Here is a 115343-nt window from a genome sequence, read left to right as displayed (position 1 = left end):
CTGGTAGCCATTTTTTGGCTTTTTCTGCCCAGCGCGACTCACCAAAAAGCAACACATTCAGGTGTTGTTTATTACTGGCAAAGCGACTTTGTAAAACCAAGTCCCAGAGTTCTTGCAGCAACTTGTCAGGAATGTGTTCTGCTTGAGTAAGCGTAATTAATACCGGACCACTATGGTGGTTGAGGTCTGCGAGGAGTTCATTTAATGGGCGAACAAAACTTCCCACTGTTTCGCCAAGAAGTTGGCGACATAGCTGGCGACGATAATCACTGAGCTCCATTGTCTGACTGGCAGTAAGAAAAGCCAACTCGGTGTTTTCTTTCTGGCGGTAAACAAAAGCTTCGAGAGTGCGTTGTTGCTCGGCAATAGAGTCCCCGCTCACAAAAATGAGCTGTGAGGAATAATTGACCAAGTATTCGAGTCTGTCATGCAGCTCAGATTGCACCACGCATCTCCACGCCTAGCGTTTAATTAAATATTGGAATGGCAAACGCGCTCAACGTTTAGTTGAGCACGTCCGAGAGAATGGCGTCGGTGACATCGCGAGTGACAACGGCGTGACCGATGCCTTGTGGAATAACAAAGCGAATTTCACCCGCTTCCACTTTTTTATCGCGCTGCATGTGAGGCATGTAATCTGCTTTATGCATATCTTCTGGCCCTGCTACAGGGAGTGAAAACGCAGTAAGTACATTTTCTACACGACGTAATTCTGACGGGGTAAACCAATCCAAGTGTACGGCAGTTTTGCAAGCAAGAACCATTCCCGCAGCAACTGCTTCACCGTGTAGCCAATTGCCGTAGCCTTGCTCGGCTTCGATGGCGTGACCAAAGGTGTGGCCAAGGTTTAACAGCGCACGCAAGCCGCCCTCTCGCTCGTCTTTGGCAACAATTTCAGCCTTAATTTCACAGCATCGAGTGATGGCATGTACTAACGCGTCATTGTCGAGAGAGGTCAGTGCCTCTTGTTGATTTTCGAGCCAATCAAAAAAGGGCGCGTCGTAGATAATGCCGTACTTGATCACTTCAGCCATGCCAGCGGCAAATTCACGCGGAGGCAAAGTGTTCAATGAATCTGTGTCTATTGCTACCAAAATAGGCTGGTAGAACGCACCGATCATGTTTTTCCCGAGAGGGTGATTCACTGCTGTTTTGCCACCCACTGAAGAATCAACTTGCGAAAGCAGGGTCGTAGGTACTTGAATAAAGGGCACACCACGCTGGAATGTTGCGGCTACAAACCCACATAGATCGCCGATAACTCCCCCCCCCAATGCAATGAGGGTGGTATCACGGGCTGCCCCTAACTCCAACAAACGGGTCATGACATAGTGGAATTGTTCTAAGGTTTTGTATTGTTCACCATCAGGCAGGGTGATGACGTCGAGTTGTTTGTCACCACATGCGGCGCTAACCTTATCCAAATACAACGGCGCAACGGTTTCGTTGGTCACAATAATTGCGCGTGGGCCTTTTATGTAAGGCACAAAAAAGCCGGTTTGGCTAAGCAAACCGGCTTTAATATGGATAGGATAGCTACGCTCGCCAAGTTCTACACGTAAAGTTGACACAACGTAGGCTCCTTGTAACTAAGAATATTTACAGACCAATTTTGCTGATAATTTGATTCGCTACTGCACGTGCAGATTGATCGTCGGTATCGATCACATAATCTGCTACTTCTTCATAAAGTGGATTACGCGACTCTGCGAGGTCACGCAATACAGTTTCTGGGTCGTCTTTTTGCAATAGAGGTCTGCGTTTATCACGCTGAGTACGTGCTACTTGCTTTTCAATCGTTGTTTGCAAGTACACCACGATACCGCGTGCTGATAATCTGTTACGGACTGCTTTATTGATTACTGAACCACCGCCGGTTGCAAGCACAATGCCCTGCTTATCAGTCAGGTCATTAATGACGTTTTCTTCGCGCTTGCGGAAACCATCTTCGCCTTCCAAGTCAAAAATCCAGGCAATATCTGCACCGGTGCGACGCTCTATTTCCTGATCGGAGTCGTAAAATTCAAGATGCAGCTCGTCTGCTAAATGTCTTCCAATGGTGCTTTTACCTGCGCCCATTGGCCCAACCAAAAAGATATTACGTTTTTCAGCCATATTTGCTTATATCACAACTTTTCTAAATGTTAGGGGTAGCTTCACTCGCGCCTGTCTACGACTACCCATTCACTTGTGCTTATTTTATGTCGCCAATAAGCACCACTCACTAACCTCGCTTAAATTTCGAGAGCGGGATTATCTCAGTTTCATTGTCTGCTATGCAAGTTTTGTTACATCAAAATGAAAAGTGCCCGTTAAACACAGGGTTAGCGGGGCTTCAATACTGATTTTTATCCATTATAAGGTGAGATTTGCAGGAAATCTGTGTTTGGTTACCTATTTGCACAGAGAAAAAGCAGGCCAAAACCCCCTATGCTCCATTTTACTTCACTGATTATGGCAGCAAAGGTCAATGCCACTAAGGGGGTATTATAGTTTGTCTGTTACGATTTTGGGTGTGACAAAGATTAATAATTCACGTTTTTGATAAACTGTGGCCGATTGCCTAAACAACACGCCCACGACAGGCAGGTCTCCAAACAATGGCACTTTGTTAACGTCTGCCGTATTCACTTGCTGGAATATACCACCAAGTACCACTGTTTCACCATTTTCTACTAGAACCTGCGTTTTTATTTCTTGTGTATCAATGGCAACCGCTGGACCCGTTGAGGTAGTCACGGTTTCACCTTGGGTATCTTGGGTTACCACTAAATCAAGAATAATGCGGTTATCGGGAGTAATGTGAGGTGTGACTTTTAAGCTCAACACCGCTTTTTTAAATTCAACCGAGGTGGCACCACTTGATGTAGCTTGTACGTAAGGAATTTCGGTCCCTTGTTCAATATAAGCTTCTTGCTGGTTAGCCACAGTAATACGCGGGCTGGCGATAATTTCACCTTTGTTTTCAGACTCCAGTGCCGAAAGTTCTAAATCTAGTATGGTGCCGTCGACCAAGCTTGCAATTTGAAAACCAATTGTGCCTGCGGCGCTTGTGACCGGTAAGTTAACATTCAAACGGTCTTCTAAGCTCGGAATTGAGCCGCTGGCGATGGTTTCTGCACCTTCTAGCGAGCCCGACGTTCCAGAGTCGTCTTGTAAATCACTGAACCCCCAACGAACCCCGAGCTCTTCATCAACGTTGTCGCGTACTGTGACCATGCGTGACTCAATAAGCACTTGTTTAACAGGTACGTCTAAAGCTTCGATCATTGCTCTGGCTTCGGTTATCGATGCTAGTGAGTCACGCACTAAAATAGTATTGGTTCGCGTGTCTACCGTAACGGCTCCTCGGCTACTTAATATGCCGCCTTCTTTTGACTTTAAGATTTGCGCCAGCGCTTCTGCCTTGGCGTAATTCACGGTAATACTGGCAGTTTGTAAAGGCGCGAGGTCGGCTACTTGTTGTTTGGCTTGCAACTGTTGGGTTTCACGAGCACTTAATTCCTCGGCGGGGGCCACTAACAAAATATTGCCTTCCATATGCTTACCTAGCCCTTTGATTTTTAGAATCATATCGAGAGCTTGATCCCAAGGTACACCTGAGAGTCGAATGGTCACGTTGCCTGTAACAGTGTCGGTTGTTACCAAATTGAAACCATTAACTTGTGCGATAATTTGTAATACCTGACGAACTGGCACATCTTGAAAATCGAGTGAAATTGGTGCTCCTGCATAGGTCTTTTGCTCCATTTCCGCTACCGCTTCTTCGGTCATGGGTTCGACTTCAATTTGTAAACGGTGCCCTTCGACCTTGTGTCGTGCATACACATTGCCGTCGTAATACAAAACGACGCGTGCGCCTTTTTCATCCTGAAATGTTTCGATCGTCGACACCGGCGTAGCAAATTCTGCTACATCAAGTTCAACCAGTTGGTCTTCGGCCAGCTCGGTGGCCGGAAGCGTGATAGTAATTTGCCCTTTCGCTTCAACTAGTTGGGGCTTTACTTGGGCATTGTCAAACTCAACCAAGGTAACCGCTGTATGGTTTTTGGTTCTCGTGAAATCTATGCTCTGCAACGTTGAGTGAAAGGTTTTTTCCTGCTCTGCACGTGGGTTGATTAACTGTGGTTCATCATCCGCTTCTGCTGGTGAAATATAGATATTCAGTAAAACCAGTGCCATCAGTGATGAGGCAAGCCACCACTTACTGCGACGTCGCTCCAGTTTTTTGTTAAAAATAAAACGCTCAGACATCTTCATTTCTCCGGCTTACGAGTGTTTCGCAAGTGTGGTTTCTTTTTGTTGCCAACAGCCTGCACCGTCGGGAACCAATTCAGTAATAACAACAGATTGCGGCGTGATCTGACTGATCTTGCCGTAATACAAACCAAGGTGGGTACCCATTGTCGCTTTGTGTAACGTGCCGTCGTTGGCGCTAAACAAAACCCACTGTTGCCCGTTGCTGGTAAAGCTGCCAGAGAGTGACAACGCGTCGATACCATATTGCTCTAATACGGTTTTTGCTCTCGCATAATTTGGTTGAAGGCAGTTTTTCTTTGGTGCTGGTGTGGCTGCGACAGTTCGAGCCTGTGGGCGTACAAAGGGGCTACGTAAGTCTTGTGCTTGGTATTTAAAAACAGGTTGAGACGTAAATTCGGGATACGGCTCAATGGAAACCGTAGCCGTTTGCCGAACTTGGGCGGTGTATTCAACCAAGTCTTGCATTTGAGGTGCGCAACCGCTGAGTGTTATGGCACTAACGAGTAGGACAATACGAGTAATGTGACTCATTGTTTATCCCCCTGTGCTTCTTGCGTGGTGGCGGCTCGGTAGGTTTTTGCTTGCAGTTGGAGCGTGAGTTGCCCCGCGTCAGCTTGAATGTCAAAGTCGTGAATGGTGACGATGCGAGGCAATTCTGCGATGTGGGAAACAAAGTCACCAAAATTGTGGTAACGACCTGAGACTTCCATTTCTATCGGTAATTCGGTGTAGAATTCTTTGGGGATCTCTTGTTGCCAGTTAAGCATTTTAAACGTTAGGCCTGAGCTGGTTCCTACATACGTTATGTCGTCGAGCAAACCGGGTGTTTCATTACTTGTTGGTAGCGACTTCAACATGGAAGAGAAGTCTTTCTCGATACGTGCAAGTTGAGCTTTATAGGCCTCAAGGTTGACGGCTAATCGATACTTAGCGGTAAACTGTGATTTTAACTGTACCTCTTCGTTTTCCGCGGCATCCCATATTGGGAGCTTAGGGCGAACAATGGCATAGTAACTCAACGCGCCTACTACAATCGCTACAAACAGGGCGACAACCGTTTTGATTTCGAATGGCCAAATCGCTACTTGCTCGAAGTCGAGCTCGTTCATTTCTTTTAGACGGGCGAAGTCAAAAGTAAACTTCATGGTTTGCCACCTCCAAGGTGAGCTTGGGCGAGGAGCAAGTGAGAGTTAATGCGAAAAGTAAGTGAAAACTCACTAACGGCGTCGCTACTTTGCGTGTCTGACACAATGGAAGACAGTTCCCCGGCACTAAAAACCGAAGATGAGTCTAGATTGCGCATAAATTCAGCCAAACGGTTGTTGGATTCACTCACGCCCTCAACAAAAATACTGTTCCCTGAACGGCGCAATTTTCTGAAAGACACGCCAGGGGGCACAATACGAGCCAACTCATCAAATATATGCGGGGCCAAATTGCGGCTAGCCTGCAATTGTTCGATTAGTGCCATGCGCTGTTCAATGGCATTTTTGGTTTCGCGAATGCGTTTTATCTCAGCAATTTGTGCATCTAAAATCGCAATTTCGTTTTTCAAATACGTGTTGCGTTGGTTCTGAAACGAGATTTGCTGTTCAATGGTTTGGCCAATAAACCAAAACAAAGCACCCACTAATATGGCAAGTAATAGCAAGCCAGATAAATATTGTTTTTTCTGCTTTTGCCGACGTGCTTCACGCCAAGGCAACAGGTTAATTTGAGCCATCAGTCTACGCTCCTACTCGCCAACCCTGCTGCAATGGCAAAAAGGGGCGCTAACTGTTGAACCTCATCTTTGTTGAGCTGGTCACTAATGACTAACTGAGCAAAGGGGTTAAATACCTCAACGTCTAAGCCCAAGTCTTGCTGTAGTGACTCAACTAATAATGGCAGTGTGGCGGCCCCACCACATAACAGTATTTTTTCTGGACGGGCTGCGTGTAACGTGCTCATGTACATCTGTAAAGCACGGTTAATTTGTTGCTGAAGGTTGGCGCTGAAAATTGGCAAGGTGTCTTGCTTCCAGTTTGCAGGCAATGTGTCGCCAACAAGCTGAGACTCAACTTCTTTTGCATCGATCATATTGATAATAGAGAGATCCTGAAGCAAATTATTAACGCCGAACATATGTTCTTTGCTGTAAATTACTTCGCCTTCTGCCCATACACACACTTGTAATAACGATGCCCCGATACTGATACAGCAGATAGGAGCTTGGTCGGCAACGCCGTGGTAAAAATGGTCAATCGCGTTGCCTAGTGCATAACCTTCAATATCAACAATTTCAGGTTCGAAAGGTACTTCACGAGCAAGGGTGAGTCGGGCATCAACAATATCTTTGTGTGCGGCGCTCAACAGCACATTAACCTTACCCGTGTGGGTTTTGCTAGGCCCCAGTTCCTCAAAGTCGACGTACACTTCTTCGAGGGGGTAAGGGATCAAACTGTCAGCTTCAATTTCAATTTGTGACTCTAATTCAAAGTCTGATTGGTCTGGGTCCATGTAGATGATCTTTGTGATCACCGATGAACCTGAAACGGCAATCGCCGCTTTTTTGATTTTGGTTTTGAGCGCGTTTTTCACCTTGCGTAGGGTTAAATTTACCGCGTCATAATCTTTAATAGCGCGGTCTTCAAATGCGTCTTTCCCGATTGCTTCACAAGCATAGCCCTTCAACACAAAGCCACTGTCCGCTTCTTCAAGCCATACGGCTTTGATATAGCGTGTACCGATGTCGAGGCCGACGATCGGTGTAGACTTTTTCTTAAACAGCGACTTCATAGGGTCAAGCTTCCTGATTCGAGTGTTTTGCTCAATTTAGATATTACTTATTTTTCGAAAAATAATGGTTCTAATAACCACACATAGGTATTAGTTTGCTATACGTTACTGATTTACAACGGCAGAAATAGCCACTGACCACCACATAGAGTGTAGGCCATTTCTGTTATTCAGCGAGTTGAGCAGACAAAGAGAAACATGCATTTCAGCATGGGGTATGGCGCGGTATAACTGTCCTAATAGCGGGATCGTTAGGTTTTGATTGTGAAGTGCTTAAAAAATGGCATTGTTTTTTGCGAAAAGGTATTCGTTCTCATGCTTTATTCGTTGTGAGTTGTATCATTCGACTCCAAGCCTGTATAGAATATCTACTTTCAATTGAATGGCTGGCTGAAACGACATTTTCGTGAAGTACATCAAACTATTACTCTTACTTGCCCTAGCGGGCTTCTTCATTGGTACGGCATCTCTTGTGGGCTTTTATTTTTACATTAAGCCTGACTTACCGAGCGTAGAAGTATTAAAAGATGTCCGATTACAAACCCCGATGCGGATCTACACCCGCGACGGCAAATTGATCTCGCAATACGGTGTGAAGCGTCGTATTCCAGTGACGTTGGAAGACACACCCGATCTACTAAAAAAAGCGATTATCGCCACAGAAGACAGCCGTTTTTACGATCATTTTGGTATTGATCCCATTGGTGTTTTACGCGCGGTATTCGTGTTAGTGACGACTGGCGAGAAAAGCCAAGGGGCGAGTACGCTAACAATGCAGTTGGCACGAGGTTTCTTTCTAACCCGTGAAAAACGCTTTGTGCGAAAAATTAAAGAGGTCTTTATCGCACTACACATGGAGCAAGTGCTAACAAAAGACGAAATTCTTGAATTGTATTTAAACAAGGTAGAGTTAGGGCATCGAGCTTTTGGTATTGGTGCGGCAGCACAGGTTTATTACGGCAAGTCGCTGAACGAGCTCACCTTGGCACAAATTGCCACGATCGCAGGCCTGCCGCAAGCGCCCTCGGTGCTTAACCCTATTAGTCGTCCTGAGCGTTCTAAAGAGCGTCGTCGTATTGTGTTATTGCGTATGTTGGACGAAAAATACATCACTAAGGCTCAGTTTGATGAAGCCGTGAATGCGCCCGTTACTGCACGTAAACACGGTGCCGAAATCGAACTCGATGCTCCTTATCTCGCTGATATAATTTACAACCAAATGGTCGATTTATACGGCAAAGAAGAAGCAGAGACAGGTGGTTATCAAGTATATGCTACGGCGACGTCTGAACGTCAAGCAGCCGCTCAAATGGCGGTGCAGCAAAACTTACATGACTATGATGAGCGTCACGGATACAGAGGGCCTATCACGCGTTTATGGCCGGTTGAAGAAAATCCAGTTATACCCGAAGTCGACGCAGTAGAACCTGACTCTGTACCGGAGGAATCATCGACTCCAGCAGTACCTGTCGCTGTTGTCGATCAATTAAATCCATTTCCAGGTGACTGGAACGAAAGCAAGATTGTTGATGCGCTTCAAACCGTTCAAAGCTATGGACCATTGATTCCCGCTGCAGTTATTCATGTATCTAAGCAATCCTTCACCAGTTTGGATATTAATGGTGTTGAACGCGAAATTCCTTGGGAAGGTATGGATTGGGCTAGGCCATACATTAACGACAAATTGCAGGGGGATACTCCTAAGGTTGCGTCGGATGTTGTGACACTCGGCGACGTGGTCTATATCCGTAATTGGGAACAGCAGTGGCGCTTGGCACAGTTACCGGCTGTAAGTGGGGCGCTCGCGAGTTTGAATCCTCACGATGGCGCGGTTGAAGCGATTGTTGGTGGCTACAGTTTTTATCAAAGCCAGTTTAACCGTGCTACTCAAGCAAAACGTCAGGTAGGTTCGAATATTAAACCTTTTGTGTATTCAGCGGCTATTGAGCATGGTTACACCTTGGCAAGCGTGATCAACGATGCTCCAATCAATGAGTGGGATGCGGCCACGGGTGTGGCATGGCGCCCGCAAAACTCACCACCTGAATACGACGGCCCAATTCGTCTTCGAGTTGCCTTGGGTAAATCGAAAAACGTGGTATCTATTCGATTGCTACGTGGTGTGGGGATGGACAATGTGATCGATCATCTCACCAAGTTTGGCTTTGATCGCAATGACATTCACCGTGATGAAACGCTCGCTTTGGGGTCATCTTCACATACACCTCTGGAAGTCGTACGAGGGATGACGGTGATAGCCAATGGCGGATTTTTGGTCGACCCGTATTTCATCAGTAAAGTAGAAGATGAGATGGGGAAGGTGCTGTGGAAAGCAGAGCCTAAATTAGCTTGTGACCCCTGCACACCCGATGCAGCCGAAACAATGCATATTGATGAAGACGATATAGAAGCGCGGTTGGCAGCAGAGCTTAATGCGAGCTTAGGTAACGAGCCGATTAACACTGGTGAAGTGCTCTCTGCTCCGCGTGTTATTTCAGCCCAAAATGCGTTTTTAGTAGGCGAAATGATGCGCACTGCGGTAAGAGCTAACGGTAGTTGGAGCAAGAAAACTTATTGGATGGGAACCGGCTGGCGAGTGCGTAATCTTCTTCATCGTACTGACTTGCACGGTAAAACCGGTACCACCAACGATGCTCGAGATACGTGGTTCAGCGGATTCGGACGCGAACTGGTGACAACAGTGTGGGTTGGCTTTGATGACATGAACCGTCAATTAGGCCGCACAACAGCAAACCGAAATCTGATCAATCGCGACCCAGAAAAATACAACTGGATTGGTAACGCCATGGTCGGGGGCGAAGACGGTGCACGTGCTGCCGGTCCTGCGTGGATTCGTTACATGAAAGAAGCGTACAAAGATACGCCAGAACTTGCCATGCCGGTACCGGATAATATTGTGCGTGTTCGCATTGATCGTACCAGTGGAAAGTTGACCCGACGCACAGACCATACGACACTATTTGAATACTTCCTGCAGGGCACTGAGCCGACCACCTATGTACTCGACGAAGACATTGTTGATCCGGCCGAGCAGGAATCTTCAACCACCACAGAGCCAGAAGAAATTTTCTAATCTGGCTTTCTGTCCCTACACGATAAGAAAATTGACGGAAAAAGCATGTCAGACAAAGCGAAAAGCTATCTATACATTCCGCACGCCGGGCCTTCTCTTTTAGAAACGCCTTTGCTCAATAAAGGCAGTGCATTCACTGCTCGCGAGCGTGCCGCATTTAACCTGACAGGATTGTTGCCTCCACGCTATGAAACCATTGAAGAACAGGTTGAGCGTGCGTACATGCAGTACAGCAGTTTTGATGATGCACTGAATAAGCACATCTATTTACGCGCTATTCAAGACAATAACGAAACCTTGTTCTATCGCTTAATTCAAACTTACATCGACGAGATGATGCCGATCATCTACACCCCGACGGTGGGTGATGCGTGTGAGAAGTTCTCAGACATATACCGCAGTTCTCGTGGTTTGTTTGTGTCGTGGGAAGAGCGCCATCAACTCGACGACATCGTACGCAACGCCACCAAGCGCAAAGTAAAAGTGATTGTTGTGACCGACGGTGAACGTATTTTGGGCCTCGGCGACCAAGGTATCGGCGGTATGGGTATTCCCATTGGTAAGCTTTCGTTGTACACCGCTTGCGGTGGTATTAGCCCTGCGTATACCTTGCCGGTAATGCTGGATGTTGGCACCAATAACGAGAAGTTATTGAACGACCCTATGTACATGGGCGCGCGCCATCCGCGTATTGGTCAGGAAGAATATGATGAATTTATCGATATGTTCATCAAAGCAGTTACCCGCCGCTGGCCTGATGTGATGATTCAGTTTGAAGATTTTGCACAACCTAATGCAATGCCCATTTTGAACCGTTATCGCGACAAGATTTGTTGTTTTAACGACGATATTCAAGGTACTGCTGCGGTGTCATTAGGTACGATTTTGGCGGCTTGCCGATTGAAGAACCAAAAGCTGTCTGACATGAAAGTGACCTTTGTTGGTGCGGGGTCTGCGGGTTGTGGTATTGCCGAAATGCTTATTCAGCAAATGGTGCAAGAAGGCCTGAGCGATGCCGAAGCCCGTAAGCAAGTCTTCATGGTAGATCGCTTTGGCTTGTTAACTGAAGGTATGGAAGGGCTTCGCGATTTCCAGCAAAAACTGCAACACTCGCAAGACGCTATCGCCGATTGGTCGTTTAGCAGTGAATATCCAACGTTACTGGATGTAATCAACTGTGCTAAACCTGACATTTTAATTGGTGTATCGGGGCAGCCTGGTTTGTTTACCGAGCAGGTAGTGAAGTCAATGAAGCAACATTGTGACTTGCCAATCATCTTCCCGTTGAGTAATCCTTCTCGCCAAGTGGAAGCGCGTCCTGAACAGGTGATCGAATGGACCGAAGGCGAAGTGATTATTGCCACGGGTAGTCCGTTTAAACCTGTTGAGTACAACGGCAAGACATTCGCTATTGCGCAGTGTAACAACAGTTATATCTTCCCGGGTATTGGCTTGGGTGTGATTGCGAGTAAAGCGCGTTTGATCAGTGACGAAATGTTGATGGCGGCGAGTAACGCATTGGCTGAAGCATCACCCTTGGTGAATCAAGGTGAAGGTGAACTGTTACCTCCGTTGAAAGACATTTCTGGCTTGAGCCGTAAAATTGCGTTTGCGGTGGCGAAAGTGGCGATGGAGCAGGGGCTTGCATTAACTCAAACAGATGAAACCTTGCACGACAACATCGAAAAACACTTCTGGTATGCACAATACCGCCCATATAAGCGAGTGAGTATTTAATTGCCTGAACGTTAATAGGGAAGTCTCCGATTCATACCGTAGGGATTACCTTCGGTATGAAAACACGCCGTGAATATGTCCCTATAGGCTCTGCGGCTGCATCCTTGCAGCCGAAGGTTTTATAACGAAGATAATCCCTACTAAGGTGTTGTCTTCGCATCCTTTCTCTTTTCCTTAAAAGCACAAAAGCGTAAAACTCCGACCGTTCGAGAGAGCGCCAAGCGAACGGACTACGAAGAACCCAAGCGAGATGCCCAGAGATAGAGCGACTAAGTAGTGACTAGGAGCGAGTCAGAAACCGTTTGCCACAGGGATGTGGCAATCCGAGCGTACAGGGAAGTATTCACCGCGCGTTTCTGATCCGCTCCTAGTCACTGCTCGAGCGGCACTACGAAGAACCCATGTGGGATGCCAAGCGAACTATGCAAAAACCAACTATAAGAACTAAAGAATCAGCGAACAAACTACGAAGAATAAAACTTCCGTGATACTATCCAGAATGTTAATAAATTGTTGGAATAGAGCGCGAACACATCCCATGCACATCCATACTCTCGAAGGCTATATACAAAACATCTATTTGGTAGAAGAAACCAACGGACTGTTTTTGCTCGACGGATGCAGCAGAGCCGATGTTGATAACGTGATTAAATACATCAGCGACAACCTCAAACGCCCACTCAGCGATCTCAAGCTCATCGTGGTAACGCACATGCACCCCGATCACGCCGGCGGCGCACATAAACTCAGAAAGCGCACCGGCGCACAAATCGTAAGCCACCCAAAAGCAAGAAAATGGTACGCTGGACTCGTAGGCCGCACAGCCCATGTGATCGATATTCTGCTCGCGTGGTGGGTAGCAGGACGAATAGGAAAACCCAAAAAGTCGCTCTGGTTTAACCCCATTCTTACCCCCGATATAGTGCTATTGCACGAGCAAAGACTACCAGAGTTCACAGATTGGCAGGTACTTTTTACTCCCGGCCATACCGATCACGATATCTCATTGATGCATACACCCACTAAAAGCATTTATATCGCCGATTTATTTGTAACCGTGAAGCGACAGCTCGCGCCACCCTATCCAGTGTGCCACCCCAATCAATATAAAAGCTCACTCAACTACTTGCGTTCTTTATGCCCCAATGCGGTTTATAGCGCACACGTTAAACCTCTCGCCGGTTCAGACATCGATTATGATGCCATACTCGCGCAAGCCCCCAAGCTACCCAAGAATGTATGGCACACCACAAAAAACCGCCTGACTTCTCATTTAGGCTTACAAAGCAAATCACATTAATTGGCCTCGTTTATTTACATAAACAAGTGCTTGAGCCTCATTGTTAGCCACAGTGTTGCTAATGACATTACAACAAACAGAATAAACGCGAAGCCATAGAGTCCTCTCACTATGCGGCGTTTTAATCGGGGAAAAAGTCTCTCAGTAGAGTCTGGTTTAGGAGGAACAAAAGGAAAAACGGCCAGTACGAAATAGCCAATCAACGACCATAACAAAGCCGTAATACTCGCGACTAAATAGCCATTACTGTCGGTATTGTCAGCAAATAGCCAATAACAAGCCAAGCCTGCAAATACCAGAGCCAAAATAACTAACAAGGGTTTCATTATTATGAATTTCCCTGCCCATGTTTTTAATCTATCTAACACTCTGATCCCTAAACGCATCACAATATTTCAGAGCTTTGTTTATCTCATACTCGAGAAATTTTGTGAATCACTTACCCCAAGAGTGTTGCCATTTGGTAACACTTGCTGAGAGGTTCGTGTAGCGTCTCAAAAAGTGATTTTTGTTAAGTTACTGATATTTAATGGTTATATGGGTTGGCATACACTTTGTATTAGTAGAGTCCAGAGTAGTGAACACTCAAGACTTTCGCGGGCAAGGGACTGGCCGCATTTTCTATTTGTATTTTTACTTTGTATGTGTACGATAAATGCTCTACGTTTTTTTATTCAAGGATTGGAGAAAAAATGCAAGCTCGTCTACTTCCATTGTTATTCAGCCTTTTCAGTTTTAGTGTTTTTTGGACTTCTTCAGCATCTGCCCAGCAATTTTCTTTAGAAGAATGCCATACCTCAACCTGCTTTAAACTAGTTCACAACAAACAAATTGGCATCGCCACTCTCGTGTTATGGGAAGGCAAAAACACGATTATCGACATTAAAATGATTGAATTAATTTAAGTTTAAAAACTATGGAAAAGTACATCATCACAAAGGGAACGCAGCGCCTAAAATGGGGGCGTCGATTATTGGTCTTCTGCGCTCCAATATGTGTCGTTTCAATCGTGTCTTTTTTATTGTTAACGGGCTCGAATCAAGTGTCGATTTGGCTTCAACAACCACTAGAAGTGGTTCAGTTTGAAAGAAACAAAACCCTTTTTGGCAACGGCAAGCTTGTCTCCAGTCATCAACAAATTATCGCGGCAGCAGAAAATGGTTTGGTTGAAAAAGTACTGGTGAGCCGAGGTATGAGTATTTCAGCAGGAGAAGACTTACTCGTGCTCTCTAATCCCAATCTTGTGAGAGAAGTGCAAGAACGGGAACTTAACGTCAAAGAAGTGATGTCGGACATTGCGCTTCGAAAGAGTGAGCTAGACCTAGAAAAACTGAAACTCGAAATGGCATTGAGCAAAGCGAAAGCTGAGCTAGACAGGCAACTTCTAGAACTTGATGCGAATAGAAAGCTCAAAGAAATGGGCGTGTTAGCAGAAGTGAAGTTTCAACAATATTACTTGTTGAGCGAGCAGGCTAGGTTAGATGCAGAGAATTTACATCGTCAGCTCGACGTGTTCAATCGTTCTTATCATGAACAGCTTGCTGCCCTAGATTTAAAACTACAAGTTGCTAAAGAGCGTGCTCAGTTCTTGTCTCAACGCTTAGCGTCATTAACCATCAAAGCGCCAATCTCTGGAGTGGTCAAAGAACTCAGCGTCAATATGGGCCAGTCTATTGCCCAAGGGCAGGGGGTGCTAGAGGTTGTGGCTACAGACCCACTCTTCGCAGAAGTGCTGATTCCTCAGTATTCGGCGCGCAGCCTACAGTTGCATGATCAGGCTTCTATCAAAGCACCAAACGCCTCATTAACGGGAGAAATTGTTTTCATCGACTCGGTTGTACGTGATGGGGCATTACTGGTCAAAGTGTTGGTTGATAACCAAAACACGACACTTAGTCTAGACCAATCGATTGAAGCAGAACTGATCTCTAGTGAAAAAATGAATGTTGCTTCTGTAGCCGTTCCTATTAATTACACTGACTATGACAGTTGGGTAGTGTATGAAGTAGAAGGCAAAAATATTGTGAAGACACAAATACGCGTTTTGCCTAACCAAGATGGTCAATTAGAGTTAACGCCGAGTCCTAAAAGCAGTCAGTATGTGGTTCTGCTGCCTGAAAAGCTAGCAGTGGACGATATCTACTCACTATGAATGTTGCACCACTAATTCAGTTTGAAAACGTAGGTTTTCGATACCCTAAACAAGCATCATTTACGCTCGAAAATATTAACTTCTCGATCAACAAAAACGAGTATGTCGCGTTTCTAGGTACGTCGGGGTCTGGTAAAAGTACCATTCTTTCTCTCATCGGCTTGATGAATATGCCTACAAAAGGGGCCTACTATTTATTGGACACCCCTGTAGAGCAACTTACGAATCAATCTTTGTCGTTGTTGAAAAATCGAGAGATTGGTTATGTGTTCCAGAACTTCAATTTGCTGACTCACCTTACCAGCTATCAGAATGTGTGTTTACCACTGACATACAACGATGAGGTAAGCAGAAAGGAATATCAGGCCAGAGTACAAGAAGCGCTGCAATTGGTCGGCATGCAAGGTTATGAGAAACGGTTTCCGTCGCAGCTTTCGGGGGGGCAGCAGCAACGTGTTGCGATAGCCAGAGCTATGATCAATCGACCTTCACTTATTTTAGCTGACGAGCCTACCGGTAATTTAGACAGTAAAAATGCCAATCAAATTTACGATCTCCTCGACAGGTTACACGCTATGGGGAATACGGTGTGCCTGATCACTCATGATAGCCATTTTGCGTCTCGCGCCCAGCGACATTTTGAGGTCGAAGACGGAACAATAATATGAAGCTCTACATCGATTTGTTTGAAAATTGGTGTGCACGTACTCGTCGCGCATATGGATTTTGGCTGGTGCTCGTGTTGGTAGCCTTTCCTCTTGTGTTGTTATCGCAACTCATAACATTAAAAACAACCTTCATTGCCCCCACTCATGCCGGGATTGACGACGTTGAAGATGTCAGGCAGATCCGATTTGACGATGGCAGTGGGCATTACACCTTGCCTCAATATTTGAGCGAAGGGCTGAAAGACTATTTTAATATCGAGGTGATCTATGAAAATGTGCGATGGCTCAATATGCAATGGCAAGAGACAAAAAGTGATGTTTCGGTCAGTTTTTTCTCTGGGGGATACGACAAACTAGGTATCCAGTCTGCACAAGGAAGCCTCTCGTCGCTCAGCTTTGCTGATGATAACGGTGTCTTACATGTCGCGATCAGTTACCAGTATTGGAAAAACACTTTTGGTGGCAGCAATGTAATAGGTGAGCGGATCACACTCAATGGCTCTTTAGCCATTATTAGTGCAGTGATGCCTGAAGCCTTTCGTTCATTCCAACGTGGAAAAAGTATCGATATTATTGTGCCTTTTGCCTTTCAGTCGCGTTTGACCGGAGAGGCGTCTGACGACCTTTCCCCTTCGAGCTTCAGTTATGTGGTGTTAACCGACAAACAACGCGGCGCACTGAGTATCATTGAACAAAAGTTGATTGATGAAGTTGTGTTGTTTGAAGGTGAACACCTTAAGTTATCTACTGCTTTTGGTGTTCCCATAGAGCAGTACGACCGCATCATCGCCCGACTTGATTTACTCATTGCACAGTTTTTGATTCTACTCGTATTTAGTTTATTTGCATTTGTTAGCTATTTTGCGTCAATGGGTGATACGCGTAATAGCGAAGCGCTGTTGCGTCAAACACTCGGGGCCAATGACAAGCAGCTGCGGGTGCAAAATGTATTGGAAGTGATTTTTCTGATTGGCCTGCTCTCACTTGTTTGTATCGTGCTGACATTCCCCGTTAGTTATTTATTACACCTTATGGTGCCTGAATTACACAAGAGTGGTTTGACGAACAGCGTTAATGAAGTTCTCTCAATGAGTGGCCTTATTTTAGGTTTTAGCGTAATTATTGGTGCTGTGATATCGCTTCAAGCCAAATGGCTAAAGCCCACTTTGGGGCGTGGTATGAGCCTATCGCGCGCAGAGAAATATCAGATATATGGGTTGTTGGCTGTTGTATCGGTGTTGGGAGCAATTAGTCTTACGGCGTCGTTCTATGTATTAAATCAACAGATAAAACTAGCCCAAATTGAACGCGGATATTCGGCCGAGAATCTGTATTTACTATCGTTTGACTTTCCTAAATATGGTGGCACTTTTTATCAAAACGATATGCCGAAAACACTGACTAATACGTTAGTTCAGGGAAAGCATGTTCAAGCGGTCGCCTTGGTTTCATCCCCAGTTTTAACGGATAAGAAAACCTATTCAAATTTGTTCACTGAACTGCAACAGCCTTTAATGGGAGGGAGTTCAGCTAGAACACTCGTCTCTTTTGTTACACCTGATTATTTCGACGTTATGAGTATTGACGTTGTCAAAGGCCAAGTATTTGGCTGGCGTGATTACCATAAAGTATTGGTGTCAGATGCGCTTTGGAAAAGTGCATTCCAAGGGCGCACTTTGCCAGCGGCTCATATTCTAGAGCCAACCGATGACGGAGAATATCGAGTACTCGATATCGTCGGAGTAGTGCGTGATGTGAGGTCGGGTGATCTCGATGCTCCCGCCGAACCCACGGTATACAGAATGATGCCAACCATAACGGGAGCAGAAAGTTTGGTTATACGCAGTGACGGTAAAATGAGTGAGGTATTAAATGCCACAGAAGTTGCCTTAAACACTCTGGATACTGGCTTCAATAATGCGACGATTCAATCAATGCAATCCTTAATAGACACGCAAGAGAGGCCAAGAGAAGCCATCACTACTGCTGCGTTGTTACTCTCAATTGTTGTAGCCATGAGTAATATTGCGTTTGTTTTTAATGCGATTTCGTTTTTGATGAAAAAGTTTGCCCGTGAAGTATCGTTGCGAGCGTCGCAAGGGGCGCGAGGAAAAACGCTACTTGTCAAAGAGTTACAAGTTATTTTTTCAGTGGTTGCTATTTTTAGTGTGGTGGCTGTAATCGTTTCGCTACTTACTTTACTTGCTGGTTTTGCTGTTAGTGAAAAAGTGCTACTAGCGACGTTTTTTGCATTCGTAACGGTCAGTTTTTTAATTTTAATTTCATGCGTCACATGGGGCGCTATAACACGTATTAAACGCCAAGCATGGCAGTATTTACAATGAGTATGATATGAAAAAAGTGCTGATATTCGTCGCTGTTTTATTTGGGCTTACTCAAGCCGTTAAAGCGGAAACTTACGATTTTGAGATTGACAATAAAACGTACCAAAAATCGGGTCTAAAAGGAGTGTTCCCTCAACTGTATATTTACAATGACCAAGGTGAACTTCAATTTATTAACTTTTCGTTGACCAGGTCCATAAAAAAGGAACTGAATGGTTCAATGGATAATGCAATAGAACGCCCCTCTAGTGAAAAATTAAAAGTACTCTTAACTGAAAAGTACGATTTTAAATTTAATAATAAAACACTGGTATTAATTACAGACGCTGATGCAGAGCAATATTGTCCCCCTTGTGCGAAACAAGAAAAAATCAATAACGCTGTCATTAAAAAATTATCTGATGATAATTTAGATTATGTCATATTACGCAATAAGGTTGACGGCGAGAGAACATTTGAAATGCTTTCTGAAGAGGAGTTTAAACGAAGATATGGGAAAGTAGACTCCTCACCGAACGAATAGCACCGGCAGGATAAAAAAGCCCTGAAGATGTTCAGGGCTCAATATCCATGGTAAAGACTTTCGAATTCCGCTGGAAGTTATACAGTTCTTTCTTAGACTCAGGCAACGCTGAGAGATCGGCAGGTTTAAAACCGTGATCCAAGAACCAATGCGCGGTTAGCGTTGTCAGTACGAATAGCTTGTTTATTCCAGCCGATGAAGCCCGGCTGCGCACTTCATCCAAAATACGTTCACCGCGATTCTTACCGCGATAGTCTGGGTGAGTGGCTACGCAAGCTAGCTCTGCACAGGATTCTGATGGGTATAGGTACAACGCGGCACACGCGATAATCATACCGTCGCGAACAATCACAATAAATTGATTGATCTCGTTTTCTAAACGTTCACGTGAGCGTTTTACTAATGCGCCGCTTTCTTCCAACGGTTTGATGAGGTTGAGAATACCGCCTACATCATCAATGGTGGCTTCGCGGATTTGCTCGTAGTGATGTTCCATCACCAATGAACCCGTACCGTCGCGGGTAAACAGTTCTTGTAATAATGCGCCGTCTTTTTCATAACTCACGCAGTGTGCGCGAGGAATGCCAGCGGCAACACTGGTAGTAAGCGCGCGGATCACGGTACTTTCGGTGACAATGCTGCCTTCGTTATACAGATTTTCTAGCTGAGGGCGTTCTATGGTGCGGATGAGGCGGCCATCTTGGTTAAAAATACCGTCGAAGTTAGAAAACACAATGAGCTTATCGGCTTTGAGTGCGATAGCCGCTTGTGTTGCTACGTCTTCGTGAGACAGGTTAAACACTTCACCCGTAGACGAATATCCCATCGGGGAGAGCAGCACAATTGAGCCGTCGTTCAAATGGTCGTTAATACCGGTAGTATCAATACGGCGCACCATACCCGTGTTTTCGTAGTCAACACCGTCTCTAACGCCCATAGGTTTAGCTACCACCATGTTACCAGCGCACACGCGAATGTGGGCGCCGTGCATGGGAGAGTTAGGTAGCCCCATGGTCAACAAGGCCTCGATGTGTGAACGCACTGAACCTGCCGCATCTTTTACACATTCTAAGGTTTGTTTGTCGGTAATACGTACACCGTTGGCAAAACGTCCTTCGATATGACGCAAACCAACGCGCTCGTCGATTTGAGGGCGAGCGCCGTGTACGATCACCAAACGAACGCCTAAGCTACTCAGCAAGGCGATGTCGTGAATAATATTGGGGAAGTTTTCGTGTTCAATGGCTTCACCACCGAACATCAGGACAAAGGTTTTGCCCCGATGTGCGTTGATGTATGGCGCAGAACTGCGGAATAACTTTATGCCGTCGTGATGAGAAAGCACCATCTCTCGATTATCCTAAGTTATCCAGCTTTTCCATTTCTTCGTACAAGGCTTTGGTCACGGTTTCTGTGCTTGTGCCGCCTAGAATATTGCGTTTGTTTACGCCGTATTCCAATTGCAGTACTGGGTACACATCGTCGCCGATCTTGTCACAAATGGCCTGTAAGGCATCCAGCGGCAAGTCTTCGATCGGGCTGTGTTTTTCCAGCGCTGCCAATACAACCTGACCCGAAATATCGTGAGCAGTACGGAAAGGAATTCCTTTACCTACCAGATAATCGGCAAGCTCTGTGGCATTGGAGTAACCTTGGGCCGCTGCTAAACGACAACGTTCTTCGTTAAGGTCTAGCGACTCCAGCACTTCAGAAGCGATACACAAACAGCAGTGCCACTGGTTTACCGCGTCAAAAGCACCTTCTTTGTCTTCTTGCATATCTTTGTTGTACGCAAGAGGTAGGCCTTTCATGGTAACCAATAACGCTTGCAGGTGACCAAACACACGGCCACATTTGCCGCGTAATAATTCTAGCGCGTCAGGGTTTTTCTTCTGTGGCATCAAAGACGAGCCTGAAGTGACCGAGTCGCCTAATTGTAAGAAACCAGCTTCACCTGAGTTGTAAAAAATCAGGTCTTCGGCCAAGCGCGACAAGTGCATCATGCTGGTACTTGCGCAGAACAGTAATTCCAACACAAAGTCACGGTCAGACACGGCATCCAAGCTGTTTAGGCAAGGGCTAGCAAAGCCCAATTGCTCAGCAATTTGGTGGCGGTCAACTGGGTAAGTTGTGCCTGCTAGTGCACCACTGCCAAGAGGGCATTGGTTTAAACGCGCAGTGGCATCTTCCAAGCGGCTTAAGTCGCGCTTGAACATTTCAACGTAGGCCAAGCACCAGTGAGCAAACAAAATAGGCTGGGCGCGCTGTAAGTGCGTATAGCCAGGAATGATCGCTTGCTGGTGGCGAGCCGCCGTGTTGAGTAAGGCTTTGATCACCGTTTTAATGTCGGCTTTCAAAGATTCGGCGTGGGTGCGGCACCACAATCGGAAATCGGTAGCAACTTGGTCGTTACGGCTTCGGCCGGTGTGAAGTTTACGGCCAATATCACCGAGTTGATCAATAAGCGCAGCTTCCACAAAGCTGTGAATATCTTCTTCACCACTGGCTGCAAAATCGAGTTCGCCCGCTTCTGCTTTTGCCTTTAACTCGCTTAACGCCGACTCTAACTGACTTTGTTCGTCAGCGGTCAATACGCCAGCTTTTGCCAACGCACGAGACCATACAATTGAACCTTCCATATCTTGAACGGCCATCGCCTGATCAAAAGGTAAAGAGTCGTTCACTTGTCTGAACATGCTGCTACTGCCTGCCGCGAAACGGCCACCCCACAACGCCATGGCTTACTTCTCCTGCTTTTTAAGTGCTTCGATACGGCTAGAAAGACTGAACAGGCGGATAAAGCCTTCAGCGTGTTTCTGGTCGTAAACGTCATCTGCACCAAAGGTCGCAAAATCTTCAGAGTACAAGCTGTTAGGTGATTGACGCTGCACCACAGTGGCTTGACCTTTATAAAGTTTCACAACAATTTCACCGGTAACTTTCTTCGCAAATGAAGCCGCACCGGCTAGTAAAGCGTGGCTTAGGTCGGTAAACCAACGGCCGTCATACATCACGTGTGAAAACTCAAGACCAAGTTGTTCACGGTGCTTAAGTGCCGCTTTGTCGAGTACCATTGTTTCAAGGGCTTTGTATGCTTTAAGCAATACAGTGCCTCCTGGAGTTTCGTAACAACCGCGAGACTTCATGCCTACTAAACGGTTCTCAACAATATCGATGCGGCCTACGCCGTGTGCAGCAGCGAGTTTGTTCAACTCAACCAAAGCAGCGTAAGGTGATAGTGCTTCGCCATTCACGTGAGTTAAACGGCCTTCGTTAAATTTCAAGCTGATGCGTTCAGGAATGTTTGGCGCATCTTCTGGGTCCACGGTCATGGTCCACACTTGCTTGGTAGGCTCTTGCCACGGATCTTCCAATTCGCCGCCTTCGTGAGAGATGTGCCATGCGTTTGCATCACGGCTGTAAATCTTGGTAGCAGAAGCGGTTGTTGGGATGTTGCGTTCAGCAAGGTAAGCCAACAAATCTTCACGAGATACCATGTCCCATTCACGCCATGGCGCAACTACTTGCAAATCAGGCGCAAGAGCAGCAAATGTACTTTCGAAACGCACTTGGTCGTTACCTTTACCAGTACAACCGTGGCTGACTGCGTCTGCACCCACTTTGCGTGCAATGGCAACCTGTGCCTTGGCAATCACTGGGCGAGCCATTGATGTGCCTAGTAGGTATTCGCCTTCATAGACCGCACCGGTAGTAATGGTGGGGTAAATGTATTCGTCAACAAACTCTTCTTTTAGGTCAACGATGTAACACTCGCTTGCACCAGAAGCGATGGCTTTTTCATGTAGGCCTTCAAGTTCTTCTTCGCCCTGACCAACATCAGCAGCAAAAGCGACAACTTCACAACCATAGTTTTCTTTCAGCCAAGGAATGATGGCTGAGGTATCTAATCCGCCTGAGTAGGCAAGAACGACTTTATTCACTTTGCGCATAAATAAGTCCTAAATTAGGCTCCAAGTAAATGGGTTAAAATGGCATTTTGGCCATGCATTCGGTTCTCGGCTTGTTGCATCAACAGCGATTGTTCGCCGTCGATCAAAGTACCGGTAATTTCTAAATCGCGGTGGGCGGGTTGGCAGTGCATAACGAAAGAAGCGCCAAGCTTTTCCATCATGCCTTCGTTCACCTGATACGGCATAAATTTGTCTTTGATTTCAGACAGAGGAGTGTCATCTCCCATCGACAACCAGGTATCAGTGTATACCACGTTCGCGCCTTTCGCGTCGTCAAGATTGGTGCTTTCTACAATCGACACACCGGTTTTTTCGGCGATGTTTTTTGCTAGCTGAACAATCTCTGGGTCTGCTTCGTGCCCTGCTGGTGTGATCACCACTTGGTGACAACCAAGCAAAGCACCCACAATAAGTAGCGAATGAGTAACATTATTGCCGTCACCCACATAAGCCATGGTCAACCCTTCAGTTTTTCCAAAGGCTTCGTACACAGTAAGGTAATCGGCTAGGCCTTGGCAAGGATGATATTTATCACATAACGCATTAATAACAGGCACTTTTGCCGCATCGGCAAAGGTTTCTAATGTACTGTGTGAAAATACGCGGGCAACAATGGCGTCGGCCCAACAAGCCAAATTCGCTGCCACGTCTTCTGCGTCTTCTCGACCAGCAAGTTTTCCTGCTTGGCTATCGAGATAAACCATGTGGCCGCCAAGTTTGTTAATACCAATATCAAAACTCACGCGTGTACGTAACGACGGCTTTTCAAATAGCGCAACAATAGATTTACCCGCTAATACTTGTGAGTATTCAGCCGGTGATTTTTTAATAGTTACCGCCAATTCCAGCAAGGCTTTCATCGCTGCTGGTTCCCAATTGGCAAAAGTAAGTAGGTCCTGTTTCATGGTGTTATTCTCCAGATGTCACAGGGTGAATTTGGGTGCCGCTTTCGTTGTTGAGCACCGCTTGTAAAGGCGCAGACCAACTCGCAATAGTGACAGGTTTATTCAGTGCGTTCGCTGCATCGAGTGCGGCTTCCACTTTTACCAACATGCCATCGGTAACTACACCGTCACTTGCTAATTGTTGAATGTCTGTTTGGGTTAATGCGGGTAACAGTGCTTTTTCTGCATCAAGTACACCCGGCACATTGGAAAGCAATAACAAATCACCACCAAGTAATTGCGCAATGACTGTCGCTGCCTGATCAGCATTAATATTGAGTAAACGCCCGGTATCACTGCTACCGATGGAACTGATGACAGGTAACATCTTGCTGTCTAATAAACTAAGCAGTAGGGCTGGGTCATTTGCGACCGGTACCCCAACAGCGCCAAACTTTTCATCCAATGGTTTGCATGTGACCAAGTTACCGTCGAGCAACGACAAGCCAACCGGTGTCACACCAGCGCCAATGGCAATGGCACATAAACTCTTATTCGCACTGCCAGCAAGCGCTCCGCATACGTAGGGCATGTGTTCGTCAGGCGTTACCCGTAAGCCATCAATTTTTGTACTGGTTAGACCCATTGCGGCCATTAAGGTTTCGACCAGAGGGCCGCCACCGTGTACAAGTACCACAGGACGTTGGGTTTGTAATTGCTTAATTTCGTTAAGAAGTTGCGATGCGATTGCTTGGTTTTCTAGCAAAGCACCGCCTACTTTGATAATAACAGGGCTCATAGTCCTGCTCCTGCGGTTAGGCCAGTTTGCGTTGGTAAGCCACAAGCCAAGTTCGCGCACTGCATCGCTTGCGAAGCCGCCCCTTTTAACGTGTTATCAATGGCTGAGCCAATAACCGCATAGCCGGAGGTTTCATCTACTTTCCAATGAATATCGCAGTATGGCGTATGGGCGACATCGTCTACTTTCGGGAAGCTTTCACGTAACCTAACAATAGTCGCGTGCTCGTAGGCGCCTTGATAAGCCTTATCAACTTGGGCCTGTGTGGTTCCCGCTTTGAGCTTGACTGTGATAGTGGCTAAGATCCCTTGCTTGAAGTTGCCAAGGTGCGGCGTAAAAATTACTGGCGTACCCAAGTACGCTTCGATTTCTGGTGTGTGTCTATGACCTAACACGCCGTATGCTTGTAGGCTTACTTCGTAAAAGCTGGTGGTTAAACTGGCTTTTCTGCCTGCGCCACTCACGCCAGATACTGCGTTTATAATGGGGCGCACGGCATCATCCAACAAACCTGCTTGTTGCAGTGGAATTAAACCTAACAATGATGCCGTTGGATAACAGCCGGGTACGGCAACAACAGAAGCTTGTTTAATAGCGTCGGTATTGATTTCAGCAAGACCGTAAACGGCTTTGTCTAAGCTGCTTTTTGCGGTGTGTTCAAAACCATAAAACTGGCTGAATACATCGGTGTCTTTCAATCTGAATGCACCAGACAAATCAAAAACTTTCGCTTTGCCTGCAGACAGCGTATCCATCCAGTCGTGGCTGGCTTCATGGGGCGTCGCAAGAAATACGATGTCCATGGTATCGGCCAACACAGTGAGTTCAGTATTGCTGATTGGTGTTAAAACCAAATGTGAAAGATGGGCGAGCGCGCCGTGTAACTGACTAATCGGCTTGCCAGCATCGGCACTGTTTTCAGAAACGTAAACCGACTGCAACATCATCTCTGGATGTTGATTAACTAATTTAACTAGCTGCGCGCCGGTGTAACCACTGGCACCAATAATTGCAACGTTATACATAATGTGAGTGTCTAAAATAAATCTGAGAAAAAAATCACTTTTTACCTTTGTACACCGAAAGTGCTAAATGCCAGTCGATACCACAATACAAAGGTAAAAAGTGTGCTACCGCAAATGCAATTCAGTGAACACCGATCGTCGGTGATCGCACTGCAATGTGTAGCCAGCCAGGGGAGAGCTAAACTGTTTCACTTTTGCAACCGGAAGGCTGTGCCTTAGGGTTGTTGATTTCATTTGATTTATCTCGTATTTGTGTGACTTTTCACGGGTTTCCCCTTAATGGCAAAAAAGAGAAAACCCGGTCCAAGCGGTGAGTCCGATGCCTATAATACGGATATCGAATATTTATGCAATAATAATGTATAAATATTTATTGTTTATTTTCCCCTAAATTTCTTAACACATTGCTATCACGTTATTATTTCAAAAGTGTGGCAGAAGTGGTTTGATACATGAATTACCATCTCAGCAAAACAAGACTTTGGTCTTAAATTAGCCAATTTATGCAAAAATGACGACTCGCATTTACCAACGAATCGGCATAGTATTGTCGGCATTCAGTGACGACACTGGGTTACGCTAAAGTTTTCCCACGCAGTTTTGAGTGTGTGTTAATGACATAGTGCCCATGTTGTATGTCTAGGTGCTAATAGAAGGAAGGAAGATGAATACCTTTACTGTTGCTTTAGTTGCACATGATCACAAGAAAGAAGAATTACTCGCGTGGGTAGATGCTCATCGAGACATTTTGAGTCAATGCAACATTGTAGCTACCGGAACAACAGGACGTTTGATTGCAGAGAGAACAGGGCTCACTGTCACTCGATTTAAAAGTGGTCCGCTAGGTGGCGATCAGCAAATAGGGGCGTTAATTGCAGAAGAGAAGCTCGATAGCTTGTTTTTCTTTTGGGACCCACTCAATCCTGCTCCTCATGATCCAGACGTAAAAGCGCTACTGCGTTTGTGTTCGGTGTGGAATGTTCCCGTAGCTTGTAATACTGCTACTGCCGATTTAGTGATTAGCTCTCCGAAGTTCAGGTCGCCTGATTATCAACGCAGCATCCCGGTCTTTTCTCGTTAATCACAACAAAGAAAAAAGCCCGCTGCAGGAATTAGCGGGCATGAAGTTAACGAAACGGTGGGTTTCGTCAAACAAACTAGCTGAACGTGTTAGCCCGGAATGTGTCGACCATGACGTGGGTGATCTTTAGGGCCGCGTTCAGGCGGTGTCATCAAGCTCTGTTTTTGTTCATCAGTAAGTAGCTGGAACTGGTCGAAATGCACTTTGGCAAGGGCCACAGAGTTTTCTACCACTTGTTCACTGTGCGACTCCCATAATTCAGCCCAAGCTTCGTAGTCGAAGGTTTTGCTTTGAACGAGGGCTTTTTCCGATTCGTGAAAGGCTTGCATGTCTTTTCTGAATGCGGTTTGTTTGTCAAGCAAGCTGGCATCTAGCTTTGCCAATTTCTGCTTTTGAGCGTCGGTTAACTCAAGACGGTCAAATGGCGTTGGTTGAGCGTTTTGTTCAGACGCGCGTTTGTCGCTTTTGGCTTTTTTGCTAGGCTTATTGTCCATTTTGGCAGTGAGCTGTTTTTGTTGTTCAGCATTCAAAACTTGCCATACTTGTTGACGCACCTGTGCTTGTTTTAGGTGTTCAAGTTGGTGGCTGGCAACTTTGGCTGCCGCCTCAACTTTGATCGCGTCTTCGTTAAATTTACCAGACTCAATCATGGCAATCATGGAGTGAGGCATACGAGGTCCGGGCATTCCCTGTGGTCCTTGTTGGTCTTGACGACGGTCAAATTGGGCTTCGTCTCTCTCCATTGGTGGGCGGTCAGGGCGATCCATATCGCGTTCGTCCGGCCCTGAACGGTGTTCATGGCGAGCAAATTCATCGTTTCGAGGGCCTCGTTTGCCTTTGTTTTCAGGGCCGGGGCCACGCTGGTGTTTACCGTCTTTCATCGGTGCATTGGCAACCAAAATCTCGTGGATCGCTTGGCGTTGCTCGGGAGAAAGTGACAAATCTTTAAACAAAAATGAAATTTCTGGCGCTTCCGCTGGTCTCATCTCGTGATTGAGGGGGCCACGATCATCGTTGTGGCGCTCTGGCATAGCGGACGCAGGAAGACTCATTAATAAACCGGCAATGATGGGAACTAAAATACGCTTTTTCATCTCTATGTCTCCTTTGTTTCGACGTTTTCAAGTCTAGGGGCCGTAAAGCAAAGAAAGTCACCAACCTTGTAAAGCTTACGTAAAGCTAGCTGTTGAATTTTGCTACTATTATTTAATCTGAGTAGCATATTAATTGGGTAATTTTTGTTACGTTGATGGTGAATAAATAAGCAGCGTATACAGATTCCTGCTATACAAAGTATGTGTTTATTGTGAGGAAATTACGTTGGAAAGAAGTCAATCCAATGCTTATCAATCGATTTTGATCATCGATGACGACCGCGAACTAACCGATATGCTAAAAAGCTATCTTGAGACCGCGGGTTATGCAGTAACAGTTGCCAATGACGGTGGTGAAGGCTTGTCTAAAGCGACCACTGGCGAGAATCCAGATTTGATATTGCTAGATGTAATGATGCCGGTTCTGGATGGTTTTGAAGTATTGAAAAAGCTGCGTCAAAGTCACTTAACGCCGGTACTTATGCTGACCGCAAAAGGCGATGACTACGACCGCATTTTAGGCTTAGAGCTGGGTGCCGATGACTATTTGCCTAAACCGTTTAACCACCGAGAATTGCTGGCTCGTATTAAGGCGATTTTTCGCCGTTTAGAACTCACTTCGAACACACGTCAGCAGCAGGATCTTCATTTCAACGATATCCATTTGAGCATCAGTCGCCAAACGGTACATTGCAATGATAATTTGGTCGGTCTAACGGGAACTGAATTTTCAATTTTACGCATGCTGATGATCAATGCGGGAGAACTGGTGACCAAAGATGACATCAGTCAGAAAGTGATGGGGCGTAAACTGATGGCCTTTGACCGCAGTATTGACATGCACGTGAGCAATATTCGTAAGAAATTGGCTGAGTTTAGCCATGACGAGAAAATTAAAACCATTCGCGGTAGCGGTTATTTGTTGCGTCAGGAATCATGTCAGCCATAGACATCTTAAACCCGTCGAAAAAACTAGCTTCACGTTTATTTCTCTGGTTCTGGGTCACGACAGTCTCGACGGCTTTGGTCGCGATGTGGGTGGGGCAACTACTGATTTCACATGTGGAATTAGGCACGCCTAGTGGCGCAGAACTTAAAATGCTGAACCATGCCATCGAGAATTTGGAAGGGCGTCCTCGGATAGTCATGCCTATTCAAACCCTTTTGCGTGATGTCAGCATGGAAGAAAGACACGCGCTTTCAGCCGTTGATTTGTCTAATCGTCGGGTGGTCAATGCCGGACCACCTATGCCGCCTGAAGAGCAGGAAGTGCTTGTACAAGTTGCCTTTCAGCAATATCCCATCACGATAAAACGAGGCCGAATAACCTTTATTGGGCCGAGAACATTTTCGGTCGGTGGGCGCGAATATGCGCTGTTTCTAGGCAAATTTGACGGGCGCGGCCCCGGAGGCCCTGCTGATGATCTGGTCTGGATCGCGCCAATAGCGATATTGTTATCGGTGGTGTGGTGTTATTTGTTTGCCTCTTCTGTGGTTAAACCTATTCAAGAGTTGCAGCAACGCTCTCGACAACTTGCCAAAGGCGATTGGGATGCGCGGGTAGACTTACGCCATTTTGGTAAAGATGAAACTGGTCAATTGGCGCAAGACTTCAATGTAATGGCGGAAAAGCTTGAGAGCATGTGGCGAGGCCAACAACGGCTTCTTGCTGACATTTCTCACGAATTGCGCTCGCCATTAGCTCGTTTACAAATGGCGTTGGGCTTAGCTGAACAGCAGGATATCGACGCCTCAACCTTAACGCGTATAGAGCGTGAGGCTGAGCGGATGGAGCAATTAATCGACCAACTATTAAAGCTCACGCGCACTGAGTCTGGGCAAGTTAATTTTGTTACTATGCCTCTTTCTGGTTGGTTAAAGTCGATTATTACTGATGCCAATTTTGAAGCGTCGAACTTGAATAAAACCGTAGTTTGTCACAACCTTCCCGACATCGATGTGCAAGTTAATCAAGACTTGATACGCAGCGCTGTCGAAAATGTGATTCGCAATGCCATTCGCTACGCGGAGAAAAAGGTTGAGGTTGAGGTGACGCATCGCGACGACTTGTGGACCGTAGTGATTAACGATGATGGCCCAGGGCTACCGCAATCAGAGTGTGCTAACGTATTCACCCCGTTTTATCGCCCGACCACTTCACGAGAACGTGAATCTGGTGGCGCAGGATTGGGTTTAGCAATTGCAAAAGCCGCGGTTGATCTGCATCATGGCAGCATTAATGCTTCGCCAAGAGCGAATGGTGGTTTATCCGTTACGCTGTGTATGCCGGTAATCGTGACTAATGAAATGGAAAATAACGCCTGAGGCGTCACTCCCTGACGCCTATCATCAAGCCATAACGCCTTTTTGGAACGAGTGCGTGGTGCAAGACCGTTTTATCGGGCAGCACGCAGTGCCTATTCACTATGCGTATTGCCTTCCTGACAATCCTTCAGCAACGGTTGTGATAAGTTCAGGGCGGATCGAATCGTTGTTAAAGTACAAAGAAGTTATTTTCGATCTGTATCAAAATAACTTGGCTGTGTTTATTCTTGATCATCGCGGCCAAGGGTTGTCGGGGCGTATGACTCAAGACCCTCATCAAGGTTATGTACAAGACTTTGGTGACTATGTGGCTGACTTTGCCCAGTTCTTTGAGCAAATTGTTACTCCAAAAGCCACACAACCCTGCACCTTGCTTTGTCATTCAATGGGATCAGCCATTGGCGCGCTTACCTTACTCAATCATCCGACTTGGTTTGAACGAGCCATATTTTGCTCACCGATGTTTGGTATTAAACCGGCATTTCCCAACTGGCTGTCGACGATATTGATCGGCGCAGGGATGAGCGTTAATAAGCTAAAGCGCGAGCCTCAAGGGTATTTTCCAGGGCAACGTGGCTACCATGCTTACCCGTTCCCCGTGAACACGTTAACCCACAGCAAAGTGCGTTATCAATTGTTTCGTGACCTTTACGAAACACAGCCAGAATTGCAGCTTGGGGGCGTGACTACCGCTTGGTTGCGGGCAGCCTTGATTGCCATGAACACCATAGAGAATAACACCAGCAAACTCACCTTACCGGTACTCGCCTTCAGCGCGAAAATGGATTTGGTTGTAGACAATCGTCGGCAACAGCGTGTGATTAATAGCATGCCCAATGCGCGCCTTGTGAAAGTGTCGGGCGCTAAACACGAGTTGTTGATCGAAAAAGATCCAATTCGACACGAAGTGATGCAACACATTTTGGATTTTGTGTTTTCATCGGTACACTAACGCCCGTCGCTTAATTTGTGGTAACTCAGCATGCTAGATATCGTTTTATATCAACCCGAAATTCCACCCAATACGGGTAACATTATTCGCCTTTGTGCAAATACTGGATTCTCTTTACACCTTATTGAGCCTTTGGGGTTTGAGTGGGATGACAAGCGCGTGCGCCGAGCGGGTTTAGATTACCATGAGTTTGCTGAGGTCAAGCGCCACAAAGACTTACAAGCTTATATTGACGAACGCCAACCCAAGCGAATTTTTGCCTGCACAACGAAGGGGCGAATGTTCCATAGTGACGTGAGCTACGCACTTGGCGATGCTTTGTTATTTGGCCCGGAAACACGTGGCCTACCCGATGATGTAATTCAATCATTGCCAGAAGAACAACGAGTTCGTATTCCAATGCTACCCGATAGCCGAAGTATGAATTTGTCGAACGCGGTATCTGTGTTTGTTTATGAATCTTGGCGACAACTCGGTTATTCACAAGCAAGATAAGCCTCTTCGCCTTGTAAATAAGGCTGTCTTTTTATCGCCAATTGCTCTATCAATTTCCCCGCAATTGGCGACTAGTTCCCCTTTAATAGCGTAATTTAGTGCCTTAAAACGCCATTATCTAGACTAAAGATTAAGCTTTTGAACTTGTAATGCAAATAGCAATAGTTATCATTTGTTGCCTTATTGTTATGGAGGCGGCATGGATATTATTCTTGAAGGTGGTTGGGTACTTTGGGCGCTGATCGCAATTTCTATTTATTCATTGGCGACAATGGGCTATTTGTGGGTACAAAGCCGCGAAGTAGTGGTAACACATATTACGTCGCAACACGCTCGCCAACACTCGCTGTTAAAAGCACTTGAAGCCATTAAACAAGCTAACACCGATGACGCTGGGTTGGCTGAAAAGCTCACAGCCCAAGCCTATACACGTCTTACAGACTTTCGCCAATCAATGCGTCCGCTCGAGATTATTGCGGCCGCTGCGCCGTTAATTGGTTTGCTTGGCACAGTATTGGGAATGATTGAGGCTTTTGCTGCTTTATCTGAAGTAGAAGGGCAAATCGATCCTGCGCTTCTCGCTGGTGGTATTTGGCAGGCACTGCTGACAACTGCGGCTGGTTTGATTGTCGCCATCCCAGCTTTAGTAGTGTGGCATATGCTCGACCGTCGCATCGAGCGAACCAGCGCCGTACTTAACGAATATATCGTGAACGCCAAGTAGGTTGGGTTTTCAACATGCTGACTTCAACTGCGCGAAAGAAACCAAGTATTGGACTAACACCACTGATTGATGTGGTGTTTATTCTGTTAATTTTTTTCATGTTAGTGATGCAGTTTCAGCAGTTTCAACAAAACTCGGTAGTGTTGAAAAAGTCTGACCGCCAAGGCCGCCAACAACCGAATACCGAGACCGTAACGGTACTACCAGACTCGCAATGTTTGTATCAAACACAGGTACTGACATGTCATGACGTAATAACCACGCTTAAGTCTCTAGATAACATACAAGTATTGATTGCCTATGATGACGCTACATCGTTACAGATGCTGATGCATTGGCATGATCAGTTTGCCGAACAATTTGCTTCTGTATCACTAGCGGTGCGCTTTAGTGAGCCGTTACCGGAGCACGAAAAATGAAGCCGTCTCTACTGAGTCAATCACGTGCCCGCCCTGATATCGAACCCGTTTTGCCACTGATTAATGTGGTTTTTTTGCTGCTGATCTTCTTTTTGATGACAGGGAAAATGCAGCAGCCTACAGATATATCCATCGTACCTCCTGAGCAAACGCGAGAGGTTGAGCCGTCATTGGTCGACCCGCAAATATGGTTGTACGTTAACCGTCAAGGTAGAGCGTCATATCAAGGGCAGCCTATTGATAACTTTGCCGAGTTACCACAAGCCAAATCGCAAACCGCCTTGGTGGTTTGTGCCGACGCGAGCTTGTCGGGAGCACAGTTGAATGCGGTGCTAAGTGAGTTAGCGAAGGTTTCTATAACACAGATTGCAATTGTTACCGAGAGGGTGCCCCAATGAGAGTAATCATGGTTATGGGATCGGTAGCCGTGCACTGTGTGTTGTTGTTGGCTATAGTGCACTTTGATCATCAAATCTCGGGCAGCGAACAAACGCGAACTGGTGGCCTAAAAGCGCCGAATGTGTCTGTAGCGCATATGCAATTGCCTGCGCCTAAACCAACGTTACAACCTGCCGCGACTAACGTAACTCAAGCAGAGGATGCGCCGCAAATTGAAGAGCAAAGCTATCACACTACTATGCTTGATGATGCAGTGGGAAAGCAGAAAGAAATTGAAGACGTTGCTAAATTAACCCCAAATAATCAATCACCAGAACCAGAACCAGAACCAGAACCAGAACCAGAACCAGAACCAGAGCCAACAACCAAAGAGGCTCAGCCGCAAAACACACAACAGAAAGTGGCGAAGCGCTCTCCTTCTGTCGAGCCTGAAAATGTATCAGATCCGGCTCCAATATCGTCTGATCTTGATATCGACACCCTCGCGGTTAACCACGTCGACCAAAATGAGGCAGAGCAACCTTCCACGCCGACCGCGACTGAACCGCAACAGGCCATAGCGAGTGCTGGACAGCAAGGCGATAACGCAGAGCGCCCAACACTGGCTGGTAACGAAGTAGATGATTCACAGTGGGAAGCCTACAAGGCATCCGTATTTTCAGCCATTAATGCCCAAAAAGTTTATCCGAAACAAGCCCGTATACGCCGCGCAGAAGGCGTTGTAGTGGTGCGTTTTGTGGTGACTCGCCAAGGAAAGGTTAGTCGATTTGAGTTGTTGGAAAAAGCGCGGAGCAAGCATTTAAATCGCAGTACTCATCGCTTGTTCGCTGAACTTTCGTTGCCAACGCCGGCAACCGATTTGGCCGCTAATTTTCCCTCAACCATGACAATTCCAATTAAATACTCACTTAACTAGGTTTTTATCATGAAATTAAATTCGATCTCCCTTGCAATTAGCATGTCGCTCGTGGCTTCTGCTGCATTCGCGCAAGAAGAACAGCTACCAACACTCGAAGTTCAGGCAACCTTGTCTGAAGCCGACAAAGTGAAAGCTGTTGAGGGCCAACGCGTTGGTGCTTCAGAAGGCGCACAGTTGATCACCAGTGACTATATTCAGGCTCAGCAATCGACAACCCTTGCCGATGCACTGCGCAAAACCACGAGTATTCAAATTGACGAAGAGGGCGGCCCACAAAGTTCATTGATCTATATTCGCGGCTTTTCTCAAGACCAAATTAGTGTTCGTGTTGAAGGCGCACCGAAAAACTTCAGCCAAGTACGTCATGGCGGAGCGGGCAGTACATGGCTGGAGCCAGACATGTACAAGAGCATTACCGTTGTACCGGGTGTTGTTTCGAACGTTTACGGTAATGGTTCGTTAGGTGGTGTCGTGTTGTTTGAAACCAAAGACCCCGAAGACATCATTAAGCAAGGCCGTGACTGGGGTGTTAATTTACGCGGTGGTGTAGAGACCAATGGTGAAAGTGAATACATCAGTATTGATGCGGCTAAACAGTTCTCTGATAAATTTGCCTTTTCTACCACCTTAGTGACACGAGATACCGACCCATACGAAGACGGTGAAGGTAGAGAAACACTCCAAGGAGCAACCAATACGAAAGATCGCAATGGCTTGGTGAAAGGGGTGTTTACGCCAACAAACGAGCAGCGCCTGGAAGTTTCATATCAGCGCAATGAAAAAGATTATACCGCACGCACAACGTCTGGCAGCGGTGCCTACAGCGACCCTCGCGATACCGAAGTGCGTGAGAATACGTCGAGTTTAATGTATTCATTCAACCCTGAAGACAATCAATATATAAACCTTCGCACACGACTTTCGGCCACGTCTACCGACCGCTGGCGTAAAACAGTTGGTGCAGATGATGCGACTACTTGGGGTGTAGACACCACCTATTTTGAATTTGAAAACATCAGTGATTTGATCCAGAGCGATGAGGTGATTCACCAATTGCGTTTTGGTGTGGACTATACCAATGATGACGTACTAACTGCGTATACCGGTAGCAGTGGCTTGCCGATTGAACGCGAGCGCAGTCAATATGGTATTTATTTGAGTGACACTATTTATATTGGTGAAACCTTAGAAGTTGTTGCCAGTGCCCGATACGATAATTTCGAAAATGAAAACGGCGACGACAGTATCGAAGAGTCGGCGTTTTCACCTAAAGTTAGCGTAAGCTGGTTGCCGTTTGAAAGTACCGCAGCTCGTGGTTTGTCAGTTTATGGTGTTGTGGGAACTGGCTTCCGAAGCCCTTCTGTGCACGAAGCGTTTGGCCGTGGTGACCCTGAGCCTACATGTGGGCGTCGTAGCTGTTCTGAAGTGCGCCCTAACGAGTCACTAAAAGGCGAGAGTTCAGACAGTTGGGAAGCCGGTATACGCTATAATCGCAATGGTTTATTGACCAGCAATGACCAGTTGACCTTCCAAGTGGGATATATCAAAAACGATGTGGAAGACATGATCGCGTCTGCGGAAGTCGATTCATACCAAGCAGACGTTGATGGTGACGGCCGTGTTGATACGGTATTAGTGAATCAATTCATCAATATTGATCACGCTGAAATTGACGGTTTTGAGCTTTCATTGAACTACGCCAGTGACAGCTACTTTGCTGCCGTAACAGCGCAAAACCTCGATGGTGTGGATGGAGAAGGTGCGAAATTGGCTGATATTGCACCTGCGAGTATCAATGCTTCAGTAGGGATGTATTTATTCGACGGTAAATCACGCGTAGGTATTGATATGACTAACCGTGATGATCGAGAGTATGTACAGCGCAACGTTGAGCGTCGTCGTGAAGGGTACACCATCTATGATCTATTCGGTTCATACCAAGTGACCGACAATCTGTTATTGCAATTGCGCGTAGCGAACTTGTTTGACGAGTTATACGCCAAACGCAGTATCACAGAATTAGAAAATGACGACGGTACAATTGAAGATGTTACGACTTACCAACCAGGTCGTAATTTCAAATTCACCGTGTCATACACGTTCTAATAGCCAATGATTAACAACGTGCTGATTAAGCTACATCGCTGGGCGGGTTTTCCGCTCGGCGTGTTGTTTATTGTGACTTTGGTCAGTGGCATAGTTACCGGTATTGACGACTTTTTAGACATGCAAAAGTCACTGGATTATGAGGCTGCGTCTCTCAGTAACAGTGAGGTTGCAAATGCTGTTGCCAAGTTAAACCAGACGCACCCCTCTAATCGGCAAATACTCTTGCCCACAGTGTCAGTGCCTGCGTTTGCCGTATCGCTGAGAGGGGAGAAATTCTATTATGCTCCAGATTCGCTACAGCTATTGGAGCATGAAGTCAGTCAACGCGATGGCTTTTTCAGTTTTATGCTACGATTGCATCGCAATTATTTACTCGGTAGAACAGGCGCGGGTGGCCTGTCTGGCGCAGAAATCGTCGCATGGGTAGGGCTGTTGTCTATGCTGATTAGCCTCCTAGGCATTTACTTGTGGTGGCCGCATCGACGCACATTCAAAGTGCGTCGGCTGGTGCCAACGAATAACAAAATATCCAGTTATTACTTTTCTCATCTGTCTTCTGGCATCGTTACAGTAGCCGTTGTCATTCTGTTTGCATTGACGGGGGCGGGGATCACCTATCGCACAATTGCTCAGTCGTTATTGCTGCCAGATCAAACCGAATCACACACTGAGACGCGAATCTATCACGCTGCTGGATGGCAGGGGGCGGTAAATACCGCGAAATCAGTATTTCCAAATGGCGATTTGATCAGTGTTAGCTTTGGTGGAGGGCGACGCACCCCCGCTCAATATGCTGATGCGGCTCAATTTCGATTTCATACCGACGGAGACTGGTTAGGCATGGCGGGTTCGATCGTTTATATCGACGCATCCAGTGGTGCGTACCTAGGACGCCAAGCATTTGCAGACTATTCAGCTGGTCGGCAATTGTATGAATTGATGCTGCCGTTACACACCGGACGTGGAATTACCTCGGTTTATTTGCTGAGTATGTTGGTAATGATGAGTTTGTGTTTGGTAATGGTCATCGCAGGGGTAACAAGCTTTGTAATGAAAAAATCCAAATTAGAAAAAAAGCTTAAGCAAGCATCTATCAAATTAACTGAACAGGCAAAAATGAAATTTGTGCCTAATAAGGAGACATCATGAAACAGTTACTTCTAGCTGCGCTAGTGAGCGTAGTCTGTAGTGTGATTGCGATCAATGTATTTGCCCCCTCACAACCAGTTGGCGGGCCAGGCGAAGGTGGTTTCAATGGCGGGCAACCGAGTTTTCAGCCCAGTATGAATCCCGACGATGCACAAGTTCAAGGGGGGCAACGTGGTAATCGCCAAGGTGCGGAGCAACAAGGTAATCGCGGCGGCCATGGTGGGCAGGCGCAGGCTGGACAACGCGGCAATCGACAAGGTACGGAACAGCAAGCTAACCGCGGCGGCCATGGTGGGCAGACACAGGCAGGTCAGCGTGGAAATCGCCAAGGCAAACAAGAAACTGCAAATATGCAGCAAAACCATGGACGAGGGGGGCAGATAGCAGGACTCAGTTATGGTCAGATTGAAAAATCATTGGAATTGATGACGCCAAAATTGGCGCTATTGCCCGAGCAACAAGATGCCATTAGAGTGTTACTCACTCAATACGCCAGCGACGCGAAAACCCAGCGTGAAGCCTTTATGCATAGCCGCGAAGCGCTAATGCAACTAGACATGACTGACGAGCAATACACACAAAACAAAGCAAGATTATTGTCTCAGTCGAGCACGGCTTATCAGACAATGTTGGTTAATATGTTGTCGGTTCGCGAAGCTATTTATGGCCTACTAAACCCTACGCAAACAAGTATTTTGAGTGGTTTGGAAAGCCAGCAATAAGGCTAATTTTCAAGCAAAATGTAAAGGTTGAGTAAGGTGTGTGCTTAATGGGCACGCACCTTTTGGTATCTGCCGATAAATCCATTATAACGTTAGCCTCGAAATTGCGTGGCGATGTTTTAACGTTCACATTCCAGTGCCACCATCAAACTAATTTTTACGCGAGCCACTATGCTTAAAACGATTACTCAATCGGTTTGGACGAAAAGAGCCCTCTTTTTCGTGATTGTTTGTGCCCCTTTATATGCACTTTGGCAGATATTGTCTGTGCCTGAAATGCACGACGATTTTTTATTTGCTCCAGCCACAGTGGGAGATATTGAAAAAAGTATTGTCGCGACAGGTCAGCTTGAACCCAAGCGCTATGTAGAAGTAGGGGCGCAGGTTTCAGGGCAAGTAGAAAATATTCGCGTGGAAGAAGGCGATGTGGTGAAGCAAGGCGATTTGTTGGTAGAAATCGACGCCACCGTATTTGAAACCCAAGTGCAGAAGACCGAAGCGGACTTAGAAAACAAAAAAGCCCAGTTAGCGCAACTCAAAGCCGAGCGAGAATTGTCGATCATTCGCGCCAAACGCAATGAAGAGCTCTATGCGCAAGATGCTGTTAGTGCTGATGACGTATACAGCAGTAAAACAGAACTCAAGGTACTGGATTCGAAAATCAGTGCGTCTATCGCTCAAATCAAAGCAGATGAAGCATCATTAGCCGGTGATCGCGCCACATTGGGGTTCGCCAAAATTTATGCGCCTATCGATGGCACAGTAGCCAGTATTGATGTGCGCGAAGGGCAAACCCTGAATGCCAATCAAAATGCCCCGACGTTACTGCAGATTTCAGATTTGCAAACGATGACGATCCGAGCGGAAGTGTCAGAAGCTGACGTAAGTAAAATTGAAAAAGGCATGCCGGTTTATTTTGCCACACTTGGCGATATGAATACGCATTACTACAGCGAAGTGCGTCAGGTGTTACCCACTCCCGAAGTAGTCAATGATGTAGTGTTGTATCAGGTGCTCATTGATATTGAAAATACCACAGGCAAGTTAATGGACTCGATGACAACCCAGGTATTTTTTGTTCAAGATAAGCGTGAAAACACAATTGTAGTACCACTTGCTGCTGTGAAAGGGCGCGGCAACATGACCTTTGTGTTGGTTCAAGAGGGAGAGCAAGTGGTAAGGCGGCCCGTGCAAACGGGAGTTAAAAACCGCACTATGGTAGAAATTACCCAAGGCCTAGCGGCCGGTGAACAAGTCGTGATTGGGCGACGCTCTGAAACAAAGGCCACTACGACTACCCGTTCTCAACAAATGGGGCCGCCTGATGGTATGCCACCACCGGGTGGTGATGGTCCTAGAGGGCGTCGCGGTGGCTTCTAATCAGCCTTTATTGTCTCTTCGCAATGTGAGTCGCAGTTATGCCTCGGAAGGGGTTGAAGTTACCGCGCTTGATGGTGTCAACCTCACGATCAATGAAGGTGAGTTTATTGCCATTATGGGCCAATCAGGCTCAGGCAAGTCGACCCTGATGAATATTTTGGGTTGTTTAGACAAGCCGACTCAGGGTGACTATCTTATTCGCGGCCAGTCGGTGGCATCGTTGAATGTTGAACAGCTTTCGGCGCTGCGCTTAAAAACCTTTGGCTTTGTGTTTCAGCGCTATCAATTATTGTCGTCTTTAACGGCCATTGAGAATGTGGCTTTGCCTGCAATTTACAGTGGCACACCGCAGGTTGAGCGTACTGAAAAAGCCAAACAGCTGTTGGCAAAACTCGGTCTGGCGGATCGCGATGAACATCGACCGGGAGAATTATCAGGCGGGCAGCAACAGCGGGTGTCTGTCGCGCGAGCGTTAATCAATGGCGCTGACGTTATATTGGCAGATGAACCCACAGGGGCGTTGGACTCCAGTAGTGGTGAGCAACTGTTATCCTTGCTTAAAGCTTTGCATACAGAAGGCGTAACGGTGATTCTGATCACCCATGATCCAGCAGTTGCCGAGCATGCACAGCGGCAAGTACAGCTACTCGATGGTAAAATTGTCGCCGATACTGGCGTGCAAACAGACCAGATATCGCCTTCTGCCCCTCAATCTAACAATGTCATTACGCCTTATCCTAGTATTTCTACCGGATCTGCTTTGGCAATGGCGTTTGGTTCGTTGCGTTTGAATTGGTTTAGAACCTTACTCACCCTGTTGGGGATCATCATCGGGGTGGCGGCAGTTGTTACTATGATGGCAATTGGTGAAGGCGGAAAACAAGACGTACTGAAACGTATTGAGTCGATTGGGACTAATCTTATTTCGATACGTCCGGGGGGAGCAAACATTCGTGCCTCAGGTGATGTGGCAACATTATCGATCGAAGATGCCAATGCGTTAAAAGGCTTGCCGGGTGTACTTCACGTGGCACCTGAACGTACCAGCCGCAATACCATGCGTTATGGAGAAAATGATTTTTCGGGGCGGATTACGGGCACCACTACAGACTACCTCTATGCCAAAGATTGGGAAATGGCCCAAGGCGTGTTTTTCACCGAGCAAGATGTGGCAGATTACGCCCCCGTTGTGGTGATTGGCGACACAGTGGCAGAAACCCTATTTGAAGATAAATACCAAGCGGTTGGCCAGTACATCTTGATGAAAAGTGCGTTCTATCAAGTGATCGGGGTACTCAAATCTAAAGGAGCGAGTGCCGGAGGGAGTGACATGGATGACGAAGTGTTAATCCCCATTACCACTGGCAGATTGAAAGTGTTTGGTCGTGAATACCTCAGTGGTATTACCGTAAAAGCCAGCGACACTGACGCAGTTACCGAGCTTCAAGACCTCATTCTTGCAGTATTGACCCAACGTCATGGCAAAGAAGATGTCATGGTACGCACCACTGACTCCTTGGTGGAAGCGGTGACAGAAACGCAAAATACGCTTACTTGGCTGCTTGCCTCCGTTGCTGGCATTTCCCTCTTTGTTGGCGGGATCGGCGTAATGAACATCATGTTAGTGAATGTCTCGGAACGCAAACGAGAGATAGGTTTGCGCATGGCGACGGGCGCTAAACCCAAAGATATTCTCAAGCAGTTCAATATTGAGGCTTGGGTGGTGTGCATACTCGGTGGCCTGATCGGTATTCTACTCGGGTATGTGGTTATCTTTTTGCTTTCTCAATTCGATATCGCCGTGGCGTACACGCTGATGCCACCTGTGTTGGCCTTTATTACTTCTCTGGTGGTGGGGCTGATTTTTGGTTACGCACCGGCCCATAAAGCCGCTCAGTTAAACCCCATTGATGCATTGGCTGAGGATTAGTTCACGTGTTCAAAGTTGTTCCTTTTGTTGCGCTACTAGCGCTTTGTGGTTGTGCTTATAGTCCTGCACAATTGCGCCCTGAATTTGAGGCGCCTGAAGCCTTTTCTCAGTATACACAGCAGCCTATTGTTATTGATGCTCAATGGTGGCAGTCGTTTCAATCGGGTGAGCTTAGCGGTTTAATGACCGAGTTAACCCAAAGCAACCTCACCTTGTCTGATGCGCAGCTCAGACTCTCTCAGGCGCAGTTGCAATATCAACGCAGTCACGCCGATGATTTACCGGCGGTAACTGCGAGTGCCAGTGGCAGAAGTGCACGTGATCTCGACACCAGTACGCAGCAATCTAGTTCCAGCGCGGGATTGGGCGTGAGCTACGACTTCGATATATGGGGGAGCCGTGAAGCAGAGCAACTGGCGGCAGAACTCGACGTGGATGTGGCACAAGAACAGTGGCGCAGTGCGGCGTTACAAATGCAAGCGTCTTTAGCGACTCACTACATCACCATGTTGAGTTTGCAACAACGCAGAAATATTGCGCGGCAAAATGTGGAGGCGTCTGAAAAGCTGTTAACGTTAATTAACGTTCGTTATCAAGCAGGCGATACCTCGGGGATAGAGGTGGCCCAGCAACGCAATACACTGTTGGCCGCAAAAGCAGAATTACTCTCTATTGAAAACAATATCGTGCTGCGCAATCGTCAAATTGCGGCTTTGCTTGGTGATACTGGGTTTAGCGCTCGGGATTATGCGGCCGATATTAACGAGTTGGCACTGCCTAATATCACTATTTCACAGCCGGCCAGTATTATTGCGCAAAAGCCCGAGGTAAAAGCTGCGCTTAAGCAGTGGCAATTGGCTGATATCGACGTGTATCAGGCGAGCATTGCCGGTTTACCGGGTTTGAGTTTTAGCGCGAGCTTATCGCTGAGTGATTTACTGACGCTTGCTGATGGATGGAGTGTGAGCGGTGCGTTAAGCTCTGCAGCCACACTGTTTGACAACGACAAGCGGGCTCTGGCAGAAGCGGTTAACCGCGTGTCTTTGTCTATCGCAGTAAACAATGTGAAATCGGTAACGCTAGACGCCACACAAACCCTGTTAGACAGTTTGGACAGTTATCGTTATCTAGAACAAGCCTATCAGTTAGACTTGCAAGAACTCGACAATAATCGTCGCTTGTATCAACTGTCGGAGATTCGCTATAAATCGGGTGACACCGATTTTCTCACCCTGCTTAATGCTCAGCGCAGCTGGTTCTCAGCCCAACTTGCTGTAGTTAATAGTTATCGAGATTTACTTATTGGTTCAGTTGACGTGTATCTAGCGGCTGGCGGCATGCCTAAATTGGTCACACCGTAGCGCGTTTATTGGGCTGTTTTACTCGAACCTTTGAGTGCATTATTTAGCTGTTTCATCTCTTTGGCGGTGAGGTTGCGCCATTGGCCAGGTTTCAACTGGTCGAGTTCCAGGTGCATGATACGCGTGCGTTTTAGTTTGGTAACTTCATAGCCTAAGAATTCGCACATGCGACGAATCTGTCGGTTTAAGCCTTGGGTAAGGATAATATTGAATTTAAATTTACCTCGGGCTTTTACTACACAGGGTTTTGTCACCGTACCGAGAATAGGTACGCCTTTCGCCATTTTTTGCAAAAACCGCTCACTGATAGGCTGGTTCACCGTTACTTCGTATTCTTTGTCGTGAGCATTTTCGGCACGCAAAATCTTATTCACAATATCACCGTCGCTGGTGAGTAAGATAAGCCCTTCTGAGGGTTTGTCTAAGCGGCCAATGGGAAAAATGCGTTCTTTGTGTTTGATTGCATCTATGATGTTACCTCTAACGTGACGCTCGGTGGTGCAGGTAATACCGATAGGCTTGTTATAGGCAATGTAGACGCGGTCTGACTTGTCTTTCGCCACTGCCCCAATGAGTTTATTGTCGACTTTAACCCTATCGCCCGATGACACCTTAGTGCCTAGCTCGGGTTTTTTATCGTTAATGGTTACACGCCCTTGCTCAATCAGTTTGTCGGCTTCTCTACGCGAGCAAAAGCCCGTATCACTGATGTATTTGTTGAGCCTTTTCGGCGCGTCGTCGGTCATGTTGGTGTGTCCTCATTAAGTGTGACTGAGTGAGTCAACCTGCCAGACTGGAAAGGGGCTGGTCACTTCGGGGGGATTCTATCAAAAGCGCAGGCATTCGCCACCACACTCGTGCGTTAAATTCGACAGGTTTCACGTATTCTTGCGTTGAGAATACTGGAATTGTGAATCAGTCCGAGTATGATTTCAGTCGAACCACCTAACGACAAGATAATAAGGTTATTTATGAAAAAGTTTGGTTGGCTGGTACTTTCAGCCCCTCTGCTGTTTGCTTGTGGAGAGTCGTCCACGCAAACGGTGGCCGTTGCGCAAGCCGATGCCGAAAAGGTAACGCATATTCAATCGGGCAAAGATTATCACTCTTTGTCTAACCCCGAAGCGGTAAAGGTAACGCATATCGACCTTGACCTCACGGCAGATTTTACTGCGCATATTTTGAAAGGTACGGCGGCATTAACCTATAAACGAGTGCAGCCCGACGCCAGTGAATTGGTTGTAGACACCCGTGCTTTGGACATCCAAGGCGTTACAGCAAATGGCAAATCGGTGGAATTTACTTTAGATAAAGCCGACCCTGAGCTAGGTTCAGCGCTTCGTATTCAACTGCCTACTGGCGTGAATAAAGTCACTATTGCTTATCAAACTTCGTCAGAAGCGTCGGGTGTGCAGTGGTTAACACCGGCGCAAACGGCCGGTAAAAATCACCCGTTCTTGTTTACCCAAGCACAAGCGGTTCACGCCCGTAGTTTTATTCCGCTACAAGACTCGCCACAAGTGCGAGTAACCTACAATGCAACCATTCATACGCCTGACGATCTACTTGCGGTGATGAGTGCGGCTAACGACCCGCAAACTCCTCGCGATGGAGAGTATGAATTCAGCATGCCTCAACCTATTCCGTCGTATTTGATTGCGTTGGCGATTGGTGATTTGCATTTTAAAGCGATGGGCGAGCGCACAGGGGTTTACGCAGAACCCGCTCTTCTCGATGCGGCAGCCGCCGAGTTTGAAGATACAGAAAGCATGCTGATTGCGACCGAGAAAAAGTACGGGCCTTATCGTTGGGATCGCTACGACCTACTTATTTTGCCACCGTCATTTCCGTTTGGTGGCATGGAAAATCCTCGCCTGTCGTTTATCACTCCCACAGTAATTGCGGGTGACAAGAGCTTGGTGTCGTTGATTGCTCACGAATTGGCACATAGTTGGTCAGGTAATACGGTCACTAACGCGACATGGCGTGATTTGTGGTTAAACGAAGGTTTCACCACCTATTTAACCTACCGCATTATGGAAATGGTGTATGGTCACGATCGTTTCTGTATGGAAGCAGTATTAGGTTATCAAGACCTAGAGGCCGATATTGCTGATTTACCTGAGAACGACCAAATTCTGGCTATCGACCTTCGCGGTCGTAACCCTGACGATGTGTTCTCCAATATTCCTTACGAGAAGGGCGCATTGTTCCTACGTGAGCTTGAGCAAAAAGTAGGGCGTGATAATTTCGATGCCTTCTTGATGAACTACTTTGAGCACTTTGCTTTCCAGAGTATTACCACTGATGAATTCTTAGCTTACTTGCAAGATACTTTGTTGAAGCAATACCCTGACAAGCTCGATCAAGCCCGCATTGAACAGTGGATTTTTGCGCCGGGTATTCCAGAAGGGGCACCGCATCCTAAGTCGAACGCGTTTACTTTAATTGATGATGCGCGCTCAGCGTGGTTAGCGGGTGACTTGTTTGTGGCTGATATTCAAACTGCAAACTGGACGACTCATGAATGGTTGTACTTCCTCAATAACATGCCTGAAACGTTGTCGAACGAGCAATTGGTGGCTTTGGATTCGGCGTTTAACCTTACGCAGAGCAAGAATAATGAAATTGCACATAGCTGGTTAATGATTGCTGTGCGTAATGAATACAAAGCAGCTTACCCTCGTTTGCACGATTATTTAGTACACATTGGGCGCAATAAGTTGGTGAAACCACTTTATCGTGCGCTGTCGCAAACGCCAGAAGGTAAAGCCTTTGCTAAGAAAGCGTTTGAACAAGCCAAACCGGGTTATCACCCGTTAACGGTGCGTGCTAATGAAGGCTTTGTAAAAGACTAAGTCTCCGCGTTTTTTACGGTTCAATTAACGGCATCCATAGGGTGCCGTTTTGCTTTCTAATAACCGCGAGGGGCGGCAAACTTGTCTATTTCGGCTCATTGCAGAGTGTTGTTCGTGCTAAAATGAGAGCGTGTTTAGATACTAGGAAGACTATGCCCCCCATTGACAGACCCGTTGCTATTGCCTTGTTGGTTGCCGCCACTACCTTTATGGAAATCATGGATGCAACTGTAATTACAACATCACTCCCGATTATCGCCAACGACTTTGGTGTTGCGGCTTCGCATTTGTCCATTGGCGTATCAGCTTATCTGGTAGCCGTGACGATATTTGTGCCTTTGTCAGGCTGGATCACAGATCGTATTGGCCCTCGCAACGTGTTTGCGGGTGCTATTTGCGTGTTCAGCTTTGCTTCTGTTTTGTGCGCGCTGAGTGACTCTCTTATTACATTTACCCTAGCGCGTATTGTTCAAGGCGTGGGCGGGGCAATGATGGTGCCGGTGGGACGATTAGTGGTATTGCGATCAACTAGTAAAGCCCAGTTGGTAAATGCGATTGCACTGCTAACATGGCCAGCGCTGACCGCCCCGCTGATTGGTCCAATACTCGGCGGCTGGATTGCTATGAATTGGGGGTGGCAGTGGGTGTTTTTAATAAACTTGCCCTTTGGTGCAGTTGCTCTTATCGCGACTTTTTTACTTATCGATAATGAGAAAAGACAAACAGGTAAGTTTGATTTAGTCGGCTTTAGTCTTTGTGGTATTGGCTTTGGCTTATTTATGGCTGGCTTGGAGTTACTCAGTAGTGCAGGGCAAATTGCGCTTATACCTTCACTATTAGTGCTTGCTGGTTTCGGTGTTTTAGGCACGGCTATCTTTCACCTACATCGCAGTGATACGCCGTTATTTACTTTCTATGCGCTGCAATATCACACTTTTCGATTATCGGTATTAAGTGGCTCTCTGGCTCGCATTGCAATTGGAAGTGCGCCCTTTTTGTTACCTCTGATGTTTCAGCTTACCTTTGGCTATACCGCCGTGGAAGCTGGGTCATTATTGCTGTGGTTGTTTGCCGGCAATCTGGCCATGAAAACCATCACTACGTGGTTGATGAATACCTTTGGTTTCAAGCGCGTGCTATTAGTTAATGTAGTGATGATATCGGCGGGGTTTGCGTTGATTGGTACTGTATCGACAACCACACCCTATTGGTTGATATCGTTACTTTTATTCGTAAGTGGAATGAACCGTTCCATGCACTTTACAGCCCTCAACTCTATTGCATTTTCGGATGTGCCAGAGGAGAAAATGCGCGATGCCAATACGCTCAGTGGGATCATTAATCAAATGAACCGCGGGTTAGGCATTGCTGTTGGTGCCTTGTTATTGGCAATTGCTACATGGCTGTGTGGAAACAGTGCGGCAAGCCATGAGTTAATTGATTTTCAGCTCACTTTTTACTTCACCGCTGGCTTAGCATTGTTATCTTTACTCGATATCGCGAGACTACACCCAGATGCTGGTGGTGCCGTACTTAAGTGACAATCTTAGCTACTCAGTACCAGATTGATGAGGGGAAAATCGCTAAGACGAGCATTAAAAACAGGTTTGGTGACAACCAAACCTGTTTGAATAATACCGTTACCTTACAATAATTCGTGCGTTTAAAGGCTGAACCGGTCTATTGTTGCTGTGATGCATGGTATGTAAAAAAGCATTGAGCTGTTCAGCTGAAGCATCGTCCGAATGATCCATCACTAACCAAGTGACCCCTTCAGAACAAGGTGGGGTGGTGAGTGAGCCGTTAAAACGGAAATAGGTTTTTTCTGCAGGGATTAAATCACCTGCGGAAGCCAACTGCATGAGAGATTGTTTTTCTCCGGCATTATGAGGCATGTGATTCCAAACCGTAGACAGGGTTTTGTTTTCTGGGCCTGATTCAAACATGACGGCGACAACGGCTAAATTCCCATCCTTGTCAGCATGTACAAAGTGAGCTTCCATGGGATATTGTCGGCTTTCAATTAAATTTTCACTGGGTGAGTGAAAATGAAATTGCTTTAGTTCGTATTCGTGACCATCGAGGGTAATGTGGCTTCCCGGTTGGTAGTTAACCTGAATAGTGTGGCCATTATTAATCACTTCAAAGCCGCCAGGTTTATAATCCAGTTTAATTTCAGTCAGGTCGCTATCTATGGCGCCACTGATATTCACCGGAGATTGGTTTTTACCGACTGCGCAGGTAGAAAAATCTGTCGCTAGTTCACCCCAGTGTGTTGGGCCGTCCTGACCGTCGTAACTCCAGTGTGCAAGTTCTCCTGCATTTGCCATTAAAGCTGAACCAGCCAAGGCCGCAGCAATCAACGTTTTATAAAACATAGTTCACCTCATTGTTATTGTTGAACATTGAAAGTCAGGCATTTCAATATTCTGTCAGTGCATTTCTGACTGTTGGTGATTATAGAAGTTGATTTTATTAATCGCATGCAGACTTGGCGTAAAATTAGGAAACTTGTCGTATCTAGGTTTAATCCTCGACGTCTTGTGGATCAACGTTGTGCACAAGCTTCAATAGCATTGACGACAACTGTTCGCGCTCTTGCGAAGACAATACGGCCAGAATGTCAGTCTGATTATCGATATGGGGCACAATGGCTGCGTCTATGACGGATTGCCCTTTTGCGGTGAGTTTTACCAAGTTGCCGCGTTTGTCTTTAGGGTTGGGCAAGCGTTCTATTAATCCTGCTTTGGCAAGGTGGTCGAGGCGGTTTGTCATACTGCCTGATGAGATCATCGCCGTTTGATACAACTCTGTCGGTGCAAGCGTATAAGGCTCGCCACTTCGGCGTAGTGTAGCCAATACGTCAAATTCTCCAGGTTGTAAGCCAAATTCGGCGAAGTTAGGAGCCAGTATTTTTTGGCTAACCAATTGATAAAGTTCACCTAATCGACCGAATATCACCATAGACTCGGTTGGTAACTCGGGACACTCTTTATTCCACTGCTGCTCTGCTCTGCTGGCTCTGTCCATTTTTCTTTCCACAGTTTATCTCTACGTAAAGTTAGTTATCTCGACATAGAGATAAATTAAAAGTATCTTTGCGTCGAGATACTTTACCAACTTGAGAGAAAACATGCAGCGTATTTTTGGTTCAGCGACCTTGCTTGCTTTGGCGATAATGCTCATAGGCATTAACTTGCGCCCTTTGCTGGCGTCTTTGTCTCCTCTTGTGGGGCAAATTCAGGCTGCTTCTGGTTTGAGTGAAGGCGGTTTTGCTTTACTTACCAGTGTTCCAACGCTGTTAATGGGTTTATTAGCCTTGCTGGTTGGGTTTGGCGTAATTCGCTTGTCTGCTTTTACTGGGTGTGCACTGGCTCTGGTGTTGATCATTGCCGCTTGTATTGCTCGGGCACTGTCATTGTCATCGGAATTATTGATGCTGAGTGCTGTGCTAGCTGGGGGAGGGATTGCGATTGCTCAAGCCTTCATCCCCGGTGTGATAAAAACGGTTTTTGCCGAAAAAGCCGGCACGGTTACTGCGCTTTATACTACCTCTATTATGGCTGGGGCAGCTATTGCCAGTGCCACAACACCTCTCGTTTACCGTGCATTCGACACGCAAATCGCGTTGGGTGTATGGGCAGTTCCTGCGGCTATTGCCTTGGTGGTATGGGTTCAGGCGCAATTACGTGGCCGACAAGCTCGCTCACTGAGTAAACAAGCAGTACAGCCTATTCGAAAAGGCTTGCCCATCATTAAGCTGTGCCTGTTATTTGGCATCAGCACAGGTGGTTATGTTTTGGTACTGGCGTGGTTGCCCGCTTATTATCAACAATTAGGGTGGTCAGAAACGGCCTCAGGCACTTTGTTGAGTGCACTTACTGGCACCGAAATTATTGCTGGCTTTCTCGTCGCTTACTTACTGAATAAAAATGTGAGTTTACGCACCGGATTACTTACTGCGATTAGTGCGATCTTAGTGGGCTTATTACAACTGGCCTTTGCGCCAGAAGCCATGCTGGTGAGTTGTATTCTGTGCTTAGGGTTGGGTATTGGGGCTATGTTCCCGTTGTCGATTGTGACCACGTTAGAAAAGGCATCGAGTAACACCGAAGCTGGGCTACTTACGGCCATTGTACAAGGCGTGGGTTATTCAATTGCTGCCTTATTCCCGTTAGCCGCAGGTATTGTGAATCAATACGTTACCGATTTAAGTCTGGCTTGGTTAGGTATGCTGGTGGTTTGTGTGCCCCTGTTAGGTGTGGCAGTCTCGTTGTTCCCCGAACAGCAGAGGCAGTTAGCCCCTTCTTGCTAGTTATGGACAAAAGCCGACATTGGGCGAAAGAACATGTAAAAAAAGCCGCTTCACTTATTCATCGTGACGCGGCTTTTTTATTAGAGGTAACGTGAAAACACGGCCTCTATTCCATTTTCAAGTCTCTGCCTAATAGCGCAAACGCCGCCTCTTTGGCTGGTTTGTTGTTGTAGAGCACTTCGTATATTTGCTCGCAAATGGGCATCTCTACATCAACACGCTTGGCTAATACCTGGACTTCTTCGGTATTGCGATAGCCTTCAACTACCTGGCCAATTTCTTCCATTGCCGTTTCAACTGACTTGCCTTGACCAAGCGCCAGACCAAAGCGGCGGTTGCGTGATTGATTATCGGTACAAGTGAGAACCAAGTCGCCCAGTCCTGCCATGCCCATAAAGGTTTCAGGCTGTGCACCAACCTTTACGCCTAAGCGAGTCAGCTCTGCCAGACCACGAGTGATCAAAGCTGTACGTGCGTTGGCACCAAAACCAAGACCATCAGCTAAACCTGCACCAATCGCAATGACGTTTTTCACTGCGCCACCTAATTGTACGCCAATGAAATCGAGGTTCTTATACACTCGGAACGTTTTGGCACAATGGAGCTTAGCGGCAAAATCGTCGGCTAACGCTTCATCAGTCGAAGACAACGAGATTGCGGTAGGTAAACCCGCGGCCATTTCTTTCGCAAAAGTAGGGCCAGATAAAACCGCCAATGGATAGGCTTCACCCAATACATCTTGGGCCACTTCTTTGAGCAATCGTCCGGTGCCCGGCTCAAGCCCTTTTGTCGCCCACAAAATGCGGTGACCGGGTTGGAGCATAGGCTTGATCGACTCAAGCATTTGTTTAAATGCATGGCTTGGCACAACCACCAATATGTCCTGACTCGCAGCAATAGCAGTGGTGAGATCAGGCTCTATGGTGAGCGCGTTTGGGAAAGTCGCACCGGGCAAATAACGCGCGTTTTGGCGCGTTTCGGCCAGCTGTGCAAGATGCGCTTTGTCTCGACCCCATAACAACGTGGGCGTTGCATTTCGGGACAGACAAAAAGCGAGGGCGGTGCCATACGAGCCCGCCCCCAATACTGTTACAGATGCAGAATTCATCAGTGTACAGTTCAAGCGTCTTGTCTAGGCGCCTGACCTTGTGCTTCTTGCGCACGTTTTTGCATGTAAGCAGCAAAAATAGCGTCAAAGTTAACTGGTGCAAGGTTAAGTGGAGGGAAAGTACCACGGTTAACCATGTTTGAAATTGTTTCACGCGCGTAAGGGAACAAGGTGTTAGGGCAGAAAGAACCCAACAAGTGCGCTTTGTTTGCTTCTGGTAAATCTTCGCCAATAGCGAAAATACCGGCTTGTTCTACTTCACACAAGAAACCCGTTTCTTCGCCTAGAGAAGCGGTTACTGTTACCGACAATACAACTTCAAACAAGTTACCGTCTAGTTTGTTGGTGGTAGTGTCGATGTCTAGTTTAACTTCTGGTTTCCACTCTTTAGTGAAGATCGCAGGTGCATTTGGTGATTCAAAAGAAATGTCTTTTGTGTAGATGCGTTGAATGTTGAACTGCGGTGCTTGACCGGCTGCTGCGCCATTTGCTTGATTTTCTTCAGACATGATTTTTCCTATAGTTTTAATGAAGATGCGACGGCGTTACTCGGCCAGCAATGCATCTAATTGATTCTTATATTCTAACGCGACCATATCGTCACAACCGCCAATATGCTGATTGTTGATAAAGATTTGCGGCACGGTGTAACCACCGTTGGCTCGCTCGATCATCACGTCGCGTAGTTCTGGGTTTGCGTCGATAGCATACTCAGTAAATGTGACACCTTTTGCATTCAACAGCGATTTTGCGCGAGTGCAATAAGGGCAATAAGCTTTGGTGTAAATTTCTACTTTGCTCACAACAGACCTTTCGTGTTATTTCGAAATGGGTAAGCCAGCTGTTTGCCAAGCGTTCATGCCACCTTTTAATACTACAGCTTGCTCGAAACCTTCTTTCTTCATAGCTGCGGCGGTCGCACGTGCAGAGTTACCCATTGCACATACAACAATAATGGGCTTGCTCTTATATTTTTCAAGCTTTGAGAAGTTCTTCTGGCGAAGCTCTTCCTGTTTTATTTGACGCGCACCTAAGATGTGACCTGCTTTAAAGTCTTTTTGCTGGCGTGTGTCTAATACCACAGCGTCTTGTTTATTCACCAATTGTGTCATTTCATGTGTATTTACTTCTTTGATTGGCGAAACGATGCCGGCAACAAAGGTGTAAATTAACGCAACCACAAGTACAGCCCAAATAGCTGACAAGTAGACATGATTGCTGGCGAATTCGATTAATTGATCCATTACCTCAAACCTTGGGACGCGTATTGTTAAAAAAGAGAGCAAAGTATATAGAAAATAGCGACAGAAACCAGCCTGAATACCGTACAGAGCTAAATCCTTATGAGTATTGCGGTTTTATTTGCCCATCTATATGCAATCACTTTCGACATAGGTGATATTTGGGCGGATAGATGGATTGCAAGCAATGACGTCAAAGTGTTTAATAGTACTCATCGTCGTTGGTTGCGATTTCGTTTGCCATCTTCACGCTTAAAATAATAACAGGAACGGCATGTTGAGCTTCAAGGGAACAAGGTTAATTTGGGCAGTATTACTGTTGTGTGCCTCATTGTCTCAATGGGCGAATGCGCAAGAGTCAGACGACCCTCAAGTTGCGCTTGAACGCCTACAAGAAGAACTGCAATCACGTCAAGCAACCTTGGCCGCCAACCGCGCAAGCGCTGAAGAGCTTCAACAGGTGCTGGAAAACTCAGAGCGAGAAATTGGCCGTGTGGCTAGCCAGCTCAATCAAACCAAATCATCGCTGGGCGAAAATCGCGAACGACAAGCTCAGCTCAAAAAACGTCAAGGTGAGTTAAAACAAAGCATTTCTCAGCAGCAGTCGCTGCTAGCGAGTCAGTTGCGTAGCGCCTTTATGGCGGGTCATTACGACTATGCAAAAATGATTTTTAATCAAGAAGATGCCCGCACCTTTGAACGTGTTATTACCTACTATCAATACGTGAATGAAGCACGCCAAGAACAGATAGTAAGTTTTCGCAATAAGGTTGATGAACTCGAAGCTGTCAATACTGAGCTGGAACAAAAAGCTTCAGAGCTAGTGGCTTTGGTGCAACAACAAGAATCTCGACAAAACGAATTGAGTGCACGCCAACAAGACCGAGAACAAACCCTGAAAAAACTCTCGGTGAAGATCCGTACCGATGAAAGTCGTATTGCTCAATTAAGAGAAGCTGAACAAGCCTTAGTGGAAGCCATAGAAAGAGCAAAACGCAACACGGTTGAAGTGGCAGATTTGACCGGCTTGTCGAATTTAAAAGGCAAGTTGCCTAAACCTGCATCTGGATCATTCCGCAAATTATTTGGGAAACGTCGCCAAGGCCAGGTTCGCTGGAAGGGAATTATTATTGAAGGGCGAGAAGGCAGTAGTATCAGTGCGATTGCTCCGGGGCGCGTGCTTTATGCTGACTGGCTAAAAGGCTTTGGCTTGGTGGCTATTCTCGATCATGGCGATGGCTTTATGAGTGTGTATGGGCACAACCAAGCGCTGCTCAAACAAGCGGGCGACTTAGTAGGAAAAGGTGAAACCATCGCCTTGTTAGGGCAAAGTGGTGGGCAAATTTCGCCCAACCTGTATTTTGAAATCCGTCACAAAGGTAAGGCGCTTAATCCGGCCTCTTGGTTAGATTTGTAATCGCCCTCTAGCCAAGTATTTCCTCTGTCTTCTGGAAATTCATTTCTGAATTACGTTATTTGCATAAGCCTTTCATACGTTTGTGAGGTCGACTAGTCTCGGCTTTCATGCGGTTTTATGACAAGGTTGACGGTAACAATGAAAGGACGAATTCAGGCCAAGCTTTGGTTGATATTGCTAATGGCTATATCGACTAGCGCAATGGGTGCGCCGCGAGAGCGACAAGCATTTAACGATGACTGGCGTTTCTTCAAGTATGAGAATCGAAGTTTGGCCGACACGTTAATTTATGATGTACGGCCAGACGTTGAAGGTTTTGATGATAGTCAGAATGCGGATGCAAAACCCACGGATGCTGTTGTTACCCAATCTCAAAAACAGGTATTAAAACCTTGGATATTGCCCTCAGGTAATGCCTTTATCCGCGATAAAGCAAAGCATCACTCACGCCCAAATGGCGACCCTGGTCAGCAATTCCCTTTTGTTCAACTGCAATTCGATGATTCGCACTGGCAAGCGGTAACCCTGCCACATGATTGGGCAATTCAGGGCCCGTTTTACACTGGTGACAATCCAGAAGTAGGGGGCGGAATGGGGCGTCTGCCTAGCCCAGGTGTGGCGTGGTATCGCAAACAGTTTTCTATCAGCCAGTCTGATGCTTCAAAGCGGATCTATTTGGATATTGATGGTGCGATGTCTTATTCCATGGTGTGGCTAAATGGGCACTTGGTAGGAGGGTGGCCTTATGGTTACAGTTCTTATCGCTTAGACCTGACACCCTATCTAGATTTTGGTGGCAATAACCAGCTAGCGATTCGGCTCGACAATCCCGCTAACTCATCACGCTGGTATCCCGGAGGTGGCATTTACAGAAATGTATGGTTAGTGAAAACCGACTCAGTACACGTTGCTCAGTGGGGAACACAGGTGATTACTGATCATGTGAGCCGTGAGTCTGCAAAAGTGAATTTGTCTGTCACCGTGGAAAATAACCTCGCTAACGCCGTTGATGTGAAGGTTGAAAATGCCATTTACAAGTTAAATGAACACGAGGAAATTGCCGGCAAGGTAGTGGCTCATTTTCCCACACAACAGCTTAAACTTAGCGCCCAATCTACCCATTTGGTTTCGTTACAGACTAAGGTAATTAAGCCCCAGTTGTGGGGGCCTGCACCAACTCAAACTCCCCATCGTTATGTCATCGTTACACAACTTACGCGTGATGGCGTGATGCTTGATGAGTATCGCACACCCTTCGGTATTCGAGACTTACAATTTGACCCAAACCGAGGTGTGGTGGTGAATGGCGAGCGTATCCCCTTACAAGGGGTAAATCAGCACCATGACCTTGGCGCACTGGGGGCGGCGTTTAACGTGCGGGCAGCTGAACGTCAATTAGAAGTGCTCAGAGAAATGGGCGTGAACGCGATTCGTTTAGCGCATAATCCACCCGCACCAGAACTGCTTGAATTGACCGACAAAATGGGGATTTTGGTGCTCAATGAATCCTTTGACAGTTGGTATAAGAAGAAGACGCCTCATGATTTCCATCTGATATTTGCGGATTGGCACGAGCAAGATCTGAGAGCTTTGGTTAGGCGAGATCGCAATCATCCTTCGGTGATCATGTGGTACATAGGTAATGAAGTGGGCGAGCAATATACCGGGCAAGCTGGGGCTGATGTTGCTATGCAATTAAAAGCCATAGTGAAGCAAGAAGACCCAACCCGTCCTGTGACCGCGTCGATGAATTGGGCTAAGGCTGACTTTCCTTTTTCTGGTGCGATGGATCTTATTAGCTTGAACTATCAAGGTGAAGGGATCCGCCAATCGCCAGAATTTGAAGGCACGAACCGCATTCGTACGCCGCCTTCTTATCCCGCGTTTCATCAAGCGCATCCAGACAAAGTTATCTTATCGAGTGAAACGGCATCGGCGTTCAGCTCACGAGGGATTTATCTATTTCCGGTTAGCCCAGAGATGAGCGCGCCCGTGCGTGATGGACGCGGCGGCGATTCAAGCATTCACCAAGTGAGTGCCTATGAGTTGCACGCGGTGGATTTTGGTTCGTCGGCAGATAAAGTGTTCAAATATATTGATACTCACCCTTATGTGGCCGGACAATTTGTATGGAATGGATGGGATTATATCGGCGAGCCAACCCCCTATTATTCTGCCCGCAGTTCTTATTCAGGCATGATAGATTTAGCCGGCTTCAAAAAGGACCGGTTTTATTTGTACCAAAGCCAATGGCGCTCTGAGCTCCCAATGGTACACATATTGCCGCATTGGAATTGGGCGGGAAGAGAGGGCGAGATAACGCCAATTCACGTGTTTACGTCGGGAGATGAAGTAGAGTTATTTATTAACGGTGAATCGCAAGGGCGTAAAAAAATGGCCCCACTGACTTACCGGATTCGCTTTGATAACACTGTTTATACACCTGGCGAAGTAAAAGCGGTGGCTTATAAAAACGGCAAAGTGTGGGCAGAAGAGGCGGTGCATACTACAAATAAACCGTTTGGGTTAAAGCTTACCGCAGACAGAAGTGTCATTCGCGCCGACGGAGAAGATTTGTCTTTTATTACCCTAGATGTCATCGATGACCAAGGCCGTGTTGTGCCTACTGCAACCAATACGATCCAATTTACGGTTTCAGGCCACGGGGAATTAGTGGCGACTGACAACGGAGACTCGACTAGCTTTACTCCCTTTACATCCGCTACTCGTGAAGCGTTTAGTGGCAAAGCTCTGGCGATTGTCCGTGGCGAGCAAGACGCAGCAGGTTCCATTGTGATTGAAGCCAAGAGTGAAGGGCTAAAGCCAGCATTAATTCGAGTTGAAACACAACGGGTTAACTAACTGAACTTATCACGCTCATTAGTGTTATTTACGACAACATGCGACATTATGTCGCATGTTGTCAGCCGGCTTTCACAGTTAAAATCTCGCGCAAATTCATCGAACTGTTTTATTGCCTGTGAAAAACCGTATTACCCTGTCTTTGGGGCTCAGCGCCAGCTTAATTCTCCCTTCTTTGGCTTTTGCCGATGATGTCGAAACCATAGAAATTACCGGTGAAAGTCTCGAACAAGGCGCTACCAGCGATCTTATTAAACAACTGACAAAAAGCGGCGTTGATTTTTCTGCTGCAGGCGGTGTATCGGCATTACCGGTACTCAATGGCATGATGGGAGACCGTATATTGGTTGCGACTGATGGCGCGCCAATTACCGCAGCCTGTGGCAATCAAATGAATCCGCCATTGTCATACTCATCAGCCACACAAGTGAAAAGCGCGAAAGTGTTGCCGGGCGTTTCACCGGTAAGCGCAGGGGGCGACAATATTGCCGGCGTGATAGAAGTGAATACGCTGGTGCCGAGCTTTACGAATACTGTAGATTTCACGTTCAGTGGGCAAGCGTCTTACGCTTATCGTAGTAATGATAACGCCGACACTTTTAGCGCCAGCGCTGTGGCGAGTAATCAGCATTGGTATTTGCGTTATGCGGGTCAACAGGAAACCGCAGACAGTTATCAGGATGGCCACGGCAATTTGGTGCTAGACACCTTATACAAAGCACAAAATCACGCCTTAGGCGTGGCATTTCAGGATGATGTTCAACAAGCTTCTATCAGTGTTACTCACCAGACTATTCCATATCAGGGCTTTCCCAATCAGTACATGGATATGACCGACAATAAGAGTACAGGGGTAACAACGCGCTATAGCCGAGACTACAGCGCAGGCAATGTCGAAGCCTTGGTTAGCTGGCGCGATGTTAAACATGAAATGGGTTTTTTTAGCGCAGAAAAAACCGGCATGATGCCGATGAATACCGATAGCCAAGATTTAGCGGCCAAGCTCAAATGGACTTTTCCTCTTGATGATGAAGCCTCGCTTATTGTCGGCCAAGGCTATTATCTCAATCAGCTGGATGATTGGTGGCCAGCAGTTGAAGGCTCAGCCATGATGGGGCCAAACGACTACAAAAACATTAATCAAGGTGAAAGAGCGCGAACAGCAGCTTATGTCGAATATCAACAAGCGCCTCGACTGGGCTGGTATTACTCCGCGGGGATCCGTGCAGAATACGTGACAACCGACACGGGTGAAGTTCAAGCGTACAGCGAAGGCGGCATGTCGATGGGTGGTATGAGTGGCATGGCGATGGGCATGAGTGACGCTGAAGCGGCCATGGCGTTTAATATGGCTGATCGCAAACAAGATGACACCTTGATTGACGTGACGTTGCTGGCGACCAAGCAAATTGATCAACAAAGTTCACTGACAATGGGAATAGCACGAAAAAACCGCGCTCCGAATTTATACGAGCGATATACCTGGGGACGCAGCACTATGGCGACCTCGATGATAGGTTGGTTTGGCGACGGAAACGGCTACGTAGGCGCAATTGATTTAAAGCCAGAAACTGCGCATACCGCAAGTATTCGTTACAGTTTATCTGACGTAGGGTCGGAAAGCTGGGCATTAGAGATAGACGCGTGGTACACCAAAGTTAGCGATTATATTGACGTAGAAGTCATTGGCACCACAAATCGTACAGATACCGAAGCAGGGCTGCGCAATACCTTGCAATTTACCAATCTTGACGCGACCTTAAAAGGCGTGAATATAAAAGCGAGTGCTGTTGTTATTGATAACGCATCTGGTGAGTGGTTGGTAAGTAATCGCTTACAGTGGCAGGACGGTAAGCGTGACAATGGTAATGGCAATCTTTATCAAATTTTACCACTGCAAAATACCTTGTCTTTGCAACACAGTATCGAGAACTGGCAAACAACACTTGAATGGCTGTGGGTAGCAGAGAAAGACGATGTTGATGCGCGCCGATTAGAAAACACTACCGACGATTACTCACTGATGAATGTTAATACATCATTGACCCTAGGCAGTATGACATTGTCAGCTGGGGTCACTAATCTATTCGACGAGTATTATTCTCTGCCTCTTGGCGGTGTCAGTATTGCTGAGTTTAATAACGACAATAGCCAAGGCTTTCAACCGATCGCGGGGCAAGGGCGCTCGCTGAATGTTGGGCTTATGTACCGTTTCTAGCGCCGTCTATCGGCCATCATCAAACCGAATAGACAGAGGGCTATGACTTGCCCTCTGTTTTTTCATGAGCGCTAGGCGGTGGAGTTTGCTAGTCTAGTGACAGAAAACCATTAACCGATGAACTAACCCATTATGTTGTTGCTTTTGCTCACATATTGGTATGGGCGTGAGCGCTTACCAACTTGGATTGCTACTGTTGTTCTGATGGTAGAGATAAGTGTGCTGAACGTGTGGGTTGCGCTCAACGGCGCAGCAACCAATCCGTATAGTGTATTTCTATTGATTCCCTTGGTACTCGGGTTGGTATTATTACCCCAGCGCTTTGCTTTGTTAATCACAGTGGTCAGTATTGCGGGGCAGGCCTCTCAGCTTTATTTACCCCATATGCCAGGCCACAGCGATATGATGATGCAGCACTCCCGCAGCATGATCATTGGCTTTGTCGTGACCTGCTTGATATTGGCCTCGGTGATTTTTTACTTTCGTTTACGCCTGAATGAAAAAACCGAGGCTATACAAGCGCTCAGAGAGAAACAACTTCGCAATGAACAGCTATTGGCAATTGGAACAGCAGCGGCGCAATTGACCCATGAGGCTGCTACACCCATTCAAACACTGAGATTGTTGTTAGAAGAGCAAAAAGAGACAAAAGCTGCCGCTACGGATTTGTCTGAGTTAGATGAGCAATGCTTGCGCTTAGAGCGTATGCTCAAGGAGTGGCGTTCGGTAGCTGATGATGTGAGAGAGGCGAGAAAAACGCACTATTCTGCTGACAATATGCTCAAAGCATTGCGACATAGTATTGCACTTGCTAGGCCAGAAGCTCATTTGGTTTGGTCTTTGGAAAAACAAAATCGAACTGCCGACTTACAGGCTGACCGTACGTTATTACCCGCCTTAACTAGTATTATTGTGAATGCGTGTGAAGCAAGCGAGCAAGACAATGAGGTAGTTACAGTCACGTTTATCGCAGCAGAGCTGGGGTGGACAATTAAGGTAGAAAATGCCGCTAGCCGATTGAATGAACGAGAAGTAGAAAGTTTAGGTAATCAATTTGTTCCCAGCGGTAAAGGCTCCGGTGTTGGGTCGGTACTGAGTAATGCTTCTATTGAGAAATGGGGCGGCAAAGTCAGTTGGCACTTACATCAAGGCCGTATCGTGACTTCTATTTGGTTGCCATTTAGCGAGAGTGAGTAATGAAGACAGTCTTGTTAATTGATGACGATGAACGGTTAACACGTGTCCTAGCACGGCGGTTTAATGCAACAGAACGTTTTAATGCCGAGGTTTTTCTCTCAGTAAAGGCCGCGCTGGATGCAGCACCGATGCCGGTATATGCCATTTTCTTAGACATGATGTTAGAAGACGAAGTGGGGCTGGATTATGTTGAAGCGCTCAACGACAAATACGCTCCTGAACACCTGATCATCATGACAGGTTACGCCAGTATTGCTACCACGGTAGCGGCAATGAAAAAGGGGGCAACGGACTACATTGCTAAACCTGTTGGTTTTCAAGAATTGCTGGCTCGTTTAGGTACAGAGCATGAAGTTGAGCCTGTATCTTCCCCAGAGCTTAAACCTATGACTGCGGCACAAGTTGAATGGGAACATATTCAACGCGTACTCGCCGCCCATGACGGGAATATCAGCCGCACAGCAGACGCTTTGGGAATGCATCGGCGTAGTTTACAACGCAAATTACAAAAGTATTCACCGAGTAAAGAATAAGTGTGTTTATTGGTGACGTTCAGTGAAAACTCAATTTTTGCAAATTAAAACATCGCTTTAGTCACTAACCAAAGCGATGGTTAACTTATCAGAGAAACTTGCTAACTTAAATGTTGATTAAAGAAGGTCGTTAACTTGTCAAACGGGATCACATGATCTTTTCCACCGTCATACAGATCGGTATGAACTGCGCCGGGAATAATCATTAGTTCTTTCGGCTCCGCCGCTGCCTCGTAGGCGGTCTCGCTCATATAGCGCGAATGTGCTTTCTCGCCGTGGATAAGCAGAATAGGGCGCGGTGAGATTTCCTTGATGTAGCTCAGAATAGGTGCGTTCATGAATGACATCGGGTTGGTCATCGTCCACGCATTGCCCGAATTGACTGCACGTGGGTGGTAGCCGCGCGGCGTCATGTAATAATCGTGATAATCCACCATAAACTGCGGTGCATCCTCGGGGAGGTTCGTGTTGTATGGAGGCTGATAAGTCGGCTGACCCTTTTCTGTATCCTGCCAACGCTGACGGCTCAGTTGTTCTAGCATTTTTGTGCGTTGCTCTAGGCTAGTGCTGTCGTTATACCCGTGGGCACTGACGCGCGAGATATCGTACATGGTGCTGGCTACGACAGCCTTAATTCGCTTGTCGGCGGCAGCCGCATTCAGAACGAAGCCTCCCCAGCCGCAAATGCCGATTGCACCAATTCGTTCGCGGTCAACATTAGGCAGAAGACCGAAATAATCCACAGCAGCACTAAAATCCTCAGTGCAGATATCTGGAGAGGTAACATTGCGTGGCTCGCCACTGCTTTCACCCGTATAGGACGGATCGAAAGCCAGAGTCACAAACCCTCGCTCAGCCATTGTTTGAGCGTACAAACCCGACGCCTGCTCTTTTACTGCACCAAATGGTCCACTAACCGCTAATGCAGGCAATTTTCCACTTACATTTTTAGGCTGATATAAATCGCCACACAGGGTGAGACCGTAGCGGTTTTTAAAAGTAACTTTGCGATGCTCTACTTTGTTACTTTCAGGAAACGTTTTATCCCACTGGCTGTTACCATTTGTCATGGTATTCCCTGCATCACTCGCAAAAGTGCTACCAGCGGAAAGACTCATAGCACCCAATGTAGCAATATAAGTGGTACTTTTAAGAAAATTCCGCCTATCGGCAGTGATATTATTTTCAGTCATCTTTTCGGTGGAAGTTGTAGAATTCATTAATTGCTTTCCTCATTTCTTCAACGCTACTGGCATTACAAACACGTGATCATATTGTCACAGCCAATAAAGCTTGATTAGTAGGCATAATCTAAATGCACTACTGAAATTTCTTCATTAATGAGTGTTGGTGAAATTGAATGATTTTTTATAAGTCATTGTTTTGTTGTGCAATTTATTCGTGATAATAATATTTTTAATACACTTAAGTTTCTCCTAATAATTTCTACCTAGACTCCATCATCAGAGTTTTTATCACTTCCTGAAATTAAAGAACTATGCGCGTATTAGATGGATTCATGACTTCACGTCAGTTGATATTATTAGCGTCTGCTATTTTTACTTTGCTGTTTAATTTCCCGTTTTTATCGGGAGCTTACGGAGTGATTGCTCCTAATACCCTAGCTGAGTGGGCCTTTTTCCTCAGTATTCCTGTTCTTTTGATATGCCTCACAATCGTATTTTTAACTCTAATAGGTGGTTTGGTATTCCCTCGATTTAGCGTAGCGCTCAGTTTTGTCATTGGGGCACTTTTGCTTTATGCCAATCAGGCATATGGCATCATCTTTGATAAGTCGATGATACTCAATGTGATGGAAACTAACTCAGGCGAAGCAAGCTCTTATCTCAGTATCAGCAGTCTTGGTTTTTTCTTCATTTGTGGATTACTACCGGCGGCTATAGTGTTGCGATTGAAGCTGAAGGGGCGCTTTTCAGAGCATCTATCCAGTATGCTTAAACTTAACGTAGTGGCCTTGATTGGTATCGTACTAGTAGCGAGGTTACTGTATAAAGATTTCGCTGCTGTTGGGCGAAATAACAAGTCTTTGACCAAATATTTGATCCCCTACGCATTTTACAATGCAGGATATAAGTATATACGCGATGCTTATCTTTACCCTCCATTGCCATTTCGAGAGCTTGATTCTGCCCCTTCTTTAGCAAAAGACGCCCTTGAATTCCCGCATACTCTGGTCGTTGTAGTAGGGGAGACCGCTCGCGCCGATAAGTTTGGTTTAAACGGGTATGAGCGCCAAACCACGCCTAATTTGAGTAAAGAGAATGTTGTTAGTTTTTCAGCCGTGACTTCTTGTGGTACAGCCACCGCAGTGTCAGTTCCGTGTATGTTTTCACGGTTAGGTCGCATTGAATATAATAATCGTGTTGCGAGTAGTCAGGACAATGTATTAGACATTCTTAACCGTGCGGGTGTAGATGTGACTTGGATAGACAATAACAGCAGTTGCAAAGGTGTGTGCGCGCGAATTGACACTATCGCGTTTGATCCTGAACAAAAGGATAAGTTGTGCGATGGTGATTATTGTTTTGACGAAATATTACTGAAGCGGTTGGATGAGCACCTGAGTTATTCAGATAGCAGAAATCGGGTGATAGTGTTGCATATGATTGGCTCTCATGGGCCTACCTACTACCGTCGCTATCCCTCTGATTTTAAGATTTTTATGCCAGATTGCCCACAGAGCGATATTCAAAATTGCAGTGAAGGACAATTGGTTAATACCTATGACAATACTATCGTCTATACAGACTACGTATTGTCTCAAGTCATCCACAGGCTAGAAAATATACCTCACTCTGCCATGCTATACATTTCTGACCACGGAGAATCTCTAGGGGAAAAAGGCCTTTACCTCCATGGTTTTCCATACAAGTTGGCTCCTGAAGAGCAAACACATGTCCCTCTTGTGTTATGGGATAGTGATTTTAAACAAGCTAGTTATCAGTCTTGTGTAACAGCCCTCTCGGATGAACTTTATTCGCAAGACAATCTCTATGATACGTTGTTGGGTCTTACTCATGTGTTAAGTATTACATACAAACCTGAATTGGATATATTACAATCATGCCACAGTTAGAAACAGCGAAATCTAGTAACAAGTTTGATACCAAGAATAAGCCCACAGGGATGCGCCGTCTCATGTTGGCCTTTGCCAATTCTTGTCGAGCACTTGTTTGGATGGCTAAGCATGAATCTGCGTTTAAGCAAGAGTTGGTACTCTTAGTTGTAGCCGTGATTGTGCTCAGTGTTTGGCAGATTCCCATGTTTGAAAAAGCACTATTACTTTGCTCAATCTTGTTTGTAATGTTTGCCGAAATTCTTAATACTGCCATCGAGTCGTTGACCGATCGCATAGGTCTCGAAATTCATCCTCTATCTGGTCGAGCCAAAGATTTAGGCTCTGCCGCGGTAATGCTTGCCTGCTGCATTGCAATAATACTTTGGCTAGGTGTGTTTGTTTCTCAGTGGTAAAACTAAAATTCATACTGATGCATGGCAATTTCACGAGAAAAGGCCTGTGCAACGTGTTCTTTCTGGCGCGTTGAATATACCTCTTGGTAGGGGCGTCGGTCGTCGCGATAGTGGTTTTTTGCGTTAACGCCTAAGCCATTATCAAAGGGAATGTTGAATTGACGAAATACGTCACCGAGCTCTTGGTTTAAATTTTCGTAGCGCAACACACGGTCGACCATAACGTTGCCTTTGCGGTCACAATATTTGGGGTAATTTAGACACAGCTTGCCTTTTTCTAAGTAGTGGTTAAAAGACATATCTGGGTTGTGGCGTTTGCGTAACATATGATAGTGCGACAGGGTTTTGTCCCAGGGGTTTCGGTCTACACAGAACTTGAAATAACTGTTCCATATTTTACTGGGAATGCGATGTTTGACGTTGTTAGCTGAGGCGTGATTACGAAACTTTTTACCTTTCATCCAGTGCCATGCTATTTGCATGCGCTCGGCGGGTGCGGCGGCGCAAAGCTCTGATACGGGGTTCCACATTCCTTCATAATGCTGTGCATGATGTGGCGCAACATAGGGGTAAATAGGAGTGAGTACGTCGTCAGCATCGCAAAATTGAGACAAAAACACCTCAATGCTGGTACCGGCTGTTTTCACTGTTTTAATGAAGATAAATTTGTACTTGTGGGAAATAATCACTAGAGCTCTCCTGCATGTCGATATTGCTGAGTAAGCAGATAATCGAAAGACAGGGCTTAAAAGTGAGAATTCAAAGCTTTGAACAGGTTTACTCAGTATTGGCAAGCTGATGACAAAGTTAGCGTAATCTTACATAAAATAAGGTGTGCGAGGACGAGCAAGTTTGCCGGAGAGCAGCCTCCGGCAGTAAAAAGCTTAGCTATAGAAACACAAATAGGCGGTGTCAGTGGCTACTTTCACATCAAAAGAGAGGTTGGCATCAATAGTAAATTCAGTGCCAGCTGCAAATGTTTGCCAGTCATCCTGACCGGGTAATTTCACGGTCATAGCCCCTTCAACCACTTTCATCAGTTCGTGCTGACTGGTATTAAACGTGTATTCACCCGGCGCCATTACGCCTGACGTGCATGGGCCATTAGCGGTGTTAAATGCAATTGAGCTTACTTGGCCATCAAAGTAAGTATTCACGGTAAAAGCCATAAACTGCGTTCCTTGTTGGGAAATTAAAGACAACTCATTGTGCAGTAATCAATCGCAATTGGCTAATGCGAGATTTATATAGGGTGTGGCAATTTGTTATGGTTAGGCCTGTGTACAAGAGTTCTTTGCTGTTAATTGCCGGCGCTGGTATGCTTATAACAATGTCACAGAATAGTGACGTGCGCTAAACAAATTGATACGTGGAATAATAATAACGACATGGGACGCTTTCTCCTATTGGCCTTGTTGCTGATTGCTATGCCGCTTTATGCATCAACAGGTAAGGTTGTCATTATCATTGATGATTTGGGCTATCGGGCCACAGATCAGGCCGCGTTTTCGCTGCCAAAAGAAGTGGCGTTTTCCATTCTTCCGCATACGCCATTGGCTCACGACTTTTCAGCACTTGCCTTGCAACAGCAACGAGATGTTATGCTGCATATTCCCATGCAAGCGTCACCAGATAAAAAACTTGGTCCCGGCGCTTTGACGGTTGGCATGTACCCTTATGATATTGAAAACACGGTTGAAGCGGCTTTGCGCTCTGTACCGAATGCGATAGGCGTGAACAATCATATGGGCAGTGTGCTAACCGAAGACCGATTAGCCATGCAAGCACTCATGAATGCAATAAAAAAGGCGCATTTGTTTTTTGTCGATAGCCGTACCACGCCTCACTCAGTGGCGCAGCGAATAGCGGCGAGTAAATCAGTGCCGAATGCCCGTCGCCATGTGTTTCTCGACAATATTCTGGATGAAACGGCAATGCGAACGCAGCTTTCTCATCTGGTGCAATTGGCTAAACATCAAGGTGTGGCGATTGGTATTGCTCACCCACATCCCGAAACGGTGGCATTTTTGCAAAAAGCACTGCCTGAGTTGGATCAACAGGGTATTCAACTGATGCCGGTGAGTGAGTATTTTAATGTGCCGCATTCTGAACCTGATGTTCCTCAGCGGCCTGCCGTGTCGATGACGGCGATTGCCCCTAAATAAAAAAGCCCCAGACTCAAAGAGTGTGGGGCTTTTAAGAATTAGGTGCTAGCGATTACTTCGCAGAGCCTTGCTTCGCCACCGCTTCCATCATAGCTTTGATCGCCGCAGGGTCGCCAAGGTACTCTTTAGAGATAGGCTTTAAGTTTTCATCCAACTCGTATACCAGAGGTACACCGGTAGGAATGTTTAGCTCAAGCACTTCTTCTTCGCTCATGCCGTCTAGGTATTTTACTAGCGCACGTAGGCTGTTACCGTGAGCGGCAATCACTACACGCTTGCCGTCTTGAATGCTAGGGCGAATGACGTCGTGCCAGTATGGCAATACGCGTTCGATTGTCAGTTTCAGGCTCTCAGCGCGAGGTAAAATCTCTGGGTCAACGTGGCTGTAACGATCATCGTGACCAGGGAAATGTTCGCTGTCTAGATCAACGGCTGGTGGTGGTACATCAAAGCTACGACGCCAAATTTTTACTTGGTCTTCGCCGTGCTTAGCCGCAGTCTCTGCTTTATCTAGACCTGTAAGGCCACCGTAGTGACGCTCGTTCAAACGCCAGTGACGCTCAACCGGCAAATAGTGCTGGCCCATTTCTTCTAGTGCTAGATTCAACGTTTTGATAGCACGAAGCAATACAGACGAGTAGCAAAGGTCAAATTCAAACCCTGCTTCTTTCAACATTTTACCGGCGTTTTTTGCTTGCGCAACGCCCGCTTCAGTAAGGTCAACGTCGTGCCAACCAGTAAAACGGTTTTCAAGGTTCCACTGACTTTCGCCGTGACGGATAAGTACCAGTTTATACATAAAGAGTTACCTTTAAGGCTTATTTGCTGTGTGAATTGAATTCGGGTGACGGCCAGCTTACTACTGACTCTCTGATAATGAGAGATATCATCCTTGATCATATAGAAAAAATCCAGCTACCAAAGGGGATTAGTCATAACTAAATGGATTAACCTTGCTATTTAAGCAAAATGTTATACTATAACAGCCGCTTTTTTGGACTGTTTGTAAAATGAAATCACCCGTAGAAAACCCATCAACATTAGATCGCTTAGGTATTTGGATCTCCAGCTTGTGCGCGTTGCACTGTTTGGCGTTGCCATTGTTGCCGTTACTTGCCTCATCTATGTTCGGCGAAGTGTGGTTTGAGCGTACTATTCTAACGTTGTCATTGTGTATTGGTGCAGTGGCGTTGATTTCAGGTTGGGTGAAATATCACGGGCAGGCTTATCCGTTAATCATGCTATTTGCTGGTGGATTGATATATTGGCACAAAGACATGTTAGGTGAGTCTTATGAGCCTTTTACTATCGCATTAGGCGCTGGGTTAATTGTTGCGGCGCATTGGATCAATATGCGTTTGTGCCGCAAGTGTAAATGCTGCCGTGGGTCTATGTTATCTGCTCACTAAGCTGCGTTGAATTAGGCTAGGCTTGGCCCTAATGTTTGCCTCGCAATATCAGGTACATTGGTAAAAATAGCATCCACGCCCCAATCTCGTAACATCACCATGTCTTGTGGGTAATCCACGGTATACACAAACACTTTCAGCCCTGCTTGCTGCACTCGCTTGACGTACTCTCGGTCGATAATATCCAACGCTATATGCAGTGAATATGCAGATAAGGCGCTATCTACGTCAATCCCTTGTACTGGGTAACTCGCCGTTAAGGCGCCAATTTTAATGGCTGGAAAGGCGTCGCGAACCTGTTTTAACCAGCCGTGATGAAACGAAGAAACAACCACTTGTTCCAGTGATATGTTACAGCCTGACAGTAGTGTGGATAGTTGCGCCGTAAACTGTTGCACATTGTGCATATGCTTAAGTTCGATATTTACCAAAGCGCCTTTGGGCGTGATAGCCAATACTTCATCGAGCAAGGGAATAGACTGGCCTGCTCCAGCGTCGAGAGAGCGCATATATGCCACAGTTTGTTCTGCCACTCGGCCATGAACATTAGTCGTACGGTTTAACCAACGATCGTGAAACACCAACAATTGGTCTTGCACTTGGTAAACATCAAACTCAATACCGTCAGCTTGCATATCGTAAGCAAGTTCGAAGGCTTTTAGCGTGTTTTCAGGGGCCGCTTTACTGGCACCTCGGTGACCAAGGATCAACATAGGTTAGTCTTGTTCCATTTGGGTAGACTTATGCGTTTTTACTGTCTCGTAAATAGAGGCAGATGTCACCAAAATACCACCGATAAGGGTCTGCCAGCTAGGATATTCACGTAATAATACCACGGCTAAAAGCACGCCATAAAAAGGCTGCATGCAGGCAATTAATGAAAAGGTTTTGGCCCGCAAATGGGTGAGGCTTCCCGCCACTAATGCATGGGGAAGGGCGGTAAATACAGTACCTAACGCCAGTAACAACAACCACGCTGATGAAGGAGCGGTAACCATTTCCTGCGACATAAATGGTACGAGCGTAATGCAGATGATCAAGGTCTGCCAAGCCATCGCTTTTGCCCCGCTGTAATGGGAAAAGTGTTGGCGATGAATAAGATTTCGCAATGAATACAGTACGGCTGAACCTACGCCTACCGCGACACCTAGGGTAACGTCGTTAGCCAAATTGTTCTCGGGTACTATAAGAGCAATACCTACCAAGACAATTAACGCACTGACAAAGTCCTGCCACACCAGCTTGATTTTCTCGAATAGCGGCTCAAGTAAAACCGTGATCACTGGGAAGGTAAATAGGGCGATCATGCCCACAGATACGCCAGCGTATTGCATTGACGCGAAGTAGGTGACCCAGTGAATTGACATCAGCCCACCGAGCAGTAGCGCAATACCATAATCGCGCCAGCTGTGAAGTCTTAGGTGCTCGCCGCTAAGCCTAATGAATACAAAGAGCGCTAGGCAGGCAAAGATGCTGCGGCCTAGGGTAATATCTAACGCAGAAAGTGGAATTATTTGTGAAAACAGGGCTGTGCCACCGAGTAGCACAACCGAGATATGCAGTGAAAATAAACTGCGTTTGACAGGATCCATTAACGACAAGCCTAGTCGTTGCTGGTCATAGTGGCGAATGGCGTACCTAAACGGGTAGTTTGCCCTGCTGCCAAGGCTTCAAACTCAATACTGTTTGGTTCAAAACAGGCCACAATAGTTGAGCCTAACTTGAAGCGACCTAATTCTTCACCTTTTTTCAGTACCACAGCGGCTTCTGTATCTTTGTCGTATTTCCAATGATGCACGAACTTGCCTGTTGGTGGGGTGACGGTACCTGCCCACACGGTTTCGATGCTGGCGACAATGGTTGCTCCTACCAACACCATAGCCATTTTACCGGCTGGCGTGTCAAAAATAGCCACAACGCGTTCGTTTCGAGCGAATAAGCCCGGCACGTTTTCGGCCGTTAATGGGTTCACAGAGAATAGCTCGCCCGGCACGTAAATCATGTCGGTCAAAGTGCCGTCAATGGGCATATGAATACGGTGATAATCACGGGGCGACAAATAGATAGTCGCAAACTTACCGCCTTTGAATGGCGCAGCTATATCTGGGTTACCACCTAGTAGCGATGTTAAGCTGTAATCATGGCCTTTGGCTTGAAAAATACTGTCATCGAGAATATCGCCAAACTGACTTACCGCACCGTCTACTGCGTGACAAAGGCCGTTTTCTTTATCGTCAATCTCGCGCATGCCCGGCTTTAAGGGGCGGGTGAAAAATTCATTGAAGGTTTTATAAGCTTCAGGTTTTTCGTAAAGGGCTTCATCCATGTTCACGTTAAATTGTTTGATAAAGCCTTTAATCAATAATGTGGTTAACTTACCCGCTTCTGCTGCGGCGAGTTTGCCGACTAAGCGAGAAATTAAATGTTTAGGCAACACGTATTGTAAATTAACCTTTAGCCAGTTTATCACTTGCTACTTCTCCATAATCAAATCGGGGGGATTGTACCCTATTCGGGCTGTCGCGTGTTTAATTTCGGGTTATGACCCATCAGACTTTGGCATAAGACGGTCGGCAAAAGCAGGGCGTTGTTCTTCCATACTCGCTAAGATGCGGTGGTAGCTGTCGAAGCGAACCGCGTGAATATCACCGTCTTCCATCGCTTGGCGCAACAAACACCCAGGATCATTTTGATGTTTGCAGTCGCGAAACTTACAACCACCAATATAGTCTCTAAACTCGATAAAGCCCCAAGTGACTCGTTCAGGCGGCAAATGCCATAGGGCAAACTCTCGCACGCCCGGTGAATCGATTAAGTCGCCACCGGTTGGAAGGTGCAGCAGTTTTGCCGCTGTGGTGGTGTGTTGCCCTAGCCCTGAGTTATCGGAAACATCACCCACTTGTTCATTGGCTTCGGGAAGAATACGGTTTGCTAAGCTCGACTTACCTACACCACTTTGACCAACAAACACGCTCACTTTGTCGGTCAGCATGGCAGCGAGTTGTTCAATGCCTTGTTCTGTTTTACAACTGGTGCATAGCACCTGATAGCCCAAACTGCGGTATAGATCTAAGCTGGCCATTACTGCCTCGCGATCTTCTTCGGCGAGCAGTTCTACTTTATTGAGCACAATAACAGGCTGAATACCTGTGTCTTCACACGCTACAAGATAGCGGTCGATAATATTAGCTGAGTAAGCGGGTAAAACAGAAGAAACGATAATGATTTGATCGATGTTGGCGGCAATGGGTTTAACGCCGTCGTAAAAATCTGGGCGAGTAAGTAGAGAGCGGCGATCTTTGACTATTTCAATCGCGCCGCTTACACCGGTTTCGGCGTCAGAACCAGCACTAAACAGTACATCATCACCACATACCACAGAGCCTACCGTGCGACGAATATGACAACGGGTGATCTCGCCCGTTTGGCTTTCTACATCGGCATGTTTACCAAAGCGCCCAATTACACGCCCGGTTAGCAAGTTGTCGAGATCGGCTTCGGTGGGGGAAGATTGATCCCGTTTTTGTTTCAAGCGTTTGCTTCTATTAGCGGCAACTTGGCGTTTCTGTCGTTGTGATAATTTAGGTTTTTTGGCCACGGGTGACTCTTTATTGGCGATATAACGCTGACATGATACCTTTTGTATACGCAATGTGTCACGGTGAACCCCGTTTTTGGTAGGTATTTAATGAAAAAAGACGACATGAATTTGGTTTGGATCGATATGGAGATGACGGGCCTTGATCCAGAAACCTGCAAAGTATTGGAAATTGCTACCATAGTTACGGATGCGCAATTGAATGTGTTGGCCGAAGGCCCTGTTATCGCAGTGCATCAGCCTGACGCTATTCTCGATGGTATGGACGAATGGTGCACGCGCGTGCACGGAAACAGTGGTCTTACCCAGCGTTGTAAAGACAGCCAAGTTGATGAAGCAGAAGCCGCTCGTCAAACTATGGCGTTTTTGAGTGATTACGTTGACGCGGGTAAGTCACCTTTGTGCGGAAATACCATCGGTCAGGATCGCCGTTTTATGGTGAAGTACATGCCGGAGTTAGAAGCGTATTTCCATTACCGCAGTATTGATGTGAGCACGATTAAAGAATTGATTCGCCGCTGGAAACCAGAAGTACTCGACGGGTTTGACAAAAAAGGTGTGCACCTTGCCCTTGATGATATTCGCGAATCTATTGAAGAATTGCGCTATTACCGCGAGCACGTATTTACGATTTGATTCGCGGTTTGGGCGTCATCACTCTTGTATAACACACCGGTAGAGCGCGTGATGCACTCTACCGCTGTACCCTATGCCGCGACCACTTCTCGCTGATAATTGAATTAACCCACGTCATTGCTTACTTATTCACTCGTCACTTCTTTTGCCCTAGTTTAGCCATTGTTTTTATCCTGAATTGCCCCCTGTTTAGTCTTGTAAGCAAGGCGTAAATACGTGTGTAAATTAGGCCACTTTTGACTGCAAATTTGCATCATTAGAAGGGCCAAATTGACAACGCTAGTCATTCCTTCCATTTCTTCATCATTTTGACGGTTTTTTCTCTAAATTGTCGAAAAACACCCCTGAATGATTGTTTTTTGCACATTTTTATTGGGGTTGTAGCCCTTGTTTTGTAAGGGCTGGGCATATTTTCTGTAAATAACAAGTAAAAAACCGCTTGATGACAACGGTGTCGCAAGATAGTATTGAACAAAATGACAGCGATGTCATTTTACTTTCACCTCGACGAATGGGACTCAACTATGAACAAAAATAATTTTACTAAAACAGGATATTCAGTCGTCGCTACTGCAATATTCTCAGCGTTGATCACACCGCAAGTGCAGACACTGGAGTGTTAAAATGACGACTAATAAATTGAAACTATCAACAATCGCGTTAGCCGTCGCATCGAGCTTTGCTGTCGACACAGCAATAGCACAAGAAAGTAGTACTGATGATCAGTTGGTTGAGACCATAGAAATCAGAGGGATCCGCGCGAGCACCAAGGCGAGCATCAATAACAAGCGTTTTGCCGACAGTATCGTAGATTCGATCAGCGCTGAAGACATCGGTAAATTCCCAGACAAAAACGTGGCTGAGTCGCTTTCTCGCATCACGGGTGTGGCAGTAAGTCGTGAATTTGGTGAAGGTGAAAAAATCAGTATTCGTGGTGCAGGCCCAGACTTAAACCGTACTTTATTAAACGGGCAAACTGTGGCGTCTGCCGACTGGTTTATTCTCGACCCGTCGAACCGTTCGTTCAACTACACCTTGTTGCCGTCTTCCATTGTTAAAGGTTTGGAAGTGTACAAGTCACCACAAGCATCAATTGATGAAGGTTCGATTGGTGGTACTGTGGTTTTGCGTACGCGTAAGCCACTTGAGCTAGACGCCAACACGATTAACGTAGGCATACAAGCACAGTATTCAGAAACCTCAGAAGAAACCGATCCACAACTGGATGCCTTGTATTCGTGGAAAAACGAAGACGAAACGTTTGGTGTGTTGGTGAATGTCATTTCACAAGATCGCACAGTACAGCGTCAAGGTTTTGAAGTATTAGGCTACTCGAAAGTTACCCCAACCGCGGAAGACACAGATCGCGCTGATCTGATCGGCAACACATATAATGTACCGACATTGATTGGTGTACCGCGTTTCGACCAGTCTCGTGAGCGCGAAACCGTATTTGCGTCTATTCAATATGCGCCGACGGAAGAGCTCGATTTTACCCTTAACTATCTCACGTCAGAAATGGACGCGAACAACAGAAACCAGAACCTGTTGATTGGTCCGGGGGACGTAGGCAACGTCATTGAAACCATCGAAAACGGCACGATTGTTGGTGACAACAACGTGGTAGCTTCGTCGTCTTCAGGCCGTATGCCCTATAACTTCATTAACCGTGTATCTAGAACAGAGACGGAATCTATCGATTTAGACGTCAACTACAGCACCGACGATTTTATTGTTCATGTGCAAGTAGGTTCAACGGAAGCAAACGGCGGAACTTTACGCGAAACATCGTGGGAATACGCGCCGGCGGGTGGCACCGAGTGGTCGTATGATCTGAGTGGTACGCCAACCATCGAAACCTCGGTTGATCCGAGTGATGCAAGTCAGTTTGCTGCAGGATGGATCTGGGGCGGCAAGCGCCCAACCCACGATGCAGAAGACTATGCCCAATTGGATCTAGAGATCCCTATTGAGTACGGCCCATTCACCGCGCTAAAAACTGGGGTGAAAATTCGCCAAGCGGAAAACTCTATTACCGATCGTCAAGTGTATAGCTGGCAGTGGGGCGAAACCACGCGTGAGGGACTAACGGGTTCTCAAGGTCAGGACATTGCGGGTTACATGTGGTGGATCTTCGATCAATGCCCGACATTAGCAGACTGTAATTTATCGTCGGGGTCTCAGTCGGTCGACGCAGTGGTGAATGGTTCATTCACCAATCAGATTACCCAGAATCAACAAGCAATGGAGTCTATTGCCTTTGATTCACTAAATGGTGAACCTGCAGGGTATGCCGCGCACTTGTCGCTGGCCGATATCTACAAGATTGAAGAAGACATTACTGCTCTTTATATTCAAGGTGACTTTAAAGGTGACAGCTACCGAGGCAACGTAGGTTTGCGTTATGTGTCAACTAAACAAACCTCGGGCGGGTATGAATTTAGTCAGGATTCTTCAGGTCTGTTAACTCTTAATTATGATTGGTTGACACCTTCTGAATTGGAGTGGGTTGAAGTTAACAACGATTATAACGAGTTCTTGCCAAGTGCGAACATCGCCTTCGATTTAACCGAAGATCAAATTCTTCGTGTTGGTGCTGCGCGAGTGATGGCTCGTCATAACTGGACCGAAATTGCGTCAACAGAATACTTCGGCGACCTAGCGGGTGGGGCAAGCACAGGAACGCGAGGGAATCCGTATCTTAAACCCATGATTGCGAATCAATTTGATATCTCGTATGAATGGTATTACGGTGAAGCGTCGATGTTCTCTGCGACCTACTTCAACAAAACAATATCATCAATGCGTACGTCGAATGTGGTGACTGAGTTGCGTTCAAATGATCGTTACAAAGACGTGCCTGTCGCATTTAACCAACCGGTTAACGACTTGGGTGGCACCATTAATGGTATTGAGTTGAGCATACAACATGACTTCGGTGGCTTTGGTATGCAGGCAAACTACACCTACACCGACGCTAAGTCAGACCAAACTCGCGATGAAAACTCACCGGGCTCAGGTTTGTTCGAAGGTACATCTAAAAACATGTTAAACCTGACAGGTTATTACGAAAACGATACCTTCGGTGCGCGTGTGATGTATAACTATCGCAGTGATTGGTATAACGGTATTTCTGCAAACGGTGCGGAATTGTGGACCGAAGGCTTTGGCCAATGGGATGCAAGTGCTTCGTATAACGTTACCGAAAATATTGCACTGACGTTAGAAGCTGTAAACTTGCTCGATGAAGAAATTAGACAATACAACACGGATAAAGACCGCTTGTACTCGCTCTACAAAAACGGCCGTCGTTTTGTAGTAGGAGCACGCTTTGCGTTCTAAATCTCATTGAATGAGACTGTCTTTGAATAAGCCAGGCGTATGCTTGGCTTGTTCATTTAAGGCACATAACACCATTGATAGTGTAAACAATGACAGACTTCATAAAGAAAGTCGTTATCGTTGGGGGAGGCACTGCAGGTTGGCTAACGGCTAATATCCTTGCTTCACAGCTTTCTCAAAAAGGTAATGCACAAGGGATCGACGTTTGTTTGGTGGAATCACCTACCATCCCCACTATAGGCGTGGGGGAGGGAACTGTGCCTACCATGCGACAAACCCTGAAAATGATTGGGTTAAGCGAAACTGAATTTGTGCGTGAATGTGATGCCACATTCAAACAGTCCATCAACTTTGTTGACTGGTTACACAAGCCTAAAAACGGCAACCACCACACTTACCAACATTTATTTCACTATCCGGCGATGCCCGGCTTTGACCTCACGCCTTATTGGTTGCTAAACGACGAGCTTAAGGTGAAATTTGAGGATCTGGTTTCGGCCCAAGGAAAAGCATGCCATCAGGGTTTAGCGCCGAAAAAAATTACCCATAAAGAATATGACGGCATCTTTGATTATGCTTACCACCTCGATGCTGCAAAGTTCGCTACATTGTTGACTAAACACGGTATCGAGAAACACGGTATTCGCCATATTCTGGCCAATGTAACCGGAGTGAATCAGCACAATAATGGTGATATTTGTTCAGTGGATACTGACTGCGCGGGCAGGATTGAGGGTGATCTTTTTATCGATTGTACGGGCTTTGCCTGCTTATTATTAGGTAAAACACTAGGCGTAGAATTTGAGGATAAAAAAGACATATTGTTTGTCGACAACGCGGTTACCATGCAAGTGCCTTATGTTGACGAAGAAGCGCCGATACCCAGCCATACTATTTCTACCGCACAGGAAGCCGGATGGACATGGGATATTGGCCTCACTCAGCGACGTGGCGTCGGTTATGTGTACTCTTCACAGTACACAACTCACGACAGAGCAGAACAGGTATTGCGAGATTACATAGGCCCTGCGGCAGAGTCACTCACTTGTCGCCAGATCCCCATGAGAATCGGCTATCGCAAAGCGTTTTGGCGCAACAACTGTGTTGCTATTGGTTTGTCTGCTGGGTTTCTTGAACCATTGGAAGCGACCGCTATTTTACTCATTGAAGCGACAGCAAAATTGTTGGTTGAACAGTTCCCAACGAATAAGCAATGTATGCTGTATTCGGCTAAGCGACTCAATGAAACGGTGCGTTATGGCTGGGACCGTGTAATCGACTTTATCAAGCTGCACTATTACTTGAGCCGCCGAACTGACACACAGTTTTGGTTGGACAATACTCATCCAAACTCAGCGCCCGATAGTCTGCTAGAAAGGCTAGAAGCGTGGCGTTATCGGGTGCCGAGTGAGTCTGATTTTTTTAGTAAGTATGAAGTTTTTCAGTTAGAGAATTATCAGTACGTGTTATACGGCATGGACTTTAAAACTGAGTTATCCCATGCCCAACAACACTATTTTAAGCAGGCACAAGCGCAGGATTTTTATCAGCGCTTCAGCAAGCATCAATTGAGCTTGCTGAAAAGTCTGCCACAGCACCGGGAACTGATAAAACAAATTAACACCTACGGCATGAAATCCATTTAAATCAAGAGATTGTGGTATAGAACTATGAATAATAATATTGCTTTGTTAGATAACAACAAACACAAAAACCTGAAGCTAAAAACGACCACGCAATTTGAACATATGTACCATCGTAATGTGGTGCCGTTGGTGGCTTCGGAGTTTATGCATGCGGCCATTAACTTCCCGATCTTCTTTATTAAAGAGGCCAATACCGCAGAGTTTAAAGCGGTGGGTTTGTTGGGCTTCGATCAAGATGAAAATTTGTACTTTACGCCGGAAAAGCTCAATACCAATTACTTTCCACAAAACGTGCAACGCTACCCCTTTGTGTTGGCTGCAGAAGGCCCAAAGTCAGAAAATTTTGCCATTGCTGTTGATATGAGTAGTGACTTGGTAAGCGAAACAGATGGTCAGCCTTTATTTACTGAAGCCGGAGAGCCTACGGAAGATTTGCATCGTGTGTCGAATTTCTTGTCTGAATTAATGACCAAAGAAATGGCCACCAAGCACTTTATTGAGTTTCTTGTCGACCATGATTTACTGCATGAAGCTTCGTTGTCACTGGCTTTGGGTGATGAGGGCAAAACCAACTTAAATGGCGTGTATAAAGTGGATGAAGAAAGGCTCAACGCTATAAAACCTGAGGTATTGCAAGCATTGCACAAAAAGCATTATTTACCGGCTATTTACGCTCACCTGACGTCAATTGGTCAGTTGCAGCGGATGGTGGCACTCAAGCGTTTGAAGTCGCAAGCGTAATTTTACGGAGCAGGGCTCATGGATTTAAGCACACTGCCTTCTGTTGAGGTTTATCACAATGTTACTGCTGAACACTTTCATAATGACATTGTAAAAAAGGGTAAACCCGCCGTGCTCAAAGGGCTGGTGGACAACTGGCCAGTGGTGCAGGCCGCCAAGTGTTCTTCAGACGAGTTTATCGACTATTTAGCGTCGTTTGGTTATCAGGGGAATATTGAGGCGTTGCGTTGTCGTGCTTCAGAGAATGGCTTTTTGTTCTACAACAAACGTTTTACCGGCTTTAATTTTGAGCGCCGCGCCACCACCATGACGGCCTTCTTTGACAACCTCAAAGCCAGCGCTGAAAACCCCAGTTATGCGACCAACTCCTGGCAAAGCGCCCATATTGACAACTTCTTTCCTGATTTTCTTAAGTCTCACACTATGCCTATGTGTGCTGATACGGTGCGACCAAGAATGTGGTTGGGTAATAAAACGGTGGTCGGCACCCACAATGATGACAGTGAAAACATAGCTTGTGTGATTGCAGGGAAGCGACGTTTTACGTTTTTTCCGCCAGAGCAGTTGCCCAATCTCTATATTGGCCCATTAGATAAAACGCCGGCTGGCGCGCCCATGAGTCTGGTGGATTTACGCAATCCAGATTACGAACAATTTCCCCATATCAAGCAAGCCTTGGCAACGGCCACTATCGCAGAATTAGCCCCGGGTGACGCGGTTTATGTGCCCACGTTGTGGTGGCATCACGTAGAAGCCCTCGACGATATTAATGGTTTGGTGAACTATTGGTATAGCGGCGCATTAGATGAAGAGAGGTCATTAGCGGGGTTAGATACCATGCTCTTGTCCATACTGACCTACTCACATATGCCTGATAATGTGAAGCAGGCTTGGAAACACGCTTTTGATCATTATGTTTGGTCGGATAAATCGGCCTTTTCTCATATTCCAGACCATGTGTTAGGCGTGTTGGGCGAAGTGCCAGAAGCAAAGCGTAAACAATTGGCTAAATGGCTGGCAACCCAACTCAACGACTACGCAGACAACTAGTGGGGGCCTGTGAAATGAAAGAACCTATATTTATTCATATTCCCAAAACCGGTGGTACTTCTATTAACTGCGTGATCAAAGGTACGCCGTGGCAAACACCGATTAATCATCATTACCGACACCTGATTTTTGAGACTAAACAGTCGAATTGCGGTGATATTTTTCAGCCGAAGAATCGCGATAAATATCGCGACGAATTTATCTTTATGATGCTTCGTCACCCTGTCGACAGGCTGGTGTCTGAATACTATTACATCCGTAACAATCAGGATTTCATGCAGCACCTAAGCGTTCAACCAGCGAATTTTGAGCAATACATCGACAACCCCCAAACCAGTAATTACATGCTTAAATTTCTCGATGGGCGGCGGATTTATGATGCTAATACAGCAATGTCAGAACAGCGAGCTAACGAGATTATTCACACAATTGATGATCTCAACATACACACGGGGATTTTCGAGCAATACGCTTTGTCGTTGTCTTATTTTGCCGCTGTCGGCGATTTTGTCTGGCCTGATACCATTGAAGTGAAACGGGCCACGTTAAACCGGCCCAACGTGAAACAACTGCCCAAAGACCTCACTGCCAAAATACTGCGCAACAATGACTTGGACATGAAGCTTTATCAGCATGGCGTGGCTCGTTTGGCTGAAAATGCGAAGCAATTGGCGGTACAGAAAATTAAGTTCAAGGGGGGGCGTTTAGACTTTGTGATTCCTTATACGTTGTGGAATTGCATACTCGATGTAGAGTTGCAGAACAAAACCTTTATCGAGACCAATAAAACCTTTTTGGTCACGCTAAATCACTATCTGCATAAAACCGTTACCACGGGCAAAGACTACACCAAACAATGGCTAAAGCTGTTTCGTGAGTCGGTAGCATTTTACTACCCAAACACAAAATTTGCCAAACAAGTGAAAAGTATTAAGCGCAGCGACCCGCTCGATGAAGTGATTGCGATAGCGCGATTAATAGAGAGTGCACCGACCAACCCTGCTTTAGGCATTAATATCAACCAACCTCAATTACAGTTGCGATTAACCAAAGAGATGGCGCAGGTGATGAAACAAGACAATTTGGTGTCGGTTGGTACTAATCAGTGGTAATACGGTACTAAACGTTGGGGGGAGCTTATGGCCGTGGTTACATACATAAATCGGTCGCAGGCAGTAATTATGACGGTTAATTGAGCGATTAAGCGTTAAATTGTAAAAAAACACAAATTAGTGGTTGCGCTTAGCAGATATTTTTGTAAAATGCGCACCACTTCAAAACGAAGTACCTCTTTTGCGGGAATAGCTCAGCTGGTAGAGCACAACCTTGCCAAGGTTGGGGTCGCGAGTTCGAATCTCGTTTCCCGCTCCAATTTCTCTTCACAGAGAATGTATAAAAGCATGTAGTCATGCAGTTCTTGACGCGGGAATAGCTCAGCTGGTAGAGCACAACCTTGCCAAGGTTGGGGTCGCGAGTTCGAATCTCGTTTCCCGCTCCAAATTCTTCTTCTTTCTAATTTTTCGTATTTCAAAGTCTTCTTGTATTGGTTTGTTTTGGCACACTGTGTATTGCTTTCGTCCGACCTGTGTAATTAGCGCTTGCGATAAAGGTTAAAAAAACGTTAATGTGTTAAAATGGTAGCGCTTACATTCTTGGTGTCTACGTTTCACAATAACAATGAGAAAGGACGACAAACAATGAAAAGATCGCACGCACTCAGTTGCGTAATGTTTATCGCGTTGGGGTTAATGGGGTGCGAAAAGCAAACCCTTAATGAAGCTATTTCTGCAGGGCCTATTCACACCGAATTACAACTGAATGATGGTCACTACCAAATCATACGTGATGGTAAGCCTTATTTTATTCGGGGAGCAGGTGGGCGTTCATATTTGGCCAAACTGAAAGCGTCGGGAGCGAACACTGTTCGCACCTGGGGAACGGACGGGGCTGAAGCGTTATTAGATGAAGCGCAAAAACAAGGTTTGAGCGTAATGCTGGGATTGCGGTTGGGCCATGAGCGTCACGGCTATGATTACGATGATGCCACAGCAGTGCAAAAGCAATTCGAAGACGTTAAAGCGCAGGTGTTAAAGTTTAAAGATCACCCAGCCTTACTAGCTTGGGGGATTGGCAATGAAGTTGACCTTTTCTATACCAATACCAAGGTGTGGTACGCCGTAGAAGATATTGCCAAAATGATCAAAGCTGTTGACCCTCACCATTTGGTGACCACGGTAACGGCCGGTATTGATAAACAAAAAGCCGACTTGATCATGCAACGTGTGCCGAGTATCGATTATCTCAGCATTAATATTTACGGTGGCTTAGAAACCTTACCCCAGCATTTGCTGGATATTGGCTATACGGGTGCCTACGTTGTGACAGAGTGGGGGCCAACAGGTCATTGGCAGGTACCTCGTACCGAGTGGGATGTGCCCATTGAGCAAACCAGTACCGAGAAAGCCGCTTCATATCGCAGCCGCTACGAAGGCGGAGTATTATCAGCGCCTGAGCGCGCGTTAGGTTCCTTTGCGTTTTTGTGGGGGCAAAAGCAAGAGACTACGCCTACTTGGTATGGCGTATTTACGGAGTCGGGTCATCCGAATGAAGTGGTAGATAGCTTACAGTATTTGTGGACAGGGAGCTGGCCGCAAAAACGCGCGCCGTCAATTGAAGCGTTGACGATTAACGGTGAAGTGGCAAAAAGTAATGTATATCTTGAGGCGGGAGAGTCTGCTGCCGCTAAGGTAGAGATTGTCGAACGTAGCCATTCGGCTTTGCATATTCGCTGGGAAATCTTACCTGAGAGCACTGATATTAAAGCTGGTGGCGACCCCGAAGACCGCCCACACGCCCTTGCAGGGCTATTTACCTTGCAACGCAATGGCCAGTTGCAGTTTATCGCACCGTCCGAAGGCGGCGCTTATCGGTTGTTTGTGTACGTTACTGATGAACAAGGAAAAGTGGCGACAGGTAATATTCCTTTCTTTGTTCATGAGGCTAGCAAAGTATAACCTTCACATCGATAACACCCTTTAGTTAACAGGGGGGTTATCTTCCTCGTTTATCTGTGTTCACAGTTTCCGCTGTTATAAAAATGTTACATATTTATTCATTTAGTGAATAAGTATTCGGTTTTCTTGTGCAAGGTTGGTGCAAGGTTTTCGCTTTTTGATTATTTTTGGTGCTAATAATGGGATGTATTCCCGAATTCATCAGACGAGTGAGCACTTTTTTTGTGCAAAAAGTATGTGCTATTTGTCGCATAAAGAATCAAATGCGTAAAATTTTGAATAAGTATTCAATAAGTTCTCATCTAGTCTAAAAAAATACACTAAAATAAGCTGCAGAATCGGCACAAAAGATGCTGATTGAAAAGGCTTATACAAATATAAAAGTTGTTGTTTGGCTATCAAGCCATATCAGGAGAGCACACATGAACCAACCTTCAGGCAAGCGTTTCGCTTACTCTGTTGTTGCAGGCGCCGTATTATCTGCGGTTTCTAGTCCCGCTGTTTTTGCACAAGATGCAGCAGCCCCAACAATCGATGACAAGCAAATTGAACAGATCCAAGTTACCGCAACGCGTCGTTCGGGATCGCTACAAGAAGTGCCATTAAACATCTCGGCAATTACCGCAGACGTAATGGAACAACAAAACTTGGAAGATATTGAAGATATCGCTCGCTGGGTACCTGGCTTAACGATCACAGACCAAGGTGGTCGTACTGATTCTCCAATTATTGTTCGAGGGTTGAACACCAACTCTTCTGGCCCGTCTTCTGACGGTGGTACAGTAGCGACCTATTTTGGCGAAGTACCTTTGTTCCTCAACATGCGTCTTAAAGACGTAGAGCGAGTGGAAGTGCTCATCGGCCCACAAGGAACCTTGTACGGCGCGGGTACGTTAGGTGGTGCTATTCGTTACATTCCAAATGCCGTTGACCTTGATATTATGTCTGGTTCAATTTCTGGCGATATCTTCCAAACCAAAGAAAGTGATTCTGTTGGTGGTGAAGGTGGTGTTGTCTTTAACGCCCCGCTTATTGACGGCGAACTTGGTATTCGTGCGTCATTCAATGTGTATGACGACCCTGGCTACTTAGATTACAACTACGTAGTAAAAGAAGGCGGGGTTTCTTTGCCTGATCCAGACTGGACTGATAGTGCTGCAGTGTCTGAAAACCTTAAACAGGTAAAAGACGCTAACGGAGAGAAAACCACCACAGGTCGTGTTGCCGTTCGCTGGATGCCAACCGATTGGCTAGACGGTACAGTTTCTTATTTCTATCAAGAGCGTGATGTGGAAGGTCGCTCTATCACTCAATATGGCTCACTCAGTGACGACAATGGTTTGAGCAGTATCATTGGCAAATACGAGTCAGCTTATCGTTACGAAGAGCCGCGTGAGCAAACCGATGACTTGTTGAGCCTAGAACTTAAAGTAGACTTAGGCTTTGCTGAAATGGTTTACGCAGGTGGTCGCTCAACTTCTGATGAATTAGGTCAACGAGACCAAACAGATCTGCTTATTCGATTAGCCTACAGCTACGAAGAATTCCCAGCATTCTCGTCTTATACCGAAGAAAAAGGTGATGTTGAAACCACTACGCACGAAATTCGTTTAGTGTCTCAAGGTGACTCAGCATTGTCTTGGATAGTAGGTGCATTCTCTTTTAAACGTGAGTCTTCTGGTTACAGTAAAGAATTTACGCCAAACTTCGACGTATTTGCTATCGAAGAATGGGGCATAGACGGTAACTATCGACCTGATGCGCTCGAATATTACTCTGTTGATGAATCGCTTCAACAAGAAGAAGCCTTCTTTGGTGAATTGAGCTACGCTGTTAATGAAGACCTGAGTGTTACTGTTGGTATCCGCAATTATTCTTATGAAGTAAGTTCGCGCTCTGCGGTGGACCTCCCCCTTTACAATTCAGTATTTGCCGGCCGAGGCTCAGATTCCATCGAGTTAGACTTTGGTGAAGAAGGTGCGGATGATGATGGTAACTTGTTCAAGTTCAATGTGAGCTATCAAGTGACCGACGATATCCTCACTTACTTTACGGTAAGTGAGGGGTTCCGTATCGGTGGCGCGAATGGTGTGGCAGCATGTCCTTCAGACATTGATGAAGTTGAAAACCAGATCGTGTGTGCATTGCCAAATGAGCAAGTTTACACCGCTGATACCACCACTAACTATGAGTTAGGCTTCAAGTCGACCATGCTGAAAAACAAACTGCACTTCAATGCAGCATTGTTTAATGTAGATTGGGAAGACGCGCAAGTTGGTGGTGCTACAGTGAACGGTCAGCAACCTATTACCACAAACGCTGAAGGTGCGAATGCACGTGGTGTGGAATTGTTCACACGTGCAATTTTGTCTGACAATCTATCTATGTACGCGACTTACTCATACACCAAAGCTGAGCTAACTGCTGACGCGCCGTATCTATTTGGTACTTACGATGAGGGCGATACTGAAGCGGCTGAATACTATGATGGTCGTGATGGCGACCGTCTGCCGGGTTCTCCTGAGCATCAATTCTCGCTGGGTGTAACATACTCGCAAGAAGTATTGGGCGATAAGATGTTAGACGTGAGCTATGGTTTAACTGCGCAAAGCGACATTATTACCACTGTAGGTAAACGTCGTGATGGTGAAACATTACCAGGTTACGCAGTAAGTAACTTAACGGCTAAGCTGTCTGACTACGATTGGAGCGTTACCTTCTACGTTAACAACTTGTTCGACAAGTATGCATTCGTATCTACCCGTGGTTTCGAAGGCATGGTAACCGAGGGTAACCGCGGCGACTTGCAGCGTGGTTATAGCCACTTCTTGATGAAGCCTCGTACCGTTGGCTTGAAGTTTGATTATAAATTTGAGCTGTAATAGTCTGCTGACTAACGCAGTTAATCCTTATACCTAAGGTATGAAAGGGCACTTCGAGGGTGCCCTTTTTGTTTTGTGGAAAAGATGGAACAAGCACAACTCTTCAGCCTGGCTTTGCAGGCAATAAATCAACGTGATTATGTAAAAGCGCATCAAGCTTGTGTGACTGCCGTTAAACAATTTGGCGACAGTGCGCAGGCGTATTTTTTGCTGGGTATTATTCATATCGAAATAATGCAAATTGGCAAAGCGGTGCGGTTGTTAGAAAAGTCACTGTCGTTGGCGAAGTCGGCTGAAACGTATGCATATTTGGCAAAGTGTCACTCTCTCACGGGAGATCTAACCCAAGCACTTGCTGCGGCAGACGCAGCGCCTGTTGCCCTCTTAGATAAAGCATTAGCATTGGATACAGTGGGGGTTGCGCTGTCTCGTGTGGGTGTTCACGACAAAGCGCTGGCGTATTTTAGTAAAGCATTAACGCTAGAACCGAATAATCCGGCATTTCACTACAATTATGCGGTGTCAGCTAAGTTCGATGGTGATTTTTCAGCTGCAAGGACGGGATTCGAGAAGGCGATTGCGTTAGCGCCTGATTATCATCAAGCCCATTTTGCGCTATCTGACTTGGGTGGTGTGAGTGCTGAAAATAACCATATCGCTCGCCTTAATGCTGTTGATGCGCGTATTACTGATGTTGATGGTAAGTTGCATATTGCCCACGCTTTGGCGAAGGAATTTGAGGCACTAAAAGATTTTGACAGTGCCTTTGGGGCTTTAAACTCGGCGAAAAAACGCAAAGTGCCGCAGTTTTCGGGTGTAGAAGCTCAGTATCAGGCTATGTTCGATTTCCTTATGAAGAGTGCGTCGAGCAGTGCGCCGACTGTGGGGTCGGACAGTGCGAGGCCAATTTTCGTCATTGGGATGCCGCGTTCGGGGACCACATTGGTTGAGCGGATTATTAGTAACCACAGTATGGTGGGGTCGGGTGGCGAACTTCAAGACTTTGGTGTGGCGGTGAAAGAGCTGACGGGGACGGCGTCGAATGCGGTGTTGGACTTGCCTACATTGGAAGCGGCGGAAAATCTGGATTTCACAAAATTGGGTGAACGGTACTTGCAGCGGACGCAGATTTTTCATCCTGAAATGGCACATTTGGTGGATAAGCTGCCGTTTAACTTCTTCTATGTGGGTTTGATTCGTCGTGCTTTGCCGAATGCCAAAATAGTATGTTTGTTGCGTGATCCTATGGACACCTGTATTGGTAATTTTCGTCAGTTATTTTCTTTGAACAGTCCTTATTATGCGTACTCTTACGATTTAGAAAGTATTGGTCGTTTCTATCGGCAGTTTTATGCGCTGGTGCATGAGTGGAATAAATTTCACCCTGATTCGGTACGTTTGCAGTCGTATGAAACCTTAGCGCGGAATCCTGACAGCGAAATTCGCGATTTGCTTGAGTTTTGTGGGTTGCCGTTTGAAGAGCAGTGCTTGCGGGCTGAGTCGAATTCGGCGCCTGTGTCTACGGCGAGTAAAGTACAGGTTCGTGAAGCGATAAATACGCGTTCGATTGGGCGTTGGAAGCAATATGGAGATTATACGGCTTCATTGGAGGCTTTGGTGGCTGGGCTTTCTTCGTAGCTTGTTCTCTAGTTCCTTAAGTTTATTTCTTCGTAGTTCGCTTGGCAGTGAACAAGTTCGGCTCAGAAACACGCTGTAAACACTTCCGTGTGCGATCGGGTTGCCGCATCCCTGCGGCAAACGGTTTCTGACTCGAACTTGTCCACTGCTGGTCGCTCTTCCTTTTTGCATCCGCCTTGGTTTCTTCGTAGCCCGTTCGCTTGGCGGTAACAGTGTTCCTCAGAAACACGCTGTAAACCCATTCCCTGGGCGCTCGGATTGCCACATCCCTGTGGCGAACGGTTTCTGATGCACACTGCCACCGCTTGTCGCTCTCTCGAATATAATCCCTACGGTATGGAGCGGAGACATCCGCCTTGGTTTCTTCGTAGTCCGTTCGCTTGGCGGTAACAGTGTTCCTCAGAAACACGCTGTAAACCCATTCCCTGGGCGCTCGGATTGCCACATCCTTGTGGCAAACGGTTTCCGATGCACACTGCTGCCGCTTGTCGCTCTCTCGAATATAATCCCTACGGTATGGAGCGGAGACATCCGCCGTGGTTTCTTCGTAGTCCGTTCGCTTGGCGGTATCAGTGTCCCTCAGAAACACGCTGTGAACCCAGTCCCTGGGCGCTCGTGTCGCCGCATCCTTGCGGCGAACGGTTTCTGATGCACACTGTCTACCGCTTATCGCTCTCTCAGTATGGCTTGAGTTGGAGGCATCCTCTAAAACGAGAAGTCACCTTTTGTTAACAAACTTCTTGCATATTGGGAAAGCTATTCGCATACTCACTGGTCTAACCAGATGTAAGTGACGAGTATAGCAATGGCAAAATCAAACCCACTCCAGCAGTTCGTAAAAAAGGTTAACCAATACCCCGCATGGTTGAGCAGTAAGTTGCTAACGTGGATGTTCCGGTCAAAGGTCAAACTTACTGGAACCGTAAAGCTAGACATTCTTGAAACCGACCTGAAATCAGTCACCTTTCGCCAAAAGAATTACAAACGGGTGCAAAACCACATAGGTAGTGTGCATGCCGCAGGCATGGCTTTGTTAGCAGAGTCAGCTACAGGGTTTGTCGTAGGTGTTAACTTACCCGGCGATAAATTACCCCTCATCAAAACAATGGAGCTTAATTACACCAAACGCGCCACCGGTGATATGCAAGCCACGGCCAGCCTAACTGACGATCAACTCACCATGATGCAAACCCAAGATAAAGGTGAAGTTAAGGTTGCTGTAAAGGTCACCGATGCAACTGGCATCGAGCCGGTAGAATGTAATATGGTGTGGGCTTGGATCCCCAAGCAAAAGAAAAATTAAGTTAAGGAAATTTATCTCGTTTTCCTGTTTGACAGTACTTTGATCTCTGACTAAACCATGTATAACTGAAGTCGTTGTTCGCTCACAAGCGCGGCTTCGGTACTTCAGAGTTGCTGGCGCATCCCGCGTCTGTTCAGTATCGGTGCTTAGCAAGAAGGAACACCACGATGGTGAAAGTAACGAGAGAAAGCGTGTTAAAACGTCAGTTCATTGACCGAAAGCATTATCCTTATGGCTTTTCACGTTCAGGTGATTTTTCCATTGCAGAAAGTAAAGCGCTCACGCACTATGGATGCCTGATCGCAGCCTTGGTCGATGGGCAACTAGCGCCTAGCAGTGAAGAGGATAAACATTTCATTGCAGTAGCCGCAGGCGTACAACAGCCGAGTTCAGCGGCAGAACGCGCTTGGTTGAAATATCAAACCTTGATTAATCGCCCTAAAATGGCGAGTATCTATGGTAGCAAGCGAGTTATCGACGACAGTGACGGTGACGAAGTAGATAGCGATGACAGCGTGGATTTGGACTTGGATGAGGCCTAGCGCTGTTAATTTGATGTAAATAAAAATTTCGATTTCCAATCAAAAAAACAACATTTCGAAAGATTTATCCTAATATTTTGTAATATTGGGATATGTATCTCACTTTTATTGAAAAAGCTGTTTAATCTTCCTATTTCCTTCGATATAGTCCGCCTACTGTCAAAGAGGCAGATTTTTTAAACAACCCTTAACAGGAGAGACTACCGTGAAAATGATGTCGGGCGCCGCCATGGTGGTGGAAGCGCTAAAAGATGTAGGAGTCAAACATGTGTTCGGTTACCCCGGCGGTGCCGTACTAGACATTTATGATGCTTTATTTGCACAAGATGATGTCAAGCATGTCCTCGTGCGTCACGAACAGGCTGCAGCTCATATGGCTGATGGTTATGCGCGTTCGACTGGAAAAACCGGTACTGTCCTCGTTACCTCTGGCCCAGGCGCAACCAATACGATCACAGGGATCGCTACCGCTTACATGGATTCCATTCCTATGGTGGTGCTGTCTGGTCAGGTTCCGTCAATGCACATCGGTGAAGATGCCTTCCAAGAAACAGACATGGTTGGTTGTTCGCGTCCTATCGTTAAGCACAGCTTTTTAGTAAAGCGTGCGGTAGACATTCCTGAAGCGATTGCAAAAGCATATTACATTGCCAATAGTGGCCGACCTGGTCCTGTAGTGGTTGATTTGCCAAAAGATTTGGTAAACGTGCAAGAGCAGCACCCCTATGTGTTTCCGTCTGATGTGACCATGCGTTCATACAATCCAACTGAGCGCGGCCACATGAAGCAAATTAAAAAGGCCGTTGCCGCACTGAAAAAGGCCGAGCGCCCTGTGCTTTATGTGGGGGGGGGAGCGGTCGCAGCTGAAGCGTCAGGTGCAGTAACTAAGTTAGCAGAAACCCTTAACGCTCCGGTAACCTGTACATTGATGGGCTTGGGCGCTTTCCCAGGCACGCACGACCAGTTCGTGGGTATGTTGGGTATGCACGGTACGTTAGAAGCCAACAAAACCATGCACAATGCTGATTGCATTTTAGCCTTGGGTGCGCGTTTTGATGACCGTGTGACTAACAATGTTGAAAAATTCTGCCCCCATGCAGACATTATTCATGTTGATATTGACCCAGCGTCAATTTCCAAGACAGTCAATGCCCATATTCCAGTGGTAGGCTCGATAGATAAAGTTTTGGAACAAATTTTCGAGTTGCTTGAAGATGTGGATTTGTCTGGCCAAAAAGAAAAACTAGCCGATTGGTGGCAACAGATTACGCAATGGCGTAGTCGTGAATGTTTGAAGTTCAACCAAGACTCACAAGTGATCAAACCACAGCAAGTTATTGAGTCTTTGTATAAGCACACCAATGGCGAAGCCTATGTCAGCTCAGACGTGGGTCAGCACCAGATGTTCGCTGCATTGTATTACCCATTTGCTAAACCGCGCCAGTGGATCAACTCAGGTGGTTTGGGCACGATGGGCTTTGGTATTCCCGCTGCAATGGGCGTACAGTTTGCGCACCCTGAATCCACCTCTGTGGTAGTAACAGGTGATGGTAGTGTTCAAATGAACATTCAAGAGTTGTCTACCTGCTTGCAGTACAACTTACCAATTAAGATTATTTCATTGAACAACCGTGCTTTGGGTATGGTGCGTCAATGGCAAGATATGATTTATAAAGGGCGTCACTCGCACTCTTATATGGAATCTCTACCTGACTTTGTGAAGTTAGCTGAAGCTTACGGCCACGTAGGCATTAAGGTTGATACCTTAGATCAGCTAGACGATGCAATGGAGAAGTGTTTCAGCTTGAAAGATCGCTTGGTATTTATGGATATCGCGGTGGATCAAAACGAGCACGTGTACCCAATGCAAATTAAGTTTGGGGCTATGGATGACATGCGTTTAAGTAAAACGGAGCGTACCTAATGAAACGAATTATTTCTGTATTAATGGAAAACGCGCCGGGCGCATTGTCACGTATTGTTGGTGTGTTTTCTCAACGTGGTTACAACGTCGACTCTTTGTGTGTTGCGCCCACTGACGACCCGAGTTTGTCTCGATTGACGATCACCACACAAGGTGACGACAAAGTGATTGAACAAATCACAAAGCAGGTCAATAAACTCATTGATGTGTTGAAAGTGGTAGACTTAACAGATGGCGCGCACATTGAACGCGAGCTTATGTTGATTAAAGTGGCAACACGTACTGAAGCGATTCGCGCTGAAGTGAAGCGCAATAGCGATATCTTCCGCGCACGTATCGTCGATGTGAACGCCAATAATTACACCATTGAGATTACGGGCACCACCGATAAACTCGATGCCTTTGCTACCACTATGGGGCAATGTGCAGAAATTGTTGAATCTTCAAGAACGGGCGTTTGTGGTTTAGCCCGTGGTGAACGCGCGCTTAGACCTTAAGCGCGTTTTTCTGGGGCATGCTGAGGTATGCCCACAGTAAAGCTCTTATTTTCTTCAGCGCGGTCAAACTCTTGATCGCGTTGCCCTAATATCCCATATAGCACCAATAACGCGGCAAAAAACAACGAAATACCCGTAATAGGCATTATCGGTTCTGCGCCTTTCGGCGGCAGCTTTTCTGGGGCTTGTTTAAAAATGCCTGTTAATGGCCAGGTTGGCCGAAAACTCGCTAAAGGGATAGCGTCACCCTCATTGGGCACGATAACGAGTGTCTGTGTAAATTGCACCTTACCCTCACTGATAAAATGCGCCAAAGACAACACGGAAACGGCAAAAAGTACGACTTTAATTAAGCGCACGAAACACTACTCACTGACTTCGCTACACACAGCTATGCGCAACTTGTTAATCTTCTCATCCTCACTTTTTATGATGCGGTAAAAAGATGAGAATTGGTAGTGAAAACAGCGAATTTAGCGTGAAACTTTGATCTTGAGCATCACTATTGGTGGTCTTTTAACTTCCTTTTATACTTTAGTCTAGGCGAAATTATTACTAGCGTTTTCCGTAATACATTTCCACGCGCATGGCCATACCGAGCGACGCGCGAAAATCTTCTTCTCGTAGCCATACAACAAAAGGCTCTACTTCAAAATACAACCATTCTCTAACGGGGTTGGTTCGCCATCGAATACTGGTATAAACCTCGTTAATGCGATAGTTAGGTTGATTACCGCCTTCGGCATACAGGGTAAAAATGGTTGCGCTGTTAGGTGAGCGCGGTACCAAATGTTGCATGCTGTGCCGCCATACCCAATCGTCGCTGCGGCTTCGATAATAGTAGCGGTTGTTGAATTTGAGGTATTCGTCGTTGGGCAAAAGTTGTTGGAATGACAAACCCAGTTCGGCGCCGAGTTGGTCCCGCGTGTAATAATAAACTTCGGCGTCGTAATCTAAACTCAGCGTTTTAGTGATGGGAACCACATCGTCAAACTGACTTTTCACGAATAGCTGGTCGCGTCGGCCGGCCCCGATGCGGTGTGATAAGCGCGCTTCTTTATCTTCTCTGAATCTAATGGCCAAGGTGGCAGATTGTCGCGAGTAAGTTTCTGGATCGCGGGCAGCCTTGATGGTGTCGTCTTTGTCGAAATCCTGATCATCTGAAAACAGCAAGTCGACTCTATTTTCGAGGGCGGGGAGTTTAACGCGAATGCGAAATCGCAAATCGTGTTGCCCCATATTGCGCGAGCGCGGCTCCCAACCTAAACGAATACGCCCTTCTGCGCGAGCCTCCTCGTGATCGCGATTCCCTTCTAAAGCAAAAAACTCATCGAGTTGCCGCGCTGAATAATCAAAAGAGTCGGTTAATGTTCCGTGCCAACGGTCGAGCCAGTTTCTTTCTGGAATGGCGGGTTGAGAGTGAGGTACTCGGCTGATTGAGCGCTCGTTGTCTGCTTGACGGGAAGCCTCTGACGTGTTTTCTTCATCTGGTTTAATTTCTTTTACTATCGGTTGTTGCGTATTATGCGTATCACTTTGTTGAGAAGCCATATTAAGCGCTACACTCAATGAAAATGCATAAAGGGTTGTTAGCATTAAGAAAAACCATGGTAATGTAAGGTGTTTTATCAATTAGCATGCAAGTATGTGGCCGTTAGGTCAAACGAAAAAAGATAAATTTGCCAGAAATGTGCAACAAACCGTGCAAAATGAGAAAAGTAAAAATCCCGAAATATCGGTGGTTTATCCTAATCGAATAAGTAAAATCAAAAACATTTGATAGGTTGATGATGTCAGCAATGATGGTTGGTGGCATACTGTAGAAAAGTGGTAATGGAGAGAAAAGAGTATGGGTATTAGCGTTCCAAGTTTGCTGATCATCTTAGCGATCGTAGTATTGCTGTTTGGATCAAAGCGTCTGAAGTCTTTAGGCTCTGATTTAGGTAGTGCCATTAAAGGTTTTAAACAGTCTGTTGGTGACGAAGACAAAGATTCTGACTTTGCAGATCAAAAGAAAGTAGCAGAAAAAACAGAATCGACTGCGGAAACAACCAAAGCGACTGAGAAAGATAAAGTTTAATGTTTGATATCGGTTTTTGGGAGTTGCTGGTTATTGGCGTGCTCGCACTATTGGTGCTTGGGCCGGAACGCTTACCGGGCGCTATTCGATCCACCGTACAAACCATTCGCAATGTCCGCAATATGGCTACCGGCTTTAAAGATGAAATGGAACATCAACTTCGAGTACATGAGTTGCATGAAAATCTTAAAAAAGCCGAGCAGCAGGGGCTAAAAGATATATCGCCTGAACTGCAGAAAAGCGTTGATGAATTAAAAGACGCGGCCAAGCAAGTGCAGGAACCTTATAAAAAGTAATTCATGTCTGATTCTAGCAGCCTTATTTCACATTTAGTTGAACTGCGCTCGCGGATTTTGAAAGCCTTGGTGAGTGTGTTAATCGTGTTTGGATGTTTAACACCCTTCTCTCAAGACTTATATCAAATGCTTGCGCAGCCTTTACTAGACGCACTTCCTGAAAATACTTCGATGATTGCAACGGATGTTGCATCACCGTTTTTCGCACCGTTTAAGTTAACCTTGGTGTTGGCGTTTTTCATCGCTGTGCCTTTTGTGCTTTATCAAATTTGGGGGTTTGTCGCGCCCGGTTTGTATCGCAATGAAAAGCGTTTAATTGCGCCTTTACTGTTGTCGAGTACCTTGTTGTTCTACGCGGGTATTGCGTTTGCGTACTTTGTGGTTTTTCCACTGGTATTTGCTTTTTTTGCCGCGGCTGCGCCAACGGGGGTAACGGTTGCTACCGATATCAGTAGCTATCTCGATTTTGTGCTTAAACTGTTTTTTGCGTTTGGTGTGTCTTTCGAAGTACCGATAGCCATTATCCTGTTGTGTTGGACCGGTGTCACCGACGCCAAGTCGTTGCGAGAAAAACGGCCATACGTAATTGTGATTGCATTCGTAATAGGCATGTTGCTAACACCGCCAGATGTGATTTCGCAGGTGTTGCTTGCGGTGCCTATGTGGGTGTTATTTGAATTTGGTGTGATTATTGGTGGCCTTTACGCGGGGAAAAAATCCGCCGAGTCTGAAAGCACAGCACTCTCTTCTGACAACGAACATCGTTAATATTGTAAGGAACTCATATGAAGTCTACAGTGGTTTCTCTTTTTTGTTTTGTCGTTGGGCTAAGCGCCATGACCGCCCATGCGGAAACAATTGGTGTTGCACTAAAGCAGTGTAGTGAAGAGAGTAACAGCCTGCAGCGATTGGTGTGTTATGACAACGTCGTTAAATCAATAAACCAATATTCAGGCTTAGATACAAGTGTACAGCCCCGTGAAACGGTTCAGCCAAGTGTGGCTGCTGCGCCCTCAGCCACTTCTAAATCACAAACTGCTGTTACTTTACCCGCAACAGTACCTCCTACTACGAACACACAAAACAGCCCGGTATTGTCGCCTGAACAAGAGTTTGGTCTAGAAGCCAAAACGCCCGCTGAAGAGATAGACAAAATCTACAGCGTTGTGGCTAAAGTTGAAAAAGGGCGTTACGACCGCTACGTCATTACGTTGGAAAACGGCGGCGTGTGGCGTCAAACGGGGAATGACCGTTTAAAGGTGAAAGTTGGCCAACGCATCTATATTGAACGCGGTGTATTGAACGCGTTTTATTTGAGTCGAGACGACTTAAACCGCCGCATGAAGGTCAAGCGCGTAGAGTAATGAAATGGTTTGATGCTGGCGTTAACTTATTAGATCCGCGCCTTAATGACGAGTCAACTCTGCATGCTGCCATTGAGGCTGGGGTTGATAAACTCTGTATCATCACGTCTCAACCCAGTGAGTGGGAAGCGGCTAAGCGTTGGTACGAGCGCTTCCCAGAGCATGTGTGTTACACGGTTGGGGTTCATCCCCATTGTGCAAAACTCGTTGAAGATGCGCACTGGGCACAGTTACGTCAAGCGGCTGAGTCTGATGGTGTGGTGGCAATTGGCGAGTGTGGGCTTGATTTTAATCGCAATTTTTCTCCTCAGCCCGTTCAAATACAGGTCTTTGAAAAACAACTCGCTCTGGCTGGTGAACTTGGTTTACCTGTATACCTTCATGAACGTGATGCGTTTGAACAGCAAGTTGCCTGTTTAGACGCTGTGAGTGATAAGCTCGCGGGTGGCATTGCCCATTGTTTTACCGGTACACCAGAGCAGATGCACACGTATCTCGAAATGGGCTTGTACATAGGGGTTACAGGCTGGGTGTGCGACCCTAAAAGAGGGGATGCGCTGCGCGAAGCCGTGACTACTTTGCCTCTAGAACGCCTTGTGTTAGAAACCGACGCGCCTTATTTGTTTCCCAAGACGTTACGACCCCGTAAGAAAGACAATCTACCTGCATATTTACCTCACATCGGTCAGGAGTTAGCAAATTTATTGCAAATTTCGGCTACCACTCTCAGTCAGGTCAGTTATGCTAATACAGGTAAACTATTCAAATTGTTAGACTAGGTTAGCGCTAATGCAGTCTTATGCCTTATTTTTACGCCGCAGTGACAACTGGCTACTTGGAGTCAGTGTATTTATTGCGGTGGCATTACTGCTCTTCATTTTTAGTACCAGACCGCCGCCCAATCAAATATATACAATCCAACAAGCCGACATTCTTGAAGAAGGTGAACATCTTTTGTCTGTCGCCGAGGTGATGGCACTTCCGAGTTCAATGTGGCGCACTGAAGCGATTAACACCGGTTTAGGGATGGGGTTAGCACCACAATGGGTGAAGTTTACGCTAGATGTGCCTATTCCACCTCAGCAGAAGTGGATACTCGAAGTTGATTATCCTTTACTGGACCAATTAGACATTTGGTTGATAGACCCCACAACAGGCAAGCCGTTGCGACACCGACAGATGGGAGATAGCTTTCCTTTTACGCAACGGGATATTCAGGCCATTACTTTTGCTATGCCGGTTACCGATACGATTCCACAGACTGTTGTGATGCGAGTTGAGACCAAAGGCACGCTTAAGTTACCCATTAGTGTGATGTCTAAACATGACTTCATGGCGCAGGTTAGTGACCGTACACTGATGATGGGAGTGTTCTTTGGTATCTTGTTGACCATGGGCCTGAACAATTTCTTTTTCTTTATTACAACTCGCAGACCCATTTTTGTTGTTTATTCAGCATATGTGTTGTTTCTCGCAGGTACGTTAGCAGCGTTGACAGGTGTGGCGTATAAGTATTTGTGGCCTGAATCTCCTTGGTTTCAATCTACCGCCATCGCTATTTTAGCCAATGCAGCTACCTTCTTTGCCGTCATATTTACCTATTATTTGCTCGACATCGGTAAACAACATCACCTTATTCGCAAAGTGTTTGTGTGTTTTATCACCTTGTTTGGGGTGAGCTTTTTCGCCAGTTTTGTGTTGCCCTACACTCTTATGATCAAAGCGTTTTTAGTGATATTGAGTTTCAAGGTGCTGTTCGTTGTGGGCGTGAGCGTGTGGCTGGCGTTTCACGGTGTCATGATTGCTCGGTATTACACCGCCGCATGGATTGTCTTGTTTTCTAGTGTGTTGTTTGCGGCGCTTGATCATCTGCATTTTATTCAGGTGAATGTATCATCGAGTTTTATGTTGATGTACGGCGCAACGGTTGAAACCTTGTTGTTGGCCATCGTGCTGGCTTTGAGTTTTAGCCGCCAACAAAAAGAAATGTTAGATGCGCAAGCCCAAGCACTGGAATTGGAAAAGTCGGCGGTGGCTGCAAAAGAAGAGTTAATTGAAATGAAGCAGCGTACTCAAGAAGAGCTTGAGTACAAAGTGGGCGAGCGTACATTAGAACTGGAAATCACCTTACGCGAGCTGTCAGAAGCGAACCAAGAGCTAGAAAAGCTCAACACCATCGACCCACTAACCGGCATTCGCAACCGCCGTCATTTTGATAAACGTTTGCTTGCTGAGGGGCGCAGAAGCCGCAGGGAGCAAACTGCCTTGTCTTTGGCAGTGGTAGACCTAGACAATTTTAAACAAATTAACGATACCTATGGGCACCTTGTGGGCGACGCCTGCATTCAACATGTAGCGACTGTATTACGCGATATGTTGAAGCGTCCGTCCGATGACGTCTGTCGATATGGCGGGGAAGAATTTGGTATTATATTGCCAAACACAGAACTTGATGGTGCTCAGCAGTTAATTGAAGCGATTCGGGAAACCGTTGAAAAAACGCCTGTATTAGCTGAAGGACATGAAATTCACATGACAATTAGCGCAGGGGTTGCCAGCGCTGTGATGGCGTTTGAAGACCAAGAAAAACTCCTTTTTCAGCAAGCTGATAAGCTTTTATATGCCGCTAAACAGGCTGGGCGAAATCAAGTGAAAGCCTCAACTCTACAGGATATAGAAAATGCATAACGCTGCTTTTCCGTCTACGCGTTTACGCCGTCTTCGTGCTACTCAAGCACTTCGTGATATGGTGCAAGAACATCGTTTAACTGTGAACGATCTCATTTATCCGGTTTTTGTTTTACCGGGGACAAATCAAAGAGAACAAGTAACTTCAATGCCCGGTGTAGAGCGGTTGTCGATTGATTTGTTATTACCTGCATTAGAGCCATTAATCAAAAAGGGTTTACCTGCCGTTGCTATTTTTCCTGTGACGCCAATGGAGCATAAATCGCTGCTTGCTGAGGCGGCTTATGATTCACAGGGAATTGCGCAACAAGCAATTCGTGCGATAAAACAGGCCTTTCCACATGTGATGGTGATGTCTGATGTGGCGCTCGACCCATTTACCTCTCATGGTCAAGATGGACTGATTGATGAGTCGGGTTATGTCATGAATGACGAAACCGTCGACGTACTTATCAAGCAAGCACTCTCTCATGCCGAAGCGGGTGTGGATATTGTTGCTCCTTCCGACATGATGGACGGGCGCATTGGCGCAATCCGTCAGGAACTAGAACGCAAAGGCTTTATTAACACCTGCATTATGGCGTATTCGGCAAAATACGCATCGGCCTATTACGGACCATTTCGTGACGCAGTTGGTTCGGCGGCTAACATAAAAGGTGGAGACAAAAAGACTTATCAGATGAACCCTGCGAATACTGACGAAGCAATGACTGAAATTGCGTTGGATTTGCAAGAAGGGGCGGATATGGTGATGGTGAAGCCAGGTATGCCGTATCTGGATATTGTGCGTCGTTGTAAGCACGAGCTGAAAGCGCCAACCTTTGTCTACCAAGTTAGTGGCGAGTACGCGATGCACCAAGCTGCGTTTGCTAACGGCTGGCTGAATAAAGATGCGGTGATTCTTGAATCTTTGTTAGCGTTCAAACGCGCAGGTGCTGATGGCATTTTGACTTATTTTGCGCCCGACGCCATCGCGTTACTCGAACAATAAATTGATCAAAAAGGCCTTCGTAGAGAAGGCCTTTCACTATAAAAATACCAGTACTTGTTATACACACTCAAGGTGCCAACCGGCGCGATGTTGCAACCACGTCTCGTTGACCAATTCTGCATTTAACAGAGGGTGTGTTTTCAACCAGTTTTCTGGGAAGGTGAGTAACCAATGGTCACCGTCAATCGCAATGGAAACGGGTGGCACTTCATTCACTTGGCGACGAATACAAATCACCACTGAAAGTCGCAGTATTCTCACTAAGCTCAGCAGCATGGGTTTCACATCTTCGTGATAGTGGTCGAAAATGGACAGGTCAGGCTTGAGTCGGTGAGATTTAACTAAATCTCGGATGGCCGCGCGTTGTAAACGGGTAAAGCCCGGAAGCTCAATATGATTCAGAATATAGGCACCGTGCTCATGGTGCTTTTTATATTCGATGTGCAGGCCTATTTCATGCAGTGCCGCTGCTGCCCCTAATACAGTTTCGGTGTCTAGGTGACAAATATTCTGCTGTTCGCACATTTGCCTACATAAACTAATCGCCATGCTTTGCACGATATAAGCGTGCTTTTTATCAATGTGATAGCGTTGCATGGTTTGGTTTAATGTTTGTTGGCGTCGGTCATTTTCTGGCAAGTTGTCTAACATGCCATAAATTAATCCCTCTCGCAGAGCGCCACCAGAAATATTCATCGTGCGAATTTGCAAGCGCTCAAACAGCGCAATCAGAATGGCAAGGCCGCTGGGGAAAATAGGCTGTCTATTGGGCTCAAGGCCTTCAATGGCCAATTTGTCGATAGCGGCGCAATCGATACACTGCTGCTCAAGATTTTTCAGATAATCGAGCCTGATCGCATCGCTGATTTCTTGCTTTACCAGTATTTCTGTAATGGCTTGTGGTGTACCAGAGGCGCCTAAACAATTTTGCCAATCAAAACACAAAAACGCATCTTCTACCGGTGCGAGCAAAGCGTAGGCCGCGGCTTTCGCATTGGCAAAATTCTCTGCTGACAACACGCCACCTTTGAAGTAACGCTCCATAAAGGTGACACACCCCATGTCTAAACTCACGAGGTGAATGGGCTGCATATCGTTGCCGATAATAATCTCTGTACTCGCGCCACCAATATCGATGACCAGAGAGTTGCCTTGATTAGCTGATGTATACGCGACACCCAAATAGATCTGTCGGGCTTCTTCTTCGCCACTGATCACATGTAATTTGTGGCTCAGGATCTGCTCGGCTTTATTAATAAAAACTTGGGCGTTAGTGGCAAGGCGCAAGGTGGCAGTAGCCACCACTTTAACGTTAGAGCGGGGAATGTCTTGCAAGCGTTCTGCAAAGGTTTGCAAGCAACTCCAACCGCGCTCCATACTCTCTTCATCCAATTCCATTTCATCGTTCAATCCAGCTGCCAAGCGGACTTTTTGTTTTACTTTCCCGATGATCTGCACGCTGCCGTTAACCACGTGCACAATCACCATGTGGAAGCTATTCGAGCCAAGGTCTATAGCGGCGTAGTATTCGCCATAAGGCTCACCATAGGGTTCGGCGTAAGAAAACGACTGGGGTTGCGTGAGAGGAGCTTGTGTCATAATTGCTGCTTAATTACTGCCTTGTTTATTGCGTGGTTTATTGTTGTTATTACCACGGCGGTTCGATGGGCGCGTATTGCGACGACGTTGACGAGGGCGAGGTGCTTGCACATCGTCCAACAACGCAGTGCGGTCATATTCGGTCACCGGAATAGTATGGGCAATGTACGCTTCGATAGGAGGCAGATTCAATGCGTATTTTTCACACGCAAAGCTAATTGCATGCCCGCTTCGGCCTGCGCGCCCGGTACGGCCAATACGGTGCACGTAATCTTCAGCGTCATCAGGTAAGTCGTAGTTGAATACATGCGTCACTTCATCAATGTGCAAACCGCGAGCGGCAACGTCTGTGGCCACAAGAATATCGAGATTGCCTTTAGTAAAGTCTTCCAGAATGCCTAAACGCTTCTTCTGAGGCACATCACCACTTAGCAGACCCACACGGTGGCCATCGGCGGCTAACCATGCTGTGACATTCTCACAGCCGTATTTGGTGTTGGCAAACACAATGGCTTTCTCTGGCCATTCTTCTTCCATCAGAGTCAGCAACAATTTCATTTTGTCGTCATCTGAAGGATAGAATAATTCTTCTTTTACACGGCTAGCGGTTTTTTGCTGTGGCTCTACTTGAACGTGAGTAGGGTTGTTCATGTGCTCGTAAGCAAGTTCTTGTACGCGGTAGCTTAAGGTTGCTGAGAACAGTAAGCTTAAACGCTCAGTCGGCGCGGGCATACGACGGAACAAGAAGCGAATATCTTTAATAAAGCCAAGGTCGAACATACGATCCGCTTCATCAAGTACGGCTACCTGGATATTATCTAAAGAAAAGATACCTTGTTTGTAATAGTCGAGGATACGCCCAGTAGTACCAATAATAATATCTACACCATCTTGCAAAGCTTGGCGTTGACTTTCATAACCCTCGCCCCCATATATGAGGCCAAGTGATAGTCCAGAGTGCTTACTAAGCAATTCGGCGTCATTATAAATTTGTACCGCTAGTTCACGGGTAGGTGCCATAATAATGGCTCTGGGCCCTTTTTTAGGTGAACTTTTTTCGGCGCGACTGAGTAAGTGATGGAAGGTGGCAACAAGAAAGGCAATCGTTTTGCCCGTACCCGTTTGGGCTTGGCCAGCAACATCGAGTCCTTCTAATGCAGGAGGAAGACTCAGCGCTTGAATAGGCGTACAATGAGTAAAGTTGGCTGCCTTAAGAGCTTCAATCACTTTGGGATTGACTGGCAGGTCTGAAAAATAAGTTTCGGTTAAGTGAGTTGTTTGCATAGCTTATAGCTTATCAGTGCTTGCATTAAAAAACAGATTCTATATAACACTTATGGTAGAGCTGAGACAAATCAGCGACAGACCAAAAATGGAGACAAGAATGAGCGACAAAATTATCCAGTTAACTGACGATAAGTTCGAAGCAGATGTAATCAATGCTGACGGTCCTGTGCTGGTTGACTTCTGGGCTGAATGGTGTGGCCCTTGTAAAATGATCGCGCCAATCTTAGAAGAGATTGCGACCGAGTTTGATGGCAAATTAACAGTTGGCAAGTTGAATGTCGATGAAAATAATGAAACTCCGCCAAAATATGGTATCCGTGGTATTCCTACGCTACTTCTTTTCAAAGGCGGTAACGTTGCAGCAACTAAAGTTGGTGCCTTGTCAAAAACTCAATTAATTGAGTTTTTGAACGATAGCCTATAATTATTTTCCGTCGTTAGCCACCTAACTAGACAGTAAACGGATTGTATAAATAGCCCCTCATTGAGGGGCTATTTTTTTGCCTCGTGTTACTCACTTCCCTCAGACTTCCCTTCTTCATTCAGTCGTTATTCTGCGTACATTGTTAATATGAAAACTAAATGTAACGTCTTTTTCGTAGCTTTACGCCAGTTATCATTTTATTTTAAGTAATCGTTTTCCCTGTTCAGACTGCGATTTATTTAGACTTTAGATTGGTTTTTACTAAATTTTAACGAAATTTGTTGAAAACGTTTACCCTTGTGTTGTAAAAATATTGTGAACATTGATTCGCAGGACACAGGGGCAAGAAAATGAAACCATTTTTAATGGGTGTATTGGGTGCAACCACATTGTTATCGTCAACTTATGCATGGGCTAATGCGAAAGGGGCGGATATTAGTTGGATCACTGAAATGGAAGCCAACGGTTTTCAGTTTTATAACGATAATGGCGTTGAGCAAGATGTGATTAGCATTTTGCAAGATCATGACTTTGATGCCATTCGACTGCGGGTTTGGGTGAATCCCGCTGACGGATGGTATAGCAGCATTGACGATGTTGTAGACAAAGCCGTGCGTGCGAACAACGCAGGCATGCGTGTGATGATCGACTTTCATTACAGTGATACTTGGGCAGATCCGGGTCATCAAACCAAACCAGCAGCGTGGGCCGGCTATGATCTCGATGGCTTGATGTCATCGGTGTGGTGGCATACTTACGATGCACTGAATGCAGTAAAAAATGCTGGCGTCACCCCTGAATGGGTGCAAATTGGTAACGAAACAAATAACGGTATGCTATGGGACGAAGGCAAAGCCTCTGAGAATATGCAAGCTTTTACATGGCTGGTGAATTCGGGCCACGATGCAGCCAAAGAAGTGTTTCCCGACACTAAAGTGATTGTGCACCTAGCGAACTGTCACGACAACGCGAATTTTCGTTGGATCTTTGATGGCTTAAATGCCAATGGCGGAAAATACGATGTGATTGGGGCGTCGAATTACCCAACTAATGTTTCTGGCTCAAGCTGGCAAACCGTCAATTCAGAGTGCTTGAGTAACTTGAATGACATGGTTACTCGTTACAACAAAGATGTGATGATCACCGAAATTGGGGTGCCTTGGGATAACGCTGACGCTGAAGGCATTGTTAAAGACATGATAGATAAACTTGAGACGGTCACTGATGGGCGGTCATTGGGTATTTTCTATTGGGAGCCGCAAGCACAGAATTTCAATGGTTATACGCTAGGGGCATGGAACCCGAATACTGGTAGACCTACCGGCGCGTTAGACGCGTTTATTGATACAGCTTCTTATACCAGCAGAATTCGCTCGCGTATCAGCGACCGTTGTATTGATGTGAATGGTGCGCGTTTAGCGAACGGTGAAGACATTCTGCAGTGGACGTGTCACAACAATGCGAATCAACAATGGGAGCAAATCAGCACTGGCGATGGCTATGTACAACTTAAAGTGCAACACAGCGGCCTGTGTTTAGATGTAGAAGGAGCGAGCTCTGCCGACGGCGCCAATGTTATTCAATGGTCGTGTAAATCTTCTTATAACCAACAATTCTTAAAAGAAGACATGGGTGATGGATTTTATCGCTTGCGCTCACGTGCCACGGGTAAATGTATCGATGTGAATGCCCAAGGTACGAATAATGGTGACAGTATTATTCAATGGAGCTGTCACGATGGATGGAATCAACAGTGGAAAGATGATTAAGTTTTTATACCTCGTTTGATTAATCGTGGTTTAAGCAGGCACACCCACATGCCTGCTTTTTTTGTTTCAGTTGATCTCGATTAATAAAACACGCGGCGCCCTTGCTTACAATTTCGGTTTTTATCAAAACCGGAAACATCACATCCATGCAAAAGCCTGAGCTTTTATCGCCCGCGGGCACTTTGAAAAACATGCACTATGCCTTCGCCTATGGCGCAGATGCAGTTTATGCGGGCCAACCTCGTTATTCATTACGCGTACGCAATAATGAATTTACGATAGATAAATTGCGCGAAGCACGACAAATTACCAGCAGCATGGGAAAGCAGTTGTACGTTGTAAACAATATTGCTCCGCACAACAGTAAACTAAAAACCTTTATTCGCGATCTAACACCTGTTGCAGAGTTAAAACCTGATGCCATGATCATGTCTGATCCCGGGCTTATTATGATGGCACGTGAAGCATTTCCAGAATTGACAATTCACTTGTCGGTGCAAGCCAATGCGGTTAACTGGGCGACGGTAAAGTTTTGGCAGCAACAAGGGATCAAACGTGTCATTTTGTCTCGTGAGCTAGGATTAAGTGAAATAGAAGAAATTAGACAGCGTTGCCCTGATATTGAGTTAGAAGTGTTTGTTCATGGCGCGTTGTGCATGGCGTATTCAGGGCGCTGTCTTTTGTCTGGCTATATCAATAAACGCGATCCAAACCAAGGGGCATGTACCAACGCGTGCCGCTGGCAATATGACATGCAGCCAGCAAAAGAAGATGATGTGGGGCAGTTTGTGCCTGATCATGCTCTGCCTACATTAGGGCAGGGCGGCCCGACTGACGCCGCCTACTTGCTGACTGAAGCCATGCGGCCCCATGAACAACAGCCGGTGTTCGAAGATGAGCATGGCACTTACATTATGAATTCAAAAGACTTGTGTGCCATTGAACATGTGCATGCATTAACGCAAATTGGTGTCGACTCTTTAAAAATAGAGGGGCGCACTAAGTCGTTTTATTACTGCGCTCGTACTGCACAGGTATATCGCAAAGCTATTGATGCGGCCGCTGCTGGCTTACCCTATGATCCTGAATGGGCATATGAACTCGGGCATTTGGCGAATCGCGGTTATACCGACGGTTTTTTACAACGCCATCGCCACGATGCGTATCAGCAATACGAACGAGGTAGTTCAGAATGCACAACGCACCAGCTAGTGGGTGAAGTGATTAGCGCTCACGCTGACGGAGAATGGTTGGTTGATGTAAAAAACCGCTTTAATATTGGCGATAAGCTTGAAGTCATGACACCAACAGGCAATGCTATGATGGTATTGGATTATATGTGTGATGAAAAAGGGCAACCGCTTGTTGTTGCGCCCGGAAGTGGTTATAAAGTAAAAGTCACCGTACCCAAAGGGCTATCAGCCGATGACGCAATATTATTGCGTGTTATCGACACAGAAGCCGCATTGGATACCGAAGAGCAAGTGGCGTCGTGTGCATGTAAATAGATATTATTCTGAGTAAATGTAATTATTTTTAACATTCACTGGGAAAAGGCTGGACGAGTATGGTTTATGGTGCTAACGTAGGAAGAGCTAGTTCAAGCTACACTCTTACTTGCCCGCACCGGGCCAACGAACCCTGTTCAAATTAACTGAAAGACATAAGTCCGAAAAGACCAAGTTTCTAACAAAGACCCACCAGTATGAATTTAACTGAACTTAAGAATAAACCAATTAGCGAATTGGTTGGCCTGGCCGAGCAAATGGGCCTGGAAAACATGGCACGTGCCAGAAAACAAGACATCATCTTCTCTATCTTGAAAGCACACGCGAAAAGTGGCGAAGATATCTTTGGTGATGGTGTACTCGAAATCCTTCAGGACGGCTTCGGCTTCTTAAGATCAGCAGATTCTTCGTATCTTGCTGGACCTGATGATATTTATGTATCGCCGAGCCAAATTCGACGTTTTAACTTACGCACCGGTGATACGATTGCCGGGAAAATTCGTCCGCCTAAAGACAGCGAACGTTATTTTGCCCTGCTAAAAATCCGCGAAGTTAACTTCGACAAGCCAGAAAACTCACGTAACAAAATCCTCTTCGAAAACTTAACACCACTGCATGCAAACTCACGTTTGCGTATGGAGCGCGGTAATGGTTCTTCTGAAGATATTACGGCACGTGTACTCGACTTGGCTTCGCCTATTGGCCGTGGTCAACGTGGTTTGATTGTTGCTCCGCCAAAAGCGGGTAAAACTCTACTACTGCAAAACATTGCGCAATCTATCGCAGCAAATCACCCTGAGTGTGAACTGATGGTATTGCTTATCGATGAGCGCCCGGAAGAAGTAACTGAGATGCATCGTTTGGTGCGTGGTGAAGTGGTTGCATCAACCTTTGATGAACCGGCAAGCCGTCACGTACAAGTTGCTGAAATGGTAATTGAAAAAGCCAAGCGTTTGGTTGAGCACAAAAAAGACGTGGTTATCCTGTTGGATTCAATCACGCGTCTGGCTCGAGCTTACAACACCGTTATTCCTTCGTCAGGTAAGGTACTTACTGGTGGTGTAGACGCTAACGCATTGCACAAACCTAAGCGTTTCTTCGGTGCTGCGCGTAACGTTGAAGAGGGTGGTAGTTTAACTATTATTGCTACTGCACTTATCGATACTGGTTCTAAAATGGACGAAGTTATCTACGAAGAATTCAAAGGTACAGGTAACATGGAATTACACCTCAATCGTAAGATTGCAGAAAAACGTGTATTCCCTGCTATCGACTTCAACCGTTCTGGTACGCGTCGTGAAGAGCTATTAACGGCTCAAGACGAACTACAAAAAATGTGGATCTTGCGTAAGATCGTTCATGAAATGTCAGAAATTGACGCCATGGAGTTCTTGATCAACAAGTTGTCTATGACCAAGACGAACGATGAGTTCTTTGATGCGATGAAGCGTCAAAAGTCATAATTAACATCATCTTAGAGAAAACCGCTGCCGTGATTTTCACGCGCAGCGGTTTTTTTTTATTTCAGGCGCAAAGTACGCTACTGTAAACAAAATAACGATAACAGTGGATACTTTACATGCGCACATCTTTGAGTTTGCTCTCGCTTCTTTTTTGTTCAACCTTCGCGTTGGCGAATGACGCACTTGTCGATAAGTTAAGTGATCAGGTTGAACCTGACGTAATCAAATGGCGTCACCATTTTCACGAATTCCCCGAATTGTCGAATCGCGAATTCAATACCGCGAAATATGTGGCTAAGTACCTAAATGAATTAGGGTTAGAAGTAACAACCGGTGTGGCGAAAACCGGTGTAGTAGCGGTATTAGACAGCGGTAAACCTGGCCCAACGGTGGCGTTACGTGCCGACATGGATGCGTTGCCGGTTCCTGAACGCGTCGATTTAGACTGGGCCTCTAAACAAACATCTGAATACGATGGTAAAACAGTACCTGTGATGCATGCCTGTGGTCATGATACCCATATGGCAATGTTAATGGGGGCGGCAAAAGTGCTTACCCAAATGAAAGGTGAACTACACGGTAAAGTGAAGTTTATCTTTCAACCCGCGGAAGAGGGCGCGCCTCCGGGTGAGAAAGGCGGTGCTGAAGTGATGGTTAAAGAAGGGGTATTGAAAAACCCTGATGTTGATGTGATTTTCGGTTTGCACATCAGTTCAAATGCCGATGTGGGGACGATTCGCTATAACGCCGGAGGTACGATGGCAGCGGTAGACCCATTCAAAATTGTTATCCACGGTAAACAAGCCCATGGTGCGTACCCTTGGAAAAGCGTAGATCCTATTACCACAGCGGCACAAATGATCATGGCGTTGCAAACTATTGTTAGTCGCGAACTGAAACTGATCGACGACGCAGCAGTGGTGACCATAGGTTCTATCCACGGCGGCAACCGTTCGAATATTATTCCCGAAAAGGTGGAATTAGTGGGCACCATCCGCACACTTAACCATGCGGCAAGAGAACATGTGTATGAAGCGATGGAAAGAAAGGTCAAAACTATCGCCGAAAGTATGAGAGCCGAAGCCGAATTAACACTTCCCTTAGACTACAATTACCCGATAACCTATAACGACCCCGAATTAACGGCGCAAATGTTGCCAACCGTTGAACGCACAACCGGTAAAGGTAAGGCAATTTTATCTAAGCCTGTCACTGGAGCGGAAGATTTCGCTTTTTACCAAGAACAAGTACCAGGCCTGTTTATGTGGTTAGGTGGCAAACCTTTAGCGGTATCTGAAGCTGATTCTCCGGCACACCACACGCCAGAGTTCTACGTTGACGATGAGGGAATGAAATTGGGTGTGAGAGTGCTAACTAACCTCACGCTAGACTACATGGCACAACACACACAATAGTGTACTGGTATTGAAAGCAGCTTAACGGGGATTTTCGTGACGTCAGAGAAGAGTTTATCGCCGCTTTTTGTCACGTTGACGTTAGCTGCTATTGGTGCGTTAGTTAATATGTTTCCGGGGCCTTTCCACAGTGAAGGGCTAACGGTTTTTGGCACAACCGCAGCCGTTGTGGTTGCACTGGCGTACACGCTTCCTTATACCGTTATTGCGGCTGTTTTTGTTACGTTACCGATGTGGCAAGTTCACGCCGATTGGCTTGGTGTGGTGCTGCTGATATTACAGCCCTTACTGATCAACATATTCGCGCAACACAAAGATATATTTAGCCCGTTAAAAACGGGGATTGGGTTGTGGAGTGTGTTGGCCGTACCGAGTTTGGCGGTACATTATTACGACCCAAATGTACTGGCTTTTACTCCCATAGTCACCGCGGTTGCGCTAACGTGGAACAGCGGGTTATTTGCCGTACTTACAGGGCATTTGTGTTACTTGGCCGTGTCTGAAATTAGGCGGCACAATATTATCCCTGTGTTTGGCATTCAGTCGTTATTACAGTATTTCTTCGCCGCTATTTTTTTCTTTGCTGTGTTATTAGTGACTTATATTTACGTTGGGCATTTTCAAAGCCAGCAGTTTACTCAAATCAATCGCTATTTGTTGCAGCGCACCAATGTATTAACAGAGCAAATCGATGGCTTTATGGCATACCATCAAAGCGCAATGAATACCTCGGCAAACTTTATTTCGAGTTTGCAGCTAACTGACCCAACACATTCACCGATGAGTGAAGCCGCACTGACAAATCTTGCGAAAAACTACCCGCAATATTTAACTTTTCTAGTCGCCGATAAGCAGGGTGAGATCACCTTCGCGTATCCACAAGGTATGGTCGAAAAAGCAAGATCGCTCGGCCGCTCTAATGTGGCTCATCGACCTTATTTTTCAGAGGTGATGACGTCGAAAAGCGCTTTTATCTCTGACGTATTTCAGGGCCAAGGTTTTGGGAACGACCCCATTGTTGCTATATCTGCCCCTATGTTTAACGCGCAAAATGAAGTCGAAGGGATAATCGAAGGGTCGTTGAGCCTGTCGAGCTTTTTTGCTTTTGAGCGACAAAACTTAGATGGCTTCTCGCTCTTAATTCAAGATCAAAACCGTCGGGTGATATACAGTTCTCAAACTCTTGGACTTGCGCCACTGTCGCAACCCGATATTGGGGTTTGTATGCAACGAGCCTGTATGCGTGAAGCCGTGTTCAATGGGAAACGTTGGTTAATGGCGCAAGTTCGCGTGGCAGAAACAAATTGGACGGTGAATCTTTTCTACGATTATGAGCGCTTTAGTCTTTTAATTGCCGAATATTTAATGACGGCGTTAATGATTTTATTTGCACTCATGCTGGTGGGGCTAGTTGCTGGGCATGCGGTTTCGTTAATTTTGGCTAAGCCGATTTATGCCCTAATGCAGCAGTTTTCCACATTTGACCCCGTTACTTCGAAATCGGTTGTGATCGAACATGAAAGTACCATTCATCTACGTGAAATAGACACGTTAATGGAAGAGTTTTCAGAGTTACAGCATCGGTTAACGGGGGCTTTTCACGATTTACATGAAGCCCGACAAAAAGAAAATGCATTGAACCAAGCATTAGAACGACTGAACTTAAGTTTGTCAGAACGGGTTGCAGAGAAAACCGCGTCGCTGGCTCATGCATTGGAGCAGGCTGAATCAGCCAGCATTGCGAAGTCTCAATTCTTGGCAAATATGTCTCACGAAATTCGTACGCCAATGAACGGGATTATCGGGACATGCGAGAACTTACTCGACAAATCTTTGCCAACTGATGTTGAGTCTAAAGTTGGCGTTATTGTGCAGTCTGCATCGAGCCTGTTATTGATTCTCGACAGCATACTCGACTGGTCGAAAATTGAAGCGGGTAAAATGTCCTTAGATGTACAGCCCTTTTCGGTCGCCAGTGTACTGAAAGCCGGGCATGAACTTCATAAACACGCCGCCATTCGGAAAAACATTACCCTCGATATTGAACTGTCGCCACAGCTGCCAGAAATCGTATTAGGTGATGCGGGTAAAGTGAGCCAGATACTGAATAATTTGTTGAGTAATGCTGTGAAGTTTACGCAACAAGGCGGCGTGACATTACGCGCAGATTATCAAGATAATCAATTATGTGTTGATGTGATCGATACGGGTATCGGGATCCACGAACATCAGCAAGCCCATATTTTTGAGCAGTTTGAACAGGCAGATAGTTCGACAACTCGCTTATTCGGGGGAACCGGGCTTGGCTTGGCGATTTCGAAAAAGTTAGTAGAGCTGATGGGCGGGCAACTTCAGGTTACCAGTAGCCTCGGGGAAGGGAGTTGCTTTTCTTTCTCATTGCCTTTGGCTATATCAGATAAGAAGACGTCAGATTTAACGCTGCCGCAAACGACTCTGCCAGCAGGATTAAAAGTGCTATTAGTAGAAGACAACGATATTAATGCTGAGATTGTTATTGATATGCTGTCGAGCTTGAGGGTGAAGTCAATCCGTGCGAGGAACGGGAAAGATGCCCTCGCGGTACTGGACAAGTTTGCTATTGATGTAATCTTGATGGATTGCCAAATGCCGGTGATGGATGGTTTAGAGGCCACTCGTCGCATTCGTCAGCGAGATGACGCCATTGCCAATATTCCCATTATTGCGCTAACGGCAAATGCTTTTGCCGAAGACCGAGAGGCATCGATAAAAGCAGGCATGAATGGACATCTTAATAAGCCCATTCGCAAAGGCCATCTTGTAGACGCTATTTACCAGCAATTGAATGCGGTAAATCCGACACATTGATGGTTTTCTGGTTGATAAGTGACTCTCTAAACGCTTGCGCGGCCAAGCTAATAGGCCGTTGTTTTACGGTGACAACATGCCAATGAGTGATTAACGGAAAATCGACAACGTTGAGCACTTTTACACTGTTCGGAGCGGCTTGAGCGAGTGTGTGTTCCGATAAAATGGCCAAGCCTAATCCTGACGCAACTGCAAGGCGAATGGCTTCGTTACTCTCGATAACCATGGCATTGTCAAATTCGATATTTTTCTCATCACAATAATCTTGCAGCGCACGACGGGTGCCACTGCCTTGTTCTCGCAACAAGAACTTTTGATGTGCGAGATCTTTTAAGGTGCAATTGTCGGGGCCGTCATAATGGTTGGGCGCAATGACAACCAAACGATTAGACGTAAAAGGAACGGCTTCATAGATTGGGTCGCTCGGCGGCAAGCTAAATATATACAGGTCGTCACGGTTGTGATTGAGACGATCTAAAATGTGCGCTCTATTCCCGACGGTAAACCGCACATCAATATTCGGGTGTGATTGGCAAAAAGGGCTAAGCAAAGGCGGCAGAACGTATTTAGCCGTGGTTACTACCGCTAATTTAAGACTGCCCACCTCTACACCTTGTAGCGCGCGAATGTGACTATTGAGTTTATCTTGTGAACTTAATACTTCTTGCGCACATTGGTAAACGGCTTTACCCGCTTCGGTTAGCTCTATCTGGCCTTGTGAATGCTCAATTAGCGGTAACCCTACAATACTGGACAACTTCTTTAGTTGCAGCGAAACGGTCGGTTGAGAAAGGGAAAGTGCCGCTGATGCAGCGGTAACAGAGCCGCTGTCAACAACGTGTTGAAACACTTCTAAAAGCCGAAAAGTTAATGAATTCATAGCGGTCTATGTTTTATTAATACTAATTTGATAATAATCCTTCTTTTATGTTTGTAAATGTTAAAAGTGATTTTTGGGACGAATGACACCTGATTGCGACTAGTCTAAGGGGCCAAAGTTTACGCTGAAGGTGGCGTATAATCGGGTTTTTATAGGCTTTGTTGGCGTTTTGAGCTACAATCGCCCGCTTTCTGGTGCTTACACAATTCACGCTTATCCTAATCGGAGCAAAGAATGGCAAAAGTCGCAATCGTGATGGGGTCAACCTCTGACTGGCCCACCATGCAGGAAGCCGCTAAAATGTTAAAACGTTTTGGCGTAGAGTTCGAAGCCAAAGTGGTCTCGGCTCACCGAACCCCAAACCTACTCGTAGAGTTTGCTGAAACCGCCGAAGAGCAAGGTTTTAGCGCGATTATCGCAGGAGCAGGTGGCGCAGCCCACTTACCCGGTATGATCGCAGCACACACACACCTCCCCGTATTTGGTTGCCCGGTAAAATCTCGCGCGCTAAATGGCCTAGATTCACTCTTATCAATTGTACAGATGCCCAAAGGCGTGGCAGTAGGTACATTGGCAATTGGTGAAGCTGGTGCTGCAAACGCAGGTTTATTAGCTTCTCAAGTGGTTGCTTTACAAGATGAGCAAGTGCGCGAGGCGGTAAAAGCTTTCCGCAAAGAGCAAACTGAAACCGTGTTGGCGAATGCGAACTTGGAGCTTGATGAATGAGAGTCTTGGTCTATGGCGCAGGGCAGCTTGCCCAGATGATGTATCTGGCGGGCAGTCCATTAGGTATTGAAGTACAGGCAGTGGACGTAGCGAATGAAACCGTTGTTCACCCCGTCAGTAAGCAATCTTTGGATACCGCTTTGTCACAGGCCATTGAATCTGCCGATGTACTCACGGTGGAATTCGAACATGTTCCTGAGCACCTTCTCGAACAAGCGGCAAAAACCGGTAAATTGCACCCAGACATCGACTCGATCCTCGTGGGTGCCGACCGGGTACGTGAAAAACGTTTATTGACCAGCCTCAACATTGCTAACTGTGATCACCGCATCGTTACTGATCTCAGTGAACTTGATGCTTGCGTTGATGCGTTAGGCGACAAACTTATACTCAAAGCGAGCCGTGATGGTTACGATGGCTATGGTCAATGGCGTTTAACCGATATTGCTCAACTAGATGAGTTGAAAAAGCAACAGGCTTCACTTGACCTGATTAGTGTTCCGCTTGTGGTTGAGAAAATGCTGAACTTCGACCGTGAAGTGTCGGTTATTGGTATTCGCGGTAAAAATGGTGAAGTGCGAGTTTATCCGATCACTGAAAACCTGCATTACCAAGGCCAACTTCATGTATCTGTTGCTCCTGCAATGAATGTGGATGAGGTGCTGCAACAAAAAGCAGAAGCCATCTTTACCACATTGGCTGAAGGCATGAATTACGTTGGTGTGCTCGCCGTTGAGCTATTCCAATGTGGTGATGAGTTGTTGGTTAACGAACTTGCACCACGAGTTCACAACTCTGGCCATTGGACACTAAGCGGCAGTGATACCAGCCAGTTTGAGAATCATTTACGTGCAATTGTGGGGTTACCATTAGGCGATACCACTGCTCGTTCACCCAGTGCGATGATCAATGTGATTGGTTGTAGCAGTTTTTCTCGTGACCTATTGGGCATTCCCGGGTGCCATTTGCATTGGTACGGCAAGTCAGTACGTGAAAAACGCAAAATGGGGCATATTAACCTGTCGGCCGCAACGTATGCCGAGTTGGGTGAAAAAATGGACAAGTTAGCAACGTATTTGCCAACGGAATACTTCCCAAAACTGCTCGTTGAAGCGAAAAAGTTAAAAAGCGCTTAATTTCTTAAATTATGCGCTTGACATGTGGCCGCAAAAACATAGAATGGCGGCCGCTGTTAACGCAGCAGCACGAAATAGTGTGCCGACTTAGCTCAGTTGGTAGAGCAACTGACTTGTAATCAGTAGGTCGCCAGTTCGATTCCGGCAGTCGGCACCATTTCTCCTTCCTCATCGTTGATCTATCCCATGTAATCCTTTATTCGTCATAACAATGACATGTTGTGGTGATGCTTTTGCTATATGATGTTGTAAAACCTCCTGAGGATGCACAATGGCAAAAACGAGGCATACATTGGCAATTAAGCGCGTTTTGGCCGCTCTGTTACTGTGCGTTGCCCCCTTGTCACCCTTTGCGAATGCGGCCGAACTCAATGTGACCAATGCTCATGCGCGCGAAACCTTTGCATTGGCAACTACGGGAGCCGTGTATTTCACTCTCGTAAATCAAGACGAATCTCCCATTGCTATTACAGCCGTGTCGGTCAGTACCGAGTTGGCGGCTGCGGCGCAGATGCATTACACCGAAATCGACGGCGATATCATGAAAATGCGTCATGCTGCGTCCCCCGTAGTGATTAATCCTAGTCAGAAATTTGAATTTAAACCCGGTGGTTATCACGTTATGTTGATAGGGCTAAAAGCGCCGTTGAAAGCAGGTGACGTATTCGAACTAACGTTAACGCTAGATGATGGCAGTCAAAAACAATTTCCGGTTATGGTGAGTGCGGAAGCGAAAGCGCATACCCATCATTGATTGATTTTTTTAGATTGATTTGAATGGCCTCGATTTGTATTTTTTACAGTCAGTTCCCTTGAAAAGTAATCCAATCGATGCCAATTTCCATAGTAACAGTAAGTTTTTATTTCAATAAGTAAGGAGTTCAACAATGAGTACCATTGATATCGGTATCGCAACTGAAGACAGAAACGCAATCGCTGACGGCTTAAAGAAGTTGCTAGCTGACTCTTACACGCTTTACCTACAAACACACAATTTTCATTGGAACGTGACGGGTGCACAGTTCCGCGAATTGCATTTGATGTTTGAAGAGCATTACACCGAATTAGCAACGGCGGTTGACGATATTGCAGAGCGTATTCGTACTTTGGGTGTTGCAGCGCCAGGAACGTATAAAGCGTTTGCTGAACTAAGCTCAATTGAAGAAGTTGACGGCGTACCGGCCGCTTCTGAAATGGTACGTTTGCTCACGCACGGTCATGAGCAAGTGGTAAAAACTTGTCGTGCGGCACTGAAAACCGCACAAGACGCCGACGACGAATCAAGTGCGGCCCTGATTGGCGATCGCATGCGCGTTCACGAGAAGACAGCGTGGATGCTTCGCGCTATGCTAGGCGAGTAAGCACTCGACTAACACAGGTACAATAATGACAATGTCTACTTTCAAGCGCGCCATGCTGAGCATGTGCGCGCTTTCTACCGTGAGCACAAGCGCCCTTGCCGACGATGTAATGGTGAATGAACTGGCTACTGGGCTTGATCATCCTTGGGGGATGACATTCTTACCTACAGGCGACATGCTCATTACTGAGCGCAAGGGGCAGCTCCGCCGTTATTCTTTTGCTACGGGCCTTAGTGAGCCGATTAAAAATGTACCCGCTGTTGCTGCTGTGAATCAGGGAGGCTTACTCGATGTGATTGCCGACCCTGCCTACATGCGCAACCAAACGGTTTATTTTTGTTATTCACGCCCGACGGAAGGCGGTAGCAGCAACGCCGTGGCTAAAGCGACCTTTGATGGCAGTGCGTTACAGAATGTAGACGTGATCTTCACCGCAGATTCAGTGGTAAACAATGGCTTTCATTTTGGTTGTCGGCTCGCGTTCGACGCCAATAATAACTTGTATGTGGCACTAGGTGACCGATATAAGTATATGAAAGAGGCACAAAATACCGACAATCACTTTGGCAAAGTCGTGCGTATAAAGTCTGATGGCAGCGTGCCTGACGATAACCCGTTTGTGGATGGCAAAGCGCCAGAAGTGTTTACTTATGGCCATCGTAATGTACAAGGCTTAACCGTTCACCCTGAAACCGGTGATGTTTGGGCGATGGAACATGGGCCTAAAGGCGGTGATGAAGTTAATTTACTCAAGAAAGGCCACAACTATGGCTGGCCAGTGATCACCTACGGTATTGATTACAACGGCGAGATTATTTCAGACAAAACCCATCAGGAAGGCATGGAGCAACCTGTGCTTTATTGGGACCCGTCTATTGCGCCTAGCGGCATGACCTTTTACGCCGGCGGGCCATTTAGCGAGTGGAAAGGTGATTTATTGGTAGGCGCTCTTAAGTTCCGTCATTTACGTCGAATAGAGATGAAAGACGGCAAACCAGGCGCACAGCATGAATACCTGAAAGATCGCAACGAGCGTATTCGCGATGTTGAAGTAGGGCCGTCTGGGATGATTTACGTGATCACCGATGAAGACAATGGCAAGCTATTACAGCTCATGCCCAAACCATAAAAATGCATTGAAAAAACAAAAGGGCCTGTCGATATACAGGCCCTTTTTTATGTGACCGGTCGCGAAGCGACAGAACACCACGGGTTTACCCGTGGATGAATGAGTCCGAGGCCTGTATGCTACGAAGATGGAAGTACGAGTCTCATCACATGGTTTA

The 115343-nt window shown here is 46.3% G+C and carries 102 protein-coding genes and 3 tRNA genes (1 of these 105 running past the window's edge); 69 read left to right on the top strand and 36 right to left on the bottom strand.

All coding sequences use genetic code 11. The annotated features are described in order from the left end of the window. The 8 genes from ACXAH6_RS02960 to pilM form a co-directional block, all read right to left on the bottom strand. Window positions 1–445, bottom strand: partial view of an SPOR domain-containing protein gene (locus ACXAH6_RS02960; RefSeq protein ID WP_474875142.1) — the start only. Its footprint begins 1004 nt before the window's first position; 445 of the gene's 1449 nt are visible here — the first part of the coding sequence; its start codon is at window positions 443–445; its stop codon lies beyond the left edge, outside the window. A 58-nt stretch (window positions 446–503) separates the two neighbouring features. Beyond that, window positions 504–1571, bottom strand: a complete 1068-nt coding sequence (gene aroB / locus ACXAH6_RS02955) for a 3-dehydroquinate synthase (RefSeq protein ID WP_474875141.1) — start codon at window positions 1569–1571, stop codon at window positions 504–506. Window positions 1572–1599: 28 nt separating this feature from the next. Further along, on the bottom strand, window positions 1600–2115 hold the full coding sequence (gene aroK, locus ACXAH6_RS02950; RefSeq protein ID WP_474875140.1) for a shikimate kinase AroK: 516 nt from the start codon (window positions 2113–2115) through the stop codon (window positions 1600–1602). A gap of 372 nt (window positions 2116–2487) precedes the next feature. Then, window positions 2488–4254: a type IV pilus secretin PilQ gene (locus tag ACXAH6_RS02945; RefSeq protein WP_474875139.1), complete on the bottom strand. Its 1767-nt coding sequence runs from the start codon at window positions 4252–4254 to the stop codon at window positions 2488–2490. A gap of 15 nt (window positions 4255–4269) precedes the next feature. Then, the gene (locus ACXAH6_RS02940; RefSeq protein WP_474875138.1) at window positions 4270–4791 is read right to left on the bottom strand and encodes a pilus assembly protein PilP; all 522 of its coding nucleotides are present in this window, start codon (window positions 4789–4791) and stop codon (window positions 4270–4272) included. Then, window positions 4788–5405 carry a type IV pilus inner membrane component PilO gene (locus ACXAH6_RS02935; protein ID WP_474875137.1) on the bottom strand — a complete coding sequence of 206 codons (618 nt, stop codon included), beginning with the start codon at window positions 5403–5405 and terminating at the stop codon, window positions 4788–4790. The genes ACXAH6_RS02940 and ACXAH6_RS02935 overlap by 4 nt, the downstream gene beginning before the upstream one ends. Next, window positions 5402–5983, bottom strand: a complete 582-nt coding sequence (locus ACXAH6_RS02930; RefSeq protein ID WP_474875136.1) for a PilN domain-containing protein — start codon at window positions 5981–5983, stop codon at window positions 5402–5404. Before ACXAH6_RS02930 ends, ACXAH6_RS02935 begins: the two co-directional genes overlap by 4 nt. Next, window positions 5983–7038 (bottom strand): type IV pilus assembly protein PilM, encoded by a 1056-nt coding sequence (gene pilM, locus ACXAH6_RS02925; RefSeq protein WP_474875135.1) that lies wholly within the window; start codon window positions 7036–7038, stop codon window positions 5983–5985. The genes ACXAH6_RS02930 and pilM overlap by 1 nt, the downstream gene beginning before the upstream one ends. Window positions 7039–7444: 406 nt before the next feature. Between pilM and ACXAH6_RS02920 the strand changes: the two genes are divergently transcribed. The 3 genes from ACXAH6_RS02920 to ACXAH6_RS02910 all read left to right on the top strand — a co-directional run bounded on the left by ACXAH6_RS02920 (window position 7445) and on the right by ACXAH6_RS02910 (window position 13169). After that, on the top strand, window positions 7445–10132 hold the full coding sequence (locus tag ACXAH6_RS02920) for a penicillin-binding protein 1A (protein WP_474875134.1): 2688 nt from the start codon (window positions 7445–7447) through the stop codon (window positions 10130–10132). Between the two features lie 45 nt (window positions 10133–10177). After that, window positions 10178–11869 (top strand): NAD-dependent malic enzyme, encoded by a 1692-nt coding sequence (locus ACXAH6_RS02915; protein WP_474875133.1) that lies wholly within the window; start codon window positions 10178–10180, stop codon window positions 11867–11869. Between the two features lie 538 nt (window positions 11870–12407). After that, a complete protein-coding gene (locus tag ACXAH6_RS02910) occupies window positions 12408–13169 on the top strand; it encodes an MBL fold metallo-hydrolase (RefSeq protein WP_474875132.1) in 762 nt (253 codons plus the stop codon). 14 nt (window positions 13170–13183) lie between these two features. Here ACXAH6_RS02910 and ACXAH6_RS02905 read toward each other — a convergent pair whose 3' ends face one another. After that, window positions 13184–13495 (bottom strand): hypothetical protein, encoded by a 312-nt coding sequence (locus ACXAH6_RS02905; RefSeq protein WP_474875131.1) that lies wholly within the window; start codon window positions 13493–13495, stop codon window positions 13184–13186. 366 nt (window positions 13496–13861) lie between these two features. Here ACXAH6_RS02905 and ACXAH6_RS02900 point away from each other — a divergent pair, with 366 nt between their 5' ends. The 5 genes from ACXAH6_RS02900 to ACXAH6_RS02880 all read left to right on the top strand — a co-directional run bounded on the left by ACXAH6_RS02900 (window position 13862) and on the right by ACXAH6_RS02880 (window position 18857). Further along, window positions 13862–14074 carry a hypothetical protein gene (locus ACXAH6_RS02900; protein WP_474875130.1) on the top strand — a complete coding sequence of 71 codons (213 nt, stop codon included), beginning with the start codon at window positions 13862–13864 and terminating at the stop codon, window positions 14072–14074. A gap of 104 nt (window positions 14075–14178) precedes the next feature. Next, entirely contained in the window at window positions 14179–15321 is a 1143-nt protein-coding gene (locus tag ACXAH6_RS02895; RefSeq protein ID WP_474875129.1) for an HlyD family secretion protein, read from the top strand. Continuing rightward, a complete protein-coding gene (locus ACXAH6_RS02890) occupies window positions 15318–15989 on the top strand; it encodes an ABC transporter ATP-binding protein (protein ID WP_474875128.1) in 672 nt (223 codons plus the stop codon). The genes ACXAH6_RS02895 and ACXAH6_RS02890 overlap by 4 nt, the downstream gene beginning before the upstream one ends. Beyond that, window positions 15986–18334 carry an FtsX-like permease family protein gene (locus ACXAH6_RS02885; RefSeq protein WP_474875127.1) on the top strand — a complete coding sequence of 783 codons (2349 nt, stop codon included), beginning with the start codon at window positions 15986–15988 and terminating at the stop codon, window positions 18332–18334. The genes ACXAH6_RS02890 and ACXAH6_RS02885 overlap by 4 nt, the downstream gene beginning before the upstream one ends. A gap of 7 nt (window positions 18335–18341) precedes the next feature. After that, complete coding sequence (locus ACXAH6_RS02880) at window positions 18342–18857, top strand: hypothetical protein (RefSeq protein WP_474875126.1); 516 nt, start codon at window positions 18342–18344, stop codon at window positions 18855–18857. A gap of 31 nt (window positions 18858–18888) precedes the next feature. Here the strand turns inward: ACXAH6_RS02880 and argA are convergent, their stop codons facing one another. Genes argA through argC form a run of 6 tightly spaced genes read right to left on the bottom strand, consistent with a single transcriptional unit; the run spans window position 18889 to window position 25536 of the window. After that, window positions 18889–20205, bottom strand: coding sequence for an amino-acid N-acetyltransferase (gene argA / locus ACXAH6_RS02875; protein ID WP_474875125.1), 1317 nt, complete (start codon window positions 20203–20205; stop codon window positions 18889–18891). Window positions 20206–20212: 7 nt separating this feature from the next. After that, entirely contained in the window at window positions 20213–21595 is a 1383-nt protein-coding gene (argH, locus tag ACXAH6_RS02870; protein WP_474875124.1) for an argininosuccinate lyase, read from the bottom strand. A gap of 3 nt (window positions 21596–21598) precedes the next feature. Continuing rightward, window positions 21599–22807: an argininosuccinate synthase gene (locus ACXAH6_RS02865; protein ID WP_474875123.1), complete on the bottom strand. Its 1209-nt coding sequence runs from the start codon at window positions 22805–22807 to the stop codon at window positions 21599–21601. 14 nt (window positions 22808–22821) lie between these two features. Further along, window positions 22822–23733 carry an ornithine carbamoyltransferase gene (locus ACXAH6_RS02860; protein WP_474875122.1) on the bottom strand — a complete coding sequence of 304 codons (912 nt, stop codon included), beginning with the start codon at window positions 23731–23733 and terminating at the stop codon, window positions 22822–22824. Between the two features lie 4 nt (window positions 23734–23737). Beyond that, window positions 23738–24511, bottom strand: a complete 774-nt coding sequence (gene argB / locus ACXAH6_RS02855) for an acetylglutamate kinase (protein WP_474875121.1) — start codon at window positions 24509–24511, stop codon at window positions 23738–23740. Continuing rightward, the gene (argC, locus tag ACXAH6_RS02850; RefSeq protein WP_474875120.1) at window positions 24508–25536 is read right to left on the bottom strand and encodes an N-acetyl-gamma-glutamyl-phosphate reductase; all 1029 of its coding nucleotides are present in this window, start codon (window positions 25534–25536) and stop codon (window positions 24508–24510) included. Before argC ends, argB begins: the two co-directional genes overlap by 4 nt. A 664-nt stretch (window positions 25537–26200) precedes the next feature. Between argC and ACXAH6_RS02845 the strand changes: the two genes are divergently transcribed. Beyond that, a complete protein-coding gene (locus ACXAH6_RS02845; protein ID WP_474875119.1) occupies window positions 26201–26617 on the top strand; it encodes a methylglyoxal synthase in 417 nt (138 codons plus the stop codon). An 89-nt stretch (window positions 26618–26706) separates the two neighbouring features. On the opposite strand, the gene ACXAH6_RS02840 is transcribed toward ACXAH6_RS02845, so the two are convergent. Then, window positions 26707–27711 (bottom strand): Spy/CpxP family protein refolding chaperone, encoded by a 1005-nt coding sequence (locus ACXAH6_RS02840; protein WP_474875118.1) that lies wholly within the window; start codon window positions 27709–27711, stop codon window positions 26707–26709. A 226-nt stretch (window positions 27712–27937) separates the two neighbouring features. On the opposite strand from ACXAH6_RS02840, the gene ACXAH6_RS02835 reads away from it, so the two are divergent. From ACXAH6_RS02835 to ACXAH6_RS02770, 14 genes are all read left to right on the top strand, one after another. Continuing rightward, window positions 27938–28660, top strand: a complete 723-nt coding sequence (locus tag ACXAH6_RS02835) for a response regulator (protein WP_474875117.1) — start codon at window positions 27938–27940, stop codon at window positions 28658–28660. After that, window positions 28648–30036 carry an ATP-binding protein gene (locus ACXAH6_RS02830; protein WP_474875116.1) on the top strand — a complete coding sequence of 463 codons (1389 nt, stop codon included), beginning with the start codon at window positions 28648–28650 and terminating at the stop codon, window positions 30034–30036. The genes ACXAH6_RS02835 and ACXAH6_RS02830 overlap by 13 nt, the downstream gene beginning before the upstream one ends. Continuing rightward, complete coding sequence (locus ACXAH6_RS02825; protein WP_474875115.1) at window positions 30014–30988, top strand: alpha/beta fold hydrolase; 975 nt, start codon at window positions 30014–30016, stop codon at window positions 30986–30988. Before ACXAH6_RS02830 ends, ACXAH6_RS02825 begins: the two co-directional genes overlap by 23 nt. A gap of 30 nt (window positions 30989–31018) precedes the next feature. Further along, window positions 31019–31483 (top strand): tRNA (uridine(34)/cytosine(34)/5-carboxymethylaminomethyluridine(34)-2'-O)-methyltransferase TrmL, encoded by a 465-nt coding sequence (gene trmL, locus ACXAH6_RS02820; protein ID WP_474875114.1) that lies wholly within the window; start codon window positions 31019–31021, stop codon window positions 31481–31483. Window positions 31484–31682: 199 nt separating this feature from the next. Further along, window positions 31683–32207 (top strand): MotA/TolQ/ExbB proton channel family protein, encoded by a 525-nt coding sequence (locus ACXAH6_RS02815; RefSeq protein WP_474875113.1) that lies wholly within the window; start codon window positions 31683–31685, stop codon window positions 32205–32207. A gap of 14 nt (window positions 32208–32221) precedes the next feature. Continuing rightward, a complete protein-coding gene (locus tag ACXAH6_RS02810; protein ID WP_474875112.1) occupies window positions 32222–32626 on the top strand; it encodes an ExbD/TolR family protein in 405 nt (134 codons plus the stop codon). After that, on the top strand, window positions 32623–33024 hold the full coding sequence (locus ACXAH6_RS02805) for an ExbD/TolR family protein (protein ID WP_474875111.1): 402 nt from the start codon (window positions 32623–32625) through the stop codon (window positions 33022–33024). The genes ACXAH6_RS02810 and ACXAH6_RS02805 overlap by 4 nt, the downstream gene beginning before the upstream one ends. Continuing rightward, window positions 33021–33941: a TonB family protein gene (locus tag ACXAH6_RS02800; RefSeq protein ID WP_474875110.1), complete on the top strand. Its 921-nt coding sequence runs from the start codon at window positions 33021–33023 to the stop codon at window positions 33939–33941. Before ACXAH6_RS02805 ends, ACXAH6_RS02800 begins: the two co-directional genes overlap by 4 nt. 9 nt (window positions 33942–33950) lie before the next feature. Then, a complete protein-coding gene (locus tag ACXAH6_RS02795) occupies window positions 33951–36050 on the top strand; it encodes a TonB-dependent receptor domain-containing protein (protein WP_474875109.1) in 2100 nt (699 codons plus the stop codon). Between the two features lie 18 nt (window positions 36051–36068). Continuing rightward, on the top strand, window positions 36069–37202 hold the full coding sequence (locus ACXAH6_RS02790) for a PepSY-associated TM helix domain-containing protein (protein WP_474875108.1): 1134 nt from the start codon (window positions 36069–36071) through the stop codon (window positions 37200–37202). Further along, entirely contained in the window at window positions 37199–37924 is a 726-nt protein-coding gene (locus ACXAH6_RS02785) for a hypothetical protein (RefSeq protein ID WP_474875107.1), read from the top strand. Before ACXAH6_RS02790 ends, ACXAH6_RS02785 begins: the two co-directional genes overlap by 4 nt. A 222-nt stretch (window positions 37925–38146) precedes the next feature. Then, a complete protein-coding gene (locus ACXAH6_RS02780; protein WP_474875106.1) occupies window positions 38147–39304 on the top strand; it encodes an efflux RND transporter periplasmic adaptor subunit in 1158 nt (385 codons plus the stop codon). Beyond that, window positions 39294–41234 carry a MacB family efflux pump subunit gene (locus tag ACXAH6_RS02775; protein ID WP_474875105.1) on the top strand — a complete coding sequence of 647 codons (1941 nt, stop codon included), beginning with the start codon at window positions 39294–39296 and terminating at the stop codon, window positions 41232–41234. The genes ACXAH6_RS02780 and ACXAH6_RS02775 overlap by 11 nt, the downstream gene beginning before the upstream one ends. A 5-nt stretch (window positions 41235–41239) precedes the next feature. After that, complete coding sequence (locus ACXAH6_RS02770) at window positions 41240–42595, top strand: TolC family protein (RefSeq protein WP_474875104.1); 1356 nt, start codon at window positions 41240–41242, stop codon at window positions 42593–42595. Between the two features lie 5 nt (window positions 42596–42600). On the opposite strand, the gene rluF is transcribed toward ACXAH6_RS02770, so the two are convergent. Next, the gene (rluF, locus tag ACXAH6_RS02765; protein ID WP_474875103.1) at window positions 42601–43341 is read right to left on the bottom strand and encodes a 23S rRNA pseudouridine(2604) synthase RluF; all 741 of its coding nucleotides are present in this window, start codon (window positions 43339–43341) and stop codon (window positions 42601–42603) included. 225 nt (window positions 43342–43566) lie between these two features. On the opposite strand from rluF, the gene ACXAH6_RS02760 reads away from it, so the two are divergent. Further along, entirely contained in the window at window positions 43567–45453 is a 1887-nt protein-coding gene (locus tag ACXAH6_RS02760; protein WP_474875102.1) for a M1 family metallopeptidase, read from the top strand. A 152-nt stretch (window positions 45454–45605) separates the two neighbouring features. After that, a complete protein-coding gene (locus ACXAH6_RS02755) occupies window positions 45606–46994 on the top strand; it encodes an MFS transporter (protein WP_474875101.1) in 1389 nt (462 codons plus the stop codon). 99 nt (window positions 46995–47093) lie between these two features. Here ACXAH6_RS02755 and ACXAH6_RS02750 read toward each other — a convergent pair whose 3' ends face one another. Together ACXAH6_RS02750 and ACXAH6_RS02745 are read right to left on the bottom strand one after the other, a co-directional pair. After that, window positions 47094–47831, bottom strand: coding sequence for a carbonic anhydrase (locus ACXAH6_RS02750; protein WP_474875100.1), 738 nt, complete (start codon window positions 47829–47831; stop codon window positions 47094–47096). A gap of 148 nt (window positions 47832–47979) precedes the next feature. Beyond that, the gene (locus ACXAH6_RS02745; RefSeq protein WP_474875099.1) at window positions 47980–48483 is read right to left on the bottom strand and encodes a MarR family winged helix-turn-helix transcriptional regulator; all 504 of its coding nucleotides are present in this window, start codon (window positions 48481–48483) and stop codon (window positions 47980–47982) included. 103 nt (window positions 48484–48586) lie between these two features. Here ACXAH6_RS02745 and ACXAH6_RS02740 point away from each other — a divergent pair, with 103 nt between their 5' ends. Next, window positions 48587–49768 carry an MFS transporter gene (locus tag ACXAH6_RS02740; RefSeq protein WP_474875098.1) on the top strand — a complete coding sequence of 394 codons (1182 nt, stop codon included), beginning with the start codon at window positions 48587–48589 and terminating at the stop codon, window positions 49766–49768. Window positions 49769–49874: 106 nt separating this feature from the next. On the opposite strand, the gene gpsA is transcribed toward ACXAH6_RS02740, so the two are convergent. The 4 genes from gpsA to ACXAH6_RS02720 are packed head-to-tail and all read right to left on the bottom strand — an operon-like array spanning window position 49875 to window position 52120. Next, on the bottom strand, window positions 49875–50876 hold the full coding sequence (gpsA, locus tag ACXAH6_RS02735) for an NAD(P)H-dependent glycerol-3-phosphate dehydrogenase (RefSeq protein WP_474875097.1): 1002 nt from the start codon (window positions 50874–50876) through the stop codon (window positions 49875–49877). Between the two features lie 11 nt (window positions 50877–50887). Further along, a complete protein-coding gene (gene secB / locus ACXAH6_RS02730; RefSeq protein WP_474875096.1) occupies window positions 50888–51385 on the bottom strand; it encodes a protein-export chaperone SecB in 498 nt (165 codons plus the stop codon). Between the two features lie 36 nt (window positions 51386–51421). After that, entirely contained in the window at window positions 51422–51679 is a 258-nt protein-coding gene (gene grxC, locus ACXAH6_RS02725; RefSeq protein WP_474875095.1) for a glutaredoxin 3, read from the bottom strand. A gap of 15 nt (window positions 51680–51694) precedes the next feature. After that, complete coding sequence (locus ACXAH6_RS02720; RefSeq protein WP_474875094.1) at window positions 51695–52120, bottom strand: rhodanese-like domain-containing protein; 426 nt, start codon at window positions 52118–52120, stop codon at window positions 51695–51697. A 271-nt stretch (window positions 52121–52391) separates the two neighbouring features. On the opposite strand from ACXAH6_RS02720, the gene ACXAH6_RS02715 reads away from it, so the two are divergent. From ACXAH6_RS02715 to ACXAH6_RS02695, 5 genes are all read left to right on the top strand, one after another. Continuing rightward, the gene (locus ACXAH6_RS02715; RefSeq protein ID WP_474875093.1) at window positions 52392–53534 is read left to right on the top strand and encodes a murein hydrolase activator EnvC family protein; all 1143 of its coding nucleotides are present in this window, start codon (window positions 52392–52394) and stop codon (window positions 53532–53534) included. A gap of 138 nt (window positions 53535–53672) precedes the next feature. Then, the gene (galB, locus tag ACXAH6_RS02710) at window positions 53673–56396 is read left to right on the top strand and encodes a beta-galactosidase GalB (RefSeq protein ID WP_474875092.1); all 2724 of its coding nucleotides are present in this window, start codon (window positions 53673–53675) and stop codon (window positions 56394–56396) included. A 118-nt stretch (window positions 56397–56514) separates the two neighbouring features. Then, a complete protein-coding gene (locus tag ACXAH6_RS02705) occupies window positions 56515–58614 on the top strand; it encodes a TonB-dependent receptor (protein WP_474875091.1) in 2100 nt (699 codons plus the stop codon). A gap of 132 nt (window positions 58615–58746) precedes the next feature. Beyond that, window positions 58747–59811, top strand: coding sequence for an ATP-binding protein (locus ACXAH6_RS02700; protein ID WP_474875090.1), 1065 nt, complete (start codon window positions 58747–58749; stop codon window positions 59809–59811). Beyond that, on the top strand, window positions 59811–60344 hold the full coding sequence (locus ACXAH6_RS02695; protein WP_474875089.1) for a response regulator transcription factor: 534 nt from the start codon (window positions 59811–59813) through the stop codon (window positions 60342–60344). Before ACXAH6_RS02700 ends, ACXAH6_RS02695 begins: the two co-directional genes overlap by 1 nt. Window positions 60345–60445: 101 nt before the next feature. Here ACXAH6_RS02695 and ACXAH6_RS02690 read toward each other — a convergent pair whose 3' ends face one another. Next, complete coding sequence (locus ACXAH6_RS02690; RefSeq protein ID WP_474875088.1) at window positions 60446–61564, bottom strand: alpha/beta hydrolase; 1119 nt, start codon at window positions 61562–61564, stop codon at window positions 60446–60448. A gap of 299 nt (window positions 61565–61863) precedes the next feature. On the opposite strand from ACXAH6_RS02690, the gene ACXAH6_RS02685 reads away from it, so the two are divergent. Together ACXAH6_RS02685 and ACXAH6_RS02680 are read left to right on the top strand one after the other, a co-directional pair. Continuing rightward, complete coding sequence (locus ACXAH6_RS02685) at window positions 61864–63441, top strand: phosphoethanolamine transferase (RefSeq protein WP_474875087.1); 1578 nt, start codon at window positions 61864–61866, stop codon at window positions 63439–63441. Next, window positions 63429–63836, top strand: a complete 408-nt coding sequence (locus ACXAH6_RS02680; RefSeq protein WP_474875086.1) for a diacylglycerol kinase — start codon at window positions 63429–63431, stop codon at window positions 63834–63836. Before ACXAH6_RS02685 ends, ACXAH6_RS02680 begins: the two co-directional genes overlap by 13 nt. A 2-nt stretch (window positions 63837–63838) precedes the next feature. Here ACXAH6_RS02680 and ACXAH6_RS02675 read toward each other — a convergent pair whose 3' ends face one another. Continuing rightward, the gene (locus ACXAH6_RS02675; protein WP_474875085.1) at window positions 63839–64525 is read right to left on the bottom strand and encodes a hypothetical protein; all 687 of its coding nucleotides are present in this window, start codon (window positions 64523–64525) and stop codon (window positions 63839–63841) included. 195 nt (window positions 64526–64720) lie between these two features. Next, entirely contained in the window at window positions 64721–65005 is a 285-nt protein-coding gene (ppnP, locus tag ACXAH6_RS02670) for a pyrimidine/purine nucleoside phosphorylase (RefSeq protein WP_474875084.1), read from the bottom strand. A 219-nt stretch (window positions 65006–65224) separates the two neighbouring features. On the opposite strand from ppnP, the gene ACXAH6_RS02665 reads away from it, so the two are divergent. After that, complete coding sequence (locus tag ACXAH6_RS02665) at window positions 65225–66001, top strand: divergent polysaccharide deacetylase family protein (protein WP_474875083.1); 777 nt, start codon at window positions 65225–65227, stop codon at window positions 65999–66001. Window positions 66002–66053: 52 nt separating this feature from the next. On the opposite strand, the gene gpmA is transcribed toward ACXAH6_RS02665, so the two are convergent. Then, complete coding sequence (gene gpmA, locus ACXAH6_RS02660) at window positions 66054–66800, bottom strand: 2,3-diphosphoglycerate-dependent phosphoglycerate mutase (protein ID WP_474875082.1); 747 nt, start codon at window positions 66798–66800, stop codon at window positions 66054–66056. 211 nt (window positions 66801–67011) lie between these two features. Here gpmA and ACXAH6_RS02655 point away from each other — a divergent pair, with 211 nt between their 5' ends. Next, the gene (locus ACXAH6_RS02655; protein WP_474875081.1) at window positions 67012–67410 is read left to right on the top strand and encodes a MerC domain-containing protein; all 399 of its coding nucleotides are present in this window, start codon (window positions 67012–67014) and stop codon (window positions 67408–67410) included. 11 nt (window positions 67411–67421) lie between these two features. Here ACXAH6_RS02655 and ACXAH6_RS02650 read toward each other — a convergent pair whose 3' ends face one another. From ACXAH6_RS02650 to rsgA, 4 genes are all read right to left on the bottom strand, one after another. Further along, a complete protein-coding gene (locus ACXAH6_RS02650; RefSeq protein WP_474875080.1) occupies window positions 67422–68123 on the bottom strand; it encodes a glycerophosphodiester phosphodiesterase in 702 nt (233 codons plus the stop codon). Between the two features lie 3 nt (window positions 68124–68126). Next, complete coding sequence (locus tag ACXAH6_RS02645; RefSeq protein WP_474875079.1) at window positions 68127–69002, bottom strand: DMT family transporter; 876 nt, start codon at window positions 69000–69002, stop codon at window positions 68127–68129. An 11-nt stretch (window positions 69003–69013) separates the two neighbouring features. Then, entirely contained in the window at window positions 69014–69880 is an 867-nt protein-coding gene (asd, locus tag ACXAH6_RS02640; RefSeq protein WP_474875078.1) for an archaetidylserine decarboxylase, read from the bottom strand. A gap of 69 nt (window positions 69881–69949) precedes the next feature. Beyond that, on the bottom strand, window positions 69950–71008 hold the full coding sequence (rsgA, locus tag ACXAH6_RS02635) for a small ribosomal subunit biogenesis GTPase RsgA (protein ID WP_474875077.1): 1059 nt from the start codon (window positions 71006–71008) through the stop codon (window positions 69950–69952). A gap of 90 nt (window positions 71009–71098) precedes the next feature. Between rsgA and orn the strand changes: the two genes are divergently transcribed. From orn to ilvN, 15 genes are all read left to right on the top strand, one after another. After that, window positions 71099–71644: an oligoribonuclease gene (gene orn / locus ACXAH6_RS02630; RefSeq protein ID WP_474875076.1), complete on the top strand. Its 546-nt coding sequence runs from the start codon at window positions 71099–71101 to the stop codon at window positions 71642–71644. A 624-nt stretch (window positions 71645–72268) separates the two neighbouring features. Continuing rightward, window positions 72269–74986 carry a TonB-dependent receptor gene (locus ACXAH6_RS02625; RefSeq protein ID WP_474875075.1) on the top strand — a complete coding sequence of 906 codons (2718 nt, stop codon included), beginning with the start codon at window positions 72269–72271 and terminating at the stop codon, window positions 74984–74986. Window positions 74987–75075: 89 nt separating this feature from the next. Further along, window positions 75076–76632: a tryptophan halogenase family protein gene (locus ACXAH6_RS02620; protein WP_474875074.1), complete on the top strand. Its 1557-nt coding sequence runs from the start codon at window positions 75076–75078 to the stop codon at window positions 76630–76632. Between the two features lie 24 nt (window positions 76633–76656). Further along, on the top strand, window positions 76657–77373 hold the full coding sequence (locus ACXAH6_RS02615) for a SapC family protein (RefSeq protein WP_474875073.1): 717 nt from the start codon (window positions 76657–76659) through the stop codon (window positions 77371–77373). Between the two features lie 18 nt (window positions 77374–77391). After that, complete coding sequence (locus ACXAH6_RS02610) at window positions 77392–78423, top strand: cupin-like domain-containing protein (protein WP_474875072.1); 1032 nt, start codon at window positions 77392–77394, stop codon at window positions 78421–78423. 14 nt (window positions 78424–78437) lie between these two features. Next, complete coding sequence (locus ACXAH6_RS02605) at window positions 78438–79535, top strand: sulfotransferase family 2 domain-containing protein (RefSeq protein ID WP_474875071.1); 1098 nt, start codon at window positions 78438–78440, stop codon at window positions 79533–79535. Window positions 79536–79718: 183 nt separating this feature from the next. Then, a tRNA-Gly gene (locus tag ACXAH6_RS02600) sits at window positions 79719–79794 on the top strand. A 51-nt stretch (window positions 79795–79845) separates the two neighbouring features. Beyond that, a tRNA-Gly gene (locus tag ACXAH6_RS02595) sits at window positions 79846–79921 on the top strand. A 199-nt stretch (window positions 79922–80120) separates the two neighbouring features. Next, entirely contained in the window at window positions 80121–81437 is a 1317-nt protein-coding gene (locus ACXAH6_RS02590) for a glycoside hydrolase family 2 TIM barrel-domain containing protein (RefSeq protein WP_474875070.1), read from the top strand. A 422-nt stretch (window positions 81438–81859) separates the two neighbouring features. Continuing rightward, the gene (locus tag ACXAH6_RS02585) at window positions 81860–84319 is read left to right on the top strand and encodes a TonB-dependent receptor (RefSeq protein ID WP_474875069.1); all 2460 of its coding nucleotides are present in this window, start codon (window positions 81860–81862) and stop codon (window positions 84317–84319) included. Window positions 84320–84403: 84 nt separating this feature from the next. Further along, window positions 84404–85957, top strand: a complete 1554-nt coding sequence (locus tag ACXAH6_RS02580; RefSeq protein WP_474875068.1) for a tetratricopeptide repeat-containing sulfotransferase family protein — start codon at window positions 84404–84406, stop codon at window positions 85955–85957. Between the two features lie 805 nt (window positions 85958–86762). Beyond that, window positions 86763–87260 (top strand): DUF4442 domain-containing protein, encoded by a 498-nt coding sequence (locus ACXAH6_RS02575; RefSeq protein WP_474875067.1) that lies wholly within the window; start codon window positions 86763–86765, stop codon window positions 87258–87260. A gap of 167 nt (window positions 87261–87427) precedes the next feature. Next, a complete protein-coding gene (locus ACXAH6_RS02570) occupies window positions 87428–87802 on the top strand; it encodes a MaoP family protein (protein WP_474875066.1) in 375 nt (124 codons plus the stop codon). A gap of 205 nt (window positions 87803–88007) precedes the next feature. Next, complete coding sequence (locus tag ACXAH6_RS02565) at window positions 88008–89726, top strand: acetolactate synthase 3 large subunit (RefSeq protein ID WP_474875065.1); 1719 nt, start codon at window positions 88008–88010, stop codon at window positions 89724–89726. After that, entirely contained in the window at window positions 89726–90223 is a 498-nt protein-coding gene (gene ilvN, locus ACXAH6_RS02560) for an acetolactate synthase small subunit (protein ID WP_474875064.1), read from the top strand. The genes ACXAH6_RS02565 and ilvN overlap by 1 nt, the downstream gene beginning before the upstream one ends. Here ilvN and ACXAH6_RS02555 read toward each other — a convergent pair. Both ACXAH6_RS02555 and ACXAH6_RS02550 read right to left on the bottom strand, forming a co-directional pair. Continuing rightward, window positions 90220–90582: a hypothetical protein gene (locus ACXAH6_RS02555; RefSeq protein WP_474875063.1), complete on the bottom strand. Its 363-nt coding sequence runs from the start codon at window positions 90580–90582 to the stop codon at window positions 90220–90222. The genes ilvN and ACXAH6_RS02555 overlap by 4 nt on opposite strands. Before the next feature lie 196 nt (window positions 90583–90778). Continuing rightward, entirely contained in the window at window positions 90779–91819 is a 1041-nt protein-coding gene (locus tag ACXAH6_RS02550) for a hypothetical protein (protein WP_474875062.1), read from the bottom strand. A gap of 253 nt (window positions 91820–92072) precedes the next feature. On the opposite strand from ACXAH6_RS02550, the gene tatA reads away from it, so the two are divergent. The 7 genes from tatA to hemB are packed head-to-tail and all read left to right on the top strand — an operon-like array spanning window position 92073 to window position 97642. Beyond that, on the top strand, window positions 92073–92303 hold the full coding sequence (gene tatA, locus ACXAH6_RS02545) for a twin-arginine translocase TatA/TatE family subunit (protein ID WP_474875061.1): 231 nt from the start codon (window positions 92073–92075) through the stop codon (window positions 92301–92303). Then, window positions 92303–92599 carry a Sec-independent protein translocase protein TatB gene (gene tatB, locus ACXAH6_RS02540; RefSeq protein WP_474875060.1) on the top strand — a complete coding sequence of 99 codons (297 nt, stop codon included), beginning with the start codon at window positions 92303–92305 and terminating at the stop codon, window positions 92597–92599. Before tatA ends, tatB begins: the two co-directional genes overlap by 1 nt. A gap of 3 nt (window positions 92600–92602) precedes the next feature. Further along, window positions 92603–93367, top strand: coding sequence for a twin-arginine translocase subunit TatC (gene tatC / locus ACXAH6_RS02535; RefSeq protein ID WP_474875059.1), 765 nt, complete (start codon window positions 92603–92605; stop codon window positions 93365–93367). Between the two features lie 17 nt (window positions 93368–93384). After that, window positions 93385–93963 carry a hypothetical protein gene (locus ACXAH6_RS02530; protein WP_474875058.1) on the top strand — a complete coding sequence of 193 codons (579 nt, stop codon included), beginning with the start codon at window positions 93385–93387 and terminating at the stop codon, window positions 93961–93963. Then, the gene (locus ACXAH6_RS02525; protein ID WP_474875057.1) at window positions 93963–94742 is read left to right on the top strand and encodes a TatD family hydrolase; all 780 of its coding nucleotides are present in this window, start codon (window positions 93963–93965) and stop codon (window positions 94740–94742) included. The genes ACXAH6_RS02530 and ACXAH6_RS02525 overlap by 1 nt, the downstream gene beginning before the upstream one ends. Before the next feature lie 10 nt (window positions 94743–94752). Beyond that, on the top strand, window positions 94753–96651 hold the full coding sequence (locus tag ACXAH6_RS02520; protein WP_474875056.1) for a sensor domain-containing diguanylate cyclase: 1899 nt from the start codon (window positions 94753–94755) through the stop codon (window positions 96649–96651). After that, window positions 96644–97642 (top strand): porphobilinogen synthase, encoded by a 999-nt coding sequence (gene hemB, locus ACXAH6_RS02515; RefSeq protein ID WP_474875055.1) that lies wholly within the window; start codon window positions 96644–96646, stop codon window positions 97640–97642. The genes ACXAH6_RS02520 and hemB overlap by 8 nt, the downstream gene beginning before the upstream one ends. Window positions 97643–97699: 57 nt before the next feature. Here the strand turns inward: hemB and ACXAH6_RS02510 are convergent, their stop codons facing one another. Together ACXAH6_RS02510 and rhlB are read right to left on the bottom strand one after the other, a co-directional pair. Next, window positions 97700–99241 carry a Ppx/GppA phosphatase family protein gene (locus ACXAH6_RS02510; RefSeq protein ID WP_474875054.1) on the bottom strand — a complete coding sequence of 514 codons (1542 nt, stop codon included), beginning with the start codon at window positions 99239–99241 and terminating at the stop codon, window positions 97700–97702. Between the two features lie 9 nt (window positions 99242–99250). Then, window positions 99251–100525, bottom strand: a complete 1275-nt coding sequence (gene rhlB, locus ACXAH6_RS02505) for an ATP-dependent RNA helicase RhlB (RefSeq protein WP_474875053.1) — start codon at window positions 100523–100525, stop codon at window positions 99251–99253. 100 nt (window positions 100526–100625) lie between these two features. On the opposite strand from rhlB, the gene trxA reads away from it, so the two are divergent. The 6 genes from trxA to ACXAH6_RS02475 all read left to right on the top strand — a co-directional run bounded on the left by trxA (window position 100626) and on the right by ACXAH6_RS02475 (window position 109954). After that, window positions 100626–100952, top strand: a complete 327-nt coding sequence (trxA, locus tag ACXAH6_RS02500) for a thioredoxin TrxA (protein ID WP_474875052.1) — start codon at window positions 100626–100628, stop codon at window positions 100950–100952. A 350-nt stretch (window positions 100953–101302) separates the two neighbouring features. Beyond that, entirely contained in the window at window positions 101303–102721 is a 1419-nt protein-coding gene (locus ACXAH6_RS02495; protein ID WP_474875051.1) for a glycosyl hydrolase 53 family protein, read from the top strand. A 146-nt stretch (window positions 102722–102867) separates the two neighbouring features. Further along, entirely contained in the window at window positions 102868–104229 is a 1362-nt protein-coding gene (gene trhP, locus ACXAH6_RS02490) for a prephenate-dependent tRNA uridine(34) hydroxylase TrhP (protein ID WP_474875050.1), read from the top strand. 197 nt (window positions 104230–104426) lie between these two features. Continuing rightward, complete coding sequence (gene rho, locus ACXAH6_RS02485; protein WP_474875049.1) at window positions 104427–105692, top strand: transcription termination factor Rho; 1266 nt, start codon at window positions 104427–104429, stop codon at window positions 105690–105692. 116 nt (window positions 105693–105808) lie between these two features. Beyond that, window positions 105809–107107 (top strand): amidohydrolase, encoded by a 1299-nt coding sequence (locus ACXAH6_RS02480; RefSeq protein ID WP_474875048.1) that lies wholly within the window; start codon window positions 105809–105811, stop codon window positions 107105–107107. 36 nt (window positions 107108–107143) lie between these two features. After that, complete coding sequence (locus tag ACXAH6_RS02475) at window positions 107144–109954, top strand: hybrid sensor histidine kinase/response regulator (RefSeq protein ID WP_474875047.1); 2811 nt, start codon at window positions 107144–107146, stop codon at window positions 109952–109954. Here ACXAH6_RS02475 and ACXAH6_RS02470 read toward each other — a convergent pair. Then, window positions 109914–110834 (bottom strand): LysR family transcriptional regulator, encoded by a 921-nt coding sequence (locus tag ACXAH6_RS02470; protein ID WP_474875046.1) that lies wholly within the window; start codon window positions 110832–110834, stop codon window positions 109914–109916. The two genes, ACXAH6_RS02475 and ACXAH6_RS02470, sit on opposite strands and share 41 nt — an antisense overlap. Before the next feature lie 234 nt (window positions 110835–111068). Between ACXAH6_RS02470 and purE the strand changes: the two genes are divergently transcribed. The 6 genes from purE (at window position 111069) to ACXAH6_RS02440 (ending at window position 115186) form a co-directional block, all read left to right on the top strand. Beyond that, complete coding sequence (gene purE, locus ACXAH6_RS02465; protein WP_474875045.1) at window positions 111069–111560, top strand: 5-(carboxyamino)imidazole ribonucleotide mutase; 492 nt, start codon at window positions 111069–111071, stop codon at window positions 111558–111560. Beyond that, complete coding sequence (locus ACXAH6_RS02460; RefSeq protein WP_474875044.1) at window positions 111557–112696, top strand: 5-(carboxyamino)imidazole ribonucleotide synthase; 1140 nt, start codon at window positions 111557–111559, stop codon at window positions 112694–112696. The genes purE and ACXAH6_RS02460 overlap by 4 nt, the downstream gene beginning before the upstream one ends. 81 nt (window positions 112697–112777) lie before the next feature. Then, window positions 112778–112853 (top strand) — tRNA-Thr (locus tag ACXAH6_RS02455). A 114-nt stretch (window positions 112854–112967) separates the two neighbouring features. After that, window positions 112968–113450, top strand: a complete 483-nt coding sequence (locus ACXAH6_RS02450; protein WP_474875043.1) for a copper chaperone PCu(A)C — start codon at window positions 112968–112970, stop codon at window positions 113448–113450. 133 nt (window positions 113451–113583) lie between these two features. Then, complete coding sequence (locus tag ACXAH6_RS02445; protein ID WP_474875042.1) at window positions 113584–114057, top strand: Dps family protein; 474 nt, start codon at window positions 113584–113586, stop codon at window positions 114055–114057. A gap of 31 nt (window positions 114058–114088) precedes the next feature. Continuing rightward, window positions 114089–115186 (top strand): PQQ-dependent sugar dehydrogenase, encoded by a 1098-nt coding sequence (locus ACXAH6_RS02440; protein WP_474875324.1) that lies wholly within the window; start codon window positions 114089–114091, stop codon window positions 115184–115186. Window positions 115187–115343: the final 157 nt, after the last annotated feature.

It is taken from the genome of Alteromonas sp. ABE4_545, from assembly GCF_056161325.1.
This window is presented reverse-complemented; position numbering and strand designations above follow the sequence as displayed.

Excerpts from the sequence above, each read along its gene's own strand:
- aroK (WP_474875140.1), bottom strand. The coding sequence starts at position 2,115 with ATGGCTGAAAAACGTAATATCTTTTTGGTTGGGCCAATGGGCGCAGGT.
- ACXAH6_RS02945 (WP_474875139.1), bottom strand. The coding sequence starts at position 4,254 with ATGTCTGAGCGTTTTATTTTTAACAAAAAACTGGAGCGACGTCGCAGT.
- ACXAH6_RS02940 (WP_474875138.1), bottom strand. The coding sequence starts at position 4,791 with ATGAGTCACATTACTCGTATTGTCCTACTCGTTAGTGCCATAACACTC.
- ACXAH6_RS02935 (WP_474875137.1), bottom strand. The coding sequence starts at position 5,405 with ATGAAGTTTACTTTTGACTTCGCCCGTCTAAAAGAAATGAACGAGCTC.
- ACXAH6_RS02930 (WP_474875136.1), bottom strand. The coding sequence starts at position 5,983 with ATGGCTCAAATTAACCTGTTGCCTTGGCGTGAAGCACGTCGGCAAAAG.
- pilM (WP_474875135.1), bottom strand. The coding sequence starts at position 7,038 with ATGAAGTCGCTGTTTAAGAAAAAGTCTACACCGATCGTCGGCCTCGAC.
- ACXAH6_RS02915 (WP_474875133.1), top strand. The coding sequence starts at position 10,178 with ATGTCAGACAAAGCGAAAAGCTATCTATACATTCCGCACGCCGGGCCT.
- ACXAH6_RS02910 (WP_474875132.1), top strand. The coding sequence starts at position 12,408 with ATGCACATCCATACTCTCGAAGGCTATATACAAAACATCTATTTGGTA.
- ACXAH6_RS02905 (WP_474875131.1), bottom strand. The coding sequence starts at position 13,495 with ATGAAACCCTTGTTAGTTATTTTGGCTCTGGTATTTGCAGGCTTGGCT.
- ACXAH6_RS02900 (WP_474875130.1), top strand. The coding sequence starts at position 13,862 with ATGCAAGCTCGTCTACTTCCATTGTTATTCAGCCTTTTCAGTTTTAGT.
- ACXAH6_RS02890 (WP_474875128.1), top strand. The coding sequence starts at position 15,318 with ATGAATGTTGCACCACTAATTCAGTTTGAAAACGTAGGTTTTCGATAC.
- ACXAH6_RS02885 (WP_474875127.1), top strand. The coding sequence starts at position 15,986 with ATGAAGCTCTACATCGATTTGTTTGAAAATTGGTGTGCACGTACTCGT.
- ACXAH6_RS02880 (WP_474875126.1), top strand. The coding sequence starts at position 18,342 with ATGAAAAAAGTGCTGATATTCGTCGCTGTTTTATTTGGGCTTACTCAA.
- argA (WP_474875125.1), bottom strand. The coding sequence starts at position 20,205 with ATGGTGCTTTCTCATCACGACGGCATAAAGTTATTCCGCAGTTCTGCG.
- argH (WP_474875124.1), bottom strand. The coding sequence starts at position 21,595 with ATGGCGTTGTGGGGTGGCCGTTTCGCGGCAGGCAGTAGCAGCATGTTC.
- ACXAH6_RS02865 (WP_474875123.1), bottom strand. The coding sequence starts at position 22,807 with ATGCGCAAAGTGAATAAAGTCGTTCTTGCCTACTCAGGCGGATTAGAT.
- ACXAH6_RS02860 (WP_474875122.1), bottom strand. The coding sequence starts at position 23,733 with ATGAAACAGGACCTACTTACTTTTGCCAATTGGGAACCAGCAGCGATG.
- argB (WP_474875121.1), bottom strand. The coding sequence starts at position 24,511 with ATGAGCCCTGTTATTATCAAAGTAGGCGGTGCTTTGCTAGAAAACCAA.
- argC (WP_474875120.1), bottom strand. The coding sequence starts at position 25,536 with ATGTATAACGTTGCAATTATTGGTGCCAGTGGTTACACCGGCGCGCAG.
- ACXAH6_RS02845 (WP_474875119.1), top strand. The coding sequence starts at position 26,201 with ATGAATACCTTTACTGTTGCTTTAGTTGCACATGATCACAAGAAAGAA.
- ACXAH6_RS02840 (WP_474875118.1), bottom strand. The coding sequence starts at position 27,711 with ATGAAAAAGCGTATTTTAGTTCCCATCATTGCCGGTTTATTAATGAGT.
- ACXAH6_RS02830 (WP_474875116.1), top strand. The coding sequence starts at position 28,648 with ATGTCAGCCATAGACATCTTAAACCCGTCGAAAAAACTAGCTTCACGT.
- ACXAH6_RS02825 (WP_474875115.1), top strand. The coding sequence starts at position 30,014 with ATGAAATGGAAAATAACGCCTGAGGCGTCACTCCCTGACGCCTATCAT.
- trmL (WP_474875114.1), top strand. The coding sequence starts at position 31,019 with ATGCTAGATATCGTTTTATATCAACCCGAAATTCCACCCAATACGGGT.
- ACXAH6_RS02815 (WP_474875113.1), top strand. The coding sequence starts at position 31,683 with ATGGATATTATTCTTGAAGGTGGTTGGGTACTTTGGGCGCTGATCGCA.
- ACXAH6_RS02810 (WP_474875112.1), top strand. The coding sequence starts at position 32,222 with ATGCTGACTTCAACTGCGCGAAAGAAACCAAGTATTGGACTAACACCA.
- ACXAH6_RS02805 (WP_474875111.1), top strand. The coding sequence starts at position 32,623 with ATGAAGCCGTCTCTACTGAGTCAATCACGTGCCCGCCCTGATATCGAA.
- ACXAH6_RS02800 (WP_474875110.1), top strand. The coding sequence starts at position 33,021 with ATGAGAGTAATCATGGTTATGGGATCGGTAGCCGTGCACTGTGTGTTG.
- ACXAH6_RS02795 (WP_474875109.1), top strand. The coding sequence starts at position 33,951 with ATGAAATTAAATTCGATCTCCCTTGCAATTAGCATGTCGCTCGTGGCT.
- ACXAH6_RS02785 (WP_474875107.1), top strand. The coding sequence starts at position 37,199 with ATGAAACAGTTACTTCTAGCTGCGCTAGTGAGCGTAGTCTGTAGTGTG.
- rluF (WP_474875103.1), bottom strand. The coding sequence starts at position 43,341 with ATGACCGACGACGCGCCGAAAAGGCTCAACAAATACATCAGTGATACG.
- ACXAH6_RS02760 (WP_474875102.1), top strand. The coding sequence starts at position 43,567 with ATGAAAAAGTTTGGTTGGCTGGTACTTTCAGCCCCTCTGCTGTTTGCT.
- ACXAH6_RS02755 (WP_474875101.1), top strand. The coding sequence starts at position 45,606 with ATGCCCCCCATTGACAGACCCGTTGCTATTGCCTTGTTGGTTGCCGCC.
- ACXAH6_RS02750 (WP_474875100.1), bottom strand. The coding sequence starts at position 47,831 with ATGTTTTATAAAACGTTGATTGCTGCGGCCTTGGCTGGTTCAGCTTTA.
- ACXAH6_RS02745 (WP_474875099.1), bottom strand. The coding sequence starts at position 48,483 with ATGGACAGAGCCAGCAGAGCAGAGCAGCAGTGGAATAAAGAGTGTCCC.
- ACXAH6_RS02740 (WP_474875098.1), top strand. The coding sequence starts at position 48,587 with ATGCAGCGTATTTTTGGTTCAGCGACCTTGCTTGCTTTGGCGATAATG.
- gpsA (WP_474875097.1), bottom strand. The coding sequence starts at position 50,876 with ATGAATTCTGCATCTGTAACAGTATTGGGGGCGGGCTCGTATGGCACC.
- secB (WP_474875096.1), bottom strand. The coding sequence starts at position 51,385 with ATGTCTGAAGAAAATCAAGCAAATGGCGCAGCAGCCGGTCAAGCACCG.
- ACXAH6_RS02720 (WP_474875094.1), bottom strand. The coding sequence starts at position 52,120 with ATGGATCAATTAATCGAATTCGCCAGCAATCATGTCTACTTGTCAGCT.
- ACXAH6_RS02715 (WP_474875093.1), top strand. The coding sequence starts at position 52,392 with ATGTTGAGCTTCAAGGGAACAAGGTTAATTTGGGCAGTATTACTGTTG.
- galB (WP_474875092.1), top strand. The coding sequence starts at position 53,673 with ATGAAAGGACGAATTCAGGCCAAGCTTTGGTTGATATTGCTAATGGCT.
- ACXAH6_RS02700 (WP_474875090.1), top strand. The coding sequence starts at position 58,747 with ATGTTGTTGCTTTTGCTCACATATTGGTATGGGCGTGAGCGCTTACCA.
- ACXAH6_RS02695 (WP_474875089.1), top strand. The coding sequence starts at position 59,811 with ATGAAGACAGTCTTGTTAATTGATGACGATGAACGGTTAACACGTGTC.
- ACXAH6_RS02690 (WP_474875088.1), bottom strand. The coding sequence starts at position 61,564 with ATGAATTCTACAACTTCCACCGAAAAGATGACTGAAAATAATATCACT.
- ACXAH6_RS02685 (WP_474875087.1), top strand. The coding sequence starts at position 61,864 with ATGACTTCACGTCAGTTGATATTATTAGCGTCTGCTATTTTTACTTTG.
- ACXAH6_RS02680 (WP_474875086.1), top strand. The coding sequence starts at position 63,429 with ATGCCACAGTTAGAAACAGCGAAATCTAGTAACAAGTTTGATACCAAG.
- ppnP (WP_474875084.1), bottom strand. The coding sequence starts at position 65,005 with ATGGCTTTTACCGTGAATACTTACTTTGATGGCCAAGTAAGCTCAATT.
- ACXAH6_RS02665 (WP_474875083.1), top strand. The coding sequence starts at position 65,225 with ATGGGACGCTTTCTCCTATTGGCCTTGTTGCTGATTGCTATGCCGCTT.
- gpmA (WP_474875082.1), bottom strand. The coding sequence starts at position 66,800 with ATGTATAAACTGGTACTTATCCGTCACGGCGAAAGTCAGTGGAACCTT.
- ACXAH6_RS02655 (WP_474875081.1), top strand. The coding sequence starts at position 67,012 with ATGAAATCACCCGTAGAAAACCCATCAACATTAGATCGCTTAGGTATT.
- ACXAH6_RS02650 (WP_474875080.1), bottom strand. The coding sequence starts at position 68,123 with ATGTTGATCCTTGGTCACCGAGGTGCCAGTAAAGCGGCCCCTGAAAAC.
- ACXAH6_RS02645 (WP_474875079.1), bottom strand. The coding sequence starts at position 69,002 with ATGGATCCTGTCAAACGCAGTTTATTTTCACTGCATATCTCGGTTGTG.
- orn (WP_474875076.1), top strand. The coding sequence starts at position 71,099 with ATGAAAAAAGACGACATGAATTTGGTTTGGATCGATATGGAGATGACG.
- ACXAH6_RS02625 (WP_474875075.1), top strand. The coding sequence starts at position 72,269 with ATGACGACTAATAAATTGAAACTATCAACAATCGCGTTAGCCGTCGCA.
- ACXAH6_RS02620 (WP_474875074.1), top strand. The coding sequence starts at position 75,076 with ATGACAGACTTCATAAAGAAAGTCGTTATCGTTGGGGGAGGCACTGCA.
- ACXAH6_RS02615 (WP_474875073.1), top strand. The coding sequence starts at position 76,657 with ATGAATAATAATATTGCTTTGTTAGATAACAACAAACACAAAAACCTG.
- ACXAH6_RS02610 (WP_474875072.1), top strand. The coding sequence starts at position 77,392 with ATGGATTTAAGCACACTGCCTTCTGTTGAGGTTTATCACAATGTTACT.
- ACXAH6_RS02605 (WP_474875071.1), top strand. The coding sequence starts at position 78,438 with ATGAAAGAACCTATATTTATTCATATTCCCAAAACCGGTGGTACTTCT.
- ACXAH6_RS02590 (WP_474875070.1), top strand. The coding sequence starts at position 80,121 with ATGAAAAGATCGCACGCACTCAGTTGCGTAATGTTTATCGCGTTGGGG.
- ACXAH6_RS02585 (WP_474875069.1), top strand. The coding sequence starts at position 81,860 with ATGAACCAACCTTCAGGCAAGCGTTTCGCTTACTCTGTTGTTGCAGGC.
- ACXAH6_RS02580 (WP_474875068.1), top strand. The coding sequence starts at position 84,404 with ATGGAACAAGCACAACTCTTCAGCCTGGCTTTGCAGGCAATAAATCAA.
- ACXAH6_RS02575 (WP_474875067.1), top strand. The coding sequence starts at position 86,763 with ATGGCAAAATCAAACCCACTCCAGCAGTTCGTAAAAAAGGTTAACCAA.
- ACXAH6_RS02570 (WP_474875066.1), top strand. The coding sequence starts at position 87,428 with ATGGTGAAAGTAACGAGAGAAAGCGTGTTAAAACGTCAGTTCATTGAC.
- ilvN (WP_474875064.1), top strand. The coding sequence starts at position 89,726 with ATGAAACGAATTATTTCTGTATTAATGGAAAACGCGCCGGGCGCATTG.
- ACXAH6_RS02550 (WP_474875062.1), bottom strand. The coding sequence starts at position 91,819 with ATGCTAACAACCCTTTATGCATTTTCATTGAGTGTAGCGCTTAATATG.
- tatA (WP_474875061.1), top strand. The coding sequence starts at position 92,073 with ATGGGTATTAGCGTTCCAAGTTTGCTGATCATCTTAGCGATCGTAGTA.
- tatB (WP_474875060.1), top strand. The coding sequence starts at position 92,303 with ATGTTTGATATCGGTTTTTGGGAGTTGCTGGTTATTGGCGTGCTCGCA.
- tatC (WP_474875059.1), top strand. The coding sequence starts at position 92,603 with ATGTCTGATTCTAGCAGCCTTATTTCACATTTAGTTGAACTGCGCTCG.
- ACXAH6_RS02530 (WP_474875058.1), top strand. The coding sequence starts at position 93,385 with ATGAAGTCTACAGTGGTTTCTCTTTTTTGTTTTGTCGTTGGGCTAAGC.
- ACXAH6_RS02525 (WP_474875057.1), top strand. The coding sequence starts at position 93,963 with ATGAAATGGTTTGATGCTGGCGTTAACTTATTAGATCCGCGCCTTAAT.
- ACXAH6_RS02520 (WP_474875056.1), top strand. The coding sequence starts at position 94,753 with ATGCAGTCTTATGCCTTATTTTTACGCCGCAGTGACAACTGGCTACTT.
- hemB (WP_474875055.1), top strand. The coding sequence starts at position 96,644 with ATGCATAACGCTGCTTTTCCGTCTACGCGTTTACGCCGTCTTCGTGCT.
- ACXAH6_RS02510 (WP_474875054.1), bottom strand. The coding sequence starts at position 99,241 with ATGACACAAGCTCCTCTCACGCAACCCCAGTCGTTTTCTTACGCCGAA.
- rhlB (WP_474875053.1), bottom strand. The coding sequence starts at position 100,525 with ATGCAAACAACTCACTTAACCGAAACTTATTTTTCAGACCTGCCAGTC.
- trxA (WP_474875052.1), top strand. The coding sequence starts at position 100,626 with ATGAGCGACAAAATTATCCAGTTAACTGACGATAAGTTCGAAGCAGAT.
- ACXAH6_RS02495 (WP_474875051.1), top strand. The coding sequence starts at position 101,303 with ATGAAACCATTTTTAATGGGTGTATTGGGTGCAACCACATTGTTATCG.
- trhP (WP_474875050.1), top strand. The coding sequence starts at position 102,868 with ATGCAAAAGCCTGAGCTTTTATCGCCCGCGGGCACTTTGAAAAACATG.
- rho (WP_474875049.1), top strand. The coding sequence starts at position 104,427 with ATGAATTTAACTGAACTTAAGAATAAACCAATTAGCGAATTGGTTGGC.
- ACXAH6_RS02480 (WP_474875048.1), top strand. The coding sequence starts at position 105,809 with ATGCGCACATCTTTGAGTTTGCTCTCGCTTCTTTTTTGTTCAACCTTC.
- ACXAH6_RS02470 (WP_474875046.1), bottom strand. The coding sequence starts at position 110,834 with ATGAATTCATTAACTTTTCGGCTTTTAGAAGTGTTTCAACACGTTGTT.
- purE (WP_474875045.1), top strand. The coding sequence starts at position 111,069 with ATGGCAAAAGTCGCAATCGTGATGGGGTCAACCTCTGACTGGCCCACC.
- ACXAH6_RS02460 (WP_474875044.1), top strand. The coding sequence starts at position 111,557 with ATGAGAGTCTTGGTCTATGGCGCAGGGCAGCTTGCCCAGATGATGTAT.
- ACXAH6_RS02450 (WP_474875043.1), top strand. The coding sequence starts at position 112,968 with ATGGCAAAAACGAGGCATACATTGGCAATTAAGCGCGTTTTGGCCGCT.
- ACXAH6_RS02445 (WP_474875042.1), top strand. The coding sequence starts at position 113,584 with ATGAGTACCATTGATATCGGTATCGCAACTGAAGACAGAAACGCAATC.
- ACXAH6_RS02440 (WP_474875324.1), top strand. The coding sequence starts at position 114,089 with ATGTCTACTTTCAAGCGCGCCATGCTGAGCATGTGCGCGCTTTCTACC.